This window comes from Chitinophaga parva (assembly GCF_003071345.1).
Classification (GTDB): domain Bacteria; phylum Bacteroidota; class Bacteroidia; order Chitinophagales; family Chitinophagaceae; genus Chitinophaga; species Chitinophaga parva.
The window spans coordinates 230,687-346,029 of sequence record NZ_QCYK01000001.1 but is presented as its reverse complement, the minus strand read 5'-3'; the positions used below and the strand labels follow the sequence as shown (position 1 = coordinate 346,029).

Genomic DNA, 115,343 nt, shown 5'->3' with positions numbered 1-115,343 from the left:
GTCGCTTTCCGCCCCTCCGGCAATGGCGGCTCCGGCAAGCGCAATAAGAACTACCAACAGAAGTTCAAGAACAACGGCAACGGTAAAAGCAACAATAAACAGAACAAATACAAAAACAGGAACAAGTGAGTAGCAGCGCTTTCGAAGTAAGAGGCGGAAACCGCTTAAAGGGAGAAATTATACCCCAGGGAGCCAAAAACGAAGCATTACAGATCATCAGCGCCGTGCTCTTAACGGCAGAAAAGGTAACGATAAAAAACATCCCGGACATTGTGGATGTGAACCTGCTGATAGAACTGCTGGGTGATATGGGCGTTACCGTAAACCGTGTATCCCGCGACACCTGTACTTTCCAGGCAGATAAAGTGGACCTGCAATACCTGCAGAGCCCCGAATTCCGCAAAAAATCCGGCAGGCTCCGTGGCTCCGTGATGATTGCCGGCCCGTTGCTCACCCGCTTTGGCCAGGCCTATGTGCCCAAGCCCGGGGGAGACAAGATCGGCCGCCGCCGCCTGGATACCCATATCATTGGGTTTGAAAAGCTGGGCGCCAAATTTGTGTACGACAACGATGATAATTTCTTCCACCTGCAAACCGATGGCCTCCAGGGCACTTACATGCTGCTGGACGAACCGTCCGTAACCGGCACGGCCAACATACTGATGGCCGCTGTAATGGCCAAAGGACAGACCACCATTTATAACGCGGCCTGTGAGCCTTACCTGCAGCAGCTTTCCCGGATGCTGAACCACATGGGGGCAAAGATCAGCGGGGTAGGTTCCAACCTGCTCACCATTGAAGGCGTAAGCAGCCTGAAAGGTTGTGAGCATGCCATGCTGCCGGATATGATCGAGATCGGTTCCTTCATTGGCCTCGCGGCTATGACCCAGAGCGAGATCACCATCAAGAATGTAGGACTGCAGCACCTGGGCATCATCCCCGAAAAGTTCCGCCAGCTGGGCATCCAGCTGGAATTCCGTGGTGATGATATCTTCATTCCCACCCAGGAAAAATATGAGATCCAGACCTTCCTGGATGGGTCCATCCTCACCATTTCCGACCATCCATGGCCCGGCTTTACACCAGACCTGCTGAGCATTGTGCTGGTAACCGCCACCCAGGCCGTAGGCAGCGTGATGATCCACCAGAAAATGTTTGAAAGCCGCCTGTTCTTCGTGGACAAACTGATAGACATGGGCGCCCAGATCGTTCTGTGCGATCCGCACCGCGCGGTAGTGATAGGCCTGGGCCGCCAGCATAAACTGAGGGGTATTACCATGTCATCACCGGATATCCGCGCAGGGGTGTCCCTGCTGATCGCCGCCCTGAGCGCCGAAGGTAAGAGCACCATCCAGAATATTGACCAGATAGACCGTGGGTACCAGTACATTGACCAAAGGTTGATGGCGCTGGGAGCGGATATTAAGCGGGTATAGTAATAAATAACGCGTGGTGCCATAATAAAGCCCAACGTGTGAACAAATAATAAATTCCAATTCTTAGGTGTAAGCGCACGGGGAATTGGAATTTTTTATTTAGGGCCTCCGGCCAATGGACCGCCTTTTCCAAAACCATGCGGCGCTCTCATGCGTTTATTAATGGAAAGCGGGAAAACGCCCTTTTCCCAGCTACGTGTTTTCCTTAACTTGCGGCATGAATTCAAAGAAGATCATCATCATCACTGCTCCCAGCGGTGCCGGCAAGACCACCATCGTGAAGAAATTGCTGGCCGCTATGCCCCAGCTGGCATTCTCCGTATCCGCCGCCACCCGTCCAGCCCGTGAAAATGAGGTCGATGGCCGTGACTATTATTTTTTGAGCACGGAAGCGTTTCAACAACATATAGACAATAATGATTTCGCAGAATATGAAATGGTGTATGCCGGCAAGTACTACGGCACCCTGAAGAGCGAGCTGCAACGCATCTGGGATGAGCACCGGACCCCGATGGTAGATATAGACGTAAAAGGCGCCTTGTCTATCAAAGAGCACTACCACGACCAGGCCCTCACCATCTTTATCCAGCCTCCCTCCCTGGAGGCACTGGCAGAAAGACTGGGTGGCCGCGGCACCGAAACACAGGCCTCCCTGGAGGAACGGCTGGGTAAAGCCCGCTACGAATTGTCCTTCGCCCACCAGTTTGATGAAATTGTGGTGAATGACCAGCTGGATCATGCATATGCCCAGGTGAAAAAACTGGTGGAAGATTTCCTGGCATAAAATCACCGGATTAGCTGTCCGGCCTGCTGGATGGATGCTTAAATGCCATTATCTTTAGTGAATAGCGGTTTGTTGGGAGTGCAAAACGCCTGAGACCTTATTTTAATAGCCCCGCCTGGCACACTTTTAGTCTGTTAGGAATTGATTTCTGTGGAATTTAGTATTCACTATCTTTGTAATGTATGGATACATATACCCTTGTGATTCTTATTGCGCTGCTCTTGGCGGCCGGTTTTTTTTCCGGTATTGAGACGGCCTTTGCCAATATCAACAAACTAAGCCTGGAACTGAAAAAGAAACAGGGCCGGGCCACCGGCAAGATCCTGGCCGGGTTTAACGAGCACCCCTCCCGTTTCCTGGCTACCAGTCTCCTGGGATTCACCATCATCGTGGTGATCTACAGCATCCTGGTGGCAGACAGTCTCCTGCCGTATTTAAAAAGTGTGACCGGCTCCTATAATGATGTGCGTTACGACCCGGTTTTCCTTTGTCTTGGCATTGTGCTTTCCGCGGCCCTGATGTGCCTGGTGGGCTTTTTCCTGCCCAGGGTTATTTTCCGCTCCTGGCCCGATGGCCTGCTGGGCTTCTTTGCCCTGCCTATTTCCGTGATCTCCAAGCCCCTGTTCGTGATCGGCAATATGATGGTGTCTATTTCCGAATGGATCCTTAAATATTTATTCAACGTGCGCATCCTGGAAAACCGGGATACCTTTCCCCGGGTGGATGTGGAGCATTTCCTGCGCCAGAGCCAGCAGCACGTGGTGGAAAATAAAGACCTGAACACAGAACTGTTTGAGAATGCGTTGTCGCTGGCCCACGTGAAGATCCGCGGCTGCCTCATTCCCCGGCGGGAAATTGAAGCGGCAGAGATCAACAGTCCCCTGGCAGATATCCGCAAGGCTTTTATGGAGACCAACCTTTCCAAGCTCATTATTTATGAAGGCGATATCGATAACATCCAGGGGTATGTACACCAGTTGGATCTGTTTAAGAATCCCGCCTCGGTAAAGGACATGCTGCACCCCATCCTGGTGGTGCCGGAAACAATGAGTGCCATTGACCTGCTCAGCAAATTCAATAAGGAACGCAAGAGCATTGCCTGGGTGGTGGATGAATTTGGTGGTACCGCGGGCATTGTAACGATAGAAGATGTGCTGGAAGAAATTTTCGGGGAGATCAAGGATGAACACGATGTGGAGGAGTTTGTGGAAAAGCAGATCGCGGAGAAGGAATATATTTTCTCCGGCAGGCTGGAACTGGACCACCTCAACGAAAAGTATGGATTTGATTTCCCGGAAGATGAGAGCGAAACATTATCCGGCTATATTATTAACCACTACGAAACCATCCCGCGCCTAAAGGAACGCATTATCATAGACGACTATGAATTTGACGTGCTGAACGTAACGGAAACGCGTATCGAAATGGTCAAAATGAAACTGCTTTCCTAGGCAACAGTTAATGTGAAGTTAACCGCTCCTGGGCTTGATGATTATTCCCAACTATTAACTATCTTAGTTAGCGAAAACGTTACACACCGGGAAAGCCGGCGTAAAAAGGCGCCAAATTGCTAAAACGTTTTTGTTAAAAGTTGTAGGAAAGTCGCTTTAGAATACCTACATTTGTTTAAGGTTGTAACACAATGATTTGATTTTTGTTAAAAAGCTGTAAAAAAAATTGTTGCAACATTGATAATAACAGATTTCTTTCTATTTTTGCATAACAATTACGGCATCTGGGGAATAAAGTAAGATTATCTAAAGCTTGCCAAATCGAAAGATAAGATTACCTACCAGACGCTAAAGACATTCTCGAATTCAACTTTTTTGGGGTTAACAAACAATGGATGAAAGGCCGGCTCTTGATTCTTCTCGGGCTGGCTCTTTTTTTTATGCTAACGTTTGCCCTGCAACTAACTCCTCTCCCTGTAACCCGCCACCCTGTTACGTTTCAGCCTTTCTACTTTTTAAGATGTACCCTGGTCTATATGCCAGATGGTTATGCGATCTGTATGCAATTCCATACCTGCAGGCATGGCGGTAACGCCTATATCGTGTTATCATCGTTGCGCAGCAGGTGCCATTAATTTATAGGTATTGCATAACAACGGATCAACGTTTTCTGCATGCGAACAGCCGGAGTGGTTTGTTGCCGGCTACAGCACCTGTTTGCTATATTGTTTTTTTACAGTTGTTGAGTTGCAGGCATATTGAGATTTACGTTTATGCGTTGTGGAATCCTTATGCAGCGCGGGTTTGAGCGAAGAGGTAAGTAAAAAAAGCATAATGAATTTAAGCACCGGCACCTGCCTGTTGAGTTGCAGGCATATTTAAAATCATGTATATGCGTGTAGTAAAAGGCCTACGTTTTTTTTCAGCGGACTGTTTTCATTGACGGATGCCTGCGGCTGAAAGCCTTTACTGGTAAGGGCTTGTAGTGCTACCGGTTTTTAGCGATGACACATCAACCGGATGTCAACAAATTCATGCATACTACTTTGCGTAGCAATTACAACGGCATCTGGGCGTAGTTACAACTGCTGTATAAAGTTGTATGAATATATGGATGAAGGTAGTTCCATCTACCTGCCGGGAATGTTGAACGCATCTTATTTTTTATAAAGCGGTGAAATAGTGTCTGTGTTGTTCCGCCTGTTAGCCCGGAAATTATTCCCCGGAAACCTTGTTTGTTAAAAATATTATGGTCACAACTCTACATTTCATCGTTTATATTTGTGACGCGCTGCCTGTGTGAATAAGCGTACCCGATAAATTATGTTGAAGAAATTATTTGCGAGTTCCGGCAAGGCCGAAATGTCTTTTTTTGACCATTTGGAAGACCTTCGCTGGCATATTATCCGCTCGGTGATCGCCATGGCTGTTGTGAGTACCTTCGGTTTCCTCTATACCAAAGAGATCCTCGATGGCGTGGTGTTTGGTCCTACCAATGCTTCTTTCCCTACTTACCGCGCCCTGTGCGCCATAGGCCACTGGCTCAATATGGGCGATAAGCTTTGCCTTACCCCGGCCCAACCGGCCTTCCAGAACCACATGATGGCCGGCCAGGTAATGTTGCAATTCAAACTGGCCTTTACGCTGGGCATTGTGGCCGCTTTCCCTTACATTTTCTGGGAATTCTGGCGTTTTGTGAAGCCGGCCCTCAAAGAACGTGAGCTAAAAGGCGCCCGTGGTGTGATCTTTTGGGTATCTTTACAGTTCTTTCTGGGTATTTCTTTTGCCTATTTCATGGTGATGCCTTTCACCATCAACTTCCTGGTGACCTACAAGGTGACCGATAAGGTGGTGAACCAGTTCTTCATCGATGATTATTTTGACCTGATCACCCAGATCGTAGTGGGGCTGGGCCTCTTGTTTGAGCTGCCCGTGGTGGTATACTTCCTCACGAAAGTGGGCATCCTGTCGCCCTCGTTCCTGCGGAAATACCGTCGCCAGGCCATCGTGGTACTGCTGGTGCTGGCCGCGGTGATCACGCCCCCGGACGTAATAGACCAGTTGATCGTATTTACGCCTTTATACCTGCTGTATGAAGTGAGTATCCTGATCTCCAAGAAGGCCTACAAGGCCCGCATGGAAGGCCGTGAAGATGAAGAAACCTCCGTACAGGAGTGGTCATAACGCAAGTAAAGTAGCTATCCGCCTTTAGCCATTCGCCCTTAGCACTGAGCCTTGCGTCTTTTAGAAGGATGCGTTGTTCACTGCCCTGGGCGGATGGCCGGAGGCTTCTCCAATAAGCTTTTAGCGCCGCAAGGGACAAGGCCCAACCGCCATCCCGGATGTAACGCTAAAAGCTTTTTTTATGCAAACGAATTTCGATTTCTCCCTGCCGGTGGCCATCGGGGCCGACCATGCCGGCGTGGAATGCAAGGAAGTGCTGGTATCTTTTCTCGAAGGGCGGGGGCTCCGCGTAAAAGACCTGGGTACCCATGCCGCGGATGCGGTAGATTATCCCGATTTTGCCCACCCGGTGGCCAAGCTGGTAGACCGGGGCCAGGCCTCCCTGGGTATTCTTATCTGTGGCAGTGGCAATGGTGTGGCCATGGCGGCCAATAAACACCAGGGCGTGCGCGCGGCTGTGTGCTGGGGCGAGGAACTGGCCCGGCTGGCCCGGGCCCATAACAACGCTAATATCCTTTGCCTGCCCGGCCGTTTTGTGGACCAGGTCCAGGCCCAGGCCATTACGGAAGTCTTTTTACAGACCCCCTTTGAAGGCGGACGGCATGTAGACCGGGTACGGAAAGTAGTACACTTATAATCCCTATTCACCGCTGGCCCCCGGGCCGGAAAAATGTCTGGAGGAAATACCTATCTTGTTGCACAGCAGCAGGCCGCCAGCCGCTGTGATCCTTTTAACCAACGTATGACTATGACATTCAAAACGATGTTCGGTGCCTGTATGCTCCTGGGCATGGCTGCACACGCGCAGCTCCCTGTAAAGCAGCTATCGCAGGCCACTCCCTTTGCCAACACCATTACCCCCGATTTCCTGGAGCAGCGCCTGCGTGTGCTGGCCAGTGCCGAAATGGAAGGGCGGGAAACCGGTACCCCCGGCCAGGAAAAAGCGGCCATTTACATTGAATCCCAGTTCCAGGGCTTTGGGCTCAAACCCGGTGCTGCCGGGCAGTGGCGCCAGTATTACCCCATGTTCATAGACACCCTGGGCAGCCACACAGCCCTGGAGGTGAATGGGACGCACATTCCCTACGGCGACGATTTTAAGGCGAACATTATGAGCAGCCACGGAGATACGCTGGAAAATGTGCCCGTCGTGTTTGTAGGCCGTGGCATAGCAGACAAGGACCGGGATGACTATGCCGGCCTGGATGTGAAAGGCAAGGTGGTGCTCTTTTTGTCTGAAGATAAATACCCGGCAGATAGCGCCTACACGGGCGCTGCCCGCGGCCTTTCTGATGCCGCCAAGCGTTTCTGGGCCTCCAATAAAGGCGCCAAGGCCGTGCTGGTGCTGGATGATAATCCCCGTAAGCCGGACTTCCCCCGGGCCGGCTTCATGCGCATGCAGCGCAATCCTGGTGGGCGCATGGCCAATGAATACCTGGTGCGCAGCGGGGTGGCCGCGCTGATCAGCGGCGTGGACTCCGCCTCCCTGAAAACACTGAAACCAGGTACGCTGGCCAACCCGGTAAGCATTCTCTATGAAAAGGTGCCGGTGGAGCTGAAACCCAGCAACGTACTGGCTTTCCTGGAGGGCACAGACAAAAAGGACGAAGTACTGTTCATCACGGGGCACTATGACCACCTGGGTAAAAAAGACGGTAAGATCTACTACGGTGCAGACGACGACGGCTCCGGCACCACCGCGGTGCTGGCCCTGGCCCATGCCTTTGCAGAAGCGAAGAAGGCGGGCAAAGGTCCCCGCCGCAGTATCGTGTTCATGACCGTATCAGGCGAGGAGAAAGGCCTGCTGGGCTCTAACTACTACGTGGAGCATCCACTGTATCCCCTGGAAAAAACCGTGGCAGACCTTAACACCGACATGGTGGGCCGCATAGACCCCGGCCATGAGCAGGATACCAACTACATTTATCTTATAGGCGACAACAAGTTGAGCTCCGCCATGCGCCCCATCAGCGAGGCGGCCAATAATGAATTCACCAAAATGAAACTGGATTATACGTACAATGATCCAAAGGATGTGAACCGTTTTTACTACCGCTCAGACCATTACAACTTTGCCCAGCATGGCATTCCTATCATCTTTTATTTCAACGGGGTGCACGAAGACTATCATAAGCCTACGGATACAGTGGATAAGATCCATTTTGGCCTGATGGCCCGCCGGGTGCAGCTGGTGTTCTACACCGCCTGGGACATTGCAAACCGCGATGAAAAACTGCCGGTAGACCGGCACGAACAATAAGCCAATACGCCAACAGGAAAGCGGGCCGTCTCGATGGTAGACGGCCCGCTTTTTAATTGTTAGGTCAACAGTTTGTGATATTCGTTAATATGTTTAAACTTCAACTATGAAGGCTGGCATAAATCCCCGGGAATGCCCGGTGGTACTGTGTTTCATCCCTTTATGGGGAAATGGGATATATTTTTTTGAAAATATAAAAACGTTGCTACATTTGTGGTAAGTCGTCCTAATATGCGTACGATCTTACAGTGTACAAATCCATTGCTGTTACCATATGCTTCGATGCCTGGAATCACAGCAAATAAACCGGAACTGAACACCAAGCGGGAATAAACGTCTACAACATTAAATTTTTAAAGAAAAACCGGGTTTTCCCCTTCAGATCATCTCTTATTCTACTGTAATACAGCTGAATTTTTTTTATTGTAAAAAATTAAGATTAAGTTAAACAACGTTCACCAACGTTTTGGTTGTAACATTTTAAGTGGTTTGTTGCCGGGATACATATTGCGCCGTTATAGGTTAGGTGCTGGGGATGAAAGTATGCACCTTGCTTGTGCGAATTAAAATCTCCCGCAAAGTGTTGAATGTGGAGTAATCAAAGAGAATGCTGATTGTGTATGTTCTACCTGACCTGTCCTTTGTGAAGCAGCATTTCTGGCTGAACAAATTGTCAATCATCAAATGAGAGCGGGCGCCGGTCCTGTATTTACAAGGCTGCCGGTGCGCCGTACTGCTTTTATGTTTTCACATCTCACATTATGATGCAATATTTTTCGCCTGTTATAAGATTATTGCCCGGGCCATTTTCCTAAAATGTTCTTGCCACTGGTATACCCGGACTGTGGCAAATGAGGAGCGGACCCCGGTGAGTGATCACATATACCCAAGACAAAACATTGTACCAATACTATCCTAAGGCCCAAGGCCATTTTAGAGCATCTTGAACCGTCCTTATATTAAGTCTTATATCCATTAAAACAACCCAATGTATATGAACACTACAACGAAGAAACAACTGACCCCCACAGACATGGTTGCACTGGAGAAAAACATGCAGACCGAGGCCGCTGGTCTGAACAAGATCCTGGCGGATGAATTTGTGCTGCATGCAAAACTGCTGCAATACCATTGGAACGTGACCGGTGTGAATTTCATTGAGTTGCACCGCTTTTACGCGGAACAATACCAGCAGGTAGCGCGCATGATGAAATCACTGGCAGAGCGGGTGCGCGCCCTGGGGCACCTGGCAGAAGGCCGGCTCACCGTGTGCCTGAAGACCACCAGCCTTTGTGAAGAAGAGTTTCCCTCCGTTCACCAGCAGCAGTTAAATAACCTGGTCAAAAGCCATGAGATCATCATCCAGAACCTTCAGCGCATGAAACGTTCGCTGGACAAGGAATACCGCATGTACGGCACGGGCGATTTCCTGGAGGACCTGGTGGCAGAACATGAAAGCATGATCATGCTGATCCGTTGTTATTTTTGAGCCGTGAACCATGTACCGGCTTTTTGACCCGGAATAATCGTTAGCCGCTGCGGTAGCCTGGTTGCGTATAGCAAAATGCGTGAAGGAAACCCAACAACAGCACACTCGCGGATGCATGCAAAAGGTGCGGGTGTTTTTTCGTATTTTTGTTCCCTTCCATTTTTCATACAAACAATCCAGGCCAAATCACGGATGAAGGACAATTATTTAGCAGAACTCAATGAGCCGCAGCGTGCCGCGGTGACCCATATTAACGGCCCCCTCATGATCGTGGCGGGCGCCGGCTCCGGCAAGACCAAAGTGTTGACTACCCGCATTGCGCACCTGCTGCGCAATGGGGTAGACGCCTTTAATATCCTGTCGCTCACCTTTACCAACAAGGCGGCAAAGGAAATGAAGGAACGTGTGGAACGCATCCTGGGCAGCTCCGAGGCACGTAACCTCTACATCGGCACCTTCCACTCCGTATTTGCCCGCCTGCTCCGCGCAGAAGCCACCAAACTCGGCTACCCCAGCGACTTCACCATCTACGACAGTGATGACGCCAAAAGCGTGATCAAGACCATCCTCAACGACCTGAACCTGGACGACAAGCACTATAAGCCCAACCTGGTATACGGCCGCATTTCCGCTGCCAAGAACAGCCTGATGAGCCCCGAGGAATACCAGCACGATCATGCCGTGCAGCAGGAAGACATGCGGGCTAACCGCCCCATGATAGGCCAGATCTACGACGCCTATGCCAAGCGCTGCTTCAAGAACGGCGCCATGGACTTTGATGACCTGCTGTACAAAATGTACCTGCTGCTCAAACATTTTCCCGACGTACTGCACAAATACCAGCATAAGTTTAAATACATTATGATCGATGAGTACCAGGATACCAACCCTGCGCAGTACGAGATCATTAAACTGCTGGGGGCCGCCCACGAAAACATCTGCGTGGTGGGTGACGATGCGCAGAGCATCTATTCTTTCCGCGGCGCCACCATCCAGAATATCCTCCAGTTTGAAAAGGATTATGAAGACACCAAGGTGGTAAAACTGGAACAGAACTACCGCAGTACCAAGTCCATCCTCAACGTGGCCAATGAAGTGATCGGCAACAACAAGGGCCAGATCCCCAAAAACCTGTGGACAGACAATACAGAAGGAGAGAAGATCAAACTGGTGCGCACCATGACAGACAATGAAGAAGGCAAATTTGTAGCCGATACCATTGCCGAGCAAAAGCTGCGCAACCACTATGCTAACCGGGATTTCTGCATCCTGTACCGCACCAACGCGCAGAGCCGCTCCTTTGAAGAAAGCCTGCGCCGCATGAATATCCCGTACCGCATTTTTGGCGGTATTTCCTTCTACCAGCGTAAAGAGATCAAGGATTTCCTGTCTTACCTCCGCGTGATCAGCAATACCCGCGACGAAGAGAATATCAAACGTATTATCAACTATCCCGTACGTGGCATTGGTAAGACCACCATTGAAAAAACAATGGTGTTTGCCAACGAGCATAATATGACCTTCTGGGACGTGCTGGTGCGCGCCCGCGAGTTTGGTTTCAAGGGTGGCACCCTGGAGGCCATAGATGGCTTTGTGACCATGATCCAGAGTTTCCAGGCCATGGCGCAGCAAAACCATAACGCGTATGATGTAGCTATTGCCGTAGGTAAATCCACCGGCATTGTGAAAGAACTGTTTAATGACAAGACCACGGAAGGCCTGGCCCGTTATGAGAATATCCAGGAGTTACTGAACTCCATCAAGGAATTTACCGAAACGCCTACGGAAGACGGTGAACTGCTGGAAAAAAGCCTGGGTACTTACCTGCAGCAGATCTCCCTGCTCACCGATGCAGATAACGGTAACGATGAAAACAGCGACCAGGTGAAGCTGATGACCATCCACGCCGCCAAAGGCCTGGAGTTTCCCGTGGTGTTCAACGTGGGCCTGGAAGAAAGTCTTTTTCCCAGTTCCATGTCTATAAATACCCGCGAAGAACTGGAGGAAGAACGCCGCCTGTTCTATGTGGCCGTAACCCGCGCCAAATCGCGCCTGTTCATTACTTATGCCAATAGCCGCTACCGTTTTGGGAACCTGGTGCAGAATGAGCCCAGCCGCTTCCTGGACGAGATGCCGGAAAAATACCTGGACCGCAGCTACGCCGGTGGTGGCGTGCGCAACGCTTTTGGCGGCAGTGGCAACAGTGGATGGGGCAACAGCAATAACATGTTTGACCGGAAGAAAACGCCGGCCACCACGCCACAATCCACTACCAGCCAGCGCCCGGCGCCCAAGCCAGCAGTAGTGGCCACTAACCATGTGCCTTCCCCGAACTTCACCCCCGATGACCCGGCCACCATGGAGCCCGGCATGGAAGTGGAGCACCAGAAGTTTGGCTTTGGTACCATCACGGCCATGGAAGGCGCTATGCATAACCGCATCGCCACCGTGGTATTCCCCAAGGCCGGCGGTGAAAAGAAGATCATGCTGAATTATGCAAAGCTGATGATCGTGAAGAAATAATAACATGCGCTCAGCCATACTCCAACTAAGAAGCTTCTGCGCCTACCAGGAGCGCTGCCATAGTGAAGTGCGGGAAAAAGCACTGGAGCTGGGCATGCGTGGGGAGGAGGTAGAGCAGGCCATGGCGGAACTGATCAGCGAGAACTTTCTCAATGAAGAGCGCTACGCCGGGGCATTTGCCGGTGGTAAGTTCCGCATGCAGCAATGGGGACGACGGAAAATAACAGCGGAGCTGCAGCAAAAACAAGTGTCTGCCTATTGCATTAAAAGAGGCCTGGCGGAGATCGATGAAGCGGACTACCAGGCCACCCTGGAAAAGCTGGCCCGTAAAAAATGGGATAGCCTGGGGAAAGACAGCTTGCCCAAACGCAGACAGAAAACCTGGGCTTACCTGGCCCAGAAAGGCTACGAGCCAGCCCTGATCACCCCGGTGCTGGAAAAGCTTGGAGGACGGGAAGATGACTAAAATTTACAGGGAAATATTGCAAAAAATCTAAGGCGGCAATCCGTAAATTTGACAAATATTATTTACCAGCAACATGGCCGATCTAAGCGTTACACTGCTACAGGCAAATTTAATTTGGGAGAACATTGACGCAAACCTGCGCCTGTTCGATGAAAAGATCAACGCTATCCAGGGTCGTACCGAAGTAGTGATCCTGCCCGAAATGTTCAGCACCGGATTTAGCATGCGCCCCGAGCACCTGGCCCAGACCATGGACGGCAGTGCCGTGAAATGGATGGAGCAGAGGGCAAAGGAAAAGAATGTGATCATTACCGGTAGCCTCATTATCAAAGACGGTGATAACTATATGAACCGCCTGATCTGGATGCAGCCCAACGGGGTGTATGGCATCTACGACAAGCGCCACCTCTTTGGCTACGCCGGGGAAGACAACCACTACCACGCCGGCGATAAACGGTTGATCGCCCAGGTGAAGGGCTGGAAGATCAACCTGGCCGTGTGCTACGACCTGCGTTTTCCCGTTTGGGCCCGCAACGTGATGCAGGACGGCGCCCCCGCGTATGATGTGCTGATCAATGTGGCTAACTGGCCGGAGCGCCGCAATGTAGCCTGGAAAACCCTGCTGCAGGCCCGCGCCATTGAAAACCAGTGCTACGTGATAGGGGTAAACCGCGTGGGCAATGACGGTAATAATATCTACCACAGCGGTGATAGCCGCATCATAGACCCGATGGGCGAGATCCTGTATGAAAAGGCGCATGACGAGGATGTATTCACCTACACCCTTACCCGTGAAAGGCTGGAAGCGGTCCGGAAAAATATTCCCTTCCTGAAAGACGCGGACAAGTTCCAGGTACTTTAACGAATTGACGAATAAAAAACGTTCCTTGCAGGCTGTAAGGAACGTTTTTGTTTTAGCACAAACCACATCGCTTATGTACCTCCATTCCATTCATCATATTGCCATCATTGCCAGCGATTATGCCCGCAGCAAGGCGTTTTACACCGAAGTGCTGGGACTGTCCGTCATCCGGGAGGTATACCGCGAAGAACGGCAGTCGTACAAGCTGGACCTGGCGCTGAACGGGCATTATGTGATAGAACTGTTCTCTTTTCCTGATCCGCCGCCGCGCCCCTCCCGGCCGGAGGCGCAGGGGCTGCGCCACCTGGCATTTGCCGTTACGAATATAGACCGCGCCGTGAAAGACCTGGAGGCAAAAGGTGTGATCCTGGAACCCGTGCGGGTAGACCCTTACACGCAGCAACGCTTCACTTTTTTCCAGGACCCGGACGGCCTGCCCCTGGAACTTTATGAAATTACCCGTCCTGTGGCCGACGAAAAAGCTTAAACATATTCCACCATGCTCACCGCCTATTTCAATGCCCGCATTTTCACGGGAGACGTTTTTGTGTACCACCATGCCGTGCTGGTAAAGGACCAGCAGGTAATAGCCGTGCTGCCCGTGGAGCAGATCCCGGCAGATGCACAACGCATAGACCTGCAGGGTGGCCTGCTGGCGCCGTCTTTCATAGACCTGCAGATCTACGGGGGCAATGGCCGCCTGCTGCTGCAGCAGCCCGATGCCGAAAGTATACAGGCCACGTATGATTACTGTATGAACGGGGGCGCATCCCACTTCATGATCACCCTGCCCACCGTGTCTTTTGACGTAATGGAAAAAGGTATGCAGGCAGTAGCGGATTATTGGGCTAAGGGCGGCAAAGGCTGCCTGGGCCTGCATTTGGAAGGCCCTTTCATGAACCCCGTGAAGAAAGGGGCCCACCTGGAACAATACATTAAACAACCCACCGCCGCAGATATAGACTGGATACTGGAGAAGAGCAACGGCACTGTAAAGTATATGACGCTGGCTCCTGAGCGCTGCAATCCCTTGCTGGTAGCCCGTTTGCAGACAGCCGGCATCGTGATCTCCGCCGGGCACAGCAATGCAACCTATACCGAAGCCACCCTTGGTTTTGAGCAGGGCATTGCCGCAGGCACCCATCTTTTTAATGCCATGTCGCAGTTCCAGAGCCGGGAGCCGGGCATGGTGGGCGCCATTTATGACAATCCGCGTGTAGCGGTAAGCGTGGTATGCGACGGTGTGCACGTAGATTTCAATGCCATCCGCATCAGCAAGCAGATCATGGGCGAACGCCTGTTCCTGATCACGGATGCGGTAACGGAAAATCCCAGCGGGGACTATATTTACCGGTTGCAAAAAGACCGGTATGTGAATGCCAATGGTGTACTGGCGGGTTCCTGCCTCACCCAGCTGCAGGGCGTGAAGAACTGCGTGGAGCAAGTAGGCCTCACGCTGGCGGAAAGCCTGCGCATGGCATCGCTGTACCCTGCCCGGGTGGCGGGCCTGCACCGCATGGGCCGCATTGCCCCCGGCTACGATGCACATTTTGTAGTGCTGGACGAACAGCTGCAACTGAAGGATGTGATCGTATAAAGTTATCTTTGCAACTATGATCAAGGCACTCCGTCGATATTTCAAGAAAGATCAATACAAGCACCTGTTTCTGCTGGCATGGCTGCTCCTTACCTTATGGCAGGCCGGCTGCACGGAACTGATGGACGACGAAGCCTATTACTGGGTGTACGCACGCCACCTGGACTGGGGGTATTTTGATCATCCGCCCATGATTGCCCTGCTCATAAAAATGGGCTATAGCATTTTTCACAATGAACTGGGGGTACGTTTTTTTATTGTACTGCTCAATGTGGCTACGCTGTGGATGGTGCAGCGCATGCTGCCCCAGAAAGACAACCGCCTGTACTACTGGCTGCTGGGCGCCATGGGAGCCATGCAGCTGGGCGGCATGATTGCCGTGCCCGACCTGCCGCTGATCTTCTTTGCCACTTACTTTTTTATCGTATACCGCGATTTCGTGCAGCAGCAAAGCTGGAAAAATACCTTCCTGCTGGGCCTTAGCATGGCGTTGATGTTTTACAGCAAGTACCACGGCATCCTGCTGGTGTTTTTCATAGTGCTGTCTAACCTGAACCTGCTGCGCGTGTTCCGCTTTTACCTGGCGGTGGCCATTACCACGGTGTTGTTCCTGCCGCATTTGTACTGGCAGTATGCACACCATTTCCCTTCTCTGCAATACCACCTGGTGGAGCGCAATGCGGCCCGGTACCAGCTCAACTTTACTACGGACTACCTGGTAGGCCAGCTCCTGCTCTTTGGCCCGGTGGCCGGGTGGTTGATCCTGTATTATGGATTTGCGTGCCCGCTTAAGACCGCCTTTGAAAGAGGGTTGAAATTCTGCCTCGTAGGCGTATTGGTATTCTTCCTGGCAAGTACTGCAAAAGGCCGCGTGGAGGGCAACTGGACGGTGATGTTGTTTACCCCGGCGGTGTACTTGGCCCACCAGTATATATTGCGCAAGCGGGTATCGCGCAAGCCGCTTTATATCCTGGTGCCCATCACCTTGCTCATCGTGCTGGCAGCCCGTGTATACCTGGTGTATGATTTTGTGCCCGGTGTGCGTATCCGCCCGGAGATCCATAACAATAAGGACTGGACCAGCCGCCTGGCCACGCAGGCTGCGGGGCGCCCGGTGGTGTTCATGAACAGTTACCAGCTGCCATCCAAGTACATGTTTTATACCGGCCAGGAGGCTTATTGTGTGAATGCGCGCAACAGCCGTCGCAACCAGTATAATTTCTGGGAAACGGAACCTCAACTCTGGGGAAAGCCCGTCCTTATTGTATTTCATGAGGGAGAGGGCCTGCCGGCAACGGATAGCCTGGTGCGTCCTTACATCCGCCTGTACACCTGTGCAGTGCCCCGGTACTATAGCTACCAGCTCATACAGTTTGAAACGGACACGCATACACGCTTTGCAAAACCCGGTACAGTAGTGCATTTCCGCCTGGGGGTAAAAAATAATTACACCTCGCCGGTATTGTTCGACAGTACACAGGTACCAGTGGTGGGTTATAGCATAGTGCATGTGGAAGATGAACTGCCCACGGTGAGATCTGCACTCACGCTGCCCGCAGCGCTGCAAAAAGACAGCGTGGATATGGAAGTGAAAATGCCCGATGTGCCGGGCGAGTATAAATTAAAGTTCTGCGTGTTTGCCGGCGTATTGCCACCCACGCACAACAGCCAGAGTATTACGTTGAAAGTAGAATAAAGGAAAGGCAACCATCACGGTTGCCTTTTTTATGCTTAGTTGTCGAGGCAGAGGGTATAATGGGTGCTGCGGCCGGCGCCGGCCAGCACAAGGGCGCCTATGGCTGCCAGGTCCTGCAGATCGCGGGTGGCAGTGGCTTTGGAGGCTTTGGTGATGGAGATATATTTCTTTGCCGTTATGCCGCCCTCAAAGCCTTCCGGGCCGGCATCCAGCATTTTATTGACGGCTTTCAGCTGGCGTTCATTCAGCTGGTCTTTAAAGCGGTCGTAGAACTTGCTGCGTTGCAGGGTATGTTCAATGAGCTGCTTGGCCTGTTGCTGTGCGTTGAGCACTACGTTTACAAAATACACCACCCAGTGCGTGACCTCGTTGCTGCGCTGTGCTTTTTCCAGGGCCTGGTAATAGTCTTTGCGCGCCGCTTCAATGGTGCGGGAAAGGCTGAGCACCAGCGGCCTTCCGGCGGTTTGTGACAGTGCTTTCTCCGCCAGGGCCCTGCCTATACGGCCATTGCCATCTTCAAACGGGTGGATGGATTCAAAGTACAGATGCGCAATGGCGGCCCGCAACGGCGCCGCGGAGATCTCCTGCCTGCCACCGGGCGCGGTATCGTTGAACCACTGGATGTAGCGTTTCATTTCTGCCGGTACTTTATCTGCGGGCGGTGCTTCATAATGTATCGTTTCCCGGCCGGCAGCACCGGAGATTACCTGCATGGGCTCCGTGCCTTTGCGCCATTGCCCCGTTTTTATGTGGTTGCTTTGTGAGAGCAGTAGGGTATGCCAGGTGAAGAGCTGCTGCTGCGATAGTGGATCTGCATAGCTGTTGCGTACTTCCACCATCAGTTCTCCTATGCCTTTGGCCCGTTTGTCTTTGATAGGCGGGTTATCGTGCAGGCCCAGCCTGTTGCGTACGGAGGATACTACGTCCCGGGGATTGAGCAGTTCCCCCTCAATGGCGGAGGTTTTGATGGCCTCTGCCACCATAGTGTTAATGATAGATTGCAACCGGGTAGACTGGGGCATGCTTTTCAGCATGCCGTTTGCCTCGGCAATTTCCGAGGAAAAGGCTTGCAATGCGGTGGTTATTTTGGCCACATTGTATTGAAAATCAGGCCAGTCTGCCTGCTGCCAATTGTAAGTCATGCGCCGGTTACTTATATTAATCGGCTCAAATATAGGCAAAATTTGAGCCGATTAAGGGAATTAATCGGCTCAAAAAATGATAAAAAATGAGCCGATTAAGGAATTTAATCGGCTCAGGCATTGATTTACAAGGCAAAACTATGCAGCACGGAGAGGTGCAGAATGTGGTTCATCGTTTTGGCACCGGTGGGCGCCTGGATGAATTGATTCATATACCCGGCCTCCAGGCGTACGCCCGCCGCCGTCATGTAGCCGGGGGCTACCAGGAAGCGGTTCTGGTCAAATACTTTCGGGTTGATGGCATTGCCCCAGAGGTTGATAAAGATCTCATTTTGCAGGGCCAGGTAGTAACTGCCTTTTTCCGGCTTGAGGGCCAGGGGCAGGTATGTGCGGTTAAAGTAGCGGAAACGGTTGCCATATTTCCAGCTGGCAATATCGCCATGCACATTCTTTTGCCCCACCCAGCGCTGCTCCAGGCGTATGCGGTGGTGCATATCGAAATGTTTTTCCTGGTCGCGGTAAATGAACTGTTCAAAGATGCGGTGCTCGGGGAACCAGCGGCCTGTGGCATCATTGTACGTAGGTGCGTAGGCGTAGCCCAGGGTGTAATTGATCTTACTGTTCTGTACATACTGGATGCCCGGGCGGAGGAGGAACTGGCCCTTGTCTGAAAAGCCGTTGCGGATGCGGGCCTGCGCGTCAAAATGAATAGCCCAGTGGGGAGCAAATTTCATGTTGCCAAAATAAGTGTACCACTGCTGGTAATTGTGCTGCACGCTTTGCGCGCGGGTGATGATGGTGATGCTGCATAAAGCCAGCGCCAGTAGCATTCGCTTTCCGTACATATAGGTCTTGTATAAATGATGACTGCCATAAAAAGCGCAACACCTTGGCGGATGGGGTGAAACCATCCGGCAAGGTGTTGCGCAATAAAAAGTTCTTAACTGATACTATTGTTCAAAGGCGTTCCAGCCCTGGGCCACCAGCTTAAACTTGTTGCCCCCTTTGGTAAGAATGTGGGCGCCCTCGCTGTTTTCCGTCATGTAGCCTATGGGGCTTATGTTCTCATTCAGCGTGATCTTTTCATAATCTTCCTGGCGCAGGGTGAAGAGCAGTTCATAATCTTCCCCGCCGCTCAGGGCCGCCGCCGTGGGGTCGAGACCAAATTTCATGGCCACTTCACGGGTTTCATCGTGAATGGGAATTTTGTCTTCATAGAGCACTACGCCCAGGTTGCTTTGCTTGCAGATGTGCAGGATCTCGGAGCTGAGGCCATCGCTCACGTCCATCATGGAAGTGGGCGTGATGCCCTGTTCGGCAAAGTATTCAATGATGTCCTTGCGGGCCTCGGGCTTTAATTGCCGGCCCAGGATGTAAGTGCGGTTTTCCAGGTCGGGCTGCACGCCGGGGCTTTCCAGGTATATTTTCTTTTCCCTTTCCAGCAGGGTGAGGCCCAGGTAGGCCGCGCCCAGGTCGCCGGTTACGCAGAGAATGTCGCCTTTCTGTGCGGTGGAGCGTTTTACAAAGTTGCCGGGCGTTACTTCGCCAATGGCGGTAACGCTGATCACCAGGCCTTTCTGGGTGGCGGAGGTGTCGCCCCCAATGAGGTCTACCCCATATCTTTCACAGGCCAGGTACACGCCTTCATAAAACTCGTTCAGCGCTTCCACGGAAAAGCGGTTGCTGAAAGCCAGGCTCATGGTGATCTGGGTGGGCGTGGCGTTCATGGCATAAATGTCGGACACATTCACCACCACGGATTTATAGCCCAGGTGCTTCAGGGGTACATAGGCCAGGTCAAAGTGAATGCCTTCCACCAGCAGGTCTGTGGAGATCACGGTCTGTTTACCAAAATGATCTATCACAGCGCCATCATCGCCCACACCCACAATGGTGCTGGCTTGCTGTAATTCAATATTGCGGGTCAGGTAATCGATCAGGCCAAATTCCCCGAGCGTGCTGACTTCTGTTCTTTCTTCCATAAAATTTGTCCAAGGCCCTAAGTCTTATGTCTTAGGTACCATGCGTTTAAAAATATATATATACTGATATCCAGGATCTGAGATCGGGGACTTGATACAATTTTATTTCCCATTCACTACATCCAGCAGTGCCTGGTGGATCTTGCCATTAGTAGCCAGGATGCGGGGCTGGTAGGGAGAGTAGGGCTGGCCGTTGAAATCAGTAACGGTGCCACCAGCTTCCTCTACAATGAGGTAGCCGGCTGCGGAGTCCCAGGCATTGAGGCTGTGCTCATAGAAACCGTCAAAGCGGCCTGCGGCCACCCAGCAGAGGTCTATGGCGGCAGAGCCCAGGCGTCTTACCGGTATCCCTTTTTTGATGAAGCGGCCAAAGACCACCATCGGGTCATTGGGCATATCTTCCCAATGGTAAGGGAAGCCGGTCACCAGGAAGGAGCGTTCCAGGTCGTCTTTGGCAGATACCTGAATGGGTTTATCATTGAGCGTAGCGCCTTTGCCTTTTTCGGCAAAGAAAAATTCATTCATGACAGGGTTGTACACCACGCCCAGCTGCATGACCCCGTTCACCTCCACGCCTATGCTTACAGCGCAGATGGGAATGCCGTTGGCAAAGTTTACCGTACCGTCTATCGGGTCTATGATCCAGCGGGTATTAGAGGCCGTGTCCAGTGTGCCGGCTTCTTCGCTGAGGATGTAATGGTCGGGGAAGGCATCCCGGATCACCGCTATGATGGCGGTTTCCGCGGCTTTGTCGGCCGCCGTTACCAGGTCGTTGGCCGAGCTTTTGCTGCTGATCTCAAAGGAGCCGTTGAAATAGTCCAGTATAACCTGGCCACCGACGCGGGCGGCCTTCAGTAAGGTTTCTTTTAGCATGCCGCAAAGATCGATGGTAAATTTTAAATGCCCAATTCCGGATTCTCCGGGGGCTGTCATATTAACATTACTTTAAACTGGAATATATAACGCCTTTTTCATATTTTTAACGTGTGTTGGCTGTGCTTGCAGGTATATGCCGGATACTACGTACTTTTGTAGCAAAACTTAGAGGAATTTTTAATGGCCATCATCGGTAATCTTATATCAAGATCCCTGCGCATCAGGAAAAAGTTTTCTTTCAAATTAGGCGTTACACCTCGCCAGTACCAGTTGCAGGTACTGCACAGATTATTGTTTAAGGCCCAGGATACTCAGTTTGGGCAGCATTATGGTTTCGAAGAAATTCTCGCCAGCCCGCAGTTCATCAACCTGTATAAAGAACGCGTACCCGTACACAATTATAACAAGATGCACCAGGAGTGGTGGCATAAATGCCTGGACGGCCAGCCCGATGTGGCCTGGCCCGGTAAGGTGAAATATTTTGCCCTCAGCTCCGGTACCTCGGAATCTGCCAGCAAGCACATCCCCGTTACGCGCGACATGCTCAAGACGGTGAAGAAAGTGGGGGTGAAGCAGTTGTATTCCATGGCTAACTTCAACATACCGCCCCGCTCTTTTGAAAAGGGGATCCTCATGCTGGGGGGCAGCACCTCCCTGTATGACCAGGGCGATTATTATGAAGGTGATATGAGCGGCATCCAGGCGAAGAACATTCCCCGCTGGTTCCGCCGCTTTTACAAGCCGGGCAATAAGATCGCCAAGAAGAACAACTGGGAGCAACGTATTAAGCTCATTGTGCGCAAAGCCCCGCAGTGGGACGTAGGCACCGTGTGCGGCGTGCCGGCCTGGGTGCAGATCGTACTGGAAGAAATTGTGAAATACCACGGTGTTAAAAATATCCACGAAATATGGCCTAACCTGGCCGTATACATCCACGGTGGGGTATCTTTTGAGCCTTACCGTGAAAGTTTCCAGCGTGTACTGGGCAAGCCCATTACCTTCATTGAAACCTACATGGCTTCTGAAGGCAGCTTTGGCTTCCAGGCCCGCCCGGGTGTAAAGGGCATCAAGCTGGTGCTGAACGCCGGTATCTTCTTTGAATTTGTCCCCTTCAATGAAGAGAACTTTGACGCGGAAGGTGATATCAGGCCCAACCCCAAGGCTTATATGATCCACGAAGTGGTGGAAGATGTGGAATACGCCGTGATGCTGAGCACCTGTGCCGGCGCCTGGCGCTACATCATAGGCGATGTGGTGAAATTTACATCGGTAAAGGAACATGAGATCATGATCGTGGGCCGCACCAAACAGTTCCTCAGCCTCTGTGGTGAGCATATGAGCATAGACAATATGAACAAGGCCATAGACACGGTACAGAAGAAACTGGGCATTACTGTGAAAGAATTTACCGTGGCAGGCTTTCCGTATGAGAACCTCTTTGCGCATCGCTGGTACATTGGCACCGATGATGTCAATGCAGACCCGGTAAAGATCCGCGAGATCATAGACCAGACCTTGTGCGAAGTAAATGATGACTACGCCGTAGAAAGAACCTCTGCACTGAAACAGGTGTTTGTGGAGGTGATGCCCAACGACGTGTTCATTGAATACCTGCGCAACAAAGGAAAGGAAGGCGCGATGAACAAGTTTCCCCGTGTAATGAAGGGCGATAAGCTGAAAGACTGGGAGCGCTTTGTGGCTGGTAAGATCGTGAAGCAATAAGGAATCACATTTTCAACTTTATAAAAAAAGGGTAACTTTAACCGGGTTACCCTTTTTCTTTTACAGGACCAACCACCCTTTAATTTTTGGAATAAGAGCATGATAGCAGCGATTTTAGCAGGTTTGGCACTGGGGTTGTCATTGGCCGTTTCTGTGGGCCCGGTCATCTTTGCCATCATCAAACATAGCATCAATAATGGTTTCAAGGCCGGTATCGCTTTTGTGCTTGGTGTTTCCTTCTGCGATATTTTATACGTACTGGTAGGCAACCTGGCCTCCTCTTTTATTGATAACCTGGAGGCTTACCAGGATTATATCGGCATTGGTGGCGGGGGCTTGCTCATTGCCATGGGAGTATACGGGCTGTTGTTTAAAAAAGTAAAGATCAGCACCGGTGATGAAAAGCCCGAGACCTTTAAAACCCACCACTATGCAGGCATCTGGCTCACCGGCTTTTTAATGAATGCGCTCAATCCCGGCGTGATCATCTTCTGGCTCACCGTGTGCGTAGGCGCCGGCGCTACTTCCCGTTCCCACCGCATCATTATGTTTGGCGTATGCCTGGCTTTTGTATTGGCCACGGATGTGCTCAAAGTAGTAGTGGCGGATAAGATCCGTCATAAACTCACCCTTAAAACCGTAGAGTTGTTGAATAAAATTGCCGGCATCAGCATGATCGTATTTGGTATGGTGCTGCTGTACAAGGTGATCTTTGATGTGCAGATGACAGGGCATTAGGATTAAAGGTTAGTTCCGCTATAAAAAAAGTCGTCGCTCCGGTAAGAAGCGACGACTTTTTTTATGGGCTAATTATTGGCAAGGATAACCTTTGCTAACCATTAACTATTAACCTTTAACCGGCTACTTAATTTCCCAGGTCTCATTACCAGCCAGCAGCTTGTCCAGGTCACCGTTGCCGCGGCGGGCAATGGCATCGTCCAGTTGGAGCTGGAGGCTGTCTTCGTAGCAGGCACGTTGTGTGGCATAGAACACGCCGAAGGGACGGGGGAAGTGGCCGATCACGCGGGGATCGTCAAACAAACGCACCAGTACCTGTGCCTTGTAGAAGTCTGCCTCGTCGTGGATCCACAGGTCGTCTGCCGTGTACTGGCCGTCTGCCAGGCTTACTACTTCGGGGCGGAGGCCGTTGAAGCGGATGCCTTTGTCTTTGTTGGCGCCAAAGATCATAGGCTTGCCTTGTTCTACAAACAGGGTTTCTTCCGCCTTGCTGCCTTTTTCGGTGAATATTTCAAAAGCGCCATCATTGAAGATGTTGCAGTTCTGGTAAATTTCCAGCAGGGAGGCGCCTTTATGGGCGTGGCTGCGTTTCAGCATTTCCTGCAGGTGCTTGGGATCGCGGTCCATGCTGCGGGCAATGAAGGTAGCGTCTGCACCCAGGGCCAGGGCCAGGGGATTGAACGGGTGGTCAATGCTGCCCATGGGCGTGGATTTGGTTACCTTGTTCTCTTCAGAAGTGGGTGAGTACTGGCCTTTGGTAAGCCCGTAGATCTGGTTATTGAAGAGCATCACATTCACGTCAAAGTTGCGGCGCAGCAGGTGGATGGTGTGGTTACCACCGATGGACAGCCCGTCGCCATCGCCGGTCACGATCCACACGCTCAGTTCGGGGCGGGTAGCCTTGAGGCCGGAGGCAATAGCGGTGGCACGGCCATGAATGGAGTGCATGCCATAAGTGTTCATGTAATAGGGAAAGCGCGAAGAGCAGCCGATACCTGATACGATGACAATATTTTCGCGGGGAATGCCCAGCCCGGGCATAATGGTCTGTACCTGTTTTAGTATAGAGTAATCACCGCAGCCGGGGCACCAGCGTACTTCCTGGTCTGTTGCAAAGTCCTTGGCCGTTAATGTCTGCGGAGCGATAGTAGCTGTTGACATTTATTAAACGATTGGTGGTCTGTTGAAAATAGTTCGATTGGTTCTTGTTTATTGTGCCAGCAGCGCTTCCCAGTATTCGGCAGCGCGGCGGGTATGAGGGATCACGATGGTGCCGCCTACGATATTGGCTACGGCAAAGATCTCATACATTTCTTCCGTGGTAATACCCTGTTCGTAGCATTTACCCAGGTGATATTTGATGCAGTCATCGCAACGCAGCACCATGCTCGAGACCAGGCCTAACATCTCTTTCACCCTGGTGCTCAGCGCACCTTCCATGTAGGTATTTGTATCCAGGTTAAACAGGCGGTTGATCACCTTGTTCTGCTTACCGAGGATCACCTCATTCATCTTTTCCCGGTAGTCGTTAAATTCCTTGATCTGGTCGGCCATGTGATTTCAATTTGCCGGTCCGGTAGACCGGGTTGCAAAATTAGGCTATTCGCCTCATAATGCACAATACGCAAATATAAACAAAACCCACCGGTTTGGTAGAGTAATGCCTATAACTATTGGTTATCCGGCATAACGTGCCGGATGGGAATGGCTGCCCGTGGCCCGCCCTGAGCGCGAGTTTACAGCGGTGCCGGCCACGTTTTGTAAGATAGGAAGATTACTGCGGACATGAACTGATAAAAAACAGGAAGGATATTAATGCCGGGCACACTCATCCAGGAAATCCTGCAGGCCCTGCACCAGCTTCTCCACCAGCAATTTGCGATAGCTGGGATCCAGGACCAGTGTTTCATCGTCCGGGTTGCTGATAAACAGGGTTTCCACCAGGATGTTGGGAAACTCCGTAGGCTGTACCAGTGCGAAATTAAAGCGGCCATTGTTCTTGAAATCCCGCAGGCCCAGTTGCAGCAGTTGCCCATGAATGGCCGCTCCCAGCGGCTCGCAGAAGGGCTGCTTGTAATAAGTGGCGGTGCCTTTTATGTCCACCGGGTTAACGGAGGAGTTCAGGTGGATGCTTACCAGCAGGTCGGGGTTGCGGCTGCGGAAATTGAGCACCCGGTCATCGTTATTCACAGACTGGTCACCGGTGCGGGTCATGAGAATGCTGGCCCCGCGCCGGGCCAGGGTATCCTGCAGGCCCAGGGCCAGCAAAATGGTGATGTTCTTTTCAAAATTGCCGGTAGGCCCCATGGAGCCGGGATTGCTGCCCCCGTGACCGGCATCAATGGCGATGGTAAGGTGGGAGAAATCTAATGCGGCGGGCTGGCGCTTCACGCGGATAATGAGGCGGTTATCCTCGTAGTAAATTTTGTATCCCCAGGGCTGGGCATGGGCCAGGGGCAGGGAAATGCGGGTCACATTGGCCGAAGGCTGCTGCAGGAATGGCTGCCGGATCTCCTGGGTGCCCGTACTGTCGTGGAATACCGTGCCTGGCGCCAGGTAAGTATTGTATACATCCACCTCTACGCGGCCCGGCCCCACATGCTGGGTGCTGGTGTAAGGCAGTTTTTCATCCAGCTGGATAGCGGCATAATCATACTGCGCATCCGACCAGGTAACCGGCTGCTGCACGGTGCTCACGGGGGTGGGAGCGGCGAGGGACAGGGTGTCTACAAGGGGTTCGGGGATAAAGGCATACTGGCCAGGGGCCAGCATTACCCGGTAATAGTCATTCTCCCGGCCTACGATCTGCAGCTGCACATCCCGGTCCAGGAAGCCCATCCGGTCCGGCCCCAGCCGGTCCCCGTCCGTCGCGGAAGTGAGATAGCACATATCGTCAATGGTGCGCCCGTACAGGTTTTTCTCCCGCATGAAGCGGTAACGGTAGGCGCTTTCCCGCACGGCAGTATTGCCCTGTGGATCGCGGAGCACTACTTTCAGTTTATTGTTCAGGAAGGAGTCTGCCGCCTGGATGATGTAGGCGCCTTCATAGTAGCCAGGTATGCCCCCGCTACGGCTGGCGGGGAGCTCCTGCAACGGCTCCCCGTTGATCCAGGTGGCCTGGCAGCCCGGCAGGCCTTTTACCCTGATGCGCAGGGTATCCCCTTCGCTCACCCACAAATTGCCGGCAGGCGAGATGCCCATATAATCCACGCGGAGTGCGCCGGTAGCCACCGGCGGGGGTAGGGGCGTGTAATAGTAATAAATGGTCCTGGATGCGCTCCTGCCCAGGGTATCTGTGCAGCGCAGGGTATACACATTCTGCCCCTGCTTCAGGTTCATGGCCGTGGCAAAGGCGCCGGTGGGATATACGTGTATGCTATCATTATTGAGCCACAGGCGGCAGCTGGGGCACACATGCCCCGAGAGGAATTGCCGGGGCGTGGTTACATTCACCCGCTCCCGGTTGCCCTGTACCAGGAAGATGTTTGTCTGGGCAAATGCAGGCAATGCGGCCATTGCCGCTATAACGGTAAAGACTATACGTTGAATTGATCGCTTCATGGTTTCCGGTCGCTGCAAGGCGGTTACTGTATCGTGAAGATAACTAATCCCCTAAAAAAAATGCCGGAAGCCCTAAAGCTCCCGGCACTTGTTGTATGGCATGCAAGCTCTTTATAAGAAGTATTTGCCGCTGGCGATCATCTTATCTGCTATGCGGCGGCGGGCGTCCTTGGTGTTGTAAGGATCGGCCTTGGTAAAGCGTTTCAGGCCCAGCAGCATCATGCGTTGCTCGTCACCTTCTGCAAAGGCGTTGATGGCATCTTTACCGCTTTTATTGATCTTATCAGCCGCGTCGTAGAGGTAGGTGCGCACAATGTCTGCCTGGATGGAAGTAGCCGCTTCCCCCTGCTGGTCCTGCAGCTTCCGGAGGCGCAGCAGGGCGCTTTCGGCTACAAAGGTTTCGATGGCCATATCGGCAATGTGCATGAGCAGCTCCTGCTCATCGCTGAGCTTTTGCATCAGCTTCTGGGCGGCGGCGCCGGCCACCATGAGGATGGCTTTCTTGAAGCTGGCAATGAGCTTTGTTTCTTTGGCAAAAGGCGTATCATCATCGCTGCCAAAATCGGGGATGCTCATCAGCTCTTTCTGCACAGCAAAGGCGGGGCCCATGAGGTCCAGTTTCCCTTTCATGGCCCGTTTCAGGGTCATATCAAGGGTAAGCAGGCGGTTTATCTCATTGGTGCCTTCAAAAATGCGGTTGATGCGGGAATCGCGGTAGGCCTTGGACACTACATATTCATCGCTGAAGCCGTTGCCCCCGTGGATCTGCACGCCTTCATCCACCACGTAATCCAGTACTTCAGAGCCGTTCACTTTCAGTATGGCGCATTCCACGGCATATTCCTCCGCGGCGCCCAGCAGGGCGTCTGCAAAGGGTTTGCCTTCTGCCAGCAGTTCTTTTTCTTTCAGGTCAATGAGGTGGGCTGTGCGGTACAGGGCGGCCTCGCTGGTCCAGATGCGGATCACCATTTCAGCCAGCTTGTGCTTGATGGCGCCAAAGTTTGCGATGGAGGTTTTAAACTGCTCGCGGGTGATAGCGTATTGCACGCTGATATCGGCTGTTTTCTTGGCCCCGCCCAGGGCGGCGGCGCACAGTTTCAGGCGGCCTATGTTAAGGATGTTGAAGGCAATGAGGTGGCCTTTGCCAATTTCGCCCAGTACATTTTCCACGGGCACTTTTACATCCTGGAAGTAGATCTGGCGGGTGCTGGAGCCTTTGATGCCCATCTTGTGCTCTTCTGCGCCCAGGGTAAATCCGGGCGTGCCTTTTTCCAGGATGAAGGCGGTGAATTTGTCGCCGTCTATCTTGGCAAACACGGTGAACACGTCTGCAAACCCGGAATTGGTGATCCAGGCCTTCTGCCCGTTGAGGATGTAATATTTGCCGTCGTCGCTCAGTTTTGCATTGCTTTTAGCGGCCAGCGCATCTGAGCCGGAGCCGGGCTCGGTGAGGGCGTACGCGCCTTTCATTTCACCGGTGGCCAGCTTGGGAATATATTTTTGTTTCTGTGCTGCTGTGCCAAAATAGAGGATAGGCAGGGAGCCAATGCCGGTATGGGCGGCCATGGCCACGGAAAAGGAGTGGCCCGCACCCAGGGCTTCGTTGATCAGGGTGGCGGTTACAAAATCCTTACCCAGGCCGTTATATTCTTCCGGGAAGGCGGCGCCCAGCAGCCCCTGTTCCCCCGCTTTTTCCAGCAGGGAGGGCATCAGGCCTTCTTCCAGCTTATCCAGCCGATCCAGCAGCGGTGTTACTTCCAGGTTGATGAACTGTTCAGCCATCTCCTTGATCATGCGCTGTTCTTCAGAAAATTCTTCGGGAATGAAAGTGTCGGAAGGCGCAGTGGGCTTCACTAGAAATTCGGCTCCTTTCAGGTGGGTTTGTTTATCAACGGTTGCGTCCATCGCGTGGAAGTTTTAGTGTACTCCCAATTTACTTAAGTTTGGTGCAATTGGCAAAAGTTGTTTAAAATTGCGGGCCTATGCAGAACACGGACTTCCAGCTCACGTACGGCCCCCATGATTTTCACGGCATCCGCACCGGAAATGGGCCTGCTTTGCTGGTGTGCCTGCACGGTTTTGGGGAAAGCGCTGCACACTTCCTGCCATTGGCCAAAGGCCTGGGCCACCGGTTTACCCTCGTGGCCATAGACCTGCCACTACACGGTACTACGCAATGGAGCAGCACCGCGCCCATGACGCAGCAGGACCTCAAGAACATCCTGGAATTATTACTGCAGCAGGAGGGCTTTACACGTTTCAGCGTGTGTGGCTACAGCATGGGAGGCCGCGTGGCCCTGTGTGCCGTGGAGTGCATGGCGGACCGCATAGACCATGTGATCCTGCTGGCGGCAGATGGGCTGCACCGCAATCCCTGGCATGTGTTTGTAACACAGACCCGTGTGGGTAACCGCATTTTCCACTACCAGGCCCACCACCCGCTGTTCTTTTTCCGGGTGCTGCAGGCGGCGCGCAAGTTGCACTGGATCAATGAAAGCATTTATAAATTTGCCTACCACCGGATGAACACGAAGGAGAAGCGCTTGCAGGTATACAACGTATGGACTACTTTGCGCCGCATGATGCCGGACCTGCACAAAGTGGCAGTGCAGATGCAGCGCTATCACATCCCATTGCTGCAGGTGTTTGGGCGGTACGACCGCGTGATACCACCGGCCTTTGCGGAACGCCTGGCCCGGGCGCCATTCCCGGTTACCACGTTGGTAGTGGATAGCGGGCATCAATTAATTAAAGGATCGCTGGGGCATACGATCGATGATAACTTGTAGGAACAACACATGTACATATTACTTGGAATGATCATGGCCCTGGGGCTGGTGTATGGCTTCCTGCTGGTGCGCTACCGCTACGGCTGGCGCCAGCTTACCCAATACCCCCTCACGCCGGCGGCGCCGCCCTACCGCACCAAAGTGTCTGTGATAGTGCCGGCGCGCAATGAAGCAGCGAATATTCCCGCCCTGCTGCAGGCCTTTATGGCACAGGACTATCCGCAGGAGCTGGTGGAATTTATCATCATCGACGATTTTTCTACGGACGATACCGCAGCCCTCATCCGTGCATGCCCGGCGCCAAACGTGCGCCTGCTGCAGCTTTCAGACCATTTCAGCCTGGCCCAGCGCCTCAATTCCTACAAGAAAAAAGCCATTGAAACCGCCATTGGTATTTCCACGGGTGCATTGATCATAACTACAGATGCAGACTGTGTAATGGGGCCTAAATGGATCGCCACCATCGTGAAATGTTATGAAGAAGGTCAGGCAAAGTTCATTGCAGCACCGGTAGCATTCCACCAGGAAAATAATTTCTTCAAACAGTGGCAATCCCTCGATTTCCTGACCATGCAAGGCATCACCGGGGCCGCATCTGCCTTGCGTTCCGGCAGCATGTGCAATGGGGCCAACCTGGCCTATGAAAAAGCAGTGTTCTACGAAGTGGATGGCTTTAAGGGCATAGACCACCTGGCCAGCGGAGATGATATGCTGCTCATGCATAAGATCTTCAAAGCATACCCCGGTGGCATCACTTACATTGCCAGCCGGGATGCCATCGTATATACGTTGCCGGTAGATAACCTCAAAGACTTTATGCACCAGCGCATCCGCTGGAGCTCCAAGGCCGATAAGTATGACGATAAGCGCCTTACCCGGGTGCTGGCCGTGTTTTATTTTTGGAATGCCTGCATGGTGCTACTCCCGGTGGCGGCTATTTTTATACCCGCATTGTGGCCCTGGTGGCTGTGGATGATGGTGTATAAACTGCTGGTGGAGCTGTATTTCATCATCCCTGTGGCCCGCTTTTTTGACCGCAGTTTCCTGTTGCGCATTTTTGTGCCGGGCCAGCCTTTTCACATGCTCTACATCCTGGTGGCGGGCTGGCTGGGCAAGTTTGGTACCTATGAGTGGAAGGGCCGCAAGGTGAAATAAAACTGTTATCTTGATCTTATGAATAATACGGCTGGTCGTACTTCCGCTTGGCAAAGGCTGCTGCGCAACAGGGGCGCGGTGGCGGGCCTTTGCGTGATAGGGCTGGCCATCCTCACCAGCATTTTTGCGTACTACCTGGCGCCGGACCCCACGCCCAATGCTAACCGTATGACGCTGGAAATAGGAGGCGCCCGCCCGGGTTTTTCCGTGGCCATGCTGGAAGTGCCACGGCAGCCCGCCCCCGCGCCGGTGGGCTTTTTTGAAAGACTGGTCAACGGTGCCCCCGCAGCAGGCATTTACATTCCCATCAAAACATATTCACTCACCCGGGACAGCCTCGTGGCAGAACGTTATGTAGACGAGACCACCACGGCCCGGGAAGCCTTTGCGTGGAGCGCCCTGCAAGCCACCCCGCAAACGGCCGCCGCGCGGGTCTCACGGCATACCTACTGGCTGGGCACCGACCGTTTTGGGCGCGATATCCTGAGCCGCCTGATCGTGGGCACGCGGGTAAGCCTCAGCGTGGGTTGCATTGCAGTGCTCATTTCCCTGACCATCGGGGTGCTGCTGGGCGCCATGGCCGGTTATTTCCGCGGGTGGGTGGATGAAGGGGTGATGTGGGGCATGAACGTGATCTGGGCCATTCCCACCTTGCTGCTGGTATTTGCCATTACCCTGGCATTGGGCAAGGGGTTCTGGCAGGTGTTCATCGCAGTAGGCCTGACCCTGTGGGTGAGCGTGGCCCGCCTTATACGGGGGCAGGTATTGGTACTGCGGGAACTGCCTTTTATTGAAGCTACGCGGGCGCTGGGTTTTGGCCATGCGCGCACCATCGGGGTACATATCCTGCCCAACATTGCCGGGCCGGTGATGGTGGTGGCGGCGGGCAACTTTGCCACGGCCATCGTGGTAGAGGCGGGCCTTAGTTTCCTGGGCGTGGGCGTACAGCCTCCCCAGCCTTCCTGGGGGCTGATGATCAAGGAGAACTACAACTTTATCATCACCCATAACCCCGTGCTGGCGCTGGCCCCGGGCATTGCCATTATGCTGCTGGTGCTGGCTTTCAACTTCCTGGGCAATGGCCTGCGCGATGCCCTGGATGTGAAGTAAGTGACCCGGATATTTCACTTTGTTTGTATTAATAAAATATCTAATTTTATTGTCTCACAGCATTTGAAAAACCATATCGTCACGTATTCAAACCTCTACCATGTCGCGTATCCTTATGCGTTCCCTTTGTTTCCTTTTGCTGGCGGCAGGCCTGCTCACGGCTTGCAGTAAAAAGAAAAGTGGCAACGGCCCCGCAAAGCCCCAGGAGCAAGGGCTGGTGGTAACCCTCACGGATGTATCTGAAACCACGCCCACGGCGGCTCCCGGCGCCAGTTACCCCTTCTCTGTGAATGTTACTTCCACCATGCCTGCGCAGGGCGTAACGGTAACCGTGGAGGTAAAGACCCAGGCAGGCACGGTAATTCCCCAGCCGCCCATGCCGCCGCAAACCGGTACGCCCATCCAGGTAACGCTGGTGGACCTGCCGGAGCTGAAAACGTGTACAGTGACCATTACGATTGCTTCCGTAAATGATCCGGAGAAGAACTCGGTAACGAAGACGTTTGTGATCACGAATAAAACAGATGGGCCGGGGAACTGACCGGCTTTTAATATATTTCCCGAAATACCTGAAAAGCAGTCCACTACCCGGGCTGCTTTTTTTAATGCGAGCCTATTTGAAAATTGTGGCTTAGGTTTGCATCCACTGAATCTGGATCTATGAGAATGGCAGTTATGGCGGCAGGGCAGTGGACAGACGCACCTGCGGATTCCGGTAACCTTGTCCGTGAAATACTATGGAGGCTATGCCAGCAGCACCCTTCCTCCACATTTTTGTTTATCAGTAAAAAGACCTTCGATGGCAATGACCTCCCGGCCAATGCGCAACCCCTGGTGGTATCGCCCATCCTGAATAAATATTACTGGGAGGAGTGGCAATTACCCCGGGCCCTTAAAAAGGAAAAAGTGGACCAGCTGTTGGTGATGAATGACTGGCCCCCGGCCAAAGCAAAGATCCCTGTGACCTTGCTGATCACCCACGGGCGCTGGCTGCAGGGGGCAGATGCAAAGCGCGTGGCAGAACTGACGCCCCGGGTAAAGCAGCTCCTCGTATTTTCTGAGACCCTGCGCGATACCTTCCTTTCCCAGGCATCGGACCTTGCAGGGAAGACCGTGCTGCTGCAACCCGGGCAGGATGCTGGCTACGACCCGCTCGAGTGGGACGAGCGGCAGGTGATAAAGCAACAACATGCAGGCGGCACGGAATATTTCCTGGCCACCGGCAGCATAGACCCGCGCAATAATACGATGCCCCTGCTCAAGGCATATTCCGTGCTGAAAAAACGCCTGCGCAGCAATGTGAAGCTGATCCTGGCCGGCGATGTGACCGCCGCCGGCAAGGAAGTCACAGACGCGCTGACCAGCTACCGCTTCCGGGAAGACGTGATCTGGATACAACAGCCAGACGCCGCTACCCTGGCCAGTTTAACGGCCGGCGCCTATGGACTGGTGTATACCAACCGTCATGATGGCCTGGCACTGCCCATTTACCATGCCCTGCACTGCAAGGTACCGGTGGTGGCATTTGATAGCCCCGCTGCGCGGGAGGCCGGCGGCCCCGCCGTAGTGTATGCCGATCCTGCCCACGCAGACGACCTGGCAGAAAAAATGATGCTGCTCTATAAAGATGAACGGCTGCGGGCCAGCCACCTGGCTGCAATTCCCGCCACCGCGCACCTGCCAGACTGGGATACCGTGGTGACGGCCGTGGGCAAAGCCCTGGGATTGCCCGTTTCTGCCTGAGAAGCGCTACCTTTACGGCCTTAATTTTAGCAACAACATGGCAAAGACTTCTACGATCCAGATAAAAGTAGGCCTGGACGATCAGCGTGTTCCTGAATCCATTGAATGGAACGCCACTGATACGGCCCAGGAACGCATGAACAAGGCAAAAGCAATGATGGTGGCCTTTTGGGATGCCCAGGAGAAAACCGCGCTGCGCATAGACCTGTGGACCAAGGATATGATGGTGGATGAGATGGCAGAGTTTTTCTTCCAGAGCATGATGACCATGGCCGATACCTTTAAACGTGCCACCCAATCCACTCCCTATGTAAGCCAGGCGGATGATATCCGCGATTTTGCCCGTGAGTTCAGCCGCAAATTCATTGAAACACAAAAGAAAGAAGAGCAACAGAAATAGCCGCTAACCCATTAAATTAGGGGCCTTTAAAATTATTACCATGTCATTAGAACTAGATATCAACGGCGCTATTAAAACCGCCATGCTGGCTAAGCAAGAAGCAGAACTGCGCGCCCTGCGTGCCATTAAGGCCGCCATCCTGCTGGCCAAGACCGCAGAAGGCGCCACCGGCGACCTTACCCCCGCAGACGAAATAAAGCTGCTGCAAAAGCTGGCCAAACAACGCAAAGACTCCCTGGAAATTTTCCGCCAGCAAAACCGGGAAGACCTGGCTAAAAAAGAAGAAGAGGAGCTCGTAGTGATAGAGCGCTATCTGCCCAAGCAGATGGATGAAAGCGAGATCCGTGCTGCTATCAGTGCCATCATAGCACAAACCGGCGCCACTTCCCCCGCCGATATGGGCAAGGTAATGGGCGTGGCTACCAAGCAGCTGGCCGGCCAGGCGGATGGTAAAGTCGTTTCGGGAATTGTGAAGGAATTGTTAGCCAAATAATATAACTTGTCGCACGAAATGGCGGCAGTACACGCTGCCGCCTATAACCTGACTGAGAGAGAACCAATGTAGCAGGAACGCCTACCTCCAGGCATTTTGTTCCGCAGCTGCTGCTTATGCCGGGCGCCTGGATGCCCCGGAAATCACAGCAATCAAAAAAAGAAGACACACCAATCACCGGCTCGTAATCCTTATGACCATTGACATCATTTTTGCGATCATCCTGGTTATTGCTGTTTATAAAGGTTTCACCAGAGGCCTCATTGTAGCGGTGTTTTCTTTCCTGGCTGTGATACTGGGTATGGCAGCCGCACTGAAACTCTCTGCGGTAGCCGCTTTGTACGTGCAGCAGCATTGGGATGTACATGCCCGCTGGGTGCCGGTAGCCTGTTACATAGCCCTGTTCATCGGGGTGGTGTTGCTGGTGCGGCTGGGTGCCACGGCGCTGCAAAAGGTGGTGCAACTGGCCATGCTGGGCTGGGTAGACCGTTTGGGTGGCATTGTGTTGTATGTAGGCGTGTATACCATCGCGTATAGTGTGCTGTTGTGGATCGCTAACCAGCTGTACCTGCTGAGCCCTGCCACTAAAATGCAATCCGTGGTATATCCCTGGATTGCCGGCTGGGGACCTTGGGTGATAGACCTGCTGGGCAGGCTGTTACCGGTGTTCAAAGACGCTTTTGCACAACTGGAGCACTTTTTCGACAATGCGGCCCACCACATCCGCGACCGGCAACTGCAGCCGGATGCCTCCTGAAATGAAAGGACACAGGTTACATTAATTTTATATATCGTGTTCAATTCAAAGGGTATTTGAATTAATAAAAAGATTTATTTTAGCACAAAATTGACTTCAAGCTTTGGCAATGGATTACGAAATCAAAACAAAAGGGAAGTTTAGTTATATAGAAGAAGGTGAAGGAGAGCCGCTGGTACTGCTGCATGGATTGTTCGGGGCCTTGAGTAACTTCCAGGACCTCATTGAGCATTTCCGCAGCACCCATAAAGTAGTGGTGCCTTTATTGCCCTTATTTGATCTGAATATCCTCGATACTACGGTAGGCGGGCTGGCTAAGTTTGTGCATAAGTTCATCGAAACCCAGGGCTACACCAATCTCCACCTGCTGGGCAACTCACTGGGCGGCCACGTGGCGCTGGTGTACCTGCTCAAGCACCCGGAAATTCCCACAAAATCACTGATTCTCACCGGCAGCTCCGGCCTGTTTGAAAATGGCATGGGCGAAACCTACCCGAAAAGAGGTGATTACGAATACATCCGCAAGAAAACAGAACTCACTTTCTACGATCCGGCCATGGCTACCAAAGAGCTGGTGGATGAAGTGTTTGAAATAGTGGGCAACCGCCTTAAAGTTATCAAGGTGATCGCCCTGGCCAAATCCGCCATCCGGCACAACCTGGGCGAAGAGCTCAGCACCCTGACCTTGCCGGTATGCCTGATCTGGGGAAGGAATGATACTATTACACCGCCCATGGTAGGCGAAGAGTTCCATAAACTGCTGCCCAATTCAGAACTGCACTTCATTGACAAATGCGGCCACGCGCCCATGATGGAAGTGCCGGGAGAATTTAACCAGATCCTGGGCGCATTCCTGCAAAAGCTCAAATAACACGGTCAGCGTGCGGGAATGCCATGGCATAGCAGCCGTTTGATATTACACGAACGGTACATCTTTATTACAGGAATGATCGTTAATTTTAGGTAGAGGCAAGGGATCACCACCAAGGTCCTTATTTGGAATATTCTTTGTTACTGATAAGATATGCTGACCAGGGAACTTATATCAACGGTAGTACCGGTACTGCATCCGATGGATACAGGCGCGAAGGCCATGCGGCTGATGGGTGAATTTCACCTCACGCAACTGCCCCTGGTAGTGGATAACAAATACCAGCAACTGGTGGAAGAAGACGATGTGATGGATTGGGAAGATCCCGAAATGCTGCTGGAAACCATAGAAGACAACAGCTTCAAACCTGCGGTGAATGAACAGGCCCACCTTTTTGATGCCCTCAAGGTTTTCTCTGATTTTAAATTGACCGCACTGCCCGTGATCACCAAAGAAGGTGATTACCTGGGCGTGATCACCCGCGACAGCCTGCTGCTGGCCATGGCCGCCTACAATGGCGTGAAAGAGCATGGCGGCATTGTAGGCCTGGACATGGAGCCCCGTGATTACAGCCTCAGTGAAATAGCCCGCATCGCGGAATCCAACGATGTGACCCTCCTTTCCGTAAATACCCTCACCATCCCCAACGGTCGGCTGGAAGTGATGCTGAAAACCAACCGCCAGGAACTTTCCGGGCTGGTAGCCACTTTTGAGCGCTTCAACTACAACATCAAATACCTCTTCACCGAAGAACAAGGAGAAGACCTGCTCAAGAAGAACTATGACCTCTTCATGAACTACATGAGCATGTAGGAAGCCAGTTTCCCCAAAGCAATTCCGCTGATGTTGGAAATTGTTTTTTGGAAATTATATTTTTGGGAATGCGCAACCTACAACGATTTCTTTTCCTGTTACTGCTGCCGGTAGCCGCTGCTGTACATGGCCAGCCTGGCCCGGAGCCGGTAAAGGATACCGGGTATCTTGTGGTACGCCGCATTATTATCGAGGGCAATATCAAGACCCGTACCTCCATTATCCTCCGCGAACTGAGCACCGTGCCCGGTGATACCATCTACCTCCGCGACCTGGCCCTCACGCTGGAAGACCGGCGCAAGCAACTGCTGAATTTATCCCTCTTCCTCAATGTGACGGCCAATGTGAAGAACTGGCGCGGTAATGAGGCAGACCTGGTGTTTGACGTACTGGAACGCTGGTACGTGATCCCGTTTCCCATTTTTAAACTGGCAGACCGCAACTTTAACCAATGGTGGGTGGCGGAGCATCACGCCTTTAACCGCGTGAACCTGGGCCTCAAGGTAACCCAGAGCAACCTCACCGGCCGGGCAGACCGGGCCTCCCTGGGCGTGCAGCTGGGGTATACACAGAAACTGCTGTTCTCCTACAACCTACCTTACATCGACAAGCGTTATCATAACGGGCTGGGGTTCAACTTTTCATTTAGCCGTAACCGTGAGATCAATGACAGTACGGATTTTAACAAGCAGCTGTTTTATAAGAGCCGCGACTTCATTGAGCACCAGTACATAGCCGGCATCGTATACAGCTACCGCAAGGCCATCAGGGCCCGGCACCAGGTGATGCTCAATTTTTACCATGAAGACCTGGCCGATTCCGTGGCCACGCAGCACCCTGGCTACCTGGGGCAAGGCAGGAGCCGGGTAAATTACCTGGAGCTGGCCTACCAGTTCACCTACATTGATGCAGACAGCTGGAAGTACCCGCTGCGGGGCCGCCAGTACCAGTTTTTGCTGAGCCGGCGTGGCATTCCTCCCCTGGACGATATCAGTGACTGGCAGGTAAGGGCCAAGGCAGTGCGCTACTGGCAGCTGGGCCGGCGCACCTTTGGGGCGCTGGGCGTGCGCGGCCAGGGCATGCTGCCGGAGCAGCAACCCTATATCAACATCAGGGCGCTGGGGTATAATGACGATTTCCTGCGTGGCCTGGAATATTACGTGGTGGATGGCACCAGCTTTGCGCTGGCACAAAGCACCTTCCGCTATGAAGCGTGGAACTTTAACGTGCACCTGCCCATTGTGCCGGGTAAGTTTAACCGGGTGCCTTTCCGCATTTTACTGAAAGCCTATGGCGACATGGGCTACGTGTACAACAAATTCCCCGGCAACGGGATGCTTAATAACCGCATGCTGTACACGGCCGGGGCAGGGGTGGACATTGTTTCCTTTTACGATACCTGTCTCCGGGTGGAATACAGCATCAACCAGTTAGGGCAAAAAGGGCTATTTTTACACACAAAGATCGATATGTAGAACGGTGGTGTTTCGCCTGCGGCGGAATGCCATTAACACCAGACAGGAACGCCTGCCAAAAGAAAACGCTCATGCAAATTGCGCTTTACAGCCGTGGATTTATTACAGAAGAAGTGGACAACGTACTGCTGCTATTGGCGGAGTTGGACAATCACGCCATCACGCCCATCGTGTTTGAACCGTTTTACCAGACCCTGAAACCTTATCTTCCCTACAAGAAGGAACTGGAAACCTTTTCCTGCGCCGGTGACCTGAATGGGAAAATAGAATTTCTCATCAGCCTGGGCGGGGACGGTACCCTGCTGGACACCCTTTCTTACGTGCGCGATACCAATATCCCTGTGCTGGGGATCAACTTTGGCCGGCTGGGATTCCTGGCCAGCATTGGCAAAGACGAGATATCCGCCATGGTACAGGCTTTGCTGAACCGGACCTACGTGGTGGATAAACGGAGCCTTCTGCACCTGGACGCCAATATTCCCCTGTTTGGCGAGGTGCCGTACGCCCTCAATGAATTTACTATCCATAAAAAGGATACCTCCGCGATGGTAAAGATCCATACGTACCTGAACGGGGAATTCCTCAATACCTATTGGGCCGATGGCCTGATCGTGAGCACCCCCACCGGCAGCACCGGCTACTCCCTGAGCTGCGGTGGCCCGGTGGTGTTTCCCGAAGCAGGCAGTTTTGTGATCACCCCTGTAGCCCCGCACAACCTGAACGTACGCCCCCTGGTGGTGCCGGACAATAACATTATTTCTTTCGAGGTGGAAGGCCGCAGTGACCAGTTTATCTGTACCCTGGACAGCCGCATGGAGATCATAGACAGCGCGGTACAACTGGCGGTGAAGCGGGAAGATTTCACCCTTAGCCTGCTCCGCCTGGACGACAGTAACTTCCTGCACACCCTGCGTAATAAGCTGCTGTGGGGCATTGACGCCCGGAATGCGATCGGTAACCGGTAAAAACCCTGCACTCACAAATGAATTAATAAAATATTTAATTCATTTATATACATTTGTTTATTCCATAATACCAAAACGGCACTTCCTGCGTTTTAGTAAACTAGTTATGCGTATATCGACTTTTTCTCCCGGACGGTTCCTGGTATGGCTGCTGCTGGCGGCCGGTTTTTTTGTAGCAATGCCTGCCCAGGCCCAGAATGAGTTGTCTTACACCGGCGAGCTTGGATTTTCCGTGGGTGGCGCCCATTACTTCGGGGATCTTAATCCAGACTTCCACCTCAATTCCCCCAAACCCTCCATAGGCGTGTATTACCGCCGCTATATGAACGATTATATCGGGGTGCGCGGCCAGTTCCGTTTTTTGCAACTGGGCTATTCCGATGTGCATAACCGCAATGACTTTGACCACCGCCGCAACCTGAGTTTCAATACGGATGTGGTGGAGTTTTCCCTGCAGGGCGACTTTAACTTTTTCCGTTTTGAGCCGGGCAGCCTGGCTTACCGGTTCTCTCCTTACCTCACCGGGGGGCTGGCCATGTTCCACTTTAATCCTTACGCTTACCTGGACGGGCGCAAATATTTCCTGCAACCCCTGCATACCGAAGGCCAGGGCAGTGCCATGTACCCGGACCGTAAGCCCTACGGACTTATCTCCGCGGCTTTCCTGATAGGGGGTGGCTTTAAGTATAATATTTCCAAAAAGGTGAATGTGGGAATGGAATGCCTCTACCGCTTCACCCAGACAGATTACCTGGACGACGTAAGCTCCACCTATGCCGCGGCAGCGGCCTTTCCTCCCAATAAAGACGGGTCTCCCTCCGTGGCCTACCAGCTCCAGGACCGCTCCGGCGCCTATGGCGATCCCATCGGCTATCCCGGGCGCCAGCGGGGTAACAGCCGGGACAAGGACCAATATCTCACCCTGGAATTCACAATTGCGATTTTATTTACCTCCTACCATTGTAAATTCTAAAAATCCCATCGTTATTTGTGTGTGATTAATCGGGGAAACTCCGGGTTCCGCCGATTCTAATTGTGCATCCGCCAATCCCGTGGTAGTATGAAACCCGTAAGCGGCGGGCCTCTTCCGTTAAAAGTACGTTAAAAGAGGGGGCCGGGGTTGGCTAGAGAGGGCATTCGGGTATTTTTGTATCTTTGCACACTTTTAGTAAAATCTGGTATAATACGCTTTACACACTCATGAGTTTGAAGGAACAATTGGATTTGCAGCGGTTGCCCCGTCATATAGCCATCATCATGGATGGCAATGGCCGTTGGGCAAAAGAGCGGGGGAAAGACCGGCTGTATGGTCACCACGAGGGCGTGGAAAGTGTACGCACCATTGTTGAAGGGTGTGCAGAACTGGGCATCGGTTACCTGACCCTGTACGCGTTTTCCACGGAAAACTGGGACCGCCCTGTGTATGAAGTAAATGGTATCATGGAGCTGCTGGTGAGCACGATCCGCAAGGAAGTGAGCACCCTGTCTAAAAATAATATCCGCCTGCAGGTGATCGGTGACATGGAAATGCTCCCGGCCCAATGCATTACGGAACTCAATGAGGCGATGAGCCTTACTGCCCAAAACACCGGCCTTACCCTGGTAATGGCCCTCAGTTACAGTGCGCGCTGGGAAATTGTGAATGCTGCAAAGAAGATGGCCGAGGATGCAAAATCCGGCAAACTGGATCCCGACACTATTACACCACAAATTTGGCAGCAGTACCTCTGCACCCGGGATATTCCTGATCCGGAGCTCATGATCCGCACCAGCGGTGAATGCCGTATCAGTAATTTCCTGCTCTACCAACTGGCCTACGCGGAACTGTATTTTACCAACACCCGCTGGCCCGACTTCCGCAAAGAACATCTTTACCAGGCCCTCCTAGATTATCAAACCAGAGAAAGGCGTTTTGGCAAAACAAGTGAACAAATACAGCAGAATGAAGAAATTATTTCGTAGCAGCCACCTGCTGGCTACAGCTTTGTGTTGCAGCGTTAGCATAGGTGTGTCTGCCCAGCAGAACGATACGACAGCCCATAAACCGGCAACTGATACCGTTCCTGCTAACAACCTCCCTGCTGAAGCTCCCTTTACTTACGCAAACCCACAAGAGTATGAGATCGCAGATATCACCGTGTCCGGTACCCAATACCTGGATAAGTCCCTGCTCATTTCTATCGCCGGCATTTCCCCCGGCGATAAGGTAGTGTTGCCCGGCGACCACTTTGCCAAAACCATCCAAAGCCTTTGGAGCCAGCGCCTCTTTGCCAACGTAGCCATCAACATCACCAAGATTGAAGGCAACAAGATCTGGCTGGAAATAGACCTGACCGAACGGCCACGCCTGTCTGAATTTGTATTCCACGGTATCAAGAAATCTGAATCAGACGAGATCACCACCAAAGCTTCCCTGCGTAAGGGCAGCGTGGTGACCGAAAGCCTGAAACAAAATACCATCAGCGTGATCCGCCGGTACTATGCAGACAAGGGCTACCGCAACATCAGCGTGGCTTTTGAGGAACAGAACGATCCCCGGCAGACCAACAGCGTAAAACTGATCATCACCGTAAGCAAGGGTGAGAAAGTACATATCCAGAACATCAACATCGTAGGCAATGACGTACTCTCCGACGCTTCCCTGAAAAAGAAAATGAAGGGCACCAAGGAGCAGACCCATTTTACCCTGCACCCTGATGTGGAGCATGCCTACATCGACTCCGCGGACCTGAAAGATACTTACTGGCAGGACTGGGGCTTCCTCACACCCTCCCGCACCTTCCAGGAACTGGATCCCTGGTTCCGCTTCAAACTGTTCAGCTCTTCCAAGTTCAATGACAACAAGTACGCGGACGACAAAGACAAGATGCTGGCGCTGTACAACAGCAAAGGCTACCGCGACGCTGCCATCGTGGACGACACCACCTACTTTACCCGCAACGGTAACCTGAACGTGGACATCCGCGTGGAAGAAGGCAAAAAATACTATTTCGGTAATATCAACTGGAAAGGCAACACCCGCTATCCCGACTCCCTGCTGAACCAGGTGCTGGGTATTAAGAAAGGCGATGTGTACAACATGGAACTGCTGGATAAGCGCATCGGTAAGCAGCTGTCGCCCGAAGGGGGCGCTGATATCAGCTCCCTGTACATGGACAAGGGCTACCTGTTCTTCCACATTGATCCCGTGGAAACCGCCATCCGCAAAGACACCATCGACTTTGAACTGCGCATGACCGAAGGTCCGCAGGCCACCATCAAGGAAGTACGTATAGCCGGTAACGATAAGACCAATGAACACGTGATCCGCCGTGAACTGCGCACCATCCCCGGTGAGAAGTTCAGCCGCGCAGACCTCATGCGTTCCCAGCGCGAAATTTCCGCACTGGGCTTTTTCAACCCCGAGCACATTGAAATGAACCCGGTGCCCCACCTGGAAGATGGTACGGTGGACATCGATTATAAAGTAGAAGAAAAGGCAAACGACCAGCTGGAGCTTTCTGCGGGCTGGGGTGGCTATATTGGCCTCACCGGTACCCTGGGCGTTACCTTTAACAACTTCTCCCTGCGTAATATCTTTAATAAAGAGACCTGGGATCCCTTACCGAGCGGCGACGGGCAGAAACTGTCTGTGCGCGTGTCTTCCAACGGTAAGGCTTACCGCTCTTACAACTTCAGCTTCACCGAGCCTTGGCTGGGCGGTAAGCACCGCAACCAGTTCTCTGTGAACTTCTACAGCAGCTACCAGAACCCGAACGCATATTCCGCGGCGATCTATGGTAAGGCTATTTCCAATAACGCTTACTTTAAAGTACTGGGTGCATCCGTATCCATGGGTAAATCCCTGAAATGGCCGGATGACTACTTCACTTTCATCTATGCGCTGAACTACCAGCAGTATAAGCTGAAGAACTATAACTACTTCAACATTCCCGGCTTTGACAACGGTACGGCAAACAACGTGAGCATTAAGCTGACCCTGGCCCGCAGCTCTGTGAGCCAGCCCATTTTCCCGACCTCCGGTTCCAGCTTCTCCCTGTCTGCCCAGCTGACGCCGCCCTACTCCATGTTCGACCCGAGCAAGGATTACCGCCAGGAGTCACTGAAAGACCAGTTCAGCTTCATCGAATACCAGAAGTACCGCTTCAACGTAGACTGGTATGTGCCGCTGAGCAAGCCGCGCTCTGACAATAAGATGCTGGTACTGCGCCTTGCAGCTAAATATGGTATCATCAGCCGCTACGATAACCGCACAACATTATCACCGTTTGGCCGTTTTGAGCTGGGTGGCGATGGTCTGAGCAACTTTGCGATCTATGACCGTGACATCATTTCCCAGCGTGGGTACCCGGTGTACTACACCAGCGATCCGAAGGTAAACCCGGAAAACGGCCAGCCTACCGGTTATGAGGGCTTCACCGTATTCAATAAATATATCATGGAGCTGCGCTACCCGCTGAGCCTCAACCCAAGTTCCACGATCTTTGGTCTGGCCTTCGTGGAAGCGGCAAACGGTTACCGCACCGTGGAAGATTATAACCCCTTCCGCCTGCGCCGTTCTGCCGGTCTGGGTATGCGCTTTTACCTGCCTATGTTTGGTCTGCTCGGTTTCGACTACGGTATTGGTTTCGACCGCCTGCAGCCCGGTTCCGGCCTGAAAGACGCCGCCAAGTTCACCTTTATGCTGGGCTTCGAACCGGAATAATGACATTGGATTCGTAAGGAAAATTGATATATTGCATATCCAATTTCGGCGGCACGCCATTTGCCTACCCTATCCAAAATGTAACGGGGAGGGAGTGAGAATAGCTGCTTACCTGACCTGTTAAACCTGATCGTAGCATGAAAAAAATGTTATTCACCGCTGCCCTGGTGGTAATGTCTGCCCTGGCAGCCAGCGCCCAGCGCTACTGCGTGATCGATACCAAGTACATCCTGGACCAGATCCCGGATTATAAAGCCGCCCAGAAGCAACTGGATGCCATCGCAGACCAGTGGCAGAAGGAGATAGATGCCAAATTTGCGGAGGTGGATAAGATGTATAAATCCTACCAGGCGGAGCAGGTGATGCTCACCGAAGAGTTGAAACAAAAACGCCAGGATGATATCGTGGCACATGAAAAAGAAGCAAAAGCCCTGCAGCAGAAACGTTTTGGCTACCAGGGAGATCTTTTCAAAAAACGCGAGGAGCTGGTAAAACCCATACAGGATAAGATTTACAACGCGGTGCAGAAAATGGCTGCATCCCACATGTATGATTTTGTACTGGATAAATCCGGTGGTGTAACCGTGCTTTTCTCCGATCCCAAGCTGGATAAAAGCCAGGATATCCTGACCGCACTTGGGGTAAAGCAAGGACAGTAAAACCTAGAATTTTTATCACATAAACATGAGTATGAAGAAGTACGTAAGTGTTGCCCTCGTTGCTTTGTCTGGCCTGTTCAGCGCAACAGCCATGGCACAAAGCAAGATCGGTTACATCAACGCCCAGCAGGTGGTGGAATCCATGCCGGATACTAAAACTGCGCAGGCTACCCTGCAAGCTTTTGCAGAAAGCCTGGACAAGGATGGCAAATCCCTGGTAGACGAGTATCAGGCCCAGGCCCAGGCCTTCCAGGACTCTTCAGCTAAATGGAGCCAGGCGATCCAGCAGACCAAGGCCGCCCAGATCCAGAGCGCACAGAAACGCATTGAAGACTACCGCCAGAGCGCCGAACAGAAGATCGATGCCAAAAAATCCGAAGTACTGAAACCCATCTACGACAAGGCCCGCAAGGCTATTGAAGATGTGGCCAAGGAAAAAGGGTATGCATATGTGATTGACAGCTCTTCCGGTATCCTGCTCACCATGCCTCCCGGCGATGACCTGATGAAGGATGTGAAAGTTAAACTCGGCATAAAATAATTTTTTTGAAAGGGCGTCCTGCGGGTTAAACCGGCAGGACGTTTTTCACGTCAAACACGCAGCATCCCTTGCCTGACCTGAAAATCCGTCCCGCAAGTACATTTTTCCCTTAAATACTAACACAACTTTTTTTAAACACTCAACACATCATGAAGAAGTATGCAATGCTTGCTGTGGTAGCCGTTGCGGGCCTGCTCAGCACTGCTGCGAAAGCACAATCCAAAGTAGCTTACATCAATGCCCAGGCAGTAATTGAAGCAATGCCCGAAGCAAAGAAAGCCTCTGACTCCCTGCAACTGTTCCAGGACCAGCTTGAAAAAGACGGTAAAGGCCTGGTAGACGAGTACACTGCGAAAACAACTGATTTCAACAATAAGGCGGCTTCCATGACCGATAACATGAAGGACATTAAAGCCCGCGAGATCCAGGACGCACAGAAACGTATTGAAGATTACCGCCAGGCTGCTGAGCAGAAGATCGATGCAAAACGTGCTGAGCTGCTGAAACCTATCTACGACAAGGCCCGCAAGGCCATCGAAGATGCTGCCAAAGAAAAAGGTTACACTTACGTGATCGACGGTTCTTCCGGCATCCTGCTGGTTTCTCCTGCTGGTGACGACCTGATGCCCGCTGTAAAAGCGAAACTGGGCATTAAATAAGCTTATTTTCCAGGAAGAAGCGCCCTGCCAGCTGGCAGGGCGCTTCTTCTTTTTGGGAACGACTCAGCGAACTCACCTTTATATGGGAGGGAGATACACCCGGCAATTGCTGGGCGCTTCCTGACGGGCTAGCCAGCCAACTCACTTGGTTCAAGCAGGCACAAGTGCTGTCAATGTTTAACCACCGCTCCTGCGCGGAGTAGCCTCCTGGCTTCGTTTGTCTCCGGCAGGGGGAAAAGTGGCGGGCGGAAATTTTTATTGGGATGAGTCTTTACAATTCGATTTTTTCTCCCTACCTTTGCCTTCCGTTTTAAAACGGGTGGCCCACGGGGCTTTTTTAAAGTATAGTACAGGTAAAAACTAAAAAACAAAATGAAACGTACTTTTCAACCGCATAACAGACGCAGAAAGAGCGTTCATGGCTTCAGACAGAGAATGGAAACTGCTAACGGCCGTAAAGTATTGGCTTCCCGTAGAGCAAAAGGCCGCAAAAAACTGACTGTTTCCGACGAACGTAAGCTGAAATAAGCGTTAGCGGATAAAATAAACTTATTTGCCATTAAGACTTATTCTTTTACCAGGGAAGAAAGGTTAAAGAGCAAAAAACTCATTGAAACGCTTTTTCGCGAAGGAAAAGCGTTTTCTGTTTTTCCCTACCGTATCATTTACCACGCAGGGCCCCTGCCCACGGATGCCTTCCCGGTGCAGGTGGGCTTTACAGCATCGTCCAGGAACTTCCCCCATGCGGTGGACCGCAACCGGGTAAAGCGCCTGGGCAGGGAGTGCTGGCGCCGCCAGAAAGGTGCCCTTTACCAGCTCCTCCGCGATCACCAGCTCCAGGTGGCCGTTTTTTTCGTGTACACAGACAAGCAGATCGCGCCGTACGAAAACCTGTACAAACGTATGGGGCTTGCCATTGAGCGCCTGGGTAAAGCGCTCACAGAAGGCAATGCCGGGGGAGGGCGCCAAGCCTGACCCCCTTGTATTATTGACCGCAGGCCACCTCCTTAACGGCGCCGTGGGCCACCCTTCTCCCTCGGTAAGCTCCTCGTTCCAAACCAAAATGTTAAAATCGCCCGTTGCCCCTTTCATCATTCCCCGCTATCCATTAACTTTACTTCTTAACATTTTACCGAGCAAATGAGCCGCTGGCTGGGATATCCGTTTATTTTCCTGATCAAGTTATACCAGTGGGGTATTTCCCCCCTGCTGGGCGCCAACAAGTGCCGGTACACCCCCACCTGCTCTAATTATGGCATCACTGCCATTAAAAAGTACGGTATATTTAAAGGCGGGTACCTGACCATTAAACGCATTCTGTCCTGCCACCCGTGGGGAGGGCACGGCTATGATCCGGTACCCTGAACCAACACCACAGCAGTCCAGTTGCAATTTATCAATCTAACAATCTAAATACCATGCGCAGGTTCCTGCAACGTTCCCAACTCCTGTTCTTTACGGCTGCCATCTTTCTTTTTACGCTGATGGTTTCGTTCAGACGGGAGGACAAATACTTTGAGATCTCCAAGAACCTCGATATTTTTTCGGCATTTTACCGGGAGCTTAATACCTATTACGTGGACGATCTTTCCGCCCAGCAGCTCATGTACAAAGGCATCAATGCCATGCTGGATGAAACAGACCCTTACACCGACTTTATTCCCGAAGAGAACCTGGACGAACTGAAATTCATGGCCACCGGCAAATACGGCGGGGTAGGCGCATCCATCAATACGGACAGCGAGAAGACCGTGATCAGTGATGTGTATGAAGGCAGCCCTATGTACAAAGCCGGTGTAAAACCCGGTGATATCATCCTTTCCCTGGACGGGCACGATACCAGGGGCATGAAGCAGGACGATGTGAGCAAGCTGCTGAAAGGCCCGTCTGGTACAGTGCTGGACATGCGTACCAAGAACCCGGTAACGGGGGAGGAGAACACCCGCAAGATCACCCGGGAAGAGATCAATGTGAAGCCGGTGAGCTTTTCCGGCATCACCGCCGGTGATATTGGCGTGATAAAAATGAGCCAGTTCACCGAGAACGGGGGCAACCAGGTGCAGGACGCTTTTGAAAAACTGAAGGCATCGCACCCGGGTATGAAAGGCCTCATCCTGGACCTGCGGGGCAATCCCGGCGGCCTGCTGGAAGAAGCGGTGGCAGTGTCCAATATTTTCATTGACAAGAACCGCCTCATTGTAAGCACCCGGGGCCGCATCAAGAACTGGGATCATGATTACAAAACAGAGCACCAGGCCGTGGACCTTACCATGCCCCTGGTCGTGCTTACGAACCACTCCTCTGCCTCCGCATCGGAGATCGTGGCAGGCTCTATCCAGGACCTGGACCGCGGGGTGATCATTGGCCAGCGCTCTTTTGGCAAAGGCCTGGTGCAAACTACGCGCCCCCTGCCCTACAATACCAAACTGAAAGTGACCACCGCAAAATATTATACCCCCAGTGGACGTTGCATACAGGCGATCGATTACTCGCACCGTAATGAAGACGGGGAGGCAGACTTTGTGCCGGATTCCCTGCGCAAAAGCTTTGCTACCCAAGGCGGCCGCGCCGTGCGCGATGGCGGCGGGATAGAACCAGACGACAAAGTGGAGCCTACTTTCCTGAGCCAGGTGGCCGTAACACTGCTGCGCAGGCAATACATTTTTGACTACGCCACCCAGTACTATTACGCTCATCCGCAGGCGCCGCAGCCGGCTACGTTCTCCCTCACGGACGAAGAGTTTGATGGATTTGTGCAGTCGCTGGAAAATAAAGACTACAGCTACAAGACCCGTAGTGAAGAAGCCCTGGAATCGTTTGCCAGCACGGCCCGCCGTGAGAAATACTTTGATGCGGTGAGCGCGGAATACCAGGCCTTACAGGCAAAAATGAAGCACGATAAGAAGCAGGACCTGCTGAAAAATAAAGCGGAGATCAAGCACCTGCTGGAAGAAGAGATCGTGAGCCGTTACTATTTACAACGAGGCCGCATAGAAAGAGGCCTGGCGTGGGATAATGACGTGAAGGAAGCCGTGACCGTACTGCACGATCCACACCAGTACACCATGCTGCTGAAAGGCAAATAAATCCAGTAAATCTATTCTGTAAAATACTACCACGTATGAAGCATAAACTCATTTACTTTACAGGCTTGGCCTTAGTGACAGTTTCTGTTTTTGCGAAGTTGCATCACGAGCAACGGCACATGGGACCTGCTACCACAGCGGCTTCCCAGCCACCGGTAGACAACCAGCTTACCGACAAGGAAAAGGCGGAAGGCTGGCAGCTCCTCTACAACGGGCAAGACCTGCACGGCTGGCGGGCGTATAAGAACCAGCCTGCAGACGCCTGGGTATCTGACGGCGGCACCATCCACTGCCTGGGCGCACAGAACGGCCATCACCGGGTAGACCTGCTTACGGACTCTATGTACGACAGTTTTGTACTGGATGTAGACTGGAAGCTGGCTCCCAAGGCCAATTCCGGCATCCTCTACCTGGTAAACGAAACCCAGCAACAGCCTTACCAGACCGGCCCCGAATACCAGCTGATAGACGATGCCGGCTATCCTGAAAAACTGGAAACCTGGCAGCAGACCGGCGCTAACTATGCCATGGACCCACCCCTTACCCTGGCGGCCAATCCCATAGGTACCTGGAACCACACGCGCATTGTGGTAGATCGCGGCAAAGTAGAACACTGGCTCAATGATAAGCTGGTGGTAAAATACACGCTCTGGACCCCTGAGTGGGAACAGCACAAGGCCACCGGAAAGTGGAAGGACGCTCCTGAATACGCCCTGGCCCACGGTGGGCACATCGACTTCCAGAACCATGGTGATGAGGCTTGGTTTAAGAATGTGAAGGTGAAAAGATTGTACTAGGTCTCAGGTCTTAAGGCTCAGGTACCGGGCGTCACGCAGGGTATCAGGCAGCGACCGGGCAAAAACATATAAAAAGGGACGCTCAATCCAACGATTGAGCGTCCCTTTTTGATAAAATGCCGGTTTAGTACCACTATCAGTGCCTGGTACCTAAGACTTGGGACCTAAGGCCTGATACTGAATTAAAAGCCCAAGCCGCCGGCCTGGGCTTTTAATTTATTTAGCTGCTTCGAAGCGTTTGGTTACTTCAGCCCAGTTTACCACGTTCCAGAAAGCGGTCAGGTATTCGGGGCGGCGGTTCTGGTATTTGAGGTAGTAGGCGTGTTCCCACACGTCGCAACCCAGAATGGGGGTGCCTTTTACTTCTGCTACGTCCATCAGGGGATTGTCCTGGTTAGGAGTGGAAGTTATTTCCAGCTTGCCGTCTTTCACGATCAGCCAGGCCCAGCCTGAACCGAAGCGGGTAGCACCGGCGGTGTTGAATTTCTCCTTGAAGGTATCAAAAGAGCCAAAGGCGCTGTTGATCGCGTCGGCGAGGGCGCCGGTGGGCTGGCCGCCAGCCTTGGGGCCAATGATCTGCCAGAAGAAGCTGTGGTTCCAGTGACCACCACCGTTGTTACGCACAGCGGGGCTGATCTTACCGGCGTTTGCCACCAGTTCTTCCAGGGATTTATTTTCATTTTCTGTACCGGCGATGGCCTTGTTCAGGTTGTCAACATAAGCCTGATGGTGTTTGCCATGGTGGATTTCCATGGTCGTTTTATCGATATGCGGCTCCAGGGCGTCTGTAGCATACGGTAAACTCGGAAGTGTAAATGCCATAACGATGATTTTTGAAGAGTGAAAAAAATACTTTTTGCTTGAGGTGCACCAAATTTACTGCCTTATGAACAAGATGCAAAGAATTGTAATGCACATTTAACAATACGGTAGCCTGGTTTGTTATTCCGGATGAGGCAGGTGCCGTTAGTGGGGAGGGGGAATAAAAAGCGCTTCAACCGGTGTTTTTTGTACTGATTCAGACAATGATTAATTTGGCTGAAAGCCTTGCTCATATTGGTATTTATTTTATATTTACATTAAGTGTTATAACGTTTTATTGCCGGTATTGATTTTCGTATAATCTTTACGGTTAGTTTGTCTATTGTTTGTGTAAAAAAGTACGTATGCAGAAAGACGCCGGTAAGGAGAAGGCTTCTTCCTTTGCTGCATTGCAACAGGAGAATCAGGAATTAAAAGCTAGGGTTCAATGGCTGGAAAGAGTGGTCGATGAAGTACCTGCAATACTTTATGCTTCCAACAACACAAAGAAGACCGTGTACTGGTGTAACGCTGCTATGTGCGAAGCCACCGGGTACACCCTGGAAGAGATGACCGCTATGGGCATGCAGTTTTTCCAGGAGATCATGCACCCTGAAGATTTTGGACTGGCCGAAACGGCAAGACAGTCATTCATGGCCGCCAAAGACGTTTTTGGTGGGGTTACCCGTATACGCCGTAAGGGGTCCAGCACCTGGTACTGGCTGGTGGGGCTGGCCAAGCCATTTAACCGGGATGAAGATGGCAATGTGCAGGATGTGATCTGCTGCTTCCTGGATCTCACGCTGGCCATGGACACCAATTTCCAGCTGAGTGAAGCTATGCGCGAAGTACTGCGCCGCCAGAATGAGAACCAGCTGAACCGCCTTACTTCCCGCGAAAAAGATGTATTTGCCCTGGCTGTACAAGGCAAGAATAATAAAGAGATAGCGGCAGAACTGAACCTGAGCCGCTATACCGTGGAAACGCACCGGAAAAATATCCGCCTCAAACTGAAGGTTCGCAACAGTACGGAACTGGTAGCATTAGCCAAACGGATTGGTTTCCAGTAAAAAATACCACACGTTTGTTATCCCCATTCCCCGCATTTACGGTTTGTCTCTTTCCTGTTGATTTTTAGCGTTTTTCTAAAAATACCCAAGCTTGGGTATTTTCTCGCTTTTAGAAGTCCACTAATTTAGTGGCTAATAAAACGTATAACGAATCAATTGGATGTAAAAGCCCCTATGTCTATGATCACCGACGATAGAGCGTATGAAATTTTGCAAGTAGAAAAAACCGCTTCATCGGAGGAAATACTTGAACAATATGAGCAACTGAAATTGTCATACAAGAAAATGCGTGAGGAAACAGAAGATCTGCGCACCAAATTAGCCTGCCAGCTGAAGCAGATAGAACTGGACGACGCCTTCCTGTACTTGAAAAAAATACAAAAAATATAGCTGACCATATTTTTATCGCATTTCATTCCTTGTGTAGCCCGATTTTCTCCTTTATCCATTGTCGTTCCCCTTCATCCATTGTTTTGTAGTCCCCAAACACAAAGTGCAGGAACACCAGGTGCCCTGGTCTCCACCTCCTTGGCATCCTGCACTTGACCGGCCTCTCTCAATTGTTTGGGATACCCATTATTTGAATACCTGCTAAATGGGTTAGGATTTTATTACTTTTGATGAAATCCTAAACTCCATTTATCGTATGTTCTCATCCACTATTATCATTGTACTGCTCATCATCATCGTCGTGGTGGTCCTGAGCAGTTTTGTAACTGTACAACAGGGAACCATCGCGGTGACCACCGTGTTTGGAAAATACCAGCGCGTCCTGTTTCCCGGCCTCAATTTCAAAATTCCCGTCATTGAAAAAGTTTACAAACGGATCTCTATCCAGAACCGCTCCGTGGAACTGGAATTCCAGGCCATAACCATAGACCAGGCCAATGTATACTTTAAAGCCATGCTGCTCTACTCTGTGCTCAATAACCAGGAAGAGACCATCAAGAATGTGGCATTCAAATTCGTGGACGAAAGAAGCTTTATGCAGGCCCTTATCCGCACCATTGAAGGCTCCATCCGCGGCTTTGTAGCTACCAAAAAACAGGCGGAAGTACTGAGCCTGCGCCGTGACATTACCGAACACGTAAAGGAACAGATAGACCGTGGCCTGGAAGAATGGGGCTACCACCTGCAGGACCTGCAGATGAATGATATTACATTTGACGAAGCCATTATGCGCTCCATGGCCCAGGTAGTGGCATCTAACAACCTGAAGGCCGCTGCAGAAAACGAAGGCCAGGCACTGCTCATTACCAAGACCAAGGCAGCGGAAGCAGAAGGCAACGCCATCAAGATCGCCGCAGAGGCGGAAAGGCAGGCCGCACAGCTGCGTGGCCAGGGCGTGGCCCTCTTCCGCGAAGAAGTGGCTAAAGGTATGACCATGGCAGCCCGTGAAATGCAGCAGGCAGACCTGGATACCTCTGTGATCCTGTTTTCCATGTGGACGGAAGCTATCAAGAACTTTGCGGAAAATTCCAAAGGCAATGTGATCTTCCTGGATGGATCTTCCGAAGGCATGGATCACACCATGAAGCAACTCATCGCGATGAACAAATTGCAGCAGAACAATACCGGCACTGGCAGGTAACCGTGTTGCTGATATAACGCAAAGCCCGGACCACATGGCTGGTCCGGGCTTTTATTTTTTGTAAGGATACCAATTAATTCCTGCGCTGCTGGAAAAATGTTTTCATCAGCTGCAGGCTCTCTTCTGTGCAGGGCCCCTGTTCCAGTTTGGTTTTGGGATGGAAGGGGTTTGTTTGCCCGGTGGCGCGGCGGTAGCTGTTCTTCTCATCCGGGGCGGCATATACAATGCGGCCTATTTTGCTCCAGTACAACGCGCCCGCGCACATGAGGCAGGGCTCCACGGTTACATACAGGGTGGCATCCATCAGGTACTTGCTGCCCAGGTAATTGAACGCCGCGGTAAGGGCTATCATTTCTGCGTGTGCGGTGCAGTCATTGAGCATTTCCACCTGGTTGTGGCCGCGGCCTATCACCTGGTTATTGGCCACCACTACGGCGCCAATGGGCACTTCCCCGGCATCAAAGGCCTTGCGGGCTTCGCGCATGGCCTGCTGCATAAAAAATTCGTCGGTCATGCTTCGCTGTTAATGAGGGCAATAAATTCGTCTTCACTGAGAATATGCACGGTGTTGATCTTCTTGGCTTTTTCCAGTTTGCTGCCGGCGTCTTCACCTACCACCAGGTAATTAAGCTTACTGCTTACACTGCCCAGCAGCTTGCCGCCGTGGGCTTCCACCATGGCCTCGGCGTCGGCGCGTTTCAGCTTGGAAAGGGTGCCGGTGAAGAGGAAGGTTTGCCCGCTAAGGTTGCCTTCCACAGGGGCCGCGCTTTTCGTATTGACCAGCGAAACGCCCAGCTGTTCCAGCCTTTGCAGCATGTGAATGTTATCCTGGTTGCGGAAGAACTGCACAATGCTGCCCACTACCTTGGGCCCGATGTCTTCCAGCGTAAGCAGGGCTTCTTCACTGCGCTGCCGGAGGTCCAGCAGGTGGGATACGCTGTTGGCCAGGGTCTTGGCCGTGGTTTCACCCACATAGCGTATGCCCAGGCCATAAATAAGGCGGTGCAATGGCTGGCTTTTAGACGCCTCGATGGCGGCTTCCAGGTTCGACAAAGATTTTTTGCCAAAGCCTTCCAGCTTGCCTATTTTCTCAAAATCCAGTTCGTAAATGCCGGGTATGTCTTTCAACAGTTGCAGGCTGTAGAACTTGCGCACATTGCTCTCACCAAAGCTGCGGATGTCCATGGCGTCCTTGCTGACAAAGTGAATGATGCGCTCTACCACCTGTGCTTCACAATTGATATTGATGCAGCGCCATACGCTTTCGCCCTCCGGCTTGTACAGCGGGTCGTGGCACACGGGGCAAACTGTGGGGAACACAATATCTTTTTCATCACCGGTGCGCAGGTCCGGGATGGAGGCTACCAGGTAGGGGATCACATCACCGGCGCGTTCTACCAGCACCATGTCGCCGATCTTCACGTCTTTTTCGCGGATCATTTCTTCATTGTGAAGGGAAATGGAACCCACCATTACGCCCCCAATGGCTACGGGGTCAATTTTGGCCACCGGTGTAATGGCGCCGGTGCGGCCCACCTGGAACTCTACGTGGCGCAGGCGGCTGGTGGCCTGGCGGGCTTTGAACTTGTAGGCAATGGCCCAGCGCGGATGATGGGAGGTCATGCCCAGCTGGTCCTGCAGCGCATAGTCATTCACCTTGATCACCATGCCGTCAATTTCATAGGGCAGGTCGTCCCGGTGCTGTTCATAATCCAGCACGTGCGCTATCACGGCCTGTATGCCTTTTACTACTTTCTTTTCTTTGGAAGGGCTGCGCAAACCCAGGTGGGTAAAGAGGTCCAGTGTATTGCTGTGGGTTAGTATTTCCTTGGGCTCCTTTTTACCATCGATCATGGTATGGTAGCTCATATGGTAGAGGAATACTTCCAGGCCACGCTTTGCCACTTCACGGGGATCTACCATGCGCAGGGAGCCGGAGGCCGCGTTGCGGGGATTGGCCAGCACGGGCAGGCCTTCCGCGCTGCGCTGCTCATTGAACGCGCGGAAAGTTTTTTTATTGATCATGGCTTCCCCACGGATCTCTATGGTGTGGATGCCGTATTCGGAAAAGGCCGCGGATAACGGCACAGAGCGGATCTGCTTGATGTTGGTCGTGATATCATCCCCCGCCACCCCATCGCCACGGGTGGCGCCGCGCACCAGCAGGTCGTTTTCATAAATGAGGGAAATACTGGCCCCGTCAAACTTGGGCTCTATGCAGTATTCAATTTCAGGCAGGCCGCTGGCCTCGCGGGCTTTGCGGTCCCAGTCCAGCAGGTCATCGGCATTGTAAGAGTTCTCCAGGCTTAGCATGGGCACCAGGTGCTGCACGGTGGGGAAGGCGCTGGTAAGGCCCAGGGCCACACGTTGGGTGGGCGAGTCCGGGCTTACTTTATCAGGATGCGCTGCTTCCAGTTGCTTCAGCCAGGCAAAGAGCTGGTCATATTCATTATCGCTCAGTACCGGGCTACTTTGCACATAGTAGCGGTAATCATTGTAGCGGAGCACGCGGCGCAGGTCTTCCAGCGTATCATCCAGGGAGGTGGCGTTATGGGTGGCCACCTGTGCCAGCAGCTGCCTGGCACGCGCGGTGAGCTCTAGTTCTATGTCTTTGGTGTACATGGCGTAAAGGTAAAAATTGTACAATGTACTCTATACAAGGTACAATGATAAATTCTATGCACAGCGGTTGTAGTTAAAAATGAAAAACATCCGGTGAAGGGTGTTTTCGTGTCAATAATATAACCTTGAACAGTATGATCTCAAATGAAAACGTACATTATCTCTTGTATAGAGTACATTGTACAATATTTTTCTTATCTTAAATTCAATTCCGCGTTATTTAATTCCACGTATATGGTTGCCCACAACCTTTCCGGCCATCAGGAGCGCCCTGATATGGACTCCTTTTGCAGCCTTGCTGTATCTGTCGATTGTGTCATTTTTGGATCTGACCAGGATCAATTAAAGGTGTTACTCATGCCGTGCCACGAACCCGGGCATCAAGGTCAGTGGATCTTACCCGGGGACACTGTGCAGGTGCAGGAAGAACTGGATGCAGCGGCCCATCGTGTTTCACAAACCATTGCGGGAACGGACTTTCCCCACCTGAGCCAGTTGCAGGCTTTTGGCAGCGTGCAGCGCCATCCTGCGGCCCGGGTGATCAGCGTGGCTTACTACACCCTGGTGCACCTGCGGGAAAATAATTTTCCCCTGCCGGGTGAACTACGTTGGTTCCTGCTGAAGGACCTGCCTGCGCTGGCATTTGACCACGGTACTATTGTAACAGCAGCCCGCGACCGCCTGCAGCAGAAGTTGCAGGAGCAGCCACCAGACCTGCGTTTGTTGCCCCGCCGCTTTTCCTTCCGCGAGTTGCAGGACCTTTATGAGGCCGTGCTGGATCACAAACTGGACCGGCGCAACTTCCGTAAAAAAGTACTGGCCATGAACCTGCTGGTAGACCTGCATGAAGCAGAGAGCAATGTGTCTCACCGGCCTGCTAAGATCTATGGGCGCCAGCCAGACTAAGGCCTTGTAGCCGATGGCGATGTTATCACAATGGTGTGTTTCTATGCGGTTGCAATATCCCGCTGTGGTATTTTTATGCCTTTTACTATAAATTTTTTCTCTCCCCTCTTTGTGCTATGCAAATGCCTGTTCTTTTCTTTGGCGTCCACTTTGTTTACTAAAACGATTTACCGGACCGGAAATGCCAACAGTGGCTTCAGCAAGCTAAACTATTGCCAGGCGCAGCTACTTTGCGCCATTTTTACCATAAGTGTAAAACCTACAACTATTCTGCATTTGAGCCGATGGGGCTGAAAAATAAATAACACGAAAAATTTGTTTTTAACAATTTTTTAGGTTAAGATTGTGTAAAATATACGCAACACGTTTTAAGGAAGTAGTTTTTCTAAGCAGAAAGTCTGTAACTCGATCATACGCAATCAACCAGATTAAATTTTTTCTCAATCTATAGCTGATTATAATTCCACGTTATGAAATACCAGATGGTGTACTTTTAAGTATGTACTGGTGACCGTTATTACATTATTCCCTCACACAAGCCGTGTGAGGGAATTTTTTTTTGCGGGGCCTGCAACGGATTGTAATGGCCTGAAACCCGCCACCATTATAGCTTGCACCGCTATCCACCTAACTTTTGTACCTTGTGTGCCGGCAACTTCCACGTTACCACTATTAATTAAAATCATTCTCACCACACCCATGTCTTATACACCAAAACACCAGGTGCGCCTGGTTACGGCAGCCGCTCTCTTTGACGGCCACGACGCCGCGATTAATATTATGCGCCGCATCATGCAAAGCAAAGGCGCAGAAGTGATCCACCTGGGCCATAACCGCGCCGCGGAAGAAATTGTAGACTGCGCCATCCAGGAGGATGCGCAGGGCATAGCCGTTACCTCCTACCAAGGTGGCCACGTAGAGTTTTTCAAATACATGTATGACCTGCTGCGCCAAAAGGGCTGTGGGCACATTAAAATATTTGGCGGCGGTGGCGGCACTATCCTGCCGGATGAAATAAAAGAACTGCACGCCTACGGCATTGCCCGTCTGTACTCCCCGGACGATGGGCGGCATATGGGCCTGGAAGGCATGATAGAAGACCTCATCCGCCAGTGTGATTTTGAAACAGTAAGCTCGCTCAATGGTGAATTGAAGGGCCTGCCCGGGAAAGACGCAAAACTGATCGCACAGGCCATCACCCTGGCAGAAAATAAACACCCGCTGCCGTTAGCGCCTGCAGAAACAGCCAAGACCATACCGGTGCTGGGCATTACCGGTACCGGTGGCGCGGGCAAGAGCAGTGTCACCGATGAGCTGGTGCGCCGCTACCTGGGCCGTTTTCCTGGCAAGACCATTGCCGTGGTGTCGGTAGATCCTTCCAAGAAAAAAACAGGCGGGGCCCTGCTGGGAGACCGCATCCGCATGAATGCCATCCACCATCCCCGCGCCTACATGCGCTCCCTGGCCACGCGCGAAAGTGATAAAGCCATCAGTGAGCATATCCAGGAGGCCGTGGATATCTGCAAGCTGGCCGGCTTTGATTTTATCATCCTGGAAACTTCCGGCATTGGCCAGAGCGATACGGTGATCACCGGGCATTGCGATGTATCGCTGTATGTGATGACGCCGGAATATGGTGCGGCATCACAGTTAGAGAAGATCAATATGCTGGACTATGCAGATGTAATAGCCATCAACAAGTTTGATAAGGCCGGTGCACTGGATGCACTGCACGACGTGGCCAAACAATACAAGCGCAACCACGGCCTGTGGAGCGCAAAGGATGAACAGCTGCCCGTGATAGGCACCATTGCATCGCAATTCAATGATGCAGGGGTGAACCAGTTGTTTGAAAAACTGATGCAGGTGATAGGGGAGAAGACCCACGTAACCTTTGGCGAAGCTGCTACCAGCGCAGGCCCTGGAGGTACTACACGTTCCCTCATCATTCCACCTGCGCGCGTGCGCTACCTGGCAGAGATTGCAGAAACGCTGGACCAGGACAATGCCTGGCTGGAAGAGCAATGTGCCCTGGCTACGCAATGGTACCAGCTGGAAGGCGTGCTGCAGCTCACTAACCATGCAGCATTGCAGGACATCAAAGTAAATATTGAGCAGCAGTTGTCGCCGGAGAGCCGTGCGCTCATTACCAACTGGCCCAATGTGGTAGAGCAGTACCATGCAGACAACTATATTTTTAAAGTGCGCGACAAGGAAATAAAACTGCCCCTGTACACGGAAAGCCTTTCCGGTAGCCGCATCCGCAAGATCAGCCTTCCCACTTATAAAGACTGGGGCGACCTGCTGCGCTGGCAGCGGAAGGAAAACCTCCCAGGGGAATATCCTTACACGGCAGGCGTGTTCCCGTTAAAGCGCGAAGGCGAAGACCCCACGCGCATGTTTGCCGGGGAAGGTGGCCCTGAGCGCACTAACAAACGCTTCCACTACGTATCACTGGACCAGCCGGCAAAGCGCCTGTCCACCGCGTTTGACAGCGTAACCCTTTACGGGGAGGATCCCGCCGTGCGCCCGGATATTTATGGAAAGATCGGCAACTCCGGTGTGAGCATTGCCACCGTGGATGATGCAAAGAAATTGTACAGTGGCTTTGACCTGTGCGATCCCAAAACATCGGTGTCCATGACCATCAATGGCCCGGCGCCGGTGCTGCTGGCATTTTTCATGAATGCGGCCATTGACCAGCAGTGTGAAAAATATATCACGGAAAATGGTTGGTGGGACCAGGTGAATGCCACCCTACAAAAACAAGCTACCCTACCCCATTACCATGGTAACCTGCCGGCGGGCAATGATGGCCTGGGCCTGCGCCTGCTGGGCGTTTCCGGCGATGCAGTGCTGGAGCCAGCAGTTTATCAAAAACTGAAAGCACAGGCATTGAGCACGGTACGGGGCACCGTGCAGGCAGATATCCTGAAAGAAGACCAGGCACAGAACACCTGCATCTTCTCCACGGAATTTGCCCTGAAACTGATGGGCGATGTGCAGGAATATTTCATCCGAGAAAAGGTGCGCAACTTTTATTCCGTAAGCATTTCCGGCTACCATATTGCAGAAGCCGGGGCCAATCCCATTACCCAACTGGCCTTTACATTGGCCAATGGGTTTACTTACGTGGAGTATTACCTGAGCCGGGGCATGCACATTGATGATTTTGCGCCCAACCTTTCTTTCTTCTTCAGCAATGGCATGGACCCTGAATATGCCGTGATAGGCCGCGTGGCCCGCCGCATCTGGTCCAGGGCCATCCGGCATAGATACAAAGGCAACGACCGCTCCCAGAAACTGAAGTACCATATTCAAACCTCTGGCCGCAGCCTGCATGCGCAGGAGATAGACTTCAACGATATCCGCACCACCCTGCAGGCATTGTATGCTATTTATGATAATTGCAATTCCCTGCACACCAATGCCTATGATGAAGCCATTACCACGCCCACGGAAGAAAGCGTGCGCCGCGCCATGGCCATCCAGTTGATCATTAACCGTGAGCTGGGCACCGCAAAGAATGAAAACCCGCTGCAGGGTTCCTTCTTCATTGAAGAACTGACAGACCTGGTGGAAGAGGCTGTGCTGGCGGAGTTTCGCCGTATCACAGAACGGGGAGGCGTGCTGGGCGCCATGGAGCGCATGTACCAGCGCAACAAGATCCAGGAAGAAAGCCTGCACTATGAATCCATGAAGCACACGGGGGAGTATCCCATCATTGGCGTAAATACATTCCTGAACAAGAACGGCTCACCTACCATCATTCCACAGGAAGTGATCCGCTCTACCAGCGAGGAAAAGGACTTCCAGATCCACACCCTGCAGGCATTCCAAAAACGCCACGTGGATAAAAGTGACGCCATGCTGCAACGGCTGCAACAAGTGGCGGTGTCAAACGGGAACCTGTTTGAAGAACTGATGGAAACCGTGAAATACTGCAGTCTTGGCCAGATCACGCATGCGCTGTATGAAGTGGGCGGGCAGTACCGGCGCAACATGTAGTGTTAAATAAATATTAAGCCTTAAAGGCCGCGGTAGCTTGCGTACGGCGTTGGCTAACTTTAAAACTTTCGTTTTTTATTATGAAGAGAAAGTTACTGACTACATGCTTATTGGTGGCGGGCCTTGCGGCTGCGGCACAAACAACGGACACCCTGGCCCGACAACTGACACTACCCAATGGATGGTCACTTACGCCACCCGGCCACTCCCTGCCCCTGGGCGACTTACCGCTGAACATGGCCGTGACCCGCTCCCAGCACCTGGCAGCGGTGACCAACAATGGCCAGAGCCGACAGTCCATACAGCTCATAGACCTGCAGCAGGAACAGGTGCTGGATGATGTGACCATCCCGAAATCCTGGCTGGGACTAGCTTTTAGCCCGGATGAAAAAACATTGTACGCTTCCGGTGGCAATGACAACGTGATCTGGTGCTATGATGTGCGCGGCCGCAAGCTGCAATTGGCAGACAGCATCCGCCTGGGTAAGGCCTGGCCCAATAAGGTAGGCCCTGCGGGCATTGCCGTGGGCCCGCATCACCTCTACGTAGTTACAAAAGAAGACAGCAGCTTATACATTGCCGACCTGCAAACCAAACGGGTGAAGCAAAAAATAGCCTTGGGCGGAGAAGCATACACCTGCCTGCTGGCGCCCGATGGGCGGTTGTACATTTCCATGTGGGGCCAGGAAAGAATAGCGGTGTTCAATACCCGCAGCGGCCAGTTGCAGGCCAGCATCCCGGCCGGTAACCATCCCAATGAAATGTTGCTGACGGCAAACGGTAAATATTTATATGTAGCCAATGCCAACGACAATTCCGTGTCCGTGATCAACGTGGCCAGGCAGAAAGTGATAGAAACGCTGAACACCGCCCTCTATCCCGATGCACCCACCGGCTCTACTACCAATGGCCTGGCCTTGTCGGCCGATAGCAGGACCCTGTATGCCGCCAATGCAGACAATAACTGCCTGGCCGTATTTGATGTGAGCATCCCGGGTAAAAGCACCGCAAAAGGTTTTATTCCCACCGGCTGGTATCCAACCGTGGTGCGGGTCACCGGCAAAAAGATATGGGTGGCCAATGGCAAAGGGTTTACCTCCATGGCCAATCCTGATGGCCCCAAACCGGTGAATAAAAACGAGACCAGTGGCCTGCATGAGGCTAACAAGTCTAACCGGCCCATGCAATACATAGCCGGCCTGTTCAAAGGCACCCTTTCCATATTCAATACACCGGATGCAAAAACACTTAGCGCCTGGACCCGCCAGGTGTATGCAAACACGCCTTACACCAAAGCAAGGGAACAGATGGCCCCGGGCCGGGAGGGTAATCCCATTCCCCGTACGACAGGCGGCCCATCTCCGCTGAAGTATGTATTTTACATCATCAAAGAGAACCGCACCTATGACCAGGTGCTGGGCGATATGCCGCAGGGCAATGGGGATACCAGCCTTTGCCTGTTCCCCGAAAAGATAACGCCTAACCAGCACGCTATTGCAGCCAACTATGTGCTCCTGGATAATTTTTATGTAGATGCGGAAGTAAGCGCAGACGGGCATAACTGGAGCATGGCCGCTTATGGTACGGACTACGTGGAAAAGACCTGGCCCACCTATTATGGAGGCCGTGGGGGTACGTATGATTATGAAGGCAGCCGCCCCGTGGCCTATCCCAGGAAGGGATTCATCTGGGATTACTGCCAGCGCGCCGGCGTGAGCTACCGCAGCTACGGTGAGTTCATTGGCGGCGGCAAGCCCCAGCTTAAATCCCTGAAAGATCACTTCTGTCCGGATTTTCCACCCTTTGACCTGTCAATCCAGGACATAACGCGGGAAGCGATCTGGGAACGTGATTTTGATTCACTGGTGGCTATTAACGCGCTGCCGCATTTTTCCACCGTCCGCCTGGGCAATGACCATACCAGCGGTATGCATAAAGGAGCTTACTCACCCTACGCAGCCGTGGCCGACAATGACCTGGCGGTAGGCAAACTGATTGAACATTTATCCCACAGCCCTGTTTGGAAAGAAAGTGTGGTGTTTATCCTGGAAGACGATGCGCAAAACGGATCGGACCACGTGGATGCGCACCGCTCACCTGCTTATGTGGTAGGGCCGTTTGTGAAAAGAAATACGGTGGACCATGGTATGTACACCACCAGCGCCATCCTGCGTACCATGGAGCTGATCCTTGGCCTGCCGCCTATGAGCCAGTACGATGCGGCTGCAGTGCCGCTGTGGACGTGTTTTACGCCGGAGGCAGACTTTACGCCCTACGTGCTGCGCCCTGCACAGGTGGATATAAACGAACGTAACACCGCCTGGAATGAAAGCGCCCGCCGCTCTGCCGCCTTTGACCTGGCAGAAGAAGATAAGGTGCCGGACCTGGAACTGAATGAAGTGATATGGAAGGCCATTCATGGCGAGGATGCCGTGATGCCCAGCCCCCGCCGCAGTGCATTTATCCACTGGCAAACCAAAGAAGACGACGACGATTGATCCCCCTCCTTTCATCCATGTACTACTAAACATGCAACCAACCGAGATATACGCAGATAAGATCAAAACACTGCAGGCACAACTCCGGGCCACTGCCCTGCACCTAAAATGGCTGTCATTTGCCCGCCTGCTGGCTTTCCTGGCGGCAGCCACCTTTGCCTGGAAATGTATAGACCGTGATCCCTGGGCGATGGCGCCGCTGGGCATACTGGCGGCATTAGTGGTATTTGCGTTTATCCTCCGGCGTTATCAACGGGCCTCCCGCCAGGAGGCCCTGCTGAAAGCCTTGTTGCAGCTGAATGAAAAAGAGCATCAGCTGGCCACCGTGCATGTTTCCACCTTTGATGACGGGCAGCGTTTTGTGGATGAAGGACATGCCTTCGCCGGTGACCTGGATATATTTGGCCCTGCATCCCTTTATCATCACATGAACCGCGCCGGCACGCTTTCCGGCCGGGAAAGGCTGGCCAACCTGCTGAAGCATCCCCTGCAACACGCTGCCTCCATACAGGCCACCCAGGAGGTAGTGAAAGACCTGGCGGCCAGGTTGGAATTTCGCCAGCACATAGCTGCCCAGGCCAGCCTTACAGACGAACAGCCCAATGACCGGCACCGGTTGGAAACCTGGTTTGGTATGCCGGTGCGGTTCCTGCACAGCAAAGGACTGAACATACTGCGTTACATTAGCCTGGCGCTCACGCTGATAGCGGCGGTGATCAGCATCCGCAACCAGAGCATGTACCCGGTGGGCGTAATGATCCTGGTCAATGCCGTGATATTGAGCACCGTTACGGCAAAAGTGACGGAACAACACCGGCATTTATCCAGCCAGGAAAAAACGCTGTACCGGTTTGCCGCAATACTGGCATTGATAAATAAGGAACAGTTTACCGCCCGTGGCCTGCAAAAACTGCAGGAGCAGGTGAAAGAAGCAGATGATGCCCTGCGCAAGCTGGCCCGGATCAGCAATGCGCTGGACCAGCGGGCCAACCTGCTGGTGCTGCTTTTTTTACAGCCGCTTTGTTTATATGACCTGCATTGCGCCTTTGCGGTGGAGCGCTGGAAAACGCGTTACCAGGGACAGGTGCACGAATGGCTGGCCGTGATCGCAGAACTGGAAGCGTGGAACAGCCTGGCCACCTTTGCCTACAACCATCCCGCTTATGCCTACCCGGTGGTGGATGAGCAGGAAGAAGGTATTGTGGCTGCGGGCCTTTGCCACCCGCTGATCCCGCCGGAACAGTGCGTGAAAAACGACTGCACGCTTACCGGTGAAACCCAGTTCCTCATTATTACCGGATCTAACATGAGTGGCAAGAGCACCTTCCTGCGCAGCGTAGGCACTAACCTGGTGCTGGCCATGTGCGGGGCGCCGGTAGGGGCCACCACCTTTATTTTTGCGCCTATGCAGGTGATGACCAGCATGCGCATTAAGGATTCCATTGCCAAGCACACATCTTATTTCCAGGCAGAATTACAGCGCCTCCAGCAGATTGTTACGGCGCTGCAGCGGGGGCAGCGCGTGTTCATCATCCTGGATGAAATTCTGAAAGGCACTAATTCAGAAGATAAATTATCCGGCTCCCGCAAACTGGTGGAGAAGTTCCTGCGGTATAACTGCCTGGGCATGATCGCCACGCATGACCTGGAGCTGGGCCAGTTGGAGAATACCTATCCCGAGCAGGTGAAGAATTATTGCTTTGAAAGCACCATCAATGAGGCGGGCCTGCATTTCGATTACCGGATCCGGCCCGGCATTGCCCGGAATAAAAATGCTACGTTCCTGATGCAGCAAATGGAAATTATTTAAGGCATTTTTTCCCATGGAAAGCCGCTCCGGAAGGGGCGGCTTTTTTGTGCGAAAAATAAACTTGTACAGACTAAATAAATTAGTATTTTTACTAAAACAATTAGTAATGACCTTGCCGTTTGATACTGGATTGCAGGAGGAGGCCTATTATAAAGGCAGGGGGGCGCAGCTGAACCCAAAGAACAAGTTCCTGACGGGCGAGTATGCGCAGGAACACCCGGAAGGCATAGACGAGTGGTGGCAGGCCGACGTACCAACCCAGGTGCTGCAGGAACATGCGAAGACCCTTGTCAATAAAGTGGAGAGCCCGGATGTAGGCATGTGGTATTCTATGAACCCGTACCAGGGCTGCGAGCATGGTTGTATTTATTGTTATGCCCGGAACTCCCACCAATACTGGGGTATGAGTGCAGGGTTGGATTTTGAGCGGAAGATCGTGGTGAAGCAAAATGCGCCGGAGTTGCTGCGCAAGTTCCTGGATAACAAGAACTGGCAGGTGAAGCCCCTGAGCCTTTCCGGTAATACGGACTGTTATCAACCCCAGGAACGCAAGCTGTTTGTAACGCGCCAGTTGTTGGAAGTGGCGCTGGAATACAAACAGCCGGTGGGCATCATCACCAAGAATTCCCTGGTGCTGCGCGATAAATATATTTTGCAACAGCTGGCCAAGGATAACCTGGTGGTGGTTTATATGTCAGTGACCACCCTTAACGAAGACCTGCGCCTGAAGATGGAGCCCCGCACGGCTACCGGCCTGCAGCGCCTCAAGGTGGTAAAAGAGCTGTCGGAGCTGGGCATCCCCGTGGGGGTAATGACGGCCCCCCTGATCCCCGGCCTTAACGAGCACGAGATGCCCAAGCTGCTGGAAGCCGCTGCCAATGCGGGCGCCAAATGGGCCGGCTACACTATTGTGCGCCTCAATGATGCGGTGAAGATCATTTTCAAGGACTGGCTGTTTAAAAACTTCCCCGACCGGGCGGACAAGGTGTGGCATCTTATAGAAAGCTGCCATGGCGGTACGGTGAATGACAGTGAATTTGGCCGCCGCATGCGGGGAGAGGGAAATGTGGCGGCGATGATCAACCAGCAGTTTAAGATCCATACCAAGCGGCTGGGGCTTAATATGGAGCGGTTTGATTTCAACACCAGTATTTTCAAACGGCCGCAGGCGCAGTTGTCGTTGTTTGATTAGGGATTTGCCGTGCCAGGCATTAAACCGGCATTAATTTTTTGTGATGCATGATTTATGCAATCATCCCCCGTTTTTAGACAAGGCTTCATCCATGTAATGCATTAATCTTGTATAACTGATTGATTAAAAAAGCGGGGTAAGCGGCGCGGGTGATAAATTGCAAAAGTGGCGGCAATTATTTAGCGGGATACATGTGAAAGCTGGAAAATTTTTCAGAAAAAACTTTCAATTCAAATTGAAAATACCGAAAATTAAAGTACATTTGTTACAGTTGAAAAACGCAATGATTACATTACGCAAACACATGATAAAGATAAACGCGCATGCCTGTCAAAAGCAGGTCTGTACGGGTTTGCGGGCTGGTGAAACCGGTTGTTAACAAGAAAAAAGTTACAAGCAGTTATAAACTAAGGTCCCGCACTGAAACGTGATGGGACTTTTTGCTTTTTAAGATTTGTAATGAACAAACAAGCAAATTTTAATCAACGAAAGAGCACAAACTGGCATTGTTCCACCCTGTTAGGAAAACAGGTACGAATTATGCAAAAGAAGTCGTTTGCCAATGCAGCGGCGCCGGGATGGGTATGCATACCAGGATAAGGAGGTGAGAGCCTCTGCCAGTATAGCTACCCGGACCAAAGATGGCCGGGTTTTTTATTGACCCTTACACCCACTACGAAAACAAACACCCGGCCTGGCCGGCTGTCAATAATAAATAATTACCAATCTGGTTTGTCGGAACAAACCGCCCCGGCTTCCTGTTGTACCGGTGCAGGCACTTTTAACATTCCCTTGGTAACAAATACCAGCATCGAAGCATTCAATAGCAAGGCTAATATTCACCATTCACATATAGCCGAGCGCTTTCAAAGTCCCGGAAGTGCAAAGCACAAAACCGATACATCATGAGAAACGTAATTCAGGCAGTAAGAGAGGCATTGCAGAACAACTTTAAGGAATTGGACAACTGGTTCGATAAGGAAGCGGACTTGGTGGCTTACAAACCGGCCAAGGACCAGTGGAGTGTGCGTGAGGTACTGGAACATATCAGTTTGACCAATTACTTTCTCCTGCTCATTATTAACAAGAGTACCCGCCGTGCGCTGGACCGCAAGCGTGCGGGCCACAACGTGATCATCTCTTCCGATTATGATCACAAATTTGAGGAGATAGACGCCCTGGGTAAGGCCAATGGCGGCTGGATCCGCCCGGAACACATGGAGCCTACCGGGCAAAAGAACATGGACGACGTGCGTAACCTGCTGAAGCAGCAGTATGCGCAGTGCATGTATAACCTGTCCCTCCTCAAAAACGGGGAAGGCCGCCTGGTGTACACGAACATGTCTGTAAATAAACTGGGTAAACTGGACATCTATCAATATATCTATTTCCTGACCAAACACATTGAACGCCACATCCGCCAGATGAAAAGGCTGGAAAAACAGTTTGCCGGGGAGAAATTGCTCACTGCTGCCGCCAGTTGAGGCGACAGCCTTCCATAATTGTTTTCTGAAAAATGCCGGTCCCGCAGGAGCGGCATTTTTTTGTCCTTGCTTATTAGTCTATTGTATTTGTAGACTAATAATATTTCCGTATCATTGCAGTATGCCATCCACCTGGCAGCCCTGCCTGCGAGCGTTCACCACCACGGTCCGGCAGGGAAGAGACCATTACCTGATCATCAAAACCTTTGTACATCGTGCTGCAACACTTAAACCTGATGGCTTTTGCCATCCCGCTGTTCCTTGCATTTATGGGCGCTGAATGGTGGTATGCCCGTAAAAGCGGGAAGCGCTATTTTAATTTCCGTAACTCCGTGTCCAATATCAATGTGGGTATTGCCGAACGCCTGCTGGATACGTTTACCACGGGAATGTTCTTCTTCGTATACCAATACCTGTACCATCATTTTGCCCTCTTCCATTTTAAACCCAGTGTACTGCAATGGATAGCCCTGTTGCTGTGCACTGATTTCGTGTGGTACTGGTACCACCGGCTGGCGCATGAGATGAATATTTTCTGGGCGGCGCACGTGGTGCACCACCAGAGCGAGGATTTTAATTATACGGTGTCTGCCCGCATTACCGTGTTCCAGGCCCTGATCCGCACAGGTTTCTGGTCCATATTGCCGGTGCTGGGCTTTACTCCGGGGATGATCACGAGTATGTTGCTGGTGCATGGGCTGTACCCGTTCTTTATCCATACCCGCGCTATTGGAAAGCTGGGCTTCCTGGAATATATTCTGGTAACACCCAGCCATCACCGGGTGCACCATGCCAGCGATGAAGAGTACCTGGATAAGAATTACGGGGATGTGTTCATTATCTGGGATAAGGTGTTTGGCACTTTCGTGGAAGAGACCCATGCGCCTACTTACGGCCTTACCAAGCCACTGAACAGCCATAGTTTTCTCTGGCAGCACTTTCATTTTTACCTGGAGTTACTGCAGGGTGTCCGGCAAACGCAGGGGCTTACCCGTAAATTGAAACTGGTTTTCGGGAAGCCGGACCTGCTGGACCCTGCCATCCGCCCGCGGTTGGAAGAACGGTACCTGCTGCGCAATGATATGGTGCAGGCAACACGCAGGCTGCATGATTACGTGGTGATCCAGCTGGTGGTGATGCTCACCGGGCTCTTTACCTTTTTGCTGCTGGAACATTATGTACCGGTGGTGGTGCAGGTGTTGATAGCGCTTTTCATTTTTATTACGTTGATCAACTGTGGCGCGATTCTCGAACAGCGGCGCTGGGTGTTTTACCTGGAGTATGCGCGGGCCACGTTGTTGTTTATAGCAGCCTGGTACTTTTTCCCGTATGCTGTGCTGCTGTGGGTGCCGGCGCTGGCATTGCCCATGGCGCTTTACTATGATGCAAGGTTGAAGGAACGCTACCTGCGCCTGGTTTATGGGCGGGTATGATCATATACTGGAAACTTGCAGAGGGAAGGCCATCCGGGGCTTTCCCTTTTTGTTTTTAAGGGAAGTGCTGCGTGTTTGGTGAGAGGAGCTATGTTTTTGGGAGAGAAATGTAAGGTTGGGGAAGGGCTGTGCTGGAAGAGGCTTGGGGAGCCCCGTTTGTTGTTGCGAGTGGGGGGTATGTCGATAGAGATCTTCCGTGCAATGCACGTTCAGGGGCGGTAATGTGAAGTTAGGTGGAGGTGTTATTAGAGAGGGGCTGTGATGTATAAAATTCCCGGGACAGGAGGCTGCAATACCTTGAGACCTTCTACCAGGGAGGCTGATAACAGGCTACTGCGCCAGGGAAGTAATTAATGGAAGAGCGTGTTTGTGAAGGGGATGGGTAGTAAAAGAACGGGTGTGTTGCTTTTATGGGGAGGTCAATGCCGGACCAGTTGCGATTTGAGCATGCGCCGGGCAAAGTGGATGCGGCTTTTGATCGTGCCCAGCGGCTCGGAAAGAATATCTGCGATCTCGTAGTATTTGAAGCCTTCAAAATAGAGCTGGAAAGGCTTCTTGAAGATCACGGGCAGCACATGTACGGCGCCCTGGATGTCTTTTACCCGGAGATTGCTTTCGGCAGCGTTGCCAATGGAGGTCTGGTGGTAATTCAGCAGGAACTCATTTGACGCATAGTCCATGAACAGTAATTGTTTGGTCTTGCGCCGGTAGTTATTGATAAAGATGTTGCGCATGATCGTGAAGAGCCAGGCGCGGATGTTAGTGCCGGCCAGGTATTTTTCCTGGTTGGCCAGCGCACGGTACATTGTTTCCTGGAACAGGTCTTTGGCTTGTTCTGAATCTTTGGTGAGGGTTACTGCGAAGGGTTTGAGAAAATCAGCATTGCCTAGTAGTAGCACTGTGAAGTCAGTCGTAGACATGTTGTTTAACTTTAGTAGGTTATAATTTAAACAAAAATTCCCGCTGCAATAAAAAGATACGAAAAAAAACCGGGGACGGCGGCATTTTTGTTTTTATTTTTCAAGAAGTTAGCAGGAATAGGATGTTGTTATAAGGTGGAGGCTGGTATTCCGGGGGAGTTACCCGATTGGAAGCAGCTGTCATTGTGTTTAATAATTTTTATCATAAGTTAAACAGGTTGTGCGCAAGCAAATTGGTGACGGTGCACATGTTTCAAATATCTGGTTTCGGCAAATTATTGAAAAACAAGGTAGAAGGTTTGGGGATTGGGTGGGGTTTTTATGGGAATGGAAGGGATGAGCGCGGGCGGAGGTCGATTTTGGGAAGGGGATTGGTGGGATTTTAGTTATTTTGCCGCCAGTGGTTGAGTTGATTGGAGATGCCAAGACCCAGAACCCTTTTACTGGTCTGCTGAATTGATGCTGGTTTTCGTATCATTTTCCTTCCATATGAGAAACCGCTTTGCATGTTAAAAACGAAGGCAATATTTCTACATTATGATGGATTTAGTTTGAAATAAAATAATATATGATTCGTTGTTACATTACATTAAAGAGGCGTTTTTAGCGTGGTGAGAGCTGTTTTTAGCTAACATTTATATGTTATTTTATATAGATTTGCAGCCTATTTGGCGGATATTGAACTAAACAGGTCCGATATGACGCCTTATTAATTGATCTCGAGAAAGACCCTCTTGTACATGCTAAAAAGAATATTGCTGATCCAACTGTTTCTGCTGGGTCTGTTAGTCGCCAATGCTCAAATACAGAATATTACGCCGGCTCAGGCCAGTCAGGTAAACGTAGACAATCTTTCCGACAGCCAGATCCGTCAGATTGTAGCGGACATGAAGCAGAATGGTATGACTATGGATGACATTAATCTGTATGCGCAGCAAAAGGGCGTATCACAGGACGAGGCAGATAAGCTCAAAAGCAGGATTATGCAATTAGGCCTGGATAAGGAGCTAACTCAGGCAGCAAAAAAAACAGATGCTTCGCAAACTGCCCCCCAAACTAGCGACAGACGGTGGAGTGGTGATACTTCCGCGATTGACCTGTTTGGCCAGAAAAATTCATTACGACAAAATCCCAAAAGCCGTGTTTTCGGTGCAGATCTCTTTAATAATAAGAATCTTACGTTCGAGCCTAACCTAAGAATGGCAACGCCGCTTAATTATAAGCTTGCGACGGATGATCAGTTGCTGATCGATGTGTACGGATATTCTGAGACCCAGTACAATTTGACGGTAACAACTGAGGGATATATCCGCATTCCTAATGTTGGACCTATATACGTGAATGGCCTGACAATGAGCGAAGCCAAAGCGAGGATCACAAAACAGTTGTCCACTGTTTATTCGACCATTAGTTCCGGTCAGACCTCGGTGCAGGTTGCACTTGGGAATATTCGCAGCATACGTGTGCTGATGATAGGTGAAATTGAAAATCCTGGCTCATACACTTTACCATCCTTGGCCTCTGTGGCAAACGCATTGTACGTTTCCGGCGGGCCCAGTGAAAATGGTTCATTCAGAAGCATCCAGGTTATCAGGAATGGTAGTGTTGTCACTACCTTTGATCTCTACGATTTCCTGTCCCGCGGCGACTTAACCAATAACATTGTCTTACAGGATCAGGATATTGTAAAAGTAGACCCCTATAAAACGAGAGTTGAGATCACGGGGCAGGTTAAAAGGCCTTTGATATTTGAAGCAAAAGAAGGTGAGGTATTAGCAAATATTCTTGAATATGCAGGAGGATTTACGGATAAAGCATATAAGGAGAACATCATAGCTTATCGGAATAACAAAAGGGAGAAAGAGGTAGAGAACATTCCTTTTGCCGATATTGGTAGCTTTAAAGTGATGTCCGGTGACCAGTTTGTGGTGGACTCCATTCTTAATCGTTTTTCCAACCGTGTAACGATTGCAGGTGCCGTATTTCATCCTGGCGACTATGGCCTTGAAGAAGGCATGACGGTGGGCTCCTTGATAAAAAAGGCTGATGGCGTAAAAGAAGATGCTTCTTTAAACAGGGGGATCATCCGTAGGCTACAGGCTGATTATGCTCCTTCAATTATCAGCTTCAATGTGCAGGATATCCTGGCTGGTAAAAGCGATATCTCACTCGAAAAGGAAGACAGCGTAATCATTTTCAATAAATTTTCACTGCGCCAAGCATATACTGTTGCGATAAATGGGCAGGTGAATAATCCCGGTACCTATACTTTTTCAGATTCCATGCACCTGGAAGACCTGGTATTATTAGCCGGAGGGTTAACAGATGCGGCATCAACAACGCGGATTGAGATTTCCAGGAGGATCAGGAGGGGGAATTTTGACCCGGCTGACAGCGCTAAGGCGTTGGTTTTCCAGGAAGATGTAGATCCGACGATGGGCAACATCGCTAAGCAGCAATTCATATTGCAGCCATTTGATGAAGTAGAAGTGAGAAAATCGCCCGTATATAGCAACCAGGGAATAATGATGGTAGAAGGAGAAGTGGTTTATCCCGGTTCTTATACTATCGTTAATAAAGGGGAACATGTGTCGGACGTTATCAGGCGTGCTGGTGGCATCAGGCCGGAAGGTTTTACGGACGGCGCTGTATTGCTAAGAAAGACCTTTATTACAGATGCAGATAGTGCCTTGCTTAATAATAAACTTGAGTTGTTTTACTCTAAGGTAGAAGACAGTACCAGCGCAGCAAGTGTTCAGAAAATGCTTCAACGTAAATATCAGTTACTTGGTATTAACCTTACAGACATCCTTAAAAGGCCAGGTTCTAAATATGACATCCTGGTAGAAGAAGGAGATGTTATTAAAATCCCGAAGAAACTGCAAACTGTTCAGTTGTACGGCGAAGTGTATTTCCCTAAAAAGATCCGGTTTGACAACAGTAGTACTCTCAAAGATTATATACGTGGAGCCGGCGGTTACACTTCCAGCGCGCTGAAGCGCAGAAGCTATGTTGTTTATGCAAACGGTGATGTGAAAGCAACCAAGAAAGTCTTGTTTTTCAACAGGTATCCGAAAATTAAGCCGGGTGCAGAAATATATGTTCCGGCGAAGAAAGACAAGAAGAATCTGAGCACACAAGAATCAATTGCGTTAGTTACCGGGCTTGCAACTACTGCTCTTTTAATCATTACGTTAATAGACAAGCTGAAATAACCGTTGTCACAAAGAAGAAGCTCAAATTAAATTTTTGGTAATGAGTTCGCAACAAAATATGCAGGAACTGACTGAAACCAGTGAAGCAATTTCTTTAAAAGAAGTCATTCTACAGGCAGGGGTCTGGATCAAATACTTATTTAAACATTGGATATGGATGCTGTTGGCAGGCGTTGTCGCCGCCGCTATCGGGGTTGGAATTTCAACATTTTTGAAAAAAAAATACGAAGCTGAGCTTACCTTCATTTTGGAAGACGCAAACTCCAACCCATTGTCGTCTTATATGGGGCTTGCCAGCCAGTTTGGATTTGATTTAGGTGGCGGTGCAAGCAGTGGGCTGTTTACCGGAGACAATATAATTGAATTCCTGCAATCCAGGTTGATCGTTGAAAAGACCCTTTTAAGTACCGTGAATGATGGTAACGGCGGATTTACACTAGCGGACCGTTATATATCGTTTACAAAGATGAATGCTGGCTGGAACGAGGATTTGAAAAAGATCCATTTTTCACCGGGCAATAACAGGAATGCCTTTAACATTACGCAGGACAGTATATTAAATCTTATATATGTTGATATTACAGAGAAGCGGCTAAAGGTAGATAAGACGGATCCTAAGTTGAATTTTATTTCAGTAGATATGGTGACGGAGGATCAATTGTTTTCAAAGGTATTTGTAGAGCGACTTGTGGATGAGGCTATTAGCTATTATGTAAGTACGAAAACAGGACGGTCCAAAATTAATATTGACAGGCTGCAAAGCCAGGCTGATTCATTGGAAGAAGTGCTGAATAAACGAACCTATAGGGCGGCTACCGTTCAGGATATTAATCTTAACCCTGCAAAGCAGGTAGCTGCTGTTGGTGCAGAGGTGGCGTCGAGAGACAAAATGGTCATCCAGACAATGTACCTGGAAGTTGTAAAGAACTTGGAACTGAGCAAATTAACAATGGCACAGGAAACACCTATAATCCAGATTATAGACAAGCCTATTTATCCTTTAAAGGAGAAAAAAATAGGGCCAGTCAAAGCGGGTGTAATCGGCTTTTTCCTGGGGGCATTTCTGCTGACGGTTGTGGTGTTTATAAAAAGAATTTATCAACAAATCATGGCATGATAGGTTCTGCGGGATGTCTTTCCTTATTTTTCGTTTCTCTTGGTAAATGTGCTCGCTTTGAGTTTGATTAAGAAGAACTTTCTATATAATACACTACTATCAGTCAGTAAGATCCTTTTTCCACTGATTACATTTCCCTATGCTACCAGGGTGCTTGGCCCTGATGGACTTGGCCTTGTTAATTTTGTGGACAATTACACGCAGTACTTTGTTGTTTTCGTAGCGTTAGGTATCCCTGTTTATGGAATACGGGAAACGGCCAAAATAAGCAATGATCCCAAGGCGCTGAATAACCTGACATCTGACCTTTTGGCGATCAATTTTATTAATACCTGCTTAGGTGCTGTTATATATTTACTCATTCCTATCCTGACGGGTAAATTTGCAGAGAATAGCCATCTCTATTATTTGGGCCTTGCATATCTCTTTATTAATATCTTCACTGTTGAGTGGTTTTTTCAGGGAAAGAGTGAGTTTAAATATATAACGGTAAGAGCCCTGGTCATTAGGGTATTTGCCATTTTGGCGCTTTTCTTATTTGTTCACAGTCGGGAAGACGTTGTTTACTATTATGCGATAACCGTAGTTAGTTTTTTGCTGAATGCAATAGTCAATTACTGGAAAATGCTAAAGGAGATCACATTCAACTTCTCATTTTCCAGGTTGCGGAAGCATATGAAGCCGCTAATGTACTTGTTCTTGGCAAATGTGGCGATAAGCCTTTATATCTTACTGGATAGCGTTATTCTTGGATATGTTACCGACGAAACTGAGGTGGGATACTATACCGCCGCGCTCCGGATTGTTAAGATATTCCTGGCCATTATTGGTTCGTTGGCCATCATTATGATTCCCCAGATTTCGCAGCTTTATAAAGAGGGTGATCATGTGAAAGTACAAACACTGTTGTCCAAATCATTCCGTTTTATTGTTTCATTTGGAATGCCGATCGTAATAGGGCTTATGCTATTATCGAAGGAGATCATCCTGCTGCTTGCAGGGCAGGAGTATGTACCGGCGATAATGACGATAATGATATTATCGCCATTGGTACTATTTATTGGGCTAAGTAATTTGTTTGGCATGCAGGTGCTTACACCAACCAACAATGAAAAGTATCTGCTGGTATCTGTGGTGACAGGCTCTGTAATAAGTGTTAGTTTAAATATTATCCTGGCCCGTTTCTTCCTGCATAATGGAACGGCTATTGCAACCTTATTGGCCGAAGGATCGGTGATGCTTTTTTCCGGCATTTTTGCAAGCCGGCAGTACAAGATGAATCTGGATTATTCAGTGGTATGGAAGACAGTTCTAGCTTGTCTGCCATTTCTATTGTTCTATAAAATAGCAACGTTGTTTTTAACATCAAACGCGTGGATCATCGGATTTACGGTGGTGCCGTCTGCTATTTATTATGCCGGTCTTCAGATCTTTGTAATGAAGGACGATCTGTGGCGGGCTGGTATAGATATATTGATTAATAAGAAATTCAAAAAATGAGCACCTATAAATATGACTATCTGATCGTGGGATCGGGGCTGTTTGGAGCTGTGTATGCCTATATGGCGAAACAGAAGGGGAAAAAATGTCTGGTAATCGATAGACGTTCCCATACAGGCGGTAATATCTATTGCGAAAACGTAAATGGGATAAATGTCCACAAGTATGGGGCTCATATATTTCATACGAATGACAAAGGGATATGGGATTTTGTAAACCAGTTTGTAGAGTTCAACCGGTATACGAATTCTCCTATTGCAAATTTCAAAGGAGAGTTGTTTAACCTCCCCTTCAACATGAATACATTTTACCAGCTCTGGAAGGTGAAAACGCCGGAAGAAGCAAGGGCTAAAATAGCGGAGCAGGTAAAGGAGCTCGGCCTCTCGGAACCACAAAACCTGGAAGAACAGGCTCTTTCCATGGTGGGAGGCGATATCTATCAGAAGTTGATCAAAGGATATACGGAAAAGCAATGGGGGAGGGCGGCAACAGACCTGCCTTCCTTTATTATTAAGCGGTTGCCATTACGGTTTACGTACGACAACAATTACTTTAATGACAAGTACCAGGGCATTCCGATAGGAGGCTATAACAAACTAACGGAAGGCCTCCTTGAAGGTATTGAAGTAAAGACGGCATGTGATTTTTTTGAAGACAGAGCATACTGGTCTTCTCTTGCAGAAATGACCGTGTACACCGGCAAGATCGATGAGTTTTACGACTATCGGTTTGGAGAGCTGAACTACAGAAGCCTGGATTTTGAACATGCAATACTTGAGATCGAAAATTACCAGGGAAATGCAGTCGTGAATTATACCGAACGGGAAGTCCCCTATACTCGCATCATCGAGCACAAGCATTTTGAGTTCGGGACGCAGCCTACAACCGTAATTACAAAAGAATATCCTTCGGAATACGCCCTGGGGAAAGAACCGTATTATCCCATAAATGATGAGGGGAACACTGAATTATTTAGAAAATACAGTGCCCTGGCAGTAAAAGAGGAGAAGGTAATATTTGGAGGACGGCTTGCAGAATACCGGTATTATGATATGCATCAGGTAATTGGATCGGCGTTGAAAAGTGCCAGGGAAACAATCGTTTAATAGTTATGAGTAAGAAGATTTTGATCTGTAACGATTTCGAACTGTTGCCCAGAAAGGGGGGGCCCTCCACCTATTTATGGAACTTACGGCAGTACATTATAGAAAACCAGATTTCCAATATTGATTTTCTGGACAATTTTCAGGAAGCGAAGGCGTTGCAAGTTGCTTCGGGATCATCCAGGTTTGACAAAGGATTTTGGAAGTCTGGTTTTGGGCGAAATCTACGTGCCATTATCTCCTTCTTTTACTCCATTAAAAGGGAGAGGATTGATGCGGAGCCTGTTATGTCCAACTACGATGTCTTACATTTTCACAGCTCAAGAACACTTTACAGGTATCGGCATGTATTAAAGCAATTGGGTTCAAGGCCCGTAATAATACTGCAGTCGCATAGCCCATCTGCCTGGCACTGTGAAATGCTGGAAGAATGGTTCAAATTATCGCCGGATAGCGCGTATGGTATTACGCGAGCACTGTTGCAGATCCCGGACAAATATGCTTTCAGTCGCGCGGACTATTTAATTTTTCCGTGTGAAGGGGCAATGGAACCTTATAAACACAGTTGGCGGCAGTTTGACACGGTGATTAAGGATAAGAAAGTGTTGTTCCTACCCACCGGTACCAAGCAAGCCCATGCAAGTAAACAAGTAGCAGATGTGAGAGCCTTGTATCACATACCTTTGGATGCCAAAGTTATATGTTTTGCAGGCCGTCACAATAAAATTAAAGGGTATGATGTGCTGAAGGCAACGGCAATAGCAGTGCTGGCAGCCAATCCCAATATTTATTTTTTGAATGCCGGCACCCCGTCGCCGTTACAGCCTCTGGAGCATCCGAATTGGATTGAAGTAGGATGGACAAATGATCCGCACTCTGTGATCAACGCCGCAGACTATTTTGTGCTACCTAACAGGGAAACTTATTTTGATCTGATTTTGCTGGAAGCGTTGTCGTTAGGTAAAAAGGCAGTTATAAGCAACACTGGAGGCAACAAATATTTTAAGCAATTCAGTTCACCGGATATACATTATTTTGAATCAGAAGACGTAACCAGTCTGGCTGATTTATTGCTTTCAGTATGTGCCGTAGATAAGGGAGAACCAACGTCGACACCCAATCTGGATATTTTCCAGCAACATTTTACAGCAGACGTCTTTGGACAAAAGTATCTGGAATTGGTCAATAGTTTAAACGCATAATCGCTCAAACAAGATGTTACGGATTGTACAGTTAATCGATTCAATAGACTATGGTGGGGCGGAGCGGCTTACTATCCACTTGGCAAACTATCTTGCCCAAGATAACGAAGTATATCTTATTACATTTAAGGATCATGACGAGCATATGATCCCTTTGAACGAGTTGTCGCCGAGGGTGCGGTTTATTAGTTTGGGTAAAAAGCGAAAGCGGGAGCTTGGGCTATATACCAGGGTTTTCAAAACACTGAATAAAATTAAGCCAGAGATAATTCATTGCCATTTATCGGGTTTGGCCTATGCATATCCATATGCTATTGCAAAGCGTGTTCCCGTAATTCATACGGTGCATAGTCTTGCTGAAAAGGACGGTGGTAAAATGAAACGGAAGCTATATAAACTACTATTCCGTTCTTTTGATATTACCCCTGTATCAATTACCAGTCAGGTAAAGGAAAGTGTTATCCGGGTATATGGGGCTGCAATAGACACACCGCTTATATTAAATGGTGTACCCTTTCCGCAAACTACAGAGTTGATACCGGAAGTGGCAGATCACATCAATTCACTCAAGTTTGCGGTCAGCGACCAGGTAATAATCAATGTAGCTTCCGTGAAGCGTATAAAGAACCAGGCGTTTTTGATCCAGGCTGTAAATGAATTGAGGACTGAAGGCGTACCGGTTATATTGATAATATTGGGCAATACAGCCGCCGAGACGGACAACTTGTATGGGGAGCTGAAAGCAATGTCTGGGGATGGGATTTATTTCCTAGGGACGAAAAATAACGTGGGCGACTATCTGTCTGCAGCGGATGTCTTTTCCCTCACCTCATTGTACGAGGGCGCTCCGTTGTCATTGATGGAAGCGCTTGCATTAGGCTGTATTACGGTCGTACCTGAAGTTGGAGGAATTCCTGATATTGTGGGAAGCCCTACGACAATTGGATTTTCTTATCCCCCTCAAGATCTGATTGCGCTAAAAAATGCCCTTAGGATGGCAACACTCCAGGATGACGCTATACTGGAAACGCTGCGCACCAAAAGCGTTGAGCGGTTTAATGAGGTGTTGCAATTGGAAACCTGTGCGGAACTGTATTTAAAACTATATAGGCAGAAAATTAAAAAACAGCATACCGTTTGACGATGACACCGCAGGACTTTTTAAAAATTAACATATTCTCCATAGGGCTGATACTGTTTTATGCAACAGTATTGATCTTTATGTTGTTCTGGCTTTTGTCCGGGTTTCGTATACTTACATATAAGTCTGCTGCGATATTATTGCTGGGTTACGTTACATTTTTAGCTTTTGGCCTGCTGAACTCAATTTTTCAATTTATTCAAATTCCTCCTGATACAGTTGTTTATGGTGCCATCATTATTGATCCGCCGAAGTTTGTAATGTATAGCCTTGGGGTAAAAACATATGCCACGATAAACTTTTTCCCGTTCCTGCTTTGTCTCCGGTACCCCATTGTTTTTGTTACATTTTCCATTTTTTATTATTTTCTTGGTATGCTCCTGATATGGAGGGGCTATAGCCGGCTTATCCTCTATGCGGGAAAACGGGTTTCTCCCACATTTCTGTATCTCTATATGATATTGGCAATGGCTTATCCAATGGCGATTATTACCATTCCAACCTTACTTAGGGAATCATTAATGGTCTTGTCCCTGGGAATTTCTTTCAACCTGTTTACAATGATTTTTTGTAAGATCAAACTTGGCCTCATCAGAAACATATTGTTAGTTATAGCACTGCTGATACTTTTAGGAGTGCGCCCGGTAATGGGAATCTGCTTTGTTCTCTCTGCCTGGTTGTCTGTTTCTTTCTTTGGAAAGGGTAAAAAGGTGAATATGGGAAAAGTTCTGAGATTGTTGGTGGCGGGCTCATTGTTGCTTGTCTGTCTGATGTTCGTCGTACAAAAACTTTATACTATTACCTTTTCGCTACAGTGGCTGAATCTCTTCCGAAATTCATATATTCCAATACATGGAGATGAGGGGTACGGATATAACATGGACTGGGAGAATCCTATCCATATTGTAATTAATTTTGTGATATTGTTCATGCAATACTTACTGTCTCCGGTTCCTTTCCTGTTTCCTGCAGCGGTAAGCTTCCGAAAATTTTTGGCATGGGTAGATGTTTTCTTTATCGTTATCCTGTTGTTGATTATTTTCTTTAAGAAGGACCTGCCATACAAGAAAATGTTGCTGTTCTTTATTTTTATTAACCTAGTGATACCTTCTGTTTTTGAAACGCATGTAACCGGGGCTTTTAGACACCGGATGAATGGTATAGTATTATTGATGCCGATGGCGGCTTATGCCCTGAGCCGATTCTTTATTAAATCTAAAACTGAACCATGATTTCTCTGATAGTCGCAACTGTTGGTAACAAAACTGACGAGCTAAGACGCTTGTTTGAAAGTCTGGAGCGACAGCGATTTACAGATTATGAAGTAATTGTTGTATCGCAGGATAATCATGACGTTGTAGGCGGAATAGTAAGCGAATTCCGGGGAACAGCATTGCAGGTTCGATTAAACAGGAGAGGGCTAGCCTATGCACGAAACGAAGGAATAAGGTATCTGTCGCAGCGTTCCGGGATTGTCTCATTCCCGGACGATGACTGCTGGTTCCCGGAAGATGGATTGAGCATTATCGCGGAAAGCTTCAATCAAAACCCTTCTGAGGTGTTGAGTTTTAGAATATACGATCCGCTGACAAACAATTTTTACAAAGGTTACCCGGAAAGGCCGGACGGGAACCTGTCCTGGACGCAAATATTCAAAAAATGTTCAATTGAATTGTTTTTCCGGTTGGATGTTGTAAAAAAGGGAATCCGCTTTGATGAAAGGTTTGGCTTGGGCGGCAATTACCCCTCGGGCGAAGAGAATATCTTCCTTGCAGATGTAAAGCATGCCGGAATGACGATCTCCTACTTACCAGTTACAGTAATACATCACCTAAAACCACAACGAAAATCGCGACTGTCATTTGCTCAGTTGATGAGTAAAGGACCGATGTTCAACAGAATGTTTAACAAAGGAACAGCCTTGATACTGCTGACTGCCTTCATTATTAAAAAGCGCTCATTTGCTGAACACGGGTGGGCGGTCTTTAATCTCTACAGGGAAACACTTAAATTTAACAAGAAAGCTGATTAGTTAAAATTATGGATCCGGTTGTTAGTATTATCACACCCGCATATAATGCAGGCAAATATATCACCAAGACAATAAATTCTGTACTCGCCCAATCTTTTGAGGAATGGGAGTTGTTGATCATTGATGACTATTCTAGTGATAATACTGCAGAAGTAGTTCTAACTTTATTAGAAAAAGATAACAGGATAAAGTACGTCAGGATGCCGATGAATGGGGGGCCAGTGAAGGCGAGAAACCATGGGATCAGTATTTCAATTGGCCGTTTTATCGCCTTCCTTGACAGCGATGATTCCTGGTTTCCCAACAAGCTGGAGGTTCAGGTAAAATTTATGCTGGAGCATAATATTGCCTTATCATATACATCTTATTATGCAGACAATGGCATTACGAGAATCCTGCGAAAAGTACCCCAAAGACTTTCTTATAATCAGTTGCTTAAAAAATGCCATATCGGGTGCCTTACCGCCATGTATGACGCGGATCAAATAGGAAAACCTGCTATGCCGGATTTCCCTAAACGACATGACTGGGCATATTGGCTGGGAATGCTTTCTGGTGGCGGGTATGCATATGGCATCCTCGAGCCGCTAGCCACTTATACACTCCGTCAAACCTCTTTGTCTGCCAATAAAATAGACCTCGTTAAACACAATTGGAGGGTATTCAAGATGTACGAGGGCAATGGGATCAAAGCGCATTATAAATTTGCCATCTTTATGTTTGTCAATGTTTGGTATACGGTCTCTGAAAAAATAGGGCTCCGCCTCAATGCTTTATTCCGCAAGTCTGCTTAGAACATCAGAACTTTCCCTGCCGGCAACCATCCACTCTGTGGAGCAGGTGCCGGAATTGTCAGGGATTGTTTTTTCCCATTGCTATTAGCAATAGTCACATTTGCTGCACTATTATCCCCATTATCCATTTTATTCGCATCTATACGCAGTTGGTTCCCCTTTTTTTTAATGATCACGGCAGTCCTGGCAGTTGAAGCCAACTTATATTGATTATTACCAAATGCAAAATTTTCCGCCTTCCGACTGTCTAACATCAACGTACAGAAATAATCCTGGTAAGCCACAGATTGCTGATCCTTTGTATTTACTATTTTAAGGCCGCTTGATAAGGCTGTAAACTGGGCTCCCATCTGGTCTGCTGTAACATTAGGAACAACAACATAAATATATTCTTGGCAGTTCCATTTGCCTTGGTTTCCATGGACAATGCCAAGCTGGAAGATATTTACATTTTGTACCTGTGACGGGTTTCGCTTATCAATGTTATTCCAGTTGTTTTGCCGTTGTTCGCCAATTAGGTTAACGACTGTTTTTCCCTCACCTGAGGGAATAATGATATATCCTGTGTTGTCTTGCCAGAACCATGAGGGGCTGCTTAAGGTTAAAGTGGTGTTTACTTTTTGATCCGTCCCAACTGTCATTGGTTGTTTGCCATTTGCGGCATAGACGATGGGGGTTAACCGTTCAGACTGGTTGAGTGTAGTTACAATATTGTCCCCGTCTGGCGCATTATCGTTAACACCGTTGCCGAGACATAGCAGGAATTTCGGAAACGCGAAATATGCCTTCTGCGCATTTACCTGTGTATAATTGTTTTTTCTATCAAGGTAAAATCCCCCGATGCTTGTTTTCCCATCGGATACACCTCCTGCAATGTTATTGTTACTTTCAGAGAACTGGCCATACGCAATCAGCGGTAATGCACCGTTTTTTTGTTTTACAGTGGTGCCAGGAATGGCCCGCCAGTTCCATACAGCACGGGCATTGTCGTATTCCCTGCCCGTATGAAACATTATTGTTGATCCTTCGCCCATGTAATAGTTGTTGATGCCTTCACGGTTGTTCCTGTCTCCAGTTTCTGTAGAACCTGTTTTATTGGAAAGCATTTTTATACAGGCGAAGTAATCGGGGTTTGATTGGATCAGCAGATCCGAATTCCAGAAGTACTTACTAGAATCCATATTATAACTGCCAAAGTCATTGAGCCTGTTTTTTAATGACATCAACTTTTTATATGAATCTGTATTTTTGTTCTGTATTAGTGCCGACAGATAATTAATGTTTCCCCGTTGGTCCATGTAAGCCGGAGAGGCACTACCATTGACGATAAGCGCGTTATGGCGGCCCATAATGTTGAATGCCGGATGGTTTTTATAGAACATCCATTGCGTACCATCTGTCATTAGGTCTGCAAGTGTATTGAATTCTTTATCACTTAAGGCATATGGGGTGTTTCTGAACCAGTTTCCATAGCGGATCATATCATTGATGAAATCCCCTCCATAACCAATGTTATAGACCTGGGATCCACCGAGATTGTGTTGATCGATAATTCCATCGGATTTGATAGTTGCCGGGAAATATCCTGATTTATTGTAGTCGTACAGGAATTGATTTTTAACGATCATGGACAAGGTATCCATGGCGTTGTTATCATTTGTGACCATTGCGATTGACGCTAAGGCAAATATGCGGTAACCGACGTTGGCAAGCCGCTGGGTCTCTTCAAACTCGTCTGTTCCCAGATTTTGAAAATAAGATGATTGTTTCCCATTATTCCAGCTATAGCGTATATATTGTCGGCTCCTAGTCATCAGTTCTTCAATTTGTGGCCCTAATTTTTCACCCGTGTTTGCATGTTTCATATCGTTCTGCAGCATTAACAGGCTCATGGCGGCTGCTGACGGCTGTTCAATTGCGCCGGCGGTCCACGTAAATTTGGGTGGCGATGCCAACCAGGTCGTCAAGCTACCATAGGTGTTTGCACGGGATTCGGCGCCTGAACTGGCGCTTATCTGCTTACATGCAGTAGCAATGTCATTAATATTAGCTGTAATTGGCCCCTGTGTGCTGGTGTTCATTGCCCTTACATTTGCCTGGGTCATTTGTGTCACATTGTTAGGGGCAGCGTTAGAAGTTTTTACATTTTTCACTAACCTGGCATAGGTATCGGATTGGATTAATTTATCAATCACTGCCTGATTCTGTTGTTGCTTTTGAGCGGAACACATCTGGGCGCAACTGCACAACAAAAATGAAAAAAGTAGCTTGTTCATTTCACAGTAGATTTAAGATTATTGTCAATTAACGATGTTAAAACCACTATTTTCGGTTTTTATGATAAAATTTTCGTATTTAAGGAATCTGATTATCTTCGTTAAATAGAATAAAAAATCATTATATTATGCCTGTAGACCATTCGCTTACCTATAAAAAGAAGAGTCTTAAAAGTCTTCCCCATCGATACCGGCTAAAGGTGATTTTTGGCCAGTTGGACAGATTTTCGATTAAAGATGATCTTTTCGCTGATGTTGGTTGCAGTAATGGTTTTATTACGAATTTGATAACGAAAAAGTATGCCGTAAAAAAGCCGGTAGGACTTGAATATGTAGAAGAGCATGTCCTGGCCGCTCGGAAATCATACCCCCACATAAGATTTGACCAAATTAATCTTAACAATGATTTGCCGGTGAAGTTCAAATGCCAATTTGATGTTATAACATGTTTTGAAACTCTCGAGCATGTTGGAAATTTGCCCCAAGCGATATCCAATCTAATTGAAATGGGCAAATCTGATGCCCGGATACTGATAACGGTCCCAATAGAAATTGGCCCCTGGGGTATTACAAAATATCTTCTTAAACGCAATGTGTACAAGGGATACACCCTACAGGAACTCGGGGTTGTAAAATCCAGAAACTATTTTAGTGACCTGCTGCGCGGCAAGGATATTTCGGTGTACAGGGACCCATCGAGACCAGGCTGGGGGACGCATTTTGGGTTTGATTACAGGAGAATAGATAAATTGCTTGCCGACAAGAATATTTCGTTTAAGGCAAAAAATCATTTTACAACCCGGTTTTATGCTATTAAACTAGGCAAATAATTTATTGCGTAAATCTGCTTTCAGATAATTTGGCAGGAATTTTTGATAGATAATTTAATCAAATTCTAACGTGGTTGACTGGTGGCGATGTGAAAGACAATATTTTTGCATGCTTTTAAACAGGTTGTCATGGATTATGTCCTGTGTTAAATAAGCAGATAATCGTTTTTATGAAAACAGCCCTCATCACCGGCATCACCGGCCAGGACGGAGCCTACCTCACAGAGTTGCTCCTCAAAAAAGGTTACCACGTCCATGGTATCAAACGGAGAAGCTCCCTGTTCAATACAGACCGCATTGACCATCTCTACCAGGACCCCCATGAATCCGGCATAAACCTTACCCTTCACTACGGAGACCTCACAGACGCCACAAATCTCATCAGTATCATCCAGCAGGTACAGCCCGATGAGATCTACAACCTCGGTGCCATGAGCCACGTACAGGTAAGCTTTGAAACCCCGGAATATACCGCCAATGCAGACGGCCTGGGTACCCTGCGTATCCTCGAAGCAGTGCGCCTGCTGGGCCTTACACAAAAAACAAAGGTCTACCAGGCCTCTACTTCCGAGCTTTATGGCCTGGTACAAGAGGTGCCGCAGCGGGAAACCACACCTTTCTATCCCCGTTCTCCATACGCCGTTGCAAAACTATATGCCTACTGGATCACAGTGAACTACCGGGAGGCCTACGGTATGTATGCCTGCAATGGCATTCTTTTCAACCATGAAAGCCCCCTCCGCGGTGAAACGTTTGTAAGCCGTAAGATCACCCGTGCGGTGGCCAAGCTGCACCTGGGTATGCAGGACAAGCTGTTCATGGGTAACCTGGATGCAAAACGCGACTGGGGCCACGCCAAGGATTACGTGGAAGCCATGTGGCGCATTCTCCAGCAGGATAAACCGGAAGATTATGTCATCGCCACCGGCATTACCACTACCGTGCGTGAATTTATCCGTATGTCGTTCGCGGAAGTGGGCGCAGAAGTGGAATTTACCGGCGAGGGGGTACATGAAAAAGGCATCGTGAGATCAGTAACTGCTAAGGATTCCGTGCTGCAGCCCGGCCAGGAAGTGGTAAATATTGATCCCCGCTATTTCCGCCCCACAGAAGTAGACCTGCTGGTAGGCGACCCTACCAAAGCGCAAACACAGCTGGACTGGCAACCTCAATATGACCTGCCCGCCCTGGTGAAGGAAATGGTAGCCGCAGACGTAGCCCTGTTCCGCCGGGAAAAACTGCTGAAAGACGCAGGTTATAAAGTGCTGAACCAATTTGAATAGCATGCAACCTACCGATAAAATATATGTAGCCGGCCACCGGGGTATGGTGGGATCGGCTATTGTGAGAAGACTCCAACAGGAAGGATTCAATAATATTATAGGCCGTACTTCTTCGGAATTGGACCTCCGCCAGCAAACCGCTGTAGATGCCTTTTTTGCCGCGGAACGGCCGGATTACGTTTTCCTGGCCGCCGCTAAAGTGGGAGGCATCGTTGCCAATAACACCTACCGGGCGGAGTTCCTTTATGATAACTTAATGATACAGAGTAACATCATGCAGGCTGCCCACCTGCACGGCACTACGAAACTGATGTTCCTGGGCTCCTCCTGCATCTATCCCAAGCTGGCCCCCCAGCCCCTGAAAGAAGAAGCCCTACTCACCGGCCTGCTGGAACCTACCAATGAGCCATATGCCATCGCTAAAATTGCTGGCATAAAAATGGCAGATGCCTATCGTGCGCAATATGGTAGCCATTTTATTTCCGTTATGCCTACCAATCTTTATGGACCTAATGACAACTACGACCTGGAGCGCTCTCATGTGCTGCCAGCGCTCATCCGCAAGTTTCACACCGCAAAAGTGACCAATGCACCGGAGGTTGTAGTATGGGGAACCGGTACGCCGCTGCGGGAATTCCTGCATGCAGATGATATGGCGGATGCCTGCGTATTCCTCATGAAAACATACGATGAACCAGGCTTTCTGAATATAGGTATTGGGGAAGATATTAGCATTGCTGATCTGGCCAGGCTAGTACAGCGCGTTATAGGTTATGAAGGGCGGCTGGTGTTTGATACCAGCAAGCCGGATGGCACGCCCCGTAAGCTGATGGATGTAACCCGGCTTAGTAACAGGGGCTGGAAAGCCCGGATAGGACTGGAAGAGGGTATTCGCTCCGTATACGAGGGGGTGAAGGATACATGGGTCGTATAGGCGCTGCTGTGATACCTGTAACTACCATGTATCAACAGTCTAATCATAAAATAATCCTTGCATTCCGGCCTTGGTGCTTAAAATGCTATCTTTGGCCCCCGTATTCCAGAATCACCTCAAATAAAACAACGCAAACCGCACACCATGCAAATAAAAAACGTTGTGACTGTACTGCTGACCATTTGCTGCTGCATGGCCATCAGTGTTACCTATGCGCAAAACCCAGGCGATCAGTACTCACTGGGCTTTTACAACGCTACCGGCGATTCCGCCAACTTTCACTCCTCCCTGCGCGACTATAGTGTACGCCCGGCCTGGAACCTGCCCCCACTGGGCGATTCCACGAAGAAACGCTCCTGGTGGCACCGCAAATTATTCCAGGAGCACCTCCTGGAGTATAACAACCCTGATTACGATTTCTATGCAGACTTCCTGCCCGATTTCCAACTGGGCCACAGCTCCCGCAATGGCACCGACTGGCTCAATACCCGCGGTGTGATCGTAGGCGGCCGCCTGGGACAACGCTTTCATTTCTATTCTGAATTCTACGAGAACCAGGGCAAGTTTCCCGGCTATGTAGATGAGTGGGGCCGCAAAACCCAACTGGTACCCGGCCAGGGAGAATGGAAATCTTACAACAATGGTAAAGCATTCGACTTCGCCTATTCTTCTGCCGTACTGGATTACAAGGCTGCCAAGTTCCTGCAGCTGCAACTGGGCTATGGCAAGAACTTTATAGGCGATGGCTACCGCTCCATGCTGCTGTCCGACGTGGCGTTCAACTATCCTTATTTCAAAGTGGTGGCTACCGTTGGTAAAATACAATACACCACCATGTGGGCCCAGTTCATAGACCGCTTTTATCCCAAAGCATCTTACGATAACGGCTACCGCAAAAAATGGGGTGTCTTCAACTACCTGGATTGGAATGTGAGCAAAAAACTTTCCATTGGTTTATTTGAAACCGTGATCTGGCAGGACTCCGATTCATCTGGCAAGCGCGGTTTTGATATGAGCTACCTCAATCCTATCATGTTCCTGCGCCCCGTGGAATTTTCCGTAGGCTCCCCGGACAACGCCTTAATGGGCCTTAACCTCAAATACGTTACCGGCAAGCATTCCAACCTCTATGGCCAGTTTATCCTGGACGAATTTAAGTTCAAGGAAATAACGGCCGGCAATGGCTGGTGGGGCAATAAATTTGGCGGTCAGCTGGGCTTCCGTGCCAATGACATTTTCCATGCACAAAACCTGAACTTCCTCACAGAAGGCAATTTTGCGCGGCCCTTCACCTTCTCGCAGCGCACTACGCTCAACAACTACAGCCATTATGGCCAGCCGCTTACAGACCCGCTGGGGGCTAACTTTGTGGAATGGGTGAACGTAGCGGACTACCGCTATCGCCGCTGGTTCCTGCGGGGAGAGATCCAACTGGCGCATTATGGACTGGACAGCGCCGGTACCAACTACGGGCACGACATCAATAAATCTTACGAAACCCGCACCCTGGAGTATGGTAACCATATTGGCCAGGGCGTAGGCACCAATTTGATCTACGTAACCGGCACCGTGTCCTACCTGCTCAATCCTAAGAATAATCTCCGCCTGGAAGTAGGTGTTACCGGCCGCAAGGAGTCTAATGACCTCATGGACCGCAAGGAGCTGATCTTCAACATTGGCCTGCGGGCTTCCTTCCGCCAGTTGTATTACGATTTCTAAAGCATCCACTCTTTTTGAATAGCAAAGCAGCCCGCTCATCCGGGCTGCTTTTTTTATACCCGTAACTCCTGCAGGAGGTTTTGCGATCGAACTCCGGTTGCAAACAATGCCCACCAAACAAGGTGGTAGTTTGTTAACTTTGCGCCATGCATTATGTTACGGTAGAAGGGCTCACCAAGTCCTACGGCGCTACGCCTTTATTCGAAAATATCAGCTTTCACATTGAAGAAGGCGACAAAATAGCCCTGGTGGCCCTGAACGGTACTGGTAAAAGCACGCTCCTGCGCATCCTCTGTGGCAAGGAAGTGGCCGATGCCGGCAAAGTATGGATCCACAAGGATGTGACCGTGGTAATGCTGGAACAGCAGGCGGACTTCGTCCTCCACAAATCTGTGCTGGAGAATATCTTTAACTACAACCACCCTGTGCTCCAGGCCATCAAAGCCTATGAACAACTTACAGATGAAGACCAGGAACCAGACCTGGACGAACTGACCAAAGCCATTGCCCGGATGGACGAGCTGAATGCCTGGCATTTTGACGCCAAGGTGAAGCAGATCCTCGGCCGCCTCAACATCCACCACCTGGACCAGCCCGTGAGCAGCCTTTCCGGTGGCCAGCAAAAGCGCGTGGCCCTGGCTAAAGTGCTTATTGATATTGGGTTTGAGCACACCCACACCCTCCTCATCATGGACGAACCTACCAACCACCTGGACGTAAGCATGATCGAGTGGCTGGAAAATTACCTGGACCAGGAACGGGTAACCCTGCTGCTGGTAACGCACGACCGCTACTTCCTTGACAGTGTGTGTAACGAGATCATGGAACTGGACCGCCAGCAACTCTTCATCTATAAGGGCGATTACGAGAACTACCTGGAAAAGAAGGCCTCCCGCGAGGATATGGACCGCAGCAGCGTGGAGAAAGCCCGCAACCAGTATCGCAAGGAGCTGGAATGGATGCGCAAGCAACCCAAGGCCCGCACTACCAAAAGTAAATCGCGCCAGGACGCTTTTTATGATGTGGAAAAACGCGCCAAACAGCGCCTGGAGCAACAGCAACTGGAGCTTAATGTGAAAATGACCCGCCTGGGTGGCAAGATCCTGGAACTGAAAAAAGTATATAAATCGTTCGGCAGCCTGCAGATTCTCAAGGGCTTTGACTATACTTTCAAAAGAGGAGAACGCATCGGCGTGGTGGGGAAGAACGGGGTGGGTAAATCCACCTTCCTCAACATGCTCATGGGCCTGGAGCAGCCGGATTCCGGCAAGATCAACGTAGGGGAGACCGTGGTGTTTGGCAACTACAGCCAGCAAGGCCTGGTAGTAAAGGAAGATATGCGGGTGATCGAATTCGTGAAGAACATTGCGGAAAATTTTCCCCTGGCAGATGGCACCAAGGTGAGCGCCGCCCAGTTCCTGCAACTCTTCCTTTTCACCCCGGAAAAACAATACACTTTCATCTCCAAGTTAAGCGGGGGTGAAAAACGCCGTTTGTTCCTGCTGTCCCTCCTTTTCCGCAATCCCAATTTCCTCATCCTGGACGAACCCACAAACGACCTGGACCTGCCCACCCTGAGCATCCTGGAAGATTTCCTGCTCAGCTACCAGGGCTGCCTGCTCATTGTAAGCCACGACCGCTACTTCATGGACAAGCTGGTAGACCACCTGTTTGTATTTGAAGGCAACGGGGTGATACGCGATTTCCCCGGCAACTACACCCAGTACCGCGATTGGGAAAAAGACCAGGAAAAGATAAAGGAAATGCCAGTACCGGTTGAAAAGCCCGCTTCCAGTGAGCCCCAGCCATCCGCTGCCCCCGCCGCACCGCAAAAGCCAGCTACCAAAAAGCTCAGTTTCAAAGAGCAAAGGGAGCTGCAACTCCTGGAAAAGGACATTGAAGCACTGGAAGCAGAAAAGAAGCAACTTGATGAAAAAATGGGAGCCGGCAGCCTGCCTTACGAAGAGCTGGACGCCGCCGCCCGCCGCGTTGGGGAGATCATGGCCCTGCTGGATGAAAAGGGCATGCGCTGGCTGGAGCTGAGTGAGTAAGGACTGTAAAAAAAAGAGGTTAATGACCAATAAAAAGATGAACTGCCGTTTCGCATTTCACGTCTTCTGGTCATTAACCCCTGTTTGTGCGGTTCATAGATCCGCAGTAATCCTGGTTTTTCGCCGGGATTAGTCTTTTTTATTGTGGATCTGAGATGGCTTCAGGTACACCCTTTTGCCCTTATCGTCCACGATGAATTTCTTGTCATCTTTGGTGATGTAAACGGTTTCCCCGTGCGGACCTTCCTTGCCTTTGTAGACTTTCTGTGATACGGTGGAGGCCCCTTTTACAGCAATTTCAGCGGTTTTGTTACCTACCTTTTTAGCGGTACTGTCTATGCCTTGTGCCTGGGCGCCCAGAGTGGCAAATGCACCCAGCCCGGCGGCCAGCAGGAAAACTTTGCAATGATTTGCAGTGCTCATATAAGTAATTGATTGGTTCATGGATAGTAATCCAAGAATGGTGCCATTTGATGTAAGTGAAGGCGCCTGTCCGCACGGGCAGCAGTAGCATAGGCTAAACGGAGGCCCGGGCGCAAAAAAAAGGGGAACAATGCACGTAATGGCATTGTTCCCGCTCTGGTGGTTCCGGCAGGGATCGAACCTGCATCAAAGGCTTCGGAAACCCTTATACTATCCATTGTACTACGGAACCCGGTAGTGGACGGCAAAAATACTGTTTCCCCGAGAGATAAACAAACCGGCTTTTAGTGGGAGCCAATGCCGGCGTTGATAAGGCTTACGTTGCTTTTGAAAATGCCCACCGCAATGGCCAGCAGGATCACACCAAAGAATTTGCGCAGCACCATGAGGCCTGCCTTGCCCAGTATACGCTCTATAAAACTGAGGGAGCGCAGCACCGCGAAGATGATGGCCAGGTTAATGACGATGCCCACAAAAATATTATTGGGGTTGATGGTTGCTTTCAGTGACATGATGGTGGTAAGCGTACCGCTACCGGCAATGAGCGGAAACGCAATGGGGATAAGGCTTCCCGTTTTGGCATCGCTATCGCCTTTAAAAAATTCTATACCCAGGATCATTTCCATGGAGATCACGAAGATCACGATGGAACCGGCTACCGCAAAGGAATGCACGTCCACGCTGAGCAGGCGAAGAAACGGCTCGCCACCCAGCAGGAAAAGGATCATGAGAAAACCAGATGCAAGCGTGGCCTTTGCAGCATCGATATGCCCCATCTTTTCACGGAGCGAAAGCAGTACCGGCAATGAGCCCAGGATATCGATCATTGCAAACAGGGTAATGGTTACAGTGATGATCTGCCTGGAATCGAACTCAAACATGGTATTAAGTTTTCACAAATATAATGAATGGAGGCCAGGGAACCGGCTCACGCACAGGAGCATACGCAAAATGAACAAACTTTTTTGGCTGCCTGGCGGAATGCGGTATCTATTCATCAATACCAACTACCTGGAATGCCTTCCCATCGTAATCCAGCCGCGCCATGCGGCCCCACTCTACACGGGTTTCAAAAGACTGTTCCAGGGGTGTGTTCATCACATAGGCCAGTATACTGCGGATCACGCCCCCATGGGTAACGATAGCGCTATCCTGGCCGGTGGTGGTTATTTCCAGCAGGGTGGCGATGGAACGGGCGTAGAGGTCTTCATAACTTTCCCCACCTGGTACGCGCGTGTGCACGTAGTCTGTCATCCAGGCCTGCAGGGCGTTTTCGCCCAGGTCGTCCCAGCGCTGCATTTCCCAGTCGCCAAAGTTCAGCTCTTTCAGGCGGTCATCTGCGTTGATGGGGGCATTAGGAAAAAGGAACTGTGCCAGGCGGTAGCAGCGTTGTAACGGGCTGGCATATACGTTAAGCGGTACGGCCGGCAGCAGGGGCCGCAGGCGGCTGGCTTCCGTTTCAAAAGTAGGTGCTACATCCAGGTCGGTAAAGCCGTAACAGGTACCCCGGGGAATACAGGGCGTGGTATGTCTTATCAGGTATATGCGCATGTGGTGTAAAGCCGCAAAGATACATCAAAACAGCGGCCACAGTTGCACGCTCAGCACCAGGTAGATCATGATCTCCGCTACCTGCTGCACGGCGCCCAGGCAATCGCCTGTGTAGCCACCTATCCAGCGCCGCATAAGCCGCACCATGTACCAGCGGGCCAGTACCAGCACTACCAGCAGCACGCCGGTAAGTAGTAGCAGGTGCATACTATACCACCAGTACAAACAAACCGCCAGCGGCAGGAATGCGAAGCACGCCGCTACTGCCAGGCCCCCGGCCGTAATTCCTTTAGATACAGGCTTGGCCTTGGCGTCTTCATTTGCCCGCACATAAGTATCGGTATAGATCACCGTTACCGCTACAAAGCGGCTCAGTGGATGTGCCACGCAAAGCGCCACCAGTGCGGGAACGGGGGACAGCTGACTAAGACAGCAGAATTTAAGCAACAGCACCAGCAGCAGGCCCGCCATACCATAGGTGCCTATGCGGCTGTCTTTCATAATATCCAGGATCTTTTCTTTGGTCCATCCACCGCCAAAGCCATCACAGAAATCGGCGAATCCATCTTCGTGAAAAGCGCCGGTGATCCAAAGGGAAAGGGCCATGCTGAGGAGCACCGCTACGGGCCAGGGCAGCACCTTGGAAAAGACAAACAACGCCAGCGCAGCTGCGCCGCCTACCACCCATCCAATGAGCGGCAGGTATTTCGTAGCGGCATTCAGCTGAGCTGTATCGTGCCGCATATTGCGGGGCACGGGAATGCGGGTATAGAACATCACCGCTGCCAGGAAAAATTGCAGTTGTTTTTTCATAAAGGCTTATGCGGTTGTGCCGGAGGTAGACACGCCTGCCTGCGCAAATGTAGCCATGTGGTTCAGGAATCCAACGGCAGATTTTATCAGGGGAATGGCCAGTGCGGCACCGGTACCTTCTCCCAGGCGCATGTCCAGCTGCAGCAGGGGCGCGGCTCCCAGGTATGCCAGCATGGCGCGGTGTCCTTTTTCGTGGGAGCTGTGCGCAAACACGCAATAGGCCAGCACATCCGGGTGAGCCCTGTGTGCAGCCAGCAGCGCGGCGGTTACAATAAAGCCGTCTATCACCACCATCATCTGCAGGGCGGCTGCCTGCAGGATGGCGCCACAGATCATAACGGTCTCAAAGCCGCCATAGGTAGCCAGTACATCAAAAGGATCGTCCGGCACACCATGCTTTTCGAGGGCGTGCTGCAGGGTTTTCAGTTTCAGTGCCTGCTGGGTGGCGTTTGCCCCGGTGCCCGCGCCCACACAGTCTTCCAGCGGGATGCCGGTAATGCAGTGCATGATAAGGGAGGCAGCGGCAGAGTTGCCAATGCCCATTTCGCCAAAGCCGATGGTATTGCACCCGGCAGCCTGTTTTTCCCGCACCAGGGCGGCGCCGGCTTCCAGGGCCTCATGGCAGGCGCTGTCTGTCATGGCCTTGCCGTACAGGTAATTTTGGGTACCCATGGCCACTTTGCGGTCTACCAAATCAGAGTGGGGCGTGAAATTGTGGTTTACGCCGGCATCCACCACGGAGAGGGCCAGGTTGTGCACCGCGCAGAACACGTTGATAGCGGCGCCCCCATTCAGGAAATTATAGACCATCTGGGCGGTAACGGCCTGTGGATAAGGATTTACAAGCCCCTGTGCCGCTATGCCATGATCGCCGGCAAACACGATGATACCGGGTTTATGTACAATGGGGTGGAGGCTCTGCTGAATAAGGCCGGCCTGCAGGGCCAGTGCTTCCAGGCGTCCCAGGGCGCCGAGGGGTTTTGTCTTTTGGTCAATACACTGTTGCAGTGCGGCAGACAGGGATTGATCCGGGGCGGTAATGCGTAAGGTTGCTAACATGCGTTGTATTATTTAATGGTCATGGGCAAGCCGGAAACCATGAGTACCACTTTATCGGCCAGGCGGGCAATGAACTGGTTGGTCCAGCCCTGCAGGTCTGTAAACTTGCGCCCTGCTTCACTTTCAGCGTGCACGCCCATTCCGATCTCGTTGGTCACAAAAATGAAATGCCCCTCCATTTTATGGATGGCAAGAATTTCTTCCTTGATAGCCTGGAGCGCCAGCGAGGTATCGTACTGGTGCTTCACAAAAAAGTTGGTAAGCCACAGCGTAATGCAGTCTATCACCACGGCCTTGCCCTGTATGGGCAGGGCGCTTACCCGTTCCTGTTCTTCGTAGCTGGTCCATTCCGGGCCGCGCTCCTGCTGGTGATAGCGTACCCGCTGTTCAAAATCCTGGTCCCAGATGCGGGCAGTGGCCACATACACCGGGGTGGGCGACAGCTGTAAGGCCAGGTCTTGTGCGTAACGGCTTTTCCCTGAACGGGCGCCGCCGGTGATCAGATAAAGCATAGCGAAAAATACAGAAAAAGCTGCCAGTCCGGAAATGGAGGCTGGCAGCTTTACATAATGATAACCTGGATTGAACGGATATATACTTAAGCCGGGGCCCTTCAGGAGCGCACCGTGGCTGTATGCAGGGCCATGCACTTATGCTGCAGGTGAGCCGGCAAGGTAAACAATCCTGGATGAAAAAGGGCCGCCAGCATTTCGATCCCGTCTACCAGGGTACTGGCACTCGGCTGGGTAAACAGGTCGTAATCCGCCAGGAACACGGCTTTGTTACGCACGGCCTGCAGCTCGTTCCATCCTTCGCGGGCCGTGAGCAGGTGCAGCTCTTCGCGGGAGCGCTGTATGGTAAAACCACAGGGAGCCACCACCAGCACTTCCGGGTCGTATTTCCGTATTTTTTCCCAGGACGTTACAATAGAATCGCCGGCAGGATTGGAAAGCATATCTACACCGCCTGCCTGTGCCACCTGGAAGGGGATCCAGTGCCCGCAGTTGTACACGGGGGCCATCCATTCCATGAGCAGCACGCGCTTCAGCGGGGCGCGGTGGGCACGCAGGGTGTCCAGGATATGGTCCGTGCGGCGGGTAAGGCCGGCCAGGTAGCGGTAAGCTGCTTCCTCCTGCCCCAGCGCCGTGGCAATGGTCACGGCGCATTGCAGTACATCATCCAGGTTATTGGGTGATAATGGCAAGAGTACCGGCTGTTTTGGCAGGTTATGGATGGCGGCCTGTGTGCAGGCCGTATCGATCTGGCATACTTCGCATACATCCTGGGTAAAGATCACATCCGGCGCAATGGATGCCAGGAGCGGCTCATCCACGTAATAAAGGCTTTTGCCCTGCGCTTTGGAGGCGGAGAAAATGCGGTCTATTTCCTCGCTGGAATAGGCATGGCCTTCCAGTACACAACGCACCACGGGTGGCTGCTCCGCCAGCGCAGCGGGCGGGCACTCAAAGGTGACACCCTTAAGCAGGTGCTGCAGGCCCATGTCGTAGATCATCTGCGTGGCAGCGGGAAGAAAGGAAACTGCGATCATCGTTTACCGGATTGAAAATGAAAAGGTAACCCGGCTGCAATGCTTACAGCCGGGCATTTCGGGCTTAACGCAGGAATATCACCTTGCTTGCAAAAGAGGCATAGTCATTCAATGCAATGGTGAACCGGGTTTTGCCATTGCTGTCAAAGCAGGTCACCTTCGCCTTGGAAGATCCATAACTCAGCGCATCTGTTACGTATACATCGCCGGTTACCGCATCGGCGGAGATACCGTAATAGTAGCCAACGGTGGTGCCATCTGTAATAAAGTTGCCATCCTGCAGCTTGCCGGTCGCCAGGTTGTAAACCATCACGGGCTGCTTGCTGTCGTCCTTATAGGTCGACTTATAAAGGTAAGCGCGGTTCCTGTAGATGGCGATGTTGTCTGCCTTTACCGTGGTATCGTTCTGCAATACCTTGTCGTCCAACAGGCTGATGGTGGCCAGGGATGGCGGGACCTTGTCGTAATCACCCGCGCACAACACCAGCAGGTGGTCATACTGGTCGGTGGCGAGCTGGTTGGGGTTGGGGCCCACGGTGAGGGTTTTTTGTTCCGCCAGCGTGTTCAGGTCCAGAACAGATAAGATAGTTTGATTGGAACTAGGCCATACACCCGGTACCCCGATGTACACTTTATTATTCACGATCACGATACCTTCTGCACCGGGGCGGATAGTGGCCGTATTTGCAACCTGGTTTGTAGCAGTGTCTATCACCAGCAGTTTGCCTGCGTAAGAAGTAACATAGGCTTTGCCGTTGGCAAACGCAATGTGGCGGGGCTGCAGGTTGTCTACGTGAATGGTGGCCAGTGATTTTACCGTATGCGCGTCCATGATCTCCACGTTGTTGGAGTTATTGACCACGATGTACATCTTGCTGCCGTAAATAGCAATGTCATTGGCCACATCGCCCAGCGCGCGCTGGTTTACGCTGGCAAAGAGATGGAGGCTCAGCTGTTTGGTCTTTATGTCATAGAAGGAAAGGCCGGCGTTGTTACCGTTAAATGCGCCTTCTGTAAGCACATACACACCGGTGGCGGAATCAGCTTTGGGCGGCGTAGGGGTTACATCGTTTTTCTTGCTGCAGGCAAAAAGCACCAGCGTGGCAGCTATTGCCAGGTAAAGTCGTTTGTTCATGACAGTGTATTTAAGTAGAATAAGTAGCGTTAGTATTTCCATTGAATGCCCAGCTGGTAGCTCCTTCCCGGCATGGGAAAGTTGCGCACCACCGCATAGCGTTCATCGGTAAAATTGTTCACGGCTCCCATCACGGTCCAGCTGCCAAGGTTGTACGAGGCATTGACATCATGCACGGTAAAGCCGCTCATATAGTTTGACGGCGTGTTATCACTGAGCGCATAGCGGTAGCCGGAGTAAATGCCGTTATAACTGATCACCAGTCCGTGTTTTTCCACGCTGCACATGAGCCCTCCGGAATGCAGGGGCGTGTAAGGAAGTTGTCCCTTGTACTGCGGGGCGCCGGGGGTGGTTACATCCAGCACCTGCTGGTAAGTGTAATTGGCCGCCATCGACAATATCCAGCCATGCAGTGGCTGCAGGGAGGCCTGGGCATTTACATCGGCCCCGGTGATATGCACTTTTCCAAAATTGATCACGCTGAAGGAGTAGGCATTCTTGCCCGGCAGGGTGATGATCTTGTCGCGCACGGTGTTGTAGTAACCATCGGCACTGATGCGCAGCAGTGACAACACCCGGGAAAAATGGCGCTGCCAGGTGGCACCTGCATCGTACTGGGTGGCGTATTCCGGTTTCAGGGTGGGGTTGCCGAAAGTGCTGTAGTACAATTCATCAAAAGTAGGTGCGCGGAATATTTGTTTGTAGTATCCCCTTAGCCTGAAATCCGCTGTGGTAAATGGTTTCCAGCTGGCGCTCACGGTGGGCGTCACCAGGTTGCGGTGCTGCGCGGTAGGGCCGGTTTGTACAGACTCATTTAGGATAGTGCTCAGTGCATTGCCCTGGATCTCCAGCCGGGGCGTGTAGTAGCGGGCGGTAAGTGCGTTAAGAAAAGTAAAGCGTTCCGGGAAGGCGTATGCTTTTACATCCGCATTGAGCTTATTGTAGATGCCATCACTGGCATATGCAAGGATGAAATGCCGGCCCAGGCTGCGTGTCAGCACCGCGGAGGCGTAGCTTTCATAGCTGTTGTAATGGTTGTCCTGCAGGCCGGTCCCATTTCCCAGGCCCGGATCGTAATAACGGGTATGGATATACGAGAATTTGCCATTCAGCTTCAGTTGCCAGCCGTCACCCACCGGTTTAAAATAAGCAGCTTGTGCAAAGGCCTGCCGGTTCCAGAGATGGGTGTTGCCAGGTGTGCTGTAAAGGATATCTGCCCCCGGCAGTTGCTGGGAGTCATCGTAGTAATAAGCTTTCAATTGCAGGGTGGACGCGTCTTTCCAGGCAAAGCGGTTGTCCTGCTCCAGCCGCAGGCTGTGAATGCCGGCATTGGTGCGGCGCTGGTGCAGGGTGGCCACGCCATTGTCTGTGATGTAAGGATAATCACCCGTGATGCTGCGGTATTGCGCATTGAAAGAAGTGGTATACGTTTTACCGGCCTTGTAGTGCAGGGTGAGAGACGGATCAATATAACCCCAGCTGCCGCCTTTTACGCGGGTTTGTAGTTGCAGGGGCTTGTGGCCGGCTGTATCAAAAGTGGCGGTCTGCAGTTCCAGGGCCGCCCCATAGCTGTAAGCACGGGCGGTAGAAAGCAGGTCTGTGGGCTGGGCATTGTACAGGGAAAGGCGGGCCAGGTTATCCGGGGAATATTTACCCAGGTCTATCTGCCCGTTCTGGATGTCGCTGATCGCTATGCCATCATACAATACCCCGGTATGGTTAGCGCCCAGGCTGCGTACAGATACGGTTTTGAGGCCACCCAGGCCGCCGTAGTCCTTTACGATCACGCCGGCAAAGTGCTGGGCCGCCTGGGCCACGGAGGGCACGTTCAGATGGGTAAGTTGCTGCTGGCTGACGGACTGCACCGGCAAGGGACCATGCAGGCTGGTATCTGCCAGGCGGCTGGTCACTTCCACGCCGGTAAGCTGATGGGCACTGTCTGGCGTGGGCTGCTGCGCCCTGGCCTGGGCGGCCATGAACAGGCCTGCGCCGCACAAGACCATGCGGCAGATATGAAAACGAAGCGGAACATCCCGGTGCTGCATAATAATATAAACCGCTGCCGGAAAGGCCTGCGGTGTGGTTGATTAAAAGAATGCCCGGGAAAAATGAATAGCAGTAAAATGCGGAAACGCAGGAATGAATGCCTGCAAGACAACTGTACCGCGCCTTTTACCCGAAAGCGATGTTTACAAAAAAATCATAGACGGCAGGTTTTCTGGCTTACCGCCTTACACAGTCGCCTTCCCATCACGGTTTTATCCGATGACAGTGGCATCATGACTGCTGCAAGTGTTCCGGAAAAACCGGAACGGGCGGATTACAGCTACGGGAATAGCTCCGGCTTTGTACCGGATTCCCTTTTAATGCATCACCGGCGAAGCCGGGGACACAACCGGGTATGAAGAGAATTGGATAAAAAAGGCTGCCGCGCTAAACGACAGCCCGTTTACAGGAAAATATCTTAAAGTGCCTGCTTTGCCAGTACAGGAAAGCGGCGTTGCATCAATTCAAAGGAACCAAAGAAGATAGCACCGTAGATCAGGTTACCCCAGAACAATTTCAGTTCAAAGGGAATAGCCAGGTACAGGCAGCGCTGGAAGCCGGCGAAGCTCTTTTCAAAAGGCAGGCCGGTAGTGATATCCGTACCAAACAGGAAAGGACCGATGTCGGAAATGATCCAATGGATGCAGGCTGCCGCTACAGCACCTATCAGCACATTGGTCACCGTTACGTTTTTCATGAACTGGCCCACCAGCACCATGGCGGCAAATGCGAGGTAAGTGAAATACCAGCCCTGGTATGTGATCACGGACGACAGGGGCAGGTGGTAGATCATGCTATTGATCACAATGTCACTGAGGAAAAGGGTGAGCAGGGGGAAGACGTAAGATTTCCATTTCCGGGAAAAATAGGCGCCTCCAAAAAGACCCATGGCACCGATCGGGGTAAAGTTGGCCAACGGGGAGATATTGCCGGCACTGGCTTTTACCAGGATGATACGCAGGATGCCCGCTGCCAGCATAAACAGCAGCAGTACGCTCATGCGTGGATTCAGTTGCTTGATAGACATAATGATAGTTAAACAGATGGTTGGAGGTGAAGGTACAAAGAATTGAAATGAATAGCAAAAAGGAGGGTGCCCCGTTGCCTGGTTTGCCCCCCTGCCCACCCGGGCTTGACCCCAGTAAAAAAGCCGCACCCGGCAGGGGATACGGCTTTCAATATGATATGCAGGTAGCATCAGCCCGGCATGCGGGAAATGTACTTGTCGATCTCTTTGATCTGTGATACCAGTTCTTTGGTGGTAGGCTTCTCCGCCTTAGCGCGGCGGAAAAAATCTTTCGCCACTTTGAACTCGCGGCGGTTCATGGCAATGGAAGTAAGCTGGAGCAATGCGGCCGCTTTGTTTTCCTTATCCGGCAGGCCCAGGCGAAGCGCCTTCCGCAGGTTGGCATCCGCCGTTTTGATATCGCCTTTCTGGAGGGCAATGGCGCCCAGCTGCATGTACTGCATGCCTTCCTGGTCTTTCAGGGGGCTGCCCGCCTTGATGCTTTCGCGGATGGAATGTTCTGCCTTGTCCAGGTCCTGGTTGGTCATAGCCAGGTTGCTCTGCATCATGTAATAAGCGGAGCGGATAGGCTTGTATAACAGTTTCGGAAATTTAATACTGTTGAGAATACGCTGTGCACCTTCAATATCGCCGGCTTCTACGGCGTCCTGCACCAGGCGCATGGGGCCCAGCATGAAGTGAGATACCAGGCAGACTGCTGCCAGGAACAGGATGATGGTAGCTTCCCACCAACCCACGGTGATACCCATGGCAATACCGCCGATCAGCAAAACGATCCCCAAGGGGAAGCGGTAGCGCACAAATAATGTCAATGCTTTCATGTTCGTTTACATCAAGAGGCGCAAAGATAATGTAAAATAAAGGACTTGCAGGCGGGAATAATCAGGCGTTCCAGGGCGTTGAATAATGATAATAAATATATGTTATATATTCATTATTATTATTAAATGGGCAAAGGCGGGAGCGGTGCCGGGGGATATAACAAACCGGCAGGCGGGGGCAGCTGTGGAAAGAGGACTAGCTCCACCGGTCGCTGTAAGGCAGTGCGTAGGTTTCCAGGTTTGCCACCACGATGTTCATAATGGCCATTTCTATATCACGGTAGCGGGTCTGGCGCTCCACTTTCTTGGTGTACACTACTTTTTCGGCATCGGGCACTTCCCGGGGGAAGGTGGAGAACAATACCTTCAGCGTGGCCAGCTGCTGGTGGTAGTCGTCATTTTCCACGATGTAGAAGGTATGTTTCCAGTCTATCTGGTTATCCGGCGCCTTGGTCTGGATGGCGGTGGCCAGTTCGTAGAGGAAGGTGAGGGTGGCCCAGCTTTTATTGCGGAGCTCCAGTACCCAGGCGGATACCAGGCAGTGGTCCACTTTCTTTACTCTGGTCAATGCTTTCACGGGGATCCTGAACACTTCTTCAAAAACATCCTGCACATCTATAAGTACGACGTTGTCGCCTTGTTCGGCAATGATGATATTATGCATACACAAACATTAAAAATGAGCGGATAGGAGGTGTCGGTGCAAACCTGGTGTATAAAATTATAAACGAATAATGCCCGCGTTTGGTTGTTAGCCGTCAAAGTATTTGCCCGCGGGCAGGCAGGGCACATAGCAAACCAATGCCGGTGGCTACGCCAATGACCATGCCACTGCAGATCTCCCGCAGTGTGTGCCTGCCCAGCAGCAGGCGGGAAATCCCTACCACGGCGGAAAAGACCAGCATACCTACACCCAGGTCCACCCGGTAGTACATCACCGTGAAAGAGAGGAAAAAAGCCGTGGCACTGTGGAGGGATGTCTTCACCAGGAAGGCATTCACCGCAAAGCAGACCACCATCATGCCCAGGGCAAACCCCACGCCCAGCGTAAGCGCCCGGGGCTGGTGGGTGAGCACCAGGATGGCCGTGGCCAGTGCAAATGCCCCGATGAGGAACACATAAAAGGAAGTGCGCTGGGTACGTACGGACACATCAAAGTTGCTGTATTCGCCCTTGCGCGTTTTGCGGAGGTTCCATAAGGTTACAGGCAGGGTAATAATACCGATCACGATGCCGGCGGCGATCAGGGCCTGGCGAACGCCGAAGGCCTGCAGGGAAAGGAAGACGGCCACCAGGGATCCCAGGAGCAGGGGATGGCCAAGGACAGAGAAAAAGCGGGCAAGGCGTACCAGGACCGGCGGTAAGGTTTTCATAGATCTCAAAATTAGCATAATTCCAATAGCCAACTTAGCCGAAAACAAGCTCCCATAGGGGCATAAAAAAAGGCAGTGAGAACACCGCCTTCAAAATTTTAACCATATCCTATGAAAAACCTGATACAAAGATAGTGGAGCAGGCTGCCCTGTCAAGCCGTATTTGGTCAACGCTGTTTTTGACTTGGTGAATGCCGGGAAATGACCCGTGATAACAAGCGCTTAACAAATGGCAGGCAGGGCCAGAAATGGAGCCGTATTATGCGGTAAGCGGAAGTATGGCGGATGGCGGTGCTGAAAGTGTTATCCAATCTGGTGGAACGGGAACGTAGTCAATGAAAAATACTTATATACGTTCCCATTAGTATTGTTACTAGATGCCTATGGTTTGTATCTTCAAAGTGCCACCCGCACTACTTACTACATGCTTATTTCACCTTGATCGTGACTTCAATGTTATTACGTGTGGCCTTGGAGTAGGGGCACAGTTGATGTGCCTTGTGGGCCAGGTCTTCTACTGCTGCCTTCTCCATGCCGGGGATCTCTACGGTGAGGGTCACGGCCAGGGCAAAGCCGCCGGAAGCATCTTTACCGATGGTCACGGCTGCGGTGGTGCTGCTGGTGAAAGCAGGGAGTTTTTCAATGCGGCCTGCGGCTCCCAATGCACTGTCAAAGCAGGCGGCATAACCGGCGGCAAAGAACAGTTCGGGGTTGAAGTGTGCGCCGGCGGGGCCTCCCAGCTCTTTGGGCATTCTTACATCTACATCCAAAATTCCGTCGGCTGATGTTACATGACCATTACGACCGCCACCGGTTACGGTTGCTTGTGCGGTATACAAATTTTCCATTTTGATGAGTTTTTATGGTGATGGGAATGTGAGATAAAATACTATGCTTCTATGTTTTGCAGGAACGTGGCCAGTTGTTCGCGCAGTGCAATGACCTGGTCTATGGGAAGGTCCACTATGCTTCCAGGCTTTGCAGGAGCGTGGCCAGCTGTTCGCGCAGTGCAATGATCTGGTCTATGGGAAGGTCCATTTTCTCCATCAGCGCGTTGGTAATGGTGGGCGCTTTTTCCTGCAGGGCTTTGCCCGCGGTGGTGAGGTGCACATTCACGACACGCTCATCCTGCTGGTCGCGCTGGCGGTGCAGGAGTTGCTTTTCTTCCAGGCGTTTGAGCAGAGGAGTGAGGGTACCACTGTCCAGGTAAAGACGTTGCCCCAGTTCCTTTACGCTGCGGCCATCCTGCTCCCAGAGCAGCACCAGTACCAGGTACTGGGGGTAGGTGAGGTCCAGCGCGTCCAAGGCCGGCCGGTACACGCAGGTGATCTGCCGGGAGAGGGCGTAGATGGTGAAACAGAGATGATCTTCCAGTTTTAATGTTTTCATTGTGTTCAATTCGATTGTATAAAATTAAATTGTGTAATTGATTTCGCCAAATAAATTTTTGAAAGGGTGGGCTTGTACGAAAAAAGCAGTGCCGCCGGTATGGAATCATCCCATTGTATACATCCTGGGTATAACTGGCTGGTCCGCTGGTTTAAAAATGTATTGCGATGAAACAGTTTCTCCATGTTGATCTGCCCTGCCATGAAAACTGGGATGCCATGGCACAGGTACGGGATGGCCGGTTTTGCGGTAGTTGTACACAGCGTGTCATTGATTTCACGCAGCTCACAGACGGGGAAATATTGGAGGCGATCCGCAATGCAGGGGGCAATTGTTGTGGGCGTTTTACCACCATGCAGTTGGACCGCCCGTTGGAAGTGCATTCTGCGCACCGGGCGCCATTCAGAATGCCGGTATTAACAGCGGCGGCCTTTACTTCCTTTTTGCTGGTGCAGGCATTGCCGGAGGCACACGCACAACAGCAACACGCCAGTAACGTAACAGTTTCCCAGGCGCAGGATACGGCTGCACCCGCGAATATTTCCCACACGGAGGGGCCGTACATGATGGGGAAAATAGCACCTTACCGCGTACTAGCAGGCGTAGTGGTGAATGAACGGGGAAAGCCGCTGCACGGAATAACGATAAACGTGGAAGGCCAGCATGCACCTGGAAGCAGTGATGCGTCGGGACATTTTTATGTGCAACTGCCACTTTCCGTTACGACGGACCAGCCGCTTCACCTGCGCTTGTCGGATGATCATCGTCATGTGCAGCACGTAACGGTAACCCTGCGCCGTGCAGGAGATGACCTGCAGCTCCGCTTCCGGAATACAAAAGCGAATTGATAAAACCAACAACATATGCAACTATTGATCCCCACTCCCTGCCACAATACAAGGCGAATTGATTAAGACCAGCAGCGTATGCAATTATCGATCCCCACCCTGTCACAATACAAAGCGAATTGATTAAAACCAGCAACGTATGCAGTTAATGATCCCCACTCCCTGCCATGAAGACTGGGCGGCGATGACGCCACAGGAACAGGGCCGTTTTTGCAACAATTGCCAGAAAACAGTAACAGATTTTACCGGCATGACAGACGCTGAAGTACTGGTGGCGCTGGCCCAAAGCGGCGGTGGCTGCGGACGTTTCCGCGCGGGCCAGTTAGGCCGGGAAATGAGCATCCCGGCGCCTTTGCTGCCTGCTACCGGTCCGCATAAAACGTGGCTGCCCGTATGGACGCTGGCGGCATGTTTCGTTTTGTGTGCGCCCATGGCCTTATCCGCTGCACCCCGCGCACCATTGGTACAGGTAGTAACACTGCACCGGGTGCCCCTGCCGGCAGATACCGGCATCACCTTGCAGAGCCGCGTAGTGGATGAAAAAGGACATGCCCTGCCAGGAGCCATTGTGTCGGTTGCATCGCACCGGCTGCATGCGGTGACAAACAGGGAAGGCTATTTTACCCTCCGGCCGGAGGCTGCGCTACCAAAGCATTTCAGCCTCACAGTGAGCGCTGTTGGTTATGAAACCCGCACGCTGCGGGTGAAAGATGGACGTATACCTGCGAGCATCGTGATAAAAATGTCTATGCTGGTCCTGGGGGAAGTGGCGTTTATCCCGGCGGATTAAAGTGCATGCTTGCCGCGCTAAAGCCAAGCCTGCCATCCTTGCAGAAAAAGCGGGAATGGACCGGATTTTGTTGCGGGATAATCGATAAATTCGTTTACCGCAAAAAACAAAGACCATGGCATTACCCAAGTTTATGATCGCAGATGATCCGGTAACTGATCCGGAGAATGAGTACATCTTCCACACGGAGCCGCCCCGGTTCTTTGCCAAGCGGGTGGAGGAAGATGAAGACCACGCCTATATTGACATCGTGGAGGAACTGGATAACGTGGACGAATTTTTCAAAGACAAGCCGGAAGGCAAGCAGCAGTTGCTGGAAGACCTGGAAGATTGGTATTATGCCTACCTGGAATGGCTGGAAGAAGAGGAAGAGGAGGAGGATGAAGAGGACGATGAATTTTAAAACAATGCTTACGCATACAAAAGCGGGTGTCTCTTTTACTGGGACACCCGCTTTTTTTATACCATTTAATAAGCATTCACGACCGCAGCAACTTGTTGCGGATGCGGCTCAATGACACTGGTGTAATGCCCAGGTAAGAGGCAATATAATGTTGCGGCACCCGCATAATGATATCCGGCCGCTCTTTCATGAGCCGCTGGTAGCGTTCCGCCGGTGTATGACGGATAAAGGAAAAGAACAAGTGCATGTAGTGCACCTGGCGTTTATAAATGACTTCTATGTATTGTTGCAGGAAGACTACGTTGTGTTGCTGCTCCTGCTGTATGCGGATAAAATCTTCCCGGTGGATCCAGTATAACTCACAGGCTTCAATGCTTTCAATCGTGTATTCACTGGGTTTTTGCGCGCGGAAGCTTTCAATAGAAGACACGCCTTCTCCCTCAAAAAAGAACTGGCAGGTAAGCTCCCGTCCCTGGTGGTTGACCCACACGCGGAGACAGCCTTTTATAATGAAGTAAGCCCGCTGCGATACCTGCCCTTCCTGTAGCAGCACCGTGCGTGCGGGTACCGTTTGTTGGTGGAACAGGGCGGAGTACCGCTCGCGGGTGGCCGGATCCAGGGCCATCTGGTCTTGTAATAAGGGCGGTAACATACCACTAAAATAACGAATAAATAAGCGGTGTTCATGCTTCCTTTGGGGGCATGCGGCGCAGGATGGTGTAGTCGATGTAAAATGTGCCGAATGGGATGATGCAGGCCAGCAACACCTTCCAGGTGGTTTGTTTGAATTTCCAGCCGTATTCAATGCCCACGCTGATGGTATTGATCACGAAGAAAAGGAAGAGCAGGCCATGCACCGGGCCCAAGGCTTTTACGAGCGAGGGATCATGCCAGGCATATTTCATGGGCACGGCGATGCCGGTAAGTACCAGCAACGACAAACCTTCCAGCAAGGCAATGAGCCGCAGCCGCCCGATCTTGGTAGACAGATATTTCATGGTTTAAAAGTTTCTGAAGTAAGGCCGCTGTGCCAGCGGGGAGAATGGCCAGGGAATAGCGCAAAAGATGATCAGCAATGCCAGCGTGCAACAGATGGCCATGATGCGGAACCTGGCTGCATCCTCCTGCCGGCGCTTCGCAATGGAGGCGCCGATGGTGATCACGATGACGGCCAATGTCATCAACGCAATATGAATAATGCCAAAGAAACGGAATGCAAAGGAGGGAAGTGCCTCGTTTGCATGCGCCCGGAAATAGGCCACCACCGGGCTATTGAAGTAAAGAATGTAACCGATCGCCAGCTGGCAGTGCGCAATGGTGGCGGTAATATGGCGGATGCGTTCATCCAGTGCGGTAAAAGATCTGCGGCCCCACCAACCCCGGAAACCCCGCCAGCAGACCGTAACAAGGCTGGCAAGTACCAGCCAGCGAAGCGCATTGTGTAAGAAAAGCAGGAATACGTACATGCTGCAAAGCTGCGATGGATAGCCCGCTGCCAGCAGGACAAAACCCGCCTGTTTCAGGATATTTCTGTTGGTGCAGTGACCCGCCTGCGGAAAGCGCTGGGGGTAATGCCTTCATACTTTTTGAAGAGGCGTGTGAAATAGGAAGGATCCAACAAACCTACGGCGGTTGCCACTTCCGCTACCGGCGCATCTGATTGCCGTAGCAGGGCTTTGGCCTGGAGGAGGATGGCTTCGTCTATCCAGCGGGTGGGTGGCTTGCCGGTGGCTTGACGCACGGCTTTGTGCAGGTGGCCCGGGCTTACGTGCAATAGGGCGGCGTAGTCTGCCACGGCGTGTGTGCGGGAGAGGTTGTCAAACAGCAGTGCTGTGAAACGCTGCGCAAGTTGGTGCGCCGCAGATGTTGTGAGGGCTTGTGTATTTACACCGGCGCGGTTTACCTCGCAGAGCATGGCTACCAGGTAAGGTTGCAGGATATCCGGCTGCTGAATGCCGTGTGTGGCATAGGCTTGCCACATGCGCTCAAAAATGTGCAGTACGAATTGATAGGTTTGCTCATCCAGGTGTATGCAGGGCGGGCCCCAGCCACGCAGGAAAGACAAGGATGGGGCCAGGTCTGCATTGCCGTATTTTCCCTGCAGGAAGTCGTCATGGAAGCTGAGGATATAGCCTTTGTTGATTTCGCCATGCGGAAAAGAGAACACCTGGCCGGCGGGCACGAAGAGGATGTCGCCGGGGTGGATCGTATAGTGGCCGCCACCTACCTGCATGCTGGCGCTGCCTTCCGTGAGGAGCAGGCAGTTGTGGGATGTGCCTTTGCTGGGCGGTACGGCCGCGTGTACATGCTGGTACATGGCTTCCAGGGGGAGGATGAAAAATTGGGAGGTATCGCCCCGGAGCTGGGCGGAGAGCTCCCGGGAGGGCATAAAGGTGGCGGTGAAGCGGGCGGGCGTGTATTGTTTGATGTGCATGTAAGGGGAGACGGATGAGGGTGGGAGATATTGTAGATCGCTTGCCCTGCACCGGTAGCGCTTACTTTAAATCTTTTAAGAGGTCTGTCAATTCATCCGTGCCAATTTCTTCTGAAAGGCGCATATCATAGATCTCAATAAGTTTTGTGTAGGGGACCTCTTTGATCTTAATGTGATCCACCGTTCCTATTGCAGACACTTTTGGGCCCCGTGTAATCAGCCAGACCTGCTTGGGCTTATCTTTTATGGTGTACGTCTTGTATTGATAATTTATTTTCTCCGCACTTAATTGGTTGATGTAGTTTTTGATCTGTTGATCCTTCGTTGTCAAAAAGTCTGTATCTATTGTTGCATCTTAAATGACACTTAAGTAGGGAAGGTCAAAGAACCCGTCTGCCTGGCCTTTCTGTGATTGTTGAGCAATCGTATGGAGGTCATTTATGCCAATGCTGCGGAGCAGATAAAAACAGTATTGTTCAAAATCATTCCAGGAACAATTTTGCATTTTTGAAAAGAAGGGAGGCCTTAACAAACCCGTTTCGGCTACTGTTGCCAAAGGGAAACCTGTCTTATTCAAATGCCAGCCGACACGATGACTTTGTATATCAAGAGGGCATACTACTTCTTCCTGCAAAAGCACTTCAAATCGTACTGCAGGTTGGTCTTTGTAAATGTCTGGCGCAAAGTTATCGGCAATACCACGCCAGGCCCTTTCAAAGTTATTGTGCCTGTCTTTTTTAATAAATAACGTAGGCACCTTTCTTTCCCATGGCCCCTTTGCAAGGGCTGGGTCTTTAATCATGCTTTGTGTAAATAAGGTGCTTTGCACGCCTGGAACCGGGGATTTAAACTTGTCCCAATGACCATCCCAGTTTGTAACCATTATGTATTTAATCTTATCCATTTCCAGTTTGAATAATACATCAGAAATACTCCCGGGTGAGAAAAGTGGCATTAAATCACATCGCGCTTTTTTACAATAACAATCATAAACAAATTTTAGGGTGGTATAGATTGGTTATCTACAGGGTATCTACTTTAGTAAAACAGGGGCCGGGATATTGAATTTATGAAATTTAAGCCAATCATCCGGGATAGAAGTCTTAGCGCCAAGATTCCCCTTTAGGTATTGAGGCTATATGCAAAAAGGCAATGCCCGTTGAATGAGCATTGCCTTTCTATTTTCCGTAGCCCGGACAAGGATCGAACTTGTATCTAGAGTTTAGGAAACTCCTATTCTATCCATTGAACTACCGGGCCAATTCCCTCCCCTGGTTACCCGGGAAGGCCGGCAAAAATACACGTTTTTACCAAAATATCCCTACGCCTGGGCATAAATCTGCTCAATCTCGTTCTTATACTTCTCCTGGATCACTTTGCGCTTCAGTTTCAGGGTAGGCGTCATCTCACCGGTGTCTACCGTCCACTCATTGGCCAGCAGGCGGAACTTTTTTACCTGCTCTATGTGGCTGAAGAACTGGTTATACCTATCCACCGTTTGCTGGTACAGTGCCTGCACTTCCGGCATGGTCACCGCCTGCTCGTTGCCCGGCCAGGGCAGCCCCTTTTTCTGGAACCAGTCTTTCAGGTTGTGGAAAGACGGTACAATGAGCGCCCCGGTAAATTTACGGTCTTCTCCCACCACCATCAGTTGCTCGATATAAATAGACTCGCGGAACTTGTTCTCAATCGGCTGGGGTGCCACAAACTTGCCGCCGGAGGTTTTGAACAGTTCCTTTTTACGGTCCGTGATCTTCAGGAATTTGTTGTCCACCAGGATGCCGATGTCGCCGGTATGGAACCAGCCACCGTCCGTGATAGCTGCATCTGTAAGGTCGGGGCGTTTGTAATAACCTTTCGTGATGTTAGGCCCCTTGCAAAGGATCTCCCCGTCTTCCGCGATCTTTACTTCCACGTTGCTGATAATGGGGCCCACGGTGCCAAACATGCGGTCCTCCACCTGGAAGCGGTTCACACTGATCACAGGAGACGTTTCAGTAAGGCCATATCCTTCCAGAATGGGAATGCCGGCGGAGGTGAAGATGCGCAGCAGCCGTACCTGGCAGGCGGCAGCACCTGTTACAATAGCCTGTACACGCCCGCCCAGGGCTTCCCGCCACTTGCTGAACACCAGTTTATTGGCAATGGACAACTGGAATTTATACCAGCCGCCCAGCGGTTTGTTGATCTCGTATTCCTTGCCCAGGTTCACCGCCCAGAAGAACAAGGCGCGTTTAATGCCTTTCAGCTCCAGGCCTTTGGACATGATTTTTTCATATACTTTTTCCAGCAGGCGGGGCACGGTGGTGAAAATGGTGGGCTTTACCTCGCGCAGGTTGTCTGCAATGGTGTCCATATTTTCTGCGTAGTAAATGGTTACACCGGCGCGGATAAAGAGATAAGACACCATGCGCTCAAAAATGTGATTGAGCGGTAAAAAGCTCAGGGCGCGGGCGTCCGGGTTCACCGGCAGGTAAGGCTGGCAGGCTTCAATGTTGCTCATCACGTTATGATGAGTGAGCATCACGCCTTTGGGCGTACCGGTAGTGCCGGAGGTATAGATGATAGACACCAGGTGCTCCGGGGTGATCTTATCCCTGATGGCCTGGATCTTAGGCTGGTCGCTGTCTTGCGCCATAGCAGCCACCTCGCTCCAGTGGCGTACGCCTTCTATTTTATCAAAAGAGAAAACGTGCTGGAGGGAGGGCACTTTACCCAGCAGGGGGGCTATTTTTTCGTAAATGCCTTTATCACTTACAAAAGCGATCTTCACCTGTGCATCCGTGAGCATAAATTCTATTTCATGCTCGGAAATGGTAGGGTAGAGGGGCGTTACCACGGCGCCAATTTGCTGGGCGGCCAGGTCGGCCATGATCCACTCCGGCCGGTTCTGGGAAATGATGCTGATCTTATCCTGCCCTTCCGGCGTTAGATCGCCGGGGCCAATGCCCAGTTGCAGCAGGCCGGAACTGAGTTTGTTCACCTGGTCAATCACAGATTGTGTGCTATGTTTTACCCAGGCTCCGTTCACTTTTGCCGCCAGCATATCTTCTTTCGGGAAATGTTCCTGCTGGAAGGCGGTTACATCAAATAATCGTTCGGGTTGATGCATGTTTTGATTGTTAGGTGAAGACACATTTGCCTTTCCTTGGTTATTGGTTAAGGTGTAGGTTCATAACGTGTATTATAAATTTAAATAAATTATTGTATCTGCCAAGCCCTGTGCATAAATTGAACCGGGCGGAAACCCTTTCCCCGCAAGGATTTAACAAAGCTTTCTAAAAACAGGAAGGCTACAGGCCGTCCCTCTGCAGGGAAAACCTGTAGCCTCTTGCTGTAATGCTGCACCGGCCTAACGGTTGGCCACAATGTGCAGGGAGATATTCACCGTTGCATTGATCAGTTTATCCTGCATGGACTTATCCGTGCGGTAGGTCATGCCCCAGAGCGTACGGTCAATGTTGAAGTTCGCATCCGTGATCACGTGCTGTTTGGCAATGTCTATTTTCACGGGGAAGCTAATGTTCTTGGTTACCTGGCGGATGGTAAGGTTGCCTTTTACAATATGAGTGGCGTCTTTCATGATCAGCCCATCCCCGTTGCCCGGCAGGCAGCGGCTGATGCCCGTAACATCGAACGTAGCCTCGGGAAACTGGTTCACATCCAGGAACTGGGAGCCTTTCAGCTCACTTTCCAGTTTGTTTTTCATGGTCGTATCTGACAGCAGGTCTATGTTCTCCAGTGACCGCATATTGATCACAAAATGGCCGCCGCTTACGCTGTCTGCCGTCATGTAAAGGGTACCGCTGCTCAGTTTAAAACGGCCATGGTGCTTGCCGGTAGGCTTGGTGCCCACCCATTCCACCTGGCTGTGGGCCGTGTCCAGCGTAAGGCGGGCGCCTTCCGTAGGGGCCACAGCCTGGGCCGTGGTCACAGATGCAACATCTGCCTGGGGCGCTTGCTGGCAGGCGCCCAGTGTAAAAAGGAGCAATAAAGCCGGAAGTACGTGTCGTATATGCATCGTCGTTAGTTTTTGCCGTTTTGCAGGATCTGGAGTTTGCACCCGCCGCGGGATAGGGCGTGTGGGGATATTGGAAACTGTACAGCAAAATTAGGGCTAATTAATCACTTCCCTGTTGCCAACCCACACAAAACGCCGGGTGATGAAGTCCGGGTTTGTAAAACTGGCGTTACCCGCAGGATTGCCACCGGTAACATGGAAATCCGAAAACGCCGCATGCTGGTTCACCCAGATGGGACCGGTGAAATTCAGGGACACGGGCGTGAACACGCTGTTCATCTCCTCCACGATCCGTTCCTTCACGGCCGGGTCTGTGCTGTAAGCCGCGCAGGTAATGGCCCCATGCTTTTCCGCCAGGCCCTTGGCCAGGCGCAGGGAGTCTGCCGTGTCGCGGGTCTTGACCAGCAATACCAGCGGCCCAAAAAGCTCGTTTTCAAATACCTGCTGGTCCTTGCCATCTACCTGGATCAGGCTGGGTGCGCAGCTGCGGGCATTCGTGTACGCTTCATTGGCCACGGCTCCGCCGGCCAGCAGTACGGTGCCGCCCAGTTTATCCGCGCCCATAGCGCGTTCCAGGGTAGCTTTATTTTGGATGGCGCCCAGGGTGCCAGCGCCCATTTTAGGGTTGTTTACCAGGCTTTGCACGGCATCGCTGAAACGCTGGCAAAAATCGCCATAGCTCACCGTTTCCCCTGTCAGGGCATTGCGCACGCCGGCACTGCTGATGAAAATATTCTGCGGGGCGGTGCACATTTGCCCCGAGTAGAGGCTTACGGAAAATGCGAGGTTTTGCAGCACCGCGTCCAGGTCTGCCACGGAATCGATGATCACGGAGTTTACACCGGCTTTTTCTGTAAATACCGTTTTTCCCGCCAGGCTTTCCACATAAGCGCCAAAAGCGCTGCCGCCAGTGTAGTCTACCAGTTTTATGGCAGGGTGTTCTGCCAGTTGCCTGGTGATGGGCTGTGCTGCGGTATCAGCCGCCAGCTGGCACAATTGCGGATCTTGCCCGTGGGCCTGCAACGTGCGCTGGATGGCAGCCACCACAATGGCAATGGGCAGGATGGCGCCGGGATGGGGCTTCACGATCACGGGATTGCCGGCTATGAGATTTGCGTAAATGCCCGGCAGGGAGTTCCACACCGGGAAGGTGCTGCACCCTATCACCAGGCCTATGCCTTTGGGAATGGCTTTGAATTGCTTGTCCAGTTTTACGCTCATTTTACCCATGGGCTTTTCCCAAACCAGGTGGCTGGGATAGCGGCTCAGTTCCTGGTAGCCCAGGGCAATGGCCTCCAGGGCACGGTCATTTGCATGGGGGCCGGAGGCCTGGAAACTCATCATAAACGGCTGCCCGCTGGTATGCATGGTGGCGTGTGCAATGGCAAAGAACCGGCCGGACACGGCTTCCAGGCTTTCTATCAGTATATCGGCCCGCGTGCCTGCATCCGTATGCTGCCATTTGGCGGCCGCTGCCTGTGCATTTTTTACCAGGATGTCGGCCGTAAAAAGCGGGTAGGTAATACCCAGTTTTTCCTGCGTGTAAGGCGAAACTTCGTCCCCGCCCCAGTGGCCTTCACCGGTTTGGAGCAGTTCTTTGAAAGGCTGGCGCAGTGCATTGTTAAATTCAGCTTCCCCCTGGACGGGAGCGGCTTCCCCATAAGCTTTCGGATGTTCCGGGTATTGTGCGTGAAAACCACGCGCCTGGTTTGCCTTCACTGCGGCGTCGAGAATGTTTTGGTGCTTGATCATGTACGTGGAGTTAGAAGTGTAATTTAAGGAAAAGGGTACAATGTACAGTGTACAAGGTACCGTACATGGCGGCCTGTATTACCGATATTCCCCAACAAAAAGGACGGCCATCGTGGCCGCCCTCTGTTAATAAGCTTCAATATCGTTTACAATTTTACCTCCCATAATACTCTTCCGGCCGCAGCTTCAGCGGGTTATCGCGCTGGAACTTGATGAAGGCATCATATTCCGGCTTGTGCAGGTTAGCCCAGGAGCGGAAGGCAGACTGGTTGGACGGGGGGCCAAAGATCCACTGGTTATAGGCATCAAAGAGACCGTCTTTGAGGAGCTGCTGCTGGTAGTCAAACAGGGCAAAGGGGAACTTCACGGCGTAGAAACCATACCAGTCCAGCAGGAAGCGGGTACGCAGCATTACCAGCGATTCGGGTTCTATGCCGGTGGTCACTACCAGGGCCTGTTTGGAAATGGTTTTTTTGTAGGCCGTGAGGAAGTCTTCTTCCCCGTCGCGGTTGCGTTTACTCTTTTTGCCACTGCTCACCGCATCCGCTTCCGGCGCGTTAAACAGGGTAGGATCGGAAAACAGTTTCTTG

The 115,343-nt window shown here is 51.0% G+C and carries 104 protein-coding genes, 2 tRNA genes and 1 riboswitch (2 of these 107 running past the window's edge); of the genes, 66 read left to right on the top strand and 40 right to left on the bottom strand.

From position 1 onward, the window contains the following. From DCC81_RS01500 to DCC81_RS01435, 14 genes are all read left to right on the top strand, one after another. On the top strand, positions 1-129 hold the 3' end of the coding sequence (locus DCC81_RS01500; RefSeq protein ID WP_108684826.1) for a DUF4290 domain-containing protein. The gene continues 588 nt to the left of window position 1, outside the view; the window shows 129 of its 717 coding nt (coding positions 589-717); its start codon lies beyond the left edge, outside the window; the stop codon is at positions 127-129. Next, positions 126-1,436 (top strand): UDP-N-acetylglucosamine 1-carboxyvinyltransferase, encoded by a 1,311-nt coding sequence (murA, locus tag DCC81_RS01495; RefSeq protein WP_108684825.1) that lies wholly within the window; start codon positions 126-128, stop codon positions 1,434-1,436. The genes DCC81_RS01500 and murA overlap by 4 nt, the downstream gene beginning before the upstream one ends. A gap of 217 nt (positions 1,437-1,653) precedes the next feature. Beyond that, a complete protein-coding gene (gmk, locus tag DCC81_RS01490) occupies positions 1,654-2,220 on the top strand; it encodes a guanylate kinase (protein ID WP_108684824.1) in 567 nt (188 codons plus the stop codon). Between the two features lie 182 nt (positions 2,221-2,402). Continuing rightward, positions 2,403-3,671 carry a hemolysin family protein gene (locus DCC81_RS01485; RefSeq protein WP_108684823.1) on the top strand — a complete coding sequence of 423 codons (1,269 nt, stop codon included), beginning with the start codon at positions 2,403-2,405 and terminating at the stop codon, positions 3,669-3,671. A gap of 1,323 nt (positions 3,672-4,994) precedes the next feature. After that, positions 4,995-5,855: a twin-arginine translocase subunit TatC gene (gene tatC / locus DCC81_RS01480; RefSeq protein ID WP_108684822.1), complete on the top strand. Its 861-nt coding sequence runs from the start codon at positions 4,995-4,997 to the stop codon at positions 5,853-5,855. A 181-nt stretch (positions 5,856-6,036) separates the two neighbouring features. Then, positions 6,037-6,492 (top strand): ribose 5-phosphate isomerase B, encoded by a 456-nt coding sequence (rpiB, locus tag DCC81_RS01475; protein WP_108684821.1) that lies wholly within the window; start codon positions 6,037-6,039, stop codon positions 6,490-6,492. A gap of 111 nt (positions 6,493-6,603) precedes the next feature. Continuing rightward, a complete protein-coding gene (locus DCC81_RS01470; RefSeq protein ID WP_165806394.1) occupies positions 6,604-8,115 on the top strand; it encodes a M28 family peptidase in 1,512 nt (503 codons plus the stop codon). Between the two features lie 994 nt (positions 8,116-9,109). Continuing rightward, complete coding sequence (locus DCC81_RS01465; protein ID WP_165806393.1) at positions 9,110-9,604, top strand: Dps family protein; 495 nt, start codon at positions 9,110-9,112, stop codon at positions 9,602-9,604. Between the two features lie 192 nt (positions 9,605-9,796). Further along, positions 9,797-12,127, top strand: a complete 2,331-nt coding sequence (locus DCC81_RS01460; protein ID WP_108684818.1) for an ATP-dependent helicase — start codon at positions 9,797-9,799, stop codon at positions 12,125-12,127. A gap of 4 nt (positions 12,128-12,131) precedes the next feature. Next, on the top strand, positions 12,132-12,593 hold the full coding sequence (locus DCC81_RS01455; protein ID WP_108684817.1) for a regulatory protein RecX: 462 nt from the start codon (positions 12,132-12,134) through the stop codon (positions 12,591-12,593). A 73-nt stretch (positions 12,594-12,666) separates the two neighbouring features. Next, the gene (locus tag DCC81_RS01450; RefSeq protein WP_108684816.1) at positions 12,667-13,455 is read left to right on the top strand and encodes an amidohydrolase; all 789 of its coding nucleotides are present in this window, start codon (positions 12,667-12,669) and stop codon (positions 13,453-13,455) included. 73 nt (positions 13,456-13,528) lie between these two features. Further along, a complete protein-coding gene (locus tag DCC81_RS01445) occupies positions 13,529-13,942 on the top strand; it encodes a VOC family protein (protein ID WP_108684815.1) in 414 nt (137 codons plus the stop codon). A 12-nt stretch (positions 13,943-13,954) separates the two neighbouring features. After that, positions 13,955-15,052, top strand: coding sequence for an N-acetylglucosamine-6-phosphate deacetylase (gene nagA / locus DCC81_RS01440; RefSeq protein ID WP_108684814.1), 1,098 nt, complete (start codon positions 13,955-13,957; stop codon positions 15,050-15,052). A 16-nt stretch (positions 15,053-15,068) separates the two neighbouring features. Beyond that, the gene (locus DCC81_RS01435; protein WP_108684813.1) at positions 15,069-16,748 is read left to right on the top strand and encodes an ArnT family glycosyltransferase; all 1,680 of its coding nucleotides are present in this window, start codon (positions 15,069-15,071) and stop codon (positions 16,746-16,748) included. 35 nt (positions 16,749-16,783) lie between these two features. On the opposite strand, the gene DCC81_RS01430 is transcribed toward DCC81_RS01435, so the two are convergent. The 4 genes from DCC81_RS01430 to DCC81_RS01415 form a co-directional block, all read right to left on the bottom strand. Then, entirely contained in the window at positions 16,784-17,890 is a 1,107-nt protein-coding gene (locus DCC81_RS01430; protein ID WP_108684812.1) for a Fic family protein, read from the bottom strand. A 125-nt stretch (positions 17,891-18,015) separates the two neighbouring features. After that, on the bottom strand, positions 18,016-18,735 hold the full coding sequence (locus DCC81_RS01425; RefSeq protein ID WP_165806392.1) for a DUF2490 domain-containing protein: 720 nt from the start codon (positions 18,733-18,735) through the stop codon (positions 18,016-18,018). A gap of 105 nt (positions 18,736-18,840) precedes the next feature. Then, positions 18,841-19,872 (bottom strand): thiamine-phosphate kinase, encoded by a 1,032-nt coding sequence (thiL, locus tag DCC81_RS01420; protein WP_108684810.1) that lies wholly within the window; start codon positions 19,870-19,872, stop codon positions 18,841-18,843. 102 nt (positions 19,873-19,974) lie between these two features. Continuing rightward, positions 19,975-20,745, bottom strand: a complete 771-nt coding sequence (locus DCC81_RS01415; protein WP_108684809.1) for an inositol monophosphatase family protein — start codon at positions 20,743-20,745, stop codon at positions 19,975-19,977. Positions 20,746-20,928: 183 nt separating this feature from the next. Here DCC81_RS01415 and DCC81_RS01410 point away from each other — a divergent pair, with 183 nt between their 5' ends. Next, positions 20,929-22,470 carry a GH3 family domain-containing protein gene (locus DCC81_RS01410; RefSeq protein WP_108684808.1) on the top strand — a complete coding sequence of 514 codons (1,542 nt, stop codon included), beginning with the start codon at positions 20,929-20,931 and terminating at the stop codon, positions 22,468-22,470. A 99-nt stretch (positions 22,471-22,569) separates the two neighbouring features. Then, positions 22,570-23,208, top strand: a complete 639-nt coding sequence (locus tag DCC81_RS01405) for a LysE family translocator (RefSeq protein WP_108684807.1) — start codon at positions 22,570-22,572, stop codon at positions 23,206-23,208. Positions 23,209-23,331: 123 nt separating this feature from the next. Here DCC81_RS01405 and DCC81_RS01400 read toward each other — a convergent pair whose 3' ends face one another. From DCC81_RS01400 to DCC81_RS01385, 4 genes are all read right to left on the bottom strand, one after another. Beyond that, positions 23,332-24,369 carry a 2-oxoacid:ferredoxin oxidoreductase subunit beta gene (locus DCC81_RS01400; protein WP_108684806.1) on the bottom strand — a complete coding sequence of 346 codons (1,038 nt, stop codon included), beginning with the start codon at positions 24,367-24,369 and terminating at the stop codon, positions 23,332-23,334. 48 nt (positions 24,370-24,417) lie between these two features. Further along, positions 24,418-24,762: a carboxymuconolactone decarboxylase family protein gene (locus DCC81_RS01395; protein ID WP_108684805.1), complete on the bottom strand. Its 345-nt coding sequence runs from the start codon at positions 24,760-24,762 to the stop codon at positions 24,418-24,420. 258 nt (positions 24,763-25,020) lie between these two features. Beyond that, positions 25,021-26,769: an N-acetylmuramoyl-L-alanine amidase family protein gene (locus DCC81_RS01390; protein ID WP_108684804.1), complete on the bottom strand. Its 1,749-nt coding sequence runs from the start codon at positions 26,767-26,769 to the stop codon at positions 25,021-25,023. 111 nt (positions 26,770-26,880) lie between these two features. After that, on the bottom strand, positions 26,881-28,674 hold the full coding sequence (locus DCC81_RS01385; RefSeq protein WP_108684803.1) for an acyl-CoA dehydrogenase family protein: 1,794 nt from the start codon (positions 28,672-28,674) through the stop codon (positions 26,881-26,883). Between the two features lie 77 nt (positions 28,675-28,751). Between DCC81_RS01385 and DCC81_RS01380 the strand changes: the two genes are divergently transcribed. From DCC81_RS01380 to DCC81_RS01270, 23 genes are all read left to right on the top strand, one after another. After that, positions 28,752-29,558 carry an alpha/beta fold hydrolase gene (locus DCC81_RS01380; RefSeq protein ID WP_108684802.1) on the top strand — a complete coding sequence of 269 codons (807 nt, stop codon included), beginning with the start codon at positions 28,752-28,754 and terminating at the stop codon, positions 29,556-29,558. A gap of 9 nt (positions 29,559-29,567) precedes the next feature. Continuing rightward, positions 29,568-30,713 (top strand): glycosyltransferase, encoded by a 1,146-nt coding sequence (locus tag DCC81_RS01375; RefSeq protein ID WP_108684801.1) that lies wholly within the window; start codon positions 29,568-29,570, stop codon positions 30,711-30,713. A gap of 18 nt (positions 30,714-30,731) precedes the next feature. Next, positions 30,732-31,823 carry an ABC transporter permease gene (locus DCC81_RS01370; RefSeq protein WP_108684800.1) on the top strand — a complete coding sequence of 364 codons (1,092 nt, stop codon included), beginning with the start codon at positions 30,732-30,734 and terminating at the stop codon, positions 31,821-31,823. Between the two features lie 100 nt (positions 31,824-31,923). Beyond that, positions 31,924-32,364, top strand: coding sequence for a hypothetical protein (locus tag DCC81_RS01365; RefSeq protein ID WP_133177497.1), 441 nt, complete (start codon positions 31,924-31,926; stop codon positions 32,362-32,364). A gap of 119 nt (positions 32,365-32,483) precedes the next feature. Continuing rightward, the gene (locus DCC81_RS01360; RefSeq protein ID WP_108684798.1) at positions 32,484-33,566 is read left to right on the top strand and encodes a glycosyltransferase; all 1,083 of its coding nucleotides are present in this window, start codon (positions 32,484-32,486) and stop codon (positions 33,564-33,566) included. A gap of 37 nt (positions 33,567-33,603) precedes the next feature. Then, positions 33,604-33,966: a gliding motility protein GldC gene (gene gldC / locus DCC81_RS01355; protein ID WP_108684797.1), complete on the top strand. Its 363-nt coding sequence runs from the start codon at positions 33,604-33,606 to the stop codon at positions 33,964-33,966. 40 nt (positions 33,967-34,006) lie between these two features. Then, entirely contained in the window at positions 34,007-34,459 is a 453-nt protein-coding gene (locus DCC81_RS01350) for a GatB/YqeY domain-containing protein (protein ID WP_108684796.1), read from the top strand. 193 nt (positions 34,460-34,652) lie between these two features. Beyond that, entirely contained in the window at positions 34,653-35,216 is a 564-nt protein-coding gene (locus tag DCC81_RS01345) for a CvpA family protein (protein WP_108684795.1), read from the top strand. Positions 35,217-35,325: 109 nt separating this feature from the next. Continuing rightward, on the top strand, positions 35,326-36,087 hold the full coding sequence (locus tag DCC81_RS01340; protein ID WP_108684794.1) for an alpha/beta fold hydrolase: 762 nt from the start codon (positions 35,326-35,328) through the stop codon (positions 36,085-36,087). A 153-nt stretch (positions 36,088-36,240) separates the two neighbouring features. After that, complete coding sequence (locus DCC81_RS01335; protein ID WP_108684793.1) at positions 36,241-36,900, top strand: CBS domain-containing protein; 660 nt, start codon at positions 36,241-36,243, stop codon at positions 36,898-36,900. 68 nt (positions 36,901-36,968) lie between these two features. Continuing rightward, complete coding sequence (locus tag DCC81_RS01330) at positions 36,969-38,375, top strand: POTRA domain-containing protein (protein ID WP_108684792.1); 1,407 nt, start codon at positions 36,969-36,971, stop codon at positions 38,373-38,375. Between the two features lie 71 nt (positions 38,376-38,446). Further along, complete coding sequence (locus DCC81_RS01325) at positions 38,447-39,340, top strand: NAD kinase (protein ID WP_108686432.1); 894 nt, start codon at positions 38,447-38,449, stop codon at positions 39,338-39,340. A gap of 106 nt (positions 39,341-39,446) precedes the next feature. Beyond that, on the top strand, positions 39,447-40,313 hold the full coding sequence (gene porG / locus DCC81_RS01320) for a type IX secretion system protein PorG (RefSeq protein ID WP_108684791.1): 867 nt from the start codon (positions 39,447-39,449) through the stop codon (positions 40,311-40,313). A 227-nt stretch (positions 40,314-40,540) separates the two neighbouring features. Then, positions 40,541-41,302 (top strand): isoprenyl transferase, encoded by a 762-nt coding sequence (locus DCC81_RS01315; RefSeq protein ID WP_108684790.1) that lies wholly within the window; start codon positions 40,541-40,543, stop codon positions 41,300-41,302. Beyond that, on the top strand, positions 41,283-44,045 hold the full coding sequence (locus tag DCC81_RS01310) for a BamA/OMP85 family outer membrane protein (RefSeq protein ID WP_108684789.1): 2,763 nt from the start codon (positions 41,283-41,285) through the stop codon (positions 44,043-44,045). Before DCC81_RS01315 ends, DCC81_RS01310 begins: the two co-directional genes overlap by 20 nt. Before the next feature lie 137 nt (positions 44,046-44,182). Then, entirely contained in the window at positions 44,183-44,704 is a 522-nt protein-coding gene (locus DCC81_RS01305) for an OmpH family outer membrane protein (RefSeq protein ID WP_108684788.1), read from the top strand. Positions 44,705-44,735: 31 nt separating this feature from the next. After that, positions 44,736-45,245 (top strand): OmpH family outer membrane protein, encoded by a 510-nt coding sequence (locus DCC81_RS01300; RefSeq protein ID WP_165806391.1) that lies wholly within the window; start codon positions 44,736-44,738, stop codon positions 45,243-45,245. Positions 45,246-45,394: 149 nt separating this feature from the next. Then, positions 45,395-45,904 (top strand): OmpH family outer membrane protein, encoded by a 510-nt coding sequence (locus DCC81_RS01295; protein WP_108684786.1) that lies wholly within the window; start codon positions 45,395-45,397, stop codon positions 45,902-45,904. 372 nt (positions 45,905-46,276) lie between these two features. Further along, positions 46,277-46,432 (top strand): 50S ribosomal protein L34, encoded by a 156-nt coding sequence (gene rpmH / locus DCC81_RS01290; protein WP_108684785.1) that lies wholly within the window; start codon positions 46,277-46,279, stop codon positions 46,430-46,432. Between the two features lie 15 nt (positions 46,433-46,447). Then, a complete protein-coding gene (locus DCC81_RS01285; protein ID WP_108684784.1) occupies positions 46,448-46,879 on the top strand; it encodes a ribonuclease P protein component in 432 nt (143 codons plus the stop codon). A gap of 165 nt (positions 46,880-47,044) precedes the next feature. Then, complete coding sequence (gene yidD / locus DCC81_RS01280) at positions 47,045-47,269, top strand: membrane protein insertion efficiency factor YidD (RefSeq protein ID WP_108684783.1); 225 nt, start codon at positions 47,045-47,047, stop codon at positions 47,267-47,269. Positions 47,270-47,322: 53 nt separating this feature from the next. Further along, a complete protein-coding gene (locus tag DCC81_RS01275; RefSeq protein WP_108684782.1) occupies positions 47,323-48,990 on the top strand; it encodes a S41 family peptidase in 1,668 nt (555 codons plus the stop codon). Between the two features lie 35 nt (positions 48,991-49,025). After that, positions 49,026-49,787, top strand: coding sequence for a 3-keto-disaccharide hydrolase (locus DCC81_RS01270; RefSeq protein WP_108684781.1), 762 nt, complete (start codon positions 49,026-49,028; stop codon positions 49,785-49,787). 216 nt (positions 49,788-50,003) lie between these two features. On the opposite strand, the gene DCC81_RS01265 is transcribed toward DCC81_RS01270, so the two are convergent. Beyond that, positions 50,004-50,609, bottom strand: coding sequence for a superoxide dismutase (locus DCC81_RS01265; protein ID WP_108684780.1), 606 nt, complete (start codon positions 50,607-50,609; stop codon positions 50,004-50,006). 344 nt (positions 50,610-50,953) lie between these two features. Between DCC81_RS01265 and DCC81_RS01260 the strand changes: the two genes are divergently transcribed. From DCC81_RS01260 to DCC81_RS01250, 3 genes are all read left to right on the top strand, one after another. Further along, a complete protein-coding gene (locus DCC81_RS01260; RefSeq protein ID WP_108684779.1) occupies positions 50,954-51,658 on the top strand; it encodes a LuxR C-terminal-related transcriptional regulator in 705 nt (234 codons plus the stop codon). A gap of 180 nt (positions 51,659-51,838) precedes the next feature. After that, the gene (locus tag DCC81_RS01255; protein ID WP_133177496.1) at positions 51,839-52,048 is read left to right on the top strand and encodes a hypothetical protein; all 210 of its coding nucleotides are present in this window, start codon (positions 51,839-51,841) and stop codon (positions 52,046-52,048) included. 256 nt (positions 52,049-52,304) lie between these two features. After that, a complete protein-coding gene (locus DCC81_RS01250) occupies positions 52,305-53,249 on the top strand; it encodes an SPFH domain-containing protein (RefSeq protein WP_108684777.1) in 945 nt (314 codons plus the stop codon). Between the two features lie 73 nt (positions 53,250-53,322). Here DCC81_RS01250 and DCC81_RS01245 read toward each other — a convergent pair whose 3' ends face one another. Then, positions 53,323-53,763, bottom strand: a complete 441-nt coding sequence (locus DCC81_RS01245; protein ID WP_108684776.1) for a nucleoside deaminase — start codon at positions 53,761-53,763, stop codon at positions 53,323-53,325. After that, entirely contained in the window at positions 53,760-55,871 is a 2,112-nt protein-coding gene (gene ligA, locus DCC81_RS01240) for an NAD-dependent DNA ligase LigA (RefSeq protein WP_108686431.1), read from the bottom strand. The genes DCC81_RS01245 and ligA overlap by 4 nt, the downstream gene beginning before the upstream one ends. 144 nt (positions 55,872-56,015) lie before the next feature. On the opposite strand from ligA, the gene DCC81_RS01235 reads away from it, so the two are divergent. The 7 genes from DCC81_RS01235 (at position 56,016) to DCC81_RS01205 (ending at position 69,202) form a co-directional block, all read left to right on the top strand. Then, positions 56,016-56,777 carry an NUDIX hydrolase gene (locus DCC81_RS01235; protein WP_317047825.1) on the top strand — a complete coding sequence of 254 codons (762 nt, stop codon included), beginning with the start codon at positions 56,016-56,018 and terminating at the stop codon, positions 56,775-56,777. Between the two features lie 699 nt (positions 56,778-57,476). Continuing rightward, positions 57,477-60,785 (top strand): methylmalonyl-CoA mutase family protein, encoded by a 3,309-nt coding sequence (locus tag DCC81_RS01230; RefSeq protein WP_108684775.1) that lies wholly within the window; start codon positions 57,477-57,479, stop codon positions 60,783-60,785. A gap of 80 nt (positions 60,786-60,865) precedes the next feature. Continuing rightward, complete coding sequence (locus DCC81_RS01225; RefSeq protein WP_108684774.1) at positions 60,866-63,283, top strand: bifunctional YncE family protein/alkaline phosphatase family protein; 2,418 nt, start codon at positions 60,866-60,868, stop codon at positions 63,281-63,283. Between the two features lie 31 nt (positions 63,284-63,314). Next, positions 63,315-65,093: a MutS-related protein gene (locus DCC81_RS01220; protein WP_108684773.1), complete on the top strand. Its 1,779-nt coding sequence runs from the start codon at positions 63,315-63,317 to the stop codon at positions 65,091-65,093. 106 nt (positions 65,094-65,199) lie between these two features. Then, the gene (locus DCC81_RS01215) at positions 65,200-66,285 is read left to right on the top strand and encodes a PA0069 family radical SAM protein (protein WP_108684772.1); all 1,086 of its coding nucleotides are present in this window, start codon (positions 65,200-65,202) and stop codon (positions 66,283-66,285) included. A gap of 905 nt (positions 66,286-67,190) precedes the next feature. After that, the gene (locus DCC81_RS01210) at positions 67,191-67,769 is read left to right on the top strand and encodes a DinB family protein (RefSeq protein ID WP_108684771.1); all 579 of its coding nucleotides are present in this window, start codon (positions 67,191-67,193) and stop codon (positions 67,767-67,769) included. 215 nt (positions 67,770-67,984) lie between these two features. Next, positions 67,985-69,202: a sterol desaturase family protein gene (locus DCC81_RS01205; RefSeq protein ID WP_240612864.1), complete on the top strand. Its 1,218-nt coding sequence runs from the start codon at positions 67,985-67,987 to the stop codon at positions 69,200-69,202. 419 nt (positions 69,203-69,621) lie between these two features. On the opposite strand, the gene DCC81_RS01200 is transcribed toward DCC81_RS01205, so the two are convergent. Continuing rightward, positions 69,622-70,122 carry an RNA polymerase sigma factor gene (locus tag DCC81_RS01200; protein ID WP_108684770.1) on the bottom strand — a complete coding sequence of 167 codons (501 nt, stop codon included), beginning with the start codon at positions 70,120-70,122 and terminating at the stop codon, positions 69,622-69,624. 740 nt (positions 70,123-70,862) lie between these two features. Here DCC81_RS01200 and DCC81_RS01195 point away from each other — a divergent pair. The 9 genes from DCC81_RS01195 to DCC81_RS01155 are packed head-to-tail and all read left to right on the top strand — an operon-like array spanning position 70,863 to position 82,226. After that, entirely contained in the window at positions 70,863-73,337 is a 2,475-nt protein-coding gene (locus DCC81_RS01195; RefSeq protein WP_108684769.1) for an SLBB domain-containing protein, read from the top strand. 40 nt (positions 73,338-73,377) lie between these two features. Next, positions 73,378-74,454, top strand: a complete 1,077-nt coding sequence (locus tag DCC81_RS01190) for a Wzz/FepE/Etk N-terminal domain-containing protein (protein WP_108684768.1) — start codon at positions 73,378-73,380, stop codon at positions 74,452-74,454. Positions 74,455-74,511: 57 nt separating this feature from the next. Continuing rightward, positions 74,512-75,954 carry a flippase gene (locus DCC81_RS01185; RefSeq protein ID WP_165806390.1) on the top strand — a complete coding sequence of 481 codons (1,443 nt, stop codon included), beginning with the start codon at positions 74,512-74,514 and terminating at the stop codon, positions 75,952-75,954. Beyond that, positions 75,951-77,060, top strand: coding sequence for a UDP-galactopyranose mutase (glf, locus tag DCC81_RS01180; RefSeq protein WP_108684766.1), 1,110 nt, complete (start codon positions 75,951-75,953; stop codon positions 77,058-77,060). Before DCC81_RS01185 ends, glf begins: the two co-directional genes overlap by 4 nt. A 5-nt stretch (positions 77,061-77,065) precedes the next feature. After that, positions 77,066-78,259, top strand: coding sequence for a glycosyltransferase family 4 protein (locus DCC81_RS01175; protein ID WP_108684765.1), 1,194 nt, complete (start codon positions 77,066-77,068; stop codon positions 78,257-78,259). A gap of 13 nt (positions 78,260-78,272) precedes the next feature. After that, positions 78,273-79,400, top strand: a complete 1,128-nt coding sequence (locus tag DCC81_RS01170; RefSeq protein WP_108684764.1) for a glycosyltransferase — start codon at positions 78,273-78,275, stop codon at positions 79,398-79,400. Beyond that, entirely contained in the window at positions 79,397-80,632 is a 1,236-nt protein-coding gene (locus DCC81_RS01165; protein WP_133177495.1) for a hypothetical protein, read from the top strand. The genes DCC81_RS01170 and DCC81_RS01165 overlap by 4 nt, the downstream gene beginning before the upstream one ends. After that, a complete protein-coding gene (locus DCC81_RS01160) occupies positions 80,629-81,432 on the top strand; it encodes a glycosyltransferase family 2 protein (RefSeq protein WP_108684762.1) in 804 nt (267 codons plus the stop codon). Before DCC81_RS01165 ends, DCC81_RS01160 begins: the two co-directional genes overlap by 4 nt. An 8-nt stretch (positions 81,433-81,440) precedes the next feature. Continuing rightward, a complete protein-coding gene (locus tag DCC81_RS01155) occupies positions 81,441-82,226 on the top strand; it encodes a glycosyltransferase family 2 protein (protein WP_108684761.1) in 786 nt (261 codons plus the stop codon). Here DCC81_RS01155 and DCC81_RS01150 read toward each other — a convergent pair. Continuing rightward, on the bottom strand, positions 82,223-84,502 hold the full coding sequence (locus tag DCC81_RS01150) for a polysaccharide lyase family 8 super-sandwich domain-containing protein (protein WP_108684760.1): 2,280 nt from the start codon (positions 84,500-84,502) through the stop codon (positions 82,223-82,225). The two genes, DCC81_RS01155 and DCC81_RS01150, sit on opposite strands and share 4 nt — an antisense overlap. Positions 84,503-84,630: 128 nt before the next feature. Between DCC81_RS01150 and DCC81_RS01145 the strand changes: the two genes are divergently transcribed. The 5 genes from DCC81_RS01145 (at position 84,631) to DCC81_RS01125 (ending at position 91,319) form a co-directional block, all read left to right on the top strand. After that, positions 84,631-85,332: a class I SAM-dependent methyltransferase gene (locus tag DCC81_RS01145; protein WP_108684759.1), complete on the top strand. Its 702-nt coding sequence runs from the start codon at positions 84,631-84,633 to the stop codon at positions 85,330-85,332. Positions 85,333-85,502: 170 nt separating this feature from the next. Continuing rightward, complete coding sequence (gene gmd, locus DCC81_RS01140) at positions 85,503-86,615, top strand: GDP-mannose 4,6-dehydratase (RefSeq protein WP_108684758.1); 1,113 nt, start codon at positions 85,503-85,505, stop codon at positions 86,613-86,615. Between the two features lies 1 nt (position 86,616). After that, the gene (gene fcl, locus DCC81_RS01135) at positions 86,617-87,549 is read left to right on the top strand and encodes a GDP-L-fucose synthase (RefSeq protein WP_108684757.1); all 933 of its coding nucleotides are present in this window, start codon (positions 86,617-86,619) and stop codon (positions 87,547-87,549) included. A gap of 144 nt (positions 87,550-87,693) precedes the next feature. Further along, positions 87,694-89,268, top strand: coding sequence for a hypothetical protein (locus DCC81_RS01130; protein ID WP_108684756.1), 1,575 nt, complete (start codon positions 87,694-87,696; stop codon positions 89,266-89,268). 146 nt (positions 89,269-89,414) lie between these two features. Beyond that, positions 89,415-91,319 carry an ABC-F family ATP-binding cassette domain-containing protein gene (locus DCC81_RS01125; RefSeq protein ID WP_108684755.1) on the top strand — a complete coding sequence of 635 codons (1,905 nt, stop codon included), beginning with the start codon at positions 89,415-89,417 and terminating at the stop codon, positions 91,317-91,319. Positions 91,320-91,448: 129 nt separating this feature from the next. Here the strand turns inward: DCC81_RS01125 and DCC81_RS01120 are convergent, their stop codons facing one another. The 16 genes from DCC81_RS01120 to DCC81_RS01045 form a co-directional block, all read right to left on the bottom strand. Next, positions 91,449-91,742 carry a hypothetical protein gene (locus tag DCC81_RS01120; RefSeq protein WP_108684754.1) on the bottom strand — a complete coding sequence of 98 codons (294 nt, stop codon included), beginning with the start codon at positions 91,740-91,742 and terminating at the stop codon, positions 91,449-91,451. A gap of 157 nt (positions 91,743-91,899) precedes the next feature. After that, positions 91,900-91,974 (bottom strand) — tRNA-Arg (locus DCC81_RS01115). Positions 91,975-92,026: 52 nt separating this feature from the next. Further along, on the bottom strand, positions 92,027-92,623 hold the full coding sequence (locus DCC81_RS01110) for a MarC family protein (RefSeq protein WP_108684753.1): 597 nt from the start codon (positions 92,621-92,623) through the stop codon (positions 92,027-92,029). Between the two features lie 109 nt (positions 92,624-92,732). Continuing rightward, the gene (gene cobC / locus DCC81_RS01105) at positions 92,733-93,293 is read right to left on the bottom strand and encodes an alpha-ribazole phosphatase (protein ID WP_108684752.1); all 561 of its coding nucleotides are present in this window, start codon (positions 93,291-93,293) and stop codon (positions 92,733-92,735) included. 24 nt (positions 93,294-93,317) lie between these two features. Then, a complete protein-coding gene (locus DCC81_RS01100) occupies positions 93,318-94,106 on the bottom strand; it encodes an adenosylcobinamide-GDP ribazoletransferase (protein WP_108684751.1) in 789 nt (262 codons plus the stop codon). A 6-nt stretch (positions 94,107-94,112) separates the two neighbouring features. Then, positions 94,113-95,165 (bottom strand): nicotinate-nucleotide--dimethylbenzimidazole phosphoribosyltransferase, encoded by a 1,053-nt coding sequence (cobT, locus tag DCC81_RS01095; RefSeq protein WP_108684750.1) that lies wholly within the window; start codon positions 95,163-95,165, stop codon positions 94,113-94,115. 8 nt (positions 95,166-95,173) lie between these two features. Then, complete coding sequence (cobU, locus tag DCC81_RS01090) at positions 95,174-95,677, bottom strand: bifunctional adenosylcobinamide kinase/adenosylcobinamide-phosphate guanylyltransferase (protein WP_108686428.1); 504 nt, start codon at positions 95,675-95,677, stop codon at positions 95,174-95,176. Positions 95,678-95,778: 101 nt separating this feature from the next. After that, positions 95,779-96,714 (bottom strand): ABC transporter substrate-binding protein, encoded by a 936-nt coding sequence (locus DCC81_RS01085; RefSeq protein WP_108684749.1) that lies wholly within the window; start codon positions 96,712-96,714, stop codon positions 95,779-95,781. Positions 96,715-96,778: 64 nt separating this feature from the next. After that, positions 96,779-97,849, bottom strand: a complete 1,071-nt coding sequence (locus DCC81_RS01080) for a YncE family protein (RefSeq protein WP_108684748.1) — start codon at positions 97,847-97,849, stop codon at positions 96,779-96,781. A 29-nt stretch (positions 97,850-97,878) separates the two neighbouring features. Beyond that, positions 97,879-99,852, bottom strand: a complete 1,974-nt coding sequence (locus tag DCC81_RS01075; protein WP_165806389.1) for a TonB-dependent receptor — start codon at positions 99,850-99,852, stop codon at positions 97,879-97,881. A gap of 188 nt (positions 99,853-100,040) precedes the next feature. Then, a riboswitch (cobalamin riboswitch) is annotated at positions 100,041-100,264 on the bottom strand. Positions 100,265-100,313: 49 nt separating this feature from the next. Further along, complete coding sequence (locus DCC81_RS01070; protein WP_108684746.1) at positions 100,314-100,922, bottom strand: DUF6580 family putative transport protein; 609 nt, start codon at positions 100,920-100,922, stop codon at positions 100,314-100,316. Between the two features lie 170 nt (positions 100,923-101,092). Next, positions 101,093-101,743, bottom strand: coding sequence for a tetratricopeptide repeat protein (locus DCC81_RS01065; protein ID WP_108684745.1), 651 nt, complete (start codon positions 101,741-101,743; stop codon positions 101,093-101,095). Positions 101,744-101,939: 196 nt separating this feature from the next. Beyond that, a complete protein-coding gene (locus tag DCC81_RS01060) occupies positions 101,940-102,407 on the bottom strand; it encodes a hypothetical protein (RefSeq protein WP_108684744.1) in 468 nt (155 codons plus the stop codon). A 94-nt stretch (positions 102,408-102,501) separates the two neighbouring features. Beyond that, positions 102,502-103,116 carry a phosphatase PAP2 family protein gene (locus DCC81_RS01055; RefSeq protein WP_165806388.1) on the bottom strand — a complete coding sequence of 205 codons (615 nt, stop codon included), beginning with the start codon at positions 103,114-103,116 and terminating at the stop codon, positions 102,502-102,504. Between the two features lie 428 nt (positions 103,117-103,544). Beyond that, positions 103,545-103,964, bottom strand: coding sequence for an organic hydroperoxide resistance protein (locus tag DCC81_RS01050; RefSeq protein WP_108684742.1), 420 nt, complete (start codon positions 103,962-103,964; stop codon positions 103,545-103,547). Positions 103,965-104,079: 115 nt separating this feature from the next. Further along, positions 104,080-104,505 carry a MarR family winged helix-turn-helix transcriptional regulator gene (locus DCC81_RS01045; protein ID WP_108684741.1) on the bottom strand — a complete coding sequence of 142 codons (426 nt, stop codon included), beginning with the start codon at positions 104,503-104,505 and terminating at the stop codon, positions 104,080-104,082. A 167-nt stretch (positions 104,506-104,672) separates the two neighbouring features. Between DCC81_RS01045 and DCC81_RS01040 the strand changes: the two genes are divergently transcribed. The 3 genes from DCC81_RS01040 (at position 104,673) to DCC81_RS01030 (ending at position 106,546) form a co-directional block, all read left to right on the top strand. Further along, the gene (locus DCC81_RS01040) at positions 104,673-105,353 is read left to right on the top strand and encodes a hypothetical protein (protein WP_108684740.1); all 681 of its coding nucleotides are present in this window, start codon (positions 104,673-104,675) and stop codon (positions 105,351-105,353) included. Positions 105,354-105,492: 139 nt separating this feature from the next. Continuing rightward, positions 105,493-106,143 carry a carboxypeptidase-like regulatory domain-containing protein gene (locus DCC81_RS01035; protein ID WP_108684739.1) on the top strand — a complete coding sequence of 217 codons (651 nt, stop codon included), beginning with the start codon at positions 105,493-105,495 and terminating at the stop codon, positions 106,141-106,143. A 115-nt stretch (positions 106,144-106,258) separates the two neighbouring features. Beyond that, entirely contained in the window at positions 106,259-106,546 is a 288-nt protein-coding gene (locus tag DCC81_RS01030) for a hypothetical protein (protein ID WP_133177494.1), read from the top strand. A 76-nt stretch (positions 106,547-106,622) separates the two neighbouring features. Here the strand turns inward: DCC81_RS01030 and DCC81_RS01025 are convergent, their stop codons facing one another. From DCC81_RS01025 to DCC81_RS00975, 11 genes are all read right to left on the bottom strand, one after another. Next, the gene (locus DCC81_RS01025) at positions 106,623-107,198 is read right to left on the bottom strand and encodes a Crp/Fnr family transcriptional regulator (RefSeq protein WP_240612863.1); all 576 of its coding nucleotides are present in this window, start codon (positions 107,196-107,198) and stop codon (positions 106,623-106,625) included. Between the two features lie 31 nt (positions 107,199-107,229). Continuing rightward, on the bottom strand, positions 107,230-107,544 hold the full coding sequence (locus DCC81_RS01020; protein WP_108684736.1) for a DUF3817 domain-containing protein: 315 nt from the start codon (positions 107,542-107,544) through the stop codon (positions 107,230-107,232). A gap of 3 nt (positions 107,545-107,547) precedes the next feature. After that, on the bottom strand, positions 107,548-108,012 hold the full coding sequence (locus tag DCC81_RS01015) for a hypothetical protein (RefSeq protein ID WP_108684735.1): 465 nt from the start codon (positions 108,010-108,012) through the stop codon (positions 107,548-107,550). A 53-nt stretch (positions 108,013-108,065) separates the two neighbouring features. Then, entirely contained in the window at positions 108,066-108,980 is a 915-nt protein-coding gene (locus tag DCC81_RS01010; RefSeq protein WP_108684734.1) for a helix-turn-helix domain-containing protein, read from the bottom strand. 61 nt (positions 108,981-109,041) lie between these two features. Next, positions 109,042-109,311 carry a hypothetical protein gene (locus DCC81_RS01005; protein ID WP_108684733.1) on the bottom strand — a complete coding sequence of 90 codons (270 nt, stop codon included), beginning with the start codon at positions 109,309-109,311 and terminating at the stop codon, positions 109,042-109,044. 24 nt (positions 109,312-109,335) lie between these two features. Beyond that, entirely contained in the window at positions 109,336-109,884 is a 549-nt protein-coding gene (locus DCC81_RS01000; protein ID WP_133177493.1) for a hypothetical protein, read from the bottom strand. A 284-nt stretch (positions 109,885-110,168) separates the two neighbouring features. Beyond that, positions 110,169-110,240 (bottom strand) — tRNA-Arg (locus DCC81_RS00995). Between the two features lie 61 nt (positions 110,241-110,301). Beyond that, on the bottom strand, positions 110,302-112,092 hold the full coding sequence (locus DCC81_RS00990) for an AMP-dependent synthetase/ligase (RefSeq protein ID WP_108684731.1): 1,791 nt from the start codon (positions 112,090-112,092) through the stop codon (positions 110,302-110,304). 240 nt (positions 112,093-112,332) lie between these two features. Next, positions 112,333-113,001 (bottom strand): YceI family protein, encoded by a 669-nt coding sequence (locus DCC81_RS00985; protein WP_108684730.1) that lies wholly within the window; start codon positions 112,999-113,001, stop codon positions 112,333-112,335. A gap of 96 nt (positions 113,002-113,097) precedes the next feature. Continuing rightward, positions 113,098-114,753 (bottom strand): phenylacetic acid degradation protein PaaN, encoded by a 1,656-nt coding sequence (gene paaN / locus DCC81_RS00980; protein ID WP_108684729.1) that lies wholly within the window; start codon positions 114,751-114,753, stop codon positions 113,098-113,100. A 154-nt stretch (positions 114,754-114,907) separates the two neighbouring features. Then, positions 114,908-115,343 carry the 3' portion of a tetratricopeptide repeat protein gene (locus DCC81_RS00975; RefSeq protein WP_165806387.1) on the bottom strand. It continues 638 nt past the right edge of the window, so 436 of the gene's 1,074 nt are visible here — the last part of the coding sequence; its start codon lies beyond the right edge, outside the window; the stop codon is at positions 114,908-114,910.

Coding starts and splice junctions, on each gene's coding strand:
- gmk (WP_108684824.1), top strand. CDS start 1,654: ATGAATTCAAAGAAGATCATCATCATCACTGCTCCCAGCGGTGCCGGC.
- DCC81_RS01485 (WP_108684823.1), top strand. CDS start 2,403: ATGGATACATATACCCTTGTGATTCTTATTGCGCTGCTCTTGGCGGCC.
- tatC (WP_108684822.1), top strand. CDS start 4,995: ATGTTGAAGAAATTATTTGCGAGTTCCGGCAAGGCCGAAATGTCTTTT.
- rpiB (WP_108684821.1), top strand. CDS start 6,037: ATGCAAACGAATTTCGATTTCTCCCTGCCGGTGGCCATCGGGGCCGAC.
- DCC81_RS01470 (WP_165806394.1), top strand. CDS start 6,604: ATGACATTCAAAACGATGTTCGGTGCCTGTATGCTCCTGGGCATGGCT.
- DCC81_RS01465 (WP_165806393.1), top strand. CDS start 9,110: ATGAACACTACAACGAAGAAACAACTGACCCCCACAGACATGGTTGCA.
- DCC81_RS01460 (WP_108684818.1), top strand. CDS start 9,797: ATGAAGGACAATTATTTAGCAGAACTCAATGAGCCGCAGCGTGCCGCG.
- DCC81_RS01455 (WP_108684817.1), top strand. CDS start 12,132: ATGCGCTCAGCCATACTCCAACTAAGAAGCTTCTGCGCCTACCAGGAG.
- DCC81_RS01450 (WP_108684816.1), top strand. CDS start 12,667: ATGGCCGATCTAAGCGTTACACTGCTACAGGCAAATTTAATTTGGGAG.
- DCC81_RS01445 (WP_108684815.1), top strand. CDS start 13,529: ATGTACCTCCATTCCATTCATCATATTGCCATCATTGCCAGCGATTAT.
- nagA (WP_108684814.1), top strand. CDS start 13,955: ATGCTCACCGCCTATTTCAATGCCCGCATTTTCACGGGAGACGTTTTT.
- DCC81_RS01435 (WP_108684813.1), top strand. CDS start 15,069: ATGATCAAGGCACTCCGTCGATATTTCAAGAAAGATCAATACAAGCAC.
- DCC81_RS01430 (WP_108684812.1), bottom strand. CDS start 17,890: ATGACTTACAATTGGCAGCAGGCAGACTGGCCTGATTTTCAATACAAT.
- DCC81_RS01425 (WP_165806392.1), bottom strand. CDS start 18,735: ATGTACGGAAAGCGAATGCTACTGGCGCTGGCTTTATGCAGCATCACC.
- thiL (WP_108684810.1), bottom strand. CDS start 19,872: ATGGAAGAAAGAACAGAAGTCAGCACGCTCGGGGAATTTGGCCTGATC.
- DCC81_RS01415 (WP_108684809.1), bottom strand. CDS start 20,745: ATGCTAAAAGAAACCTTACTGAAGGCCGCCCGCGTCGGTGGCCAGGTT.
- DCC81_RS01410 (WP_108684808.1), top strand. CDS start 20,929: ATGGCCATCATCGGTAATCTTATATCAAGATCCCTGCGCATCAGGAAA.
- DCC81_RS01405 (WP_108684807.1), top strand. CDS start 22,570: ATGATAGCAGCGATTTTAGCAGGTTTGGCACTGGGGTTGTCATTGGCC.
- DCC81_RS01400 (WP_108684806.1), bottom strand. CDS start 24,369: ATGTCAACAGCTACTATCGCTCCGCAGACATTAACGGCCAAGGACTTT.
- DCC81_RS01395 (WP_108684805.1), bottom strand. CDS start 24,762: ATGGCCGACCAGATCAAGGAATTTAACGACTACCGGGAAAAGATGAAT.
- DCC81_RS01390 (WP_108684804.1), bottom strand. CDS start 26,769: ATGAAGCGATCAATTCAACGTATAGTCTTTACCGTTATAGCGGCAATG.
- DCC81_RS01385 (WP_108684803.1), bottom strand. CDS start 28,674: ATGGACGCAACCGTTGATAAACAAACCCACCTGAAAGGAGCCGAATTT.
- DCC81_RS01380 (WP_108684802.1), top strand. CDS start 28,752: ATGCAGAACACGGACTTCCAGCTCACGTACGGCCCCCATGATTTTCAC.
- DCC81_RS01375 (WP_108684801.1), top strand. CDS start 29,568: ATGTACATATTACTTGGAATGATCATGGCCCTGGGGCTGGTGTATGGC.
- DCC81_RS01370 (WP_108684800.1), top strand. CDS start 30,732: ATGAATAATACGGCTGGTCGTACTTCCGCTTGGCAAAGGCTGCTGCGC.
- DCC81_RS01365 (WP_133177497.1), top strand. CDS start 31,924: ATGTCGCGTATCCTTATGCGTTCCCTTTGTTTCCTTTTGCTGGCGGCA.
- DCC81_RS01360 (WP_108684798.1), top strand. CDS start 32,484: ATGAGAATGGCAGTTATGGCGGCAGGGCAGTGGACAGACGCACCTGCG.
- gldC (WP_108684797.1), top strand. CDS start 33,604: ATGGCAAAGACTTCTACGATCCAGATAAAAGTAGGCCTGGACGATCAG.
- DCC81_RS01350 (WP_108684796.1), top strand. CDS start 34,007: ATGTCATTAGAACTAGATATCAACGGCGCTATTAAAACCGCCATGCTG.
- DCC81_RS01345 (WP_108684795.1), top strand. CDS start 34,653: ATGACCATTGACATCATTTTTGCGATCATCCTGGTTATTGCTGTTTAT.
- DCC81_RS01340 (WP_108684794.1), top strand. CDS start 35,326: ATGGATTACGAAATCAAAACAAAAGGGAAGTTTAGTTATATAGAAGAA.
- DCC81_RS01335 (WP_108684793.1), top strand. CDS start 36,241: ATGCTGACCAGGGAACTTATATCAACGGTAGTACCGGTACTGCATCCG.
- DCC81_RS01330 (WP_108684792.1), top strand. CDS start 36,969: ATGCGCAACCTACAACGATTTCTTTTCCTGTTACTGCTGCCGGTAGCC.
- DCC81_RS01325 (WP_108686432.1), top strand. CDS start 38,447: ATGCAAATTGCGCTTTACAGCCGTGGATTTATTACAGAAGAAGTGGAC.
- porG (WP_108684791.1), top strand. CDS start 39,447: ATGCGTATATCGACTTTTTCTCCCGGACGGTTCCTGGTATGGCTGCTG.
- DCC81_RS01315 (WP_108684790.1), top strand. CDS start 40,541: ATGAGTTTGAAGGAACAATTGGATTTGCAGCGGTTGCCCCGTCATATA.
- DCC81_RS01310 (WP_108684789.1), top strand. CDS start 41,283: ATGAAGAAATTATTTCGTAGCAGCCACCTGCTGGCTACAGCTTTGTGT.
- DCC81_RS01305 (WP_108684788.1), top strand. CDS start 44,183: ATGAAAAAAATGTTATTCACCGCTGCCCTGGTGGTAATGTCTGCCCTG.
- DCC81_RS01300 (WP_165806391.1), top strand. CDS start 44,736: ATGAAGAAGTACGTAAGTGTTGCCCTCGTTGCTTTGTCTGGCCTGTTC.
- DCC81_RS01295 (WP_108684786.1), top strand. CDS start 45,395: ATGAAGAAGTATGCAATGCTTGCTGTGGTAGCCGTTGCGGGCCTGCTC.
- rpmH (WP_108684785.1), top strand. CDS start 46,277: ATGAAACGTACTTTTCAACCGCATAACAGACGCAGAAAGAGCGTTCAT.
- yidD (WP_108684783.1), top strand. CDS start 47,045: ATGAGCCGCTGGCTGGGATATCCGTTTATTTTCCTGATCAAGTTATAC.
- DCC81_RS01275 (WP_108684782.1), top strand. CDS start 47,323: ATGCGCAGGTTCCTGCAACGTTCCCAACTCCTGTTCTTTACGGCTGCC.
- DCC81_RS01270 (WP_108684781.1), top strand. CDS start 49,026: ATGAAGCATAAACTCATTTACTTTACAGGCTTGGCCTTAGTGACAGTT.
- DCC81_RS01265 (WP_108684780.1), bottom strand. CDS start 50,609: ATGGCATTTACACTTCCGAGTTTACCGTATGCTACAGACGCCCTGGAG.
- DCC81_RS01260 (WP_108684779.1), top strand. CDS start 50,954: ATGCAGAAAGACGCCGGTAAGGAGAAGGCTTCTTCCTTTGCTGCATTG.
- DCC81_RS01255 (WP_133177496.1), top strand. CDS start 51,839: ATGATCACCGACGATAGAGCGTATGAAATTTTGCAAGTAGAAAAAACC.
- DCC81_RS01250 (WP_108684777.1), top strand. CDS start 52,305: ATGTTCTCATCCACTATTATCATTGTACTGCTCATCATCATCGTCGTG.
- DCC81_RS01245 (WP_108684776.1), bottom strand. CDS start 53,763: ATGACCGACGAATTTTTTATGCAGCAGGCCATGCGCGAAGCCCGCAAG.
- ligA (WP_108686431.1), bottom strand. CDS start 55,871: ATGTACACCAAAGACATAGAACTAGAGCTCACCGCGCGTGCCAGGCAG.
- DCC81_RS01235 (WP_317047825.1), top strand. CDS start 56,016: ATGAAAACGTACATTATCTCTTGTATAGAGTACATTGTACAATATTTT.
- DCC81_RS01230 (WP_108684775.1), top strand. CDS start 57,477: ATGTCTTATACACCAAAACACCAGGTGCGCCTGGTTACGGCAGCCGCT.
- DCC81_RS01225 (WP_108684774.1), top strand. CDS start 60,866: ATGAAGAGAAAGTTACTGACTACATGCTTATTGGTGGCGGGCCTTGCG.
- DCC81_RS01220 (WP_108684773.1), top strand. CDS start 63,315: ATGCAACCAACCGAGATATACGCAGATAAGATCAAAACACTGCAGGCA.
- DCC81_RS01215 (WP_108684772.1), top strand. CDS start 65,200: ATGACCTTGCCGTTTGATACTGGATTGCAGGAGGAGGCCTATTATAAA.
- DCC81_RS01210 (WP_108684771.1), top strand. CDS start 67,191: ATGAGAAACGTAATTCAGGCAGTAAGAGAGGCATTGCAGAACAACTTT.
- DCC81_RS01200 (WP_108684770.1), bottom strand. CDS start 70,122: ATGTCTACGACTGACTTCACAGTGCTACTACTAGGCAATGCTGATTTT.
- DCC81_RS01195 (WP_108684769.1), top strand. CDS start 70,863: ATGCTAAAAAGAATATTGCTGATCCAACTGTTTCTGCTGGGTCTGTTA.
- DCC81_RS01190 (WP_108684768.1), top strand. CDS start 73,378: ATGAGTTCGCAACAAAATATGCAGGAACTGACTGAAACCAGTGAAGCA.
- glf (WP_108684766.1), top strand. CDS start 75,951: ATGAGCACCTATAAATATGACTATCTGATCGTGGGATCGGGGCTGTTT.
- DCC81_RS01175 (WP_108684765.1), top strand. CDS start 77,066: ATGAGTAAGAAGATTTTGATCTGTAACGATTTCGAACTGTTGCCCAGA.
- DCC81_RS01170 (WP_108684764.1), top strand. CDS start 78,273: ATGTTACGGATTGTACAGTTAATCGATTCAATAGACTATGGTGGGGCG.
- DCC81_RS01160 (WP_108684762.1), top strand. CDS start 80,629: ATGATTTCTCTGATAGTCGCAACTGTTGGTAACAAAACTGACGAGCTA.
- DCC81_RS01155 (WP_108684761.1), top strand. CDS start 81,441: ATGGATCCGGTTGTTAGTATTATCACACCCGCATATAATGCAGGCAAA.
- DCC81_RS01150 (WP_108684760.1), bottom strand. CDS start 84,502: ATGAACAAGCTACTTTTTTCATTTTTGTTGTGCAGTTGCGCCCAGATG.
- DCC81_RS01145 (WP_108684759.1), top strand. CDS start 84,631: ATGCCTGTAGACCATTCGCTTACCTATAAAAAGAAGAGTCTTAAAAGT.
- gmd (WP_108684758.1), top strand. CDS start 85,503: ATGAAAACAGCCCTCATCACCGGCATCACCGGCCAGGACGGAGCCTAC.
- fcl (WP_108684757.1), top strand. CDS start 86,617: ATGCAACCTACCGATAAAATATATGTAGCCGGCCACCGGGGTATGGTG.
- DCC81_RS01130 (WP_108684756.1), top strand. CDS start 87,694: ATGCAAATAAAAAACGTTGTGACTGTACTGCTGACCATTTGCTGCTGC.
- DCC81_RS01125 (WP_108684755.1), top strand. CDS start 89,415: ATGCATTATGTTACGGTAGAAGGGCTCACCAAGTCCTACGGCGCTACG.
- DCC81_RS01120 (WP_108684754.1), bottom strand. CDS start 91,742: ATGAGCACTGCAAATCATTGCAAAGTTTTCCTGCTGGCCGCCGGGCTG.
- DCC81_RS01110 (WP_108684753.1), bottom strand. CDS start 92,623: ATGTTTGAGTTCGATTCCAGGCAGATCATCACTGTAACCATTACCCTG.
- cobC (WP_108684752.1), bottom strand. CDS start 93,293: ATGCGCATATACCTGATAAGACATACCACGCCCTGTATTCCCCGGGGT.
- DCC81_RS01100 (WP_108684751.1), bottom strand. CDS start 94,106: ATGAAAAAACAACTGCAATTTTTCCTGGCAGCGGTGATGTTCTATACC.
- cobT (WP_108684750.1), bottom strand. CDS start 95,165: ATGTTAGCAACCTTACGCATTACCGCCCCGGATCAATCCCTGTCTGCC.
- cobU (WP_108686428.1), bottom strand. CDS start 95,677: ATGCTTTATCTGATCACCGGCGGCGCCCGTTCAGGGAAAAGCCGTTAC.
- DCC81_RS01085 (WP_108684749.1), bottom strand. CDS start 96,714: ATGATCGCAGTTTCCTTTCTTCCCGCTGCCACGCAGATGATCTACGAC.
- DCC81_RS01080 (WP_108684748.1), bottom strand. CDS start 97,849: ATGAACAAACGACTTTACCTGGCAATAGCTGCCACGCTGGTGCTTTTT.
- DCC81_RS01075 (WP_165806389.1), bottom strand. CDS start 99,852: ATGGTCTTGTGCGGCGCAGGCCTGTTCATGGCCGCCCAGGCCAGGGCG.
- DCC81_RS01070 (WP_108684746.1), bottom strand. CDS start 100,922: ATGTCTATCAAGCAACTGAATCCACGCATGAGCGTACTGCTGCTGTTT.
- DCC81_RS01065 (WP_108684745.1), bottom strand. CDS start 101,743: ATGAAAGCATTGACATTATTTGTGCGCTACCGCTTCCCCTTGGGGATC.
- DCC81_RS01060 (WP_108684744.1), bottom strand. CDS start 102,407: ATGCATAATATCATCATTGCCGAACAAGGCGACAACGTCGTACTTATA.
- DCC81_RS01055 (WP_165806388.1), bottom strand. CDS start 103,116: ATGAAAACCTTACCGCCGGTCCTGGTACGCCTTGCCCGCTTTTTCTCT.
- DCC81_RS01050 (WP_108684742.1), bottom strand. CDS start 103,964: ATGGAAAATTTGTATACCGCACAAGCAACCGTAACCGGTGGCGGTCGT.
- DCC81_RS01045 (WP_108684741.1), bottom strand. CDS start 104,505: ATGAAAACATTAAAACTGGAAGATCATCTCTGTTTCACCATCTACGCC.
- DCC81_RS01040 (WP_108684740.1), top strand. CDS start 104,673: ATGAAACAGTTTCTCCATGTTGATCTGCCCTGCCATGAAAACTGGGAT.
- DCC81_RS01035 (WP_108684739.1), top strand. CDS start 105,493: ATGCAGTTAATGATCCCCACTCCCTGCCATGAAGACTGGGCGGCGATG.
- DCC81_RS01030 (WP_133177494.1), top strand. CDS start 106,259: ATGGCATTACCCAAGTTTATGATCGCAGATGATCCGGTAACTGATCCG.
- DCC81_RS01025 (WP_240612863.1), bottom strand. CDS start 107,198: ATGTTACCGCCCTTATTACAAGACCAGATGGCCCTGGATCCGGCCACC.
- DCC81_RS01020 (WP_108684736.1), bottom strand. CDS start 107,544: ATGAAATATCTGTCTACCAAGATCGGGCGGCTGCGGCTCATTGCCTTG.
- DCC81_RS01015 (WP_108684735.1), bottom strand. CDS start 108,012: ATGTACGTATTCCTGCTTTTCTTACACAATGCGCTTCGCTGGCTGGTA.
- DCC81_RS01010 (WP_108684734.1), bottom strand. CDS start 108,980: ATGCACATCAAACAATACACGCCCGCCCGCTTCACCGCCACCTTTATG.
- DCC81_RS01000 (WP_133177493.1), bottom strand. CDS start 109,884: ATGGATAAGATTAAATACATAATGGTTACAAACTGGGATGGTCATTGG.
- DCC81_RS00990 (WP_108684731.1), bottom strand. CDS start 112,092: ATGCATCAACCCGAACGATTATTTGATGTAACCGCCTTCCAGCAGGAA.
- DCC81_RS00985 (WP_108684730.1), bottom strand. CDS start 113,001: ATGCATATACGACACGTACTTCCGGCTTTATTGCTCCTTTTTACACTG.
- paaN (WP_108684729.1), bottom strand. CDS start 114,753: ATGATCAAGCACCAAAACATTCTCGACGCCGCAGTGAAGGCAAACCAG.